Genomic DNA, 86,915 nt, shown 5'->3' with positions numbered 1-86,915 from the left:
GGGCGCGCGGCCGGGATCCAGGCGCACGTAGTTGGCCCTGCCCCAGTGGTAGGTCTCGCCGGTGAGCTCGTCGCGCACCGGCACGGACTCGTGCCGGTCGAGGCCGAGTTGCGGCATGTCCAACGAGACCGTGGCCTCCTGGCTGTGGTGAGGGTCGAGATTGACGACCACCAGGACCGTGTCGTGTCCGGAGCGCTTGCTGTAGACGATGACCGCGTCGTTGTCGGCCTCGTGGAAGCGGAGGTTCCTGAGCAGCCGCAGGGCGGGATGCTCGCGCCGGAACCGGTTCAGCGTGGTGATCAGCGGCGCCAGGGAGTACCCGGCCCGTTCCGCGTACTCCCAGTCCCGCGGGCGCAGTTGGTACTTCTCCGAGTGCAGGTAGTCCTCGCAGCCCGCACGCGCAGGGGTGTTCTCGCACAGTTCGAACCCGGCGTACATGCCCCAGCTCGGCGCGAGCGTCGCGGCCAGCACGGCCCGCACCTCGAAGGCGGCGCGGCCACCGTCCTGGAGGTAGCCGGGCAGGATGTCCGGGGTGTTCACGAACAGGTTCGGGCGCAGATACGCGGCGGTCTCCACGGAGAGCTCGGTCAGATACTCGGTGAGCTCCTGCTTGGTGTTCCGCCACGTGAAATACGTGTAGGACTGCTGGAAACCGGCCTGGGCGAGCGCCCGCATGACGGGGGGCCGGGTGAAGGCCTCCGCGAGGAAGACGACGTCCGGGTCGCTCGCGTTGATCTCGGCGAGCACCCGGTCCCAGAACGCGACCGGCTTGGTGTGCGGGTTGTCGACGCGGAAGACGCGTACGCCGTGCCCCATCCAGAACCGCAGCAGCCGTACCGTCTCCGCGACAAGACCCGGCAGGTCCTCGTCGAAGGCGATCGGATAGATGTCCTGGTACTTCTTCGGCGGATTCTCCGCGTACGCGATGGAACCGTCGGGCCGGTGGGCGAACCACTCAGGGTGCTTCTCCACCCACGGGTGGTCGGGGGAGCACTGCAGCGCGAAGTCCAGGGCCACTTCGAGGCCCAGCCCCTCGGCGCGGCGCACGAACGCGTCGAAGTCGTCGAGCGTCCCCAGATCCGGATGGACGGCGTCGTGACCGCCCTCGGGCGAACCGATCGCCCACGGCACACCGACGTCGTCGGGACCTGCGGAGAGCGCGTTGTCCGGACCCTTGCGGAACGTCGTGCCGATCGGATGGATCGGCGGCAGATAGACGACGTCGAAGCCCATCTCCGCGATGGCGGGCAGGCGTTCCGCCGCGGTGCGGAACGTCCCCGATACGGGTGGCGCCCCCTCCTCGACGACGGCACCCTCCGACCGGGGGAAGAACTCGTACCAGGCCCCGTAGAGCGCGCGCTCCCGCTCCACGAGCAGGGGCATCGCCTGCGAACGGGAGACCCGCTCGCGCAGCGGGTACCGCGCGAGGACCTCGTCCACCTCCGGAGCGAGCGCGGCCGCCAGACGTGTCCTCGGCGACCGGTCCTCGTCCTGGAGCGCGGCAGCCGCCGCCAGCAGCGTCTGCCGTGCCGTGCCCGCCGGGGCACCGCGCGCCGCACGCTCGTACAGGAGCGCGCCCTCTTCGAGCATCAGCCCGGCGTCGATGCCGGCGGGCACCTTGATCCCGGCGGCGCGCCGCCACTCCGTCACGGGATCCGTCCAGGCCTCCACGTGGAACGTCCACTGCCCCTCGACGTCCGGAGTGACCTCTGCGCCCCAGCGGTCGCTGCCCGGGGCGACTTCGTGCATCGGGGTCCACGGCCCGCGGCGTCCGCCCGGGCCGAGGAGCACGACATCGGCGCCGACCGCTCCGTGGCCCTCGGCGAACACGGTCGCCGTGACCTGGAACGTCTCGCCGGGCACGGCTTTCGCCGGGCGGCGGCCGCAGTCGACCGCGGGCCGGACGTCGAGCACGGGCACGGGCACGGTGCGGGCGGCGGTCGCCTCCGAAGCTGACGTCATCGGTCCCTCCTCCGCCGGGCGTGCGTGCAGGCGGCCCCCACGGGAGCCGGGTGTCGCTATCGGGCCCGGGCGCTCGGGGAGAGCTGAGGCCGACGGGTTGCCGTGTGTGGTGCTCGTGCTGTGCTGGACGGTCGTGCCTCTCGTGGACGCAGATACTGCTCGGCCGCGTCGGCGGCCTCCCGTGCTTTGCACTCGCCCATCAGGACGCACAGCGTGTACGCGGTGTCCTCGAAGTGCATGCGCACGGATCGGTCGGCGGGGTGCGCCAGCAACAGCCGTTCCCACGCCCGGTACTGACGCAAGTGCCGTGCGACCTCGGATTTGGCGGGCAGCAGCTTCACGCTGGTCACCCTTTCGCTCGTTGATCCTTCTGACTCATCGTGCACGGATGAGCACCCATCGTCCTGTTAGGCATTCAACTAATGGGGTCGGCGCTTGCGCCGGCGGGGCCGGTGCCGGTGCGTCCGCGCTCGCCTGTGCCTCGTGTTGCGCAAATGGAGTAGCGCTCGCACCCTGAGACTGACTCAGAAGCGATCAGTGCTCACGCTGCGTGTTCGGGGCTCGGCCGACCAGGCCGAGGCGGAGCGGACAAGCTTCGCCGAGAGGAGCCAAGAGCAATGAAATCCGCGATCCCCTGCTACTACCACCTCGAGGTCGAGGTAAGCCCGGAGAGGATCGACCAGGTCGGGCGCATCCTGACCGCGCATCTCCGGCACTGGGGGCTGGGGGTTCTCAGCGAACCCGTCTGCCATTGCACCGGGGTTCTGCTCCACGAGATCGAGGAGCACGGAGCCGACAAGAACACCGTCGTGGAGATGTGGTGGAACGGTCAGCACCTCATCACCGCCGTGTCCGACACCAACCGCGAACTGCACGAGCGGCACTACGGACCGCAGGGCTGCCTGACGCAGATCGCCGCGCTCAGTGACGGCTGGGGCAGCTTCCCGGCGACCGACGGCAAGATCATCTGGTTCTCCCGGCGGGTCCGCGCTCCCGAACGCGCCCCGCTGGCCCCCGCGGCGCCCGCGCCCAGCCTGCGCGAGGCCCTGGAGCTGCCGCGCGAGGTGCCCCTCGCCGCGCTCGCGGGCCCCGCGGTGGCGGAACCCGCGGAGGCGGAACCCGCGGTGGTGTGAAAGCCCGCCTCACACGGCGGCGCGGCACACCGGCCGCGGCTTCCCCGAGCGGGCGGCCGCGGCCGGCGCACCGTTTCCGGCCCGACCCCACATCGCACCGTTTACCGGCGCGGCCCCGAATCCCCCCCGTACGGAGGCAGTTGCGTGCGCACCTGGACCGGCACCCCCTTTCCCCTCGGCGCCACCTATGACGGTGAAGGGACCAACTTCGCCCTGTTCAGCGAGGTCGCCGAGCGCGTCGACCTCATCCTCATCGACGACGACGGCACGCACCGCAGCGTCACCCTCACCGAGGTCGACGGCTTTGTCTGGCACTGCTACCTGCCCGGCGTCGGCCCCGGGCGGCGCTACGGCTACCGGGTGCACGGCCCCTGGAACCCCGCCGAAGGCCACCGCTGCAACCCGGCCAAGCTGCTCCTCGACCCGTACGCCCGGGCCATCGAGGGCCAGATGGACAACGACGCCGCGCTCTTCGAGCGTGCGGCCGACGGACCGGGGCGGGCCGACAGCGCGGGACACACCCCGCTCTCCGTGGTGACCGATCCGGCCTTCTCCTGGGAGGGCGACCGACCGCCTCGACGCCCCTACGCCGAGACGGTGGTGTACGAGGCGCACGTCCGCGGACTGACCCGGACGCACCCCGGAGTGCCCGAGGCGCTGCGCGGCACGTACGCGGGCCTCGCGACGGAACCGGTCATCGAGCACCTCACGTCGCTGGGCGTGACCGCGATCGAACTGATGCCGGTCCACCAGTACGTCCAGGACGGCTTCCTGCGCGACCGCGGCCTGTCCAACTACTGGGGCTACACCTCCATCGGCTTCTTCGCCCCGCACAACGCCTACGCGGCGCACGGCTCGCGCGGCGAACAGGTCACCGAGTTCAAGTCCATGGTCAAGGCGCTGCACCAGGCCGGACTCGAAGTGATCCTCGACGTGGTCTACAACCACACCGCCGAGGGCAACGAGAACGGCCCCACCCTCGCCTTCCGCGGCATCGACAACGCGTCGTACTACCGCCTGGCCGAGGACGACCCGGCGCACTACTTCGACACCACCGGCACCGGCAACAGCCTGCTGATGTGCCACCCCAACGTCCTGCAGCTGGTCATGGACTCGCTGCGGTACTGGGTCACCGAGATGCACGTCGACGGGTTCCGCTTCGACCTGGCGGCCACGCTCGCCCGGCAGTTCCACGACGTCGACCGTCTTTCGGCCTTCTTCGACCTGGTCCAGCAGGACCCCGTCGTCAGCCGCGTCAAACTGATCGCCGAGCCCTGGGACGTCGGCGACGGGGGATACCAGGTCGGGAACTTCCCGCCCCTGTGGTCGGAGTGGAACGGCAAGTACCGCGACTCCGTACGGGACTTCTGGCGCGGCGGCGACCACACCCTCGCCGAGTTCGCCTCCCGGCTGACGGGATCGTCCGACCTCTACCAGCACGACCGCCGCCGCCCGCGCGCCAGCGTCAACTTCGTCACCGCGCACGACGGATTCACCCTGCGCGACCTGGTCTCGTACAACGACAAGCACAACGAGGCCAACGGCGAGAACAACCAGGACGGCGAGAACGCCAACCGCTCCTGGAACAGCGGCGTCGAAGGACCCACCACGGACGAGGGGATCCTCGAACTCCGCGCGCGCAGGCAGCGCAACTTCCTGGCCACCCTCATGCTCTCGCAAGGCATCCCGATGCTCGCCCACGGCGACGAACTCGGCCGCACCCAGCAGGGCAACAACAACGCCTACTGCCAGGACAGCGAGCTCTCCTGGATCGACTGGGACCTCACCGACGAGCAGCGCGACCTCATCGCCTTCACCCGCCGCGCCATCACGCTGCGGCTCGCCCACCCCGTGCTGCGCCGGCGCCGCTTCTTCCGCGGCGACACGGCCACGCACCAGGGCCAGCCGCTCCCCGACCTGGTGTGGCTGAGGCCCGACGCCCTGGAGATGACGGACCAGGACTGGCAGCGCGGCGACGCGCACGCCGTCGGTGTCTTCCTCAACGGCGACGCCATCGCGGAACCCGACGCCCACGGCAGGCCGGTGGTCGACGACTCCTTCCTGCTCCTGCTGAACAGCTACCGGGAACCGGTCGTCTTCGACCTGCCGGACGCCGCGTACGGGGAGCGCTGGACGACGCGCATCGACACCACGGACCCCACGGGGGTGGCGGACGAGACGGAACACAAGGCGAACGGCGAAGTCACCCTGGAGCCGCACAGCCTGCTCCTGCTGTCCCGTCCCGCCCGCACCACGTCGGTCAGCGCACGGTCACGGTGAACACGTCGGAGGCCGTCGAACCCTGGACGACGCGCAGCTCGTTCTTGCCCTTCAGGCCGAGCTTGACGCCCAGGGAGTAGCTGCCGCCGCGAGTGACAGGGGCGGAAGCGGGCAGCGAGACCCAGTGGCCGCGCTGCTTCTGCTGAAGGGTCACCTTGCTGCCGGGCTTCAGGCCGGTCGTGGTGCCGGTGACACGGAACAGCTGCCACGCCTTGACGGACTTCACCGAGGGCTTCGCGGTGATCTCGGCCTGTGCGGCGGTGGCCTTCTGTGTGACGGAGACGGGGTGCGCGGCCTGGGTCGCGGCCATGGCGGCGGTCCCGGCCGTGCCGAGGGCGACCGCGCCGATGATGCCGACGGCAGCCATGCGCAGGGAGTTCCGCTTGGTGACGATCATGAGGGTGCCTTCCGTGAGGACATGGGAGGAGAGGTGCGCTATCTCCCATTCGGGCTGTTCACGACTATTGAGACGGGCGGCCACCCGCATGCGTTGTGCCCGCAGTGTCACCGTCCTGCAACAGCCGCCGTCCCGGGTCACCGCGCGACCGCATGGGCCGTTGGCGCCGACCGCGGTCGGTACGGGCGCGCACGAGTGAGCCAATGGCCCAGTCGTACGAGGCTGAGTTGAGCCAGATGGCGATCGGATGGTCTGATGGTCCTGTCGATGGCGCTGCGGATCTCCGCGGCGCCTTTTTCATGCGAGCAGATCGAGATGTGCACGGAAGGGCGGGGAAGCTTTGCTGAAAAGGGTGTTCGTGGCGCCGGATCCGGGACGGATGCGGCTCCGCTTCGCTTCGCGGGCCGTACTCGGCATCTCCTTGGCGGTCGTCGTGTGCGGTCTGGCCGGACACTCGCTCGTCGCGGCGATCACCGGAGGACTCGCCGCGCTCCTGGCCCTTTTCACCGTCTCGGACACGACGGTGCGCGGGCAGGCGATCACCACGGCCCTGCTGCCCGTCGTCGGGTTCCCCGTGCTCGCGCTCGCGGCGTCGCTCCACGACACGCCGCTCGCACGGGACTGCGCCTTCCTGGCCGTCATGGGCCTGGGCGTGTACGCGCGGCGGTGGGGGCCGCGCGGGCACTCGCTCGGCGTGTTCGCCTTCATGACCTTCTTCATCAGCCAGTTCCTCCACACGGAGCCGCACCAGCTTCCCCAGCTCTACGTCGCGGTGCTCCTGTCGCTCGCCGCGTCCTCGACCGTGCGTTTCGGCGCCTGGTGCTACGAGCGCGGGCTGCCGCCGGGCGTGGTGCCGCCCGCCCCACCGGCCGCCAGGGGTTTTGCCAGGGCGACCACCCGGCAGGCCGTCCAGGCGGCCGCGGGTGGCGCCTTCGCACTCGCCGCGGGCCAGCTGCTCTCCGGTGAGCGCTGGTACTGGGCCGTCGGCGCCACCTGGTGGGTCTTCGTCAACACCACCTCGCGCGGCGAGACGGTCGTGCGGAGCTTCCGGCGCGTGCTCGGCACGCTGATCGGGATGGGCGCGGGCCTCGTCCTCGTCGTGCCCCTGGACGGCGCGCCCGTTCCCAGCGCCCTGCTCGTGGCGGTCGGCGTCTTCGGCATCTTCTACACGGCCGCGGTGTCGTACACGTGGATGATGCTCTCGGTGACGGTGCTCGCCGGATCGCTGTACGGCCTGCTCGGCGTGCTGGACGCGGGGCTGCTCGGGCTGCGGCTCGCCGAGACCGGCATCGGCGCCCTCGGCGCGGTCCTCGCCGTGCTGCTCGTCCTGCCGATCACGACGCACGCCACGACCGAGGCGTGGATCGAGAAGGCGCTGCACTGCGTGCACGACTGCACGAAGGAAGCAGCCGCCCGGCTCGGGGGCGTGGAATCCGCCGACCCCGCCCGCCGCATCGCCGAGCTGGAGGCGATCCTGGGACGGGTGCGCATGTCCCTGGCGCCGCTCGTGCACCCGTTCAGCCCCCTGAGGACCCGTAAGGGGCGCGCTCTCCAGGTGGTCGCGCTGCTCGACAACTGTGCGCGCGAGATACGGGGACTCGCCGCCGTCGCCGCGGATCCGGAGGCGTCCCACGACGCCCGCCTGGCCGCCGCGTGCCGCCGCGTCGAGGCCGCGGTCGAGTCCCTGACGGCGCCCAGCGGGGCACCGGCGCAGGTCAGCGAGGCCGTGGACCTGCCGCACGCCGTCGTGGAACCGGCCCTCGCCCACCTGCACAGCCTGGAACGAGCGTTGGCCGACCTGGCCCACCCGCTCCAGAGGGCGGGGCGTGCGCCGCTGCTGGGCGCCTGATCGCGCAGCGACCCACCGGCATCACAACCGCCGGGGCGGGGTGCCGGTGTCCGTGTCGGAGCCGTGTTCGAAGGCGTGGCGCAGACGCAGCAGGCCGCGGCGGGCGTGGCTCTTCACCGTGCCCAGGGGCCAGCCGGTGACGACGGCGATCTGGGGCTGCGTGAGGTCGTCGTAGAACGCCAGGCGCAGGACCTCGCGCTGCGGCGGTGGCAGCCGGGCCAGTTCGTGCTCCACGAGGACCTGGTCGAGCACGCCGTCCAGGGAGGGCGCCTCCTGGGGGCGTACGGAGAGCGCCGCGCCCGCCGCGTCGACCAGGGCGGCCCTGCGGCTCCGCGCGGACAGGGCGTCGGCGACCTTGCGCCGGGTGATGCCGATGAGCCAGCCGGCCAGGGCCCCGCGGCCGGGGGAGTACCCGGCCCGCCCGCGCCAGGCGGCGATGAACACCTGCTGCGTCACGTCCTCGGCCTCCCGCGCGTCCCCGAGCGAACGCCGGGCGACGCAGAGCACCAGCGCCGAGAACCGCTCGTGGACGACGGCGAGGCAGGCCTCGTCCCCCGCCACGAAGCCGGTGGCCAGGTCCTCCTCGTCCCGGACCGCCGCGCGGCCCGGCAGGGGGGCGGGAACGCTCTCGGTGACCGGTCGACTGGCGATCATGTGCGGCTGCTCTCCTTCTGCCGGGCGGCCGCTTCTTCCGTCCCGGGGTGGTCCGGGCCGGGCGGGCGGCCTGGCGCCGATCCTTCGCGCGGGCGGACGGACGAGCAACGTGCATCGATTCTGCGTCGTATTTTTGGGGGCATGAACGATTCAGCGGCCGCGCTCACCTCGGGAGCCGTCGCCCGGCGCCTGGGCGTCTCACCGACCACACTGCGCAGCTGGGACCGCCGCTACGGCCTGGGTCCCGCGGCCCGCACGCAAGGACGCCACCGACGGTGGACGCCCGAGGACGTCGCCGTGCTGGAACACATGTGCAGCCTCACGGCCGGCGGCATCCCGCCCGGCGAGGCGGCGCGCCTGGCGTCGCAGGGGTCCCGCACGTCCCGCACGTCCGTCGGGGCGGTCCGGCCGGCCGACGAGACCGGCGCGCCGTCCACCGGACGGCGGCGCCGCGACGCCGGCACCGTCCTGCCCCTCGGCGACGTGCGCCAGGAGTGCCGGGGCCTGGCCCGCGCCGCGGTCCGCCTGGACGCGCGGGAGATGCAGAGCAGGCTCGACTCGCTGGTCGGCGAGCACGGCGTCGTACCCGTGTGGGAAGAGGTCATGGTGCCCACGCTGCGGGCGGTGGGACGCAAGTGGGAGCTGTCCGACGACCGTTACGTGGAGGTCGAGCACCTCCTGTCCTGGCACATCTCGACCACCCTGCGCAGCGCCCCGCTGCTCCGCCCGCGCGCCGCACCGCCGCTCGACACCTCCCCGGTCCTGCTCGCCTGCATGCCGGACGAACAGCACAGCCTGCCCCTGGAAGCGCTCAACGCGGCCCTCGGCGAGCACGGCGTCCCCACCCGGATGCTGGGCGCCGCCGTACCTCTGGAGGCACTCGTCGCCGCCGTGCGGCGCACCGGTCCCTCGGCTGTGGTGCTGTGGTCGCAGGCCCGCTCCACCGCGGGCGAGGCCGTCGCCCGCCGCGTGGCGGCGATGGAGTGGGGGCCCGCGGGCGCCCGCCGACGCGCCCTCGTCCTGCCGTCCGGGCCGGGCTGGGGACGGTCCGCGCGCACCGGGCCCGCCCGCTGCCACAGCCTCCGGGACGCCGTCACCCTGCTGAGCCCGCCCCACCCCGGGTAGGAGAGCCACCGCCGCACCGGTCACCGGCGATTCGCGCGCGGTCGGTGCATCCAAGTGGCGATCCCGTGCGGAATGCTGGGCATGGGCAGGGGCGGACGACCGGCGAGGGGCTTCATGCAGGACGCGGACATCGCCATCGTGGGGGCCGGCGCGGCGGGCCTGTCGCTCGCCTACCGGCTGGCCGTCGACCGCCCCGGCGGCCCGATGCCGTCGGTGGTCCTGATCGACGCCCCCGCAGGACCCCTGAAGCCCGCCGAGCGCACCTGGTGCTTCTGGGAGGAGCCGCACGGCGAGTTCGACGCCGCCCTCACCGCCGTCTGGGACACCCTGCGCGTCCGCGCCCCGGACGGCACCGCCGTCGCCGCCTCACCCGCCCCCCTGCGCTACAAGATGCTGCGCTCCGGCGCCTTCGAGTCCCTTGTCGGCGACCGCCTCGCCGACGAGTCGAACGTGGCACGTCTGGAGGCGGTGGTCGAGGAGATCCGTGACGTCGGCGACGGCGCCGAGGTCCGCACGCGCACACCCCGCGGGCGCCCCCTGTCGCTGCACGCCCGTTGGGTGTTCGACTCGCGTCCGCCGAGAGTCCTGCCGCCGGGCCGCACCACCCTGCTGCAGCACTTCCACGGCTGGTTCGTCACGACCGACCGGCCCGCCTTCGACCCGCTGGTGGCGGACCTGATGGACTTCCGCACGCCCCAGCCGCCGCACGGGCTGTCCTTCGCCTACGTGCTGCCCACCGGCCCGCGCCAAGCCCTGGTCGAGTACACGGAGTTCTCCCGCCAGGTCCTCGACGACGCGGCGTACGACCACGCGCTGACGCGGTACCTGACGGACGAACTGGCCCTCGGCGCCCACGAAGTCGTCCGCGTGGAGCACGGCGTGATCCCCATGACCGACGCACGCTTCCCCCGCCGCGCCGGCCGCTCCGTCTTCCGCATCGGCACCGCGGGCGGAGCGACCCGTCCCTCGACCGGGTACACCTTCGCCGCCATCCAACGGCAGACACGCGCCGTCGCCGCCGCCTACCACCGCGGCCGCACCCCGCAGCCGCCGCCCCCGCACTCGGCGCGGTCACGGGCGATGGACGCCGTACTGCTGCGTGCCCTGGACACCGGCCGGGTCAGCGGCGCGTCGTTCTTCACCCGCCTCTTCCGCGAGGTCCCCATGGAACGGCTGCTCCGCTTCCTCGACGGCCGCACCGGCGTCCGCGAGGACCTGACGATCGGGCTGCACACCCCCGTGGCCCCCATGCTGCGTACGGCGGCCGAGCTGCCCCGACTGCGCAAGCACCGGGCCCACGCCCCCGCTTCCGCCCCCACCCCCGCGCCCGCCCCGCGGCCCGGACAACCGGCCGAACGGAAAGAGAACTGAGATGACCGTGCTGCGCGACGACACCCTGTCCGCCGCGTTCGACCACGCCGCCCGCACCTACGACCGCCTTGTCGCGGCCAACCCCGGCTACCACGCGCACCTGCGTCGCTCCGCCCGGCGGCTGCGGCTGCCGGACGGCGGCGCGGGGCTGCGCCTGCTCGACCTCGGCTGCGGCACCGGCGCCTCCACCGGTGCCCTGCTCAGCGCCGCCCCGCTGGCCGAGATCGTCGCGGTCGACGCGTCGGCCGGCATGCTGGAGCGCGCCGCGGCCAAGCCCTGGCCGCCCTCCGTGACCTTCGTGCACGCCCCCGCCGAACGGCTCGAACAGGCGGGCGTCGAGGGGCCCTTCGACGCGGTCTTCGCCGCCTACCTCTTCCGCAACCTCGCCGACCCGGACGCCGTACTCGCCGCGGTCCGCGCACTGCTCGCCCCGCACGGCCGCCTCGCCGTGCACGAGTACACCCTCAGCGGGCGCCTGACGGACCGCCTGGTGTGGACGGCCGTCTGCAAGGCGGTGGTTCAGCCCGCGGGCACCCTGTCCGGTGACGGGGCGCTCTACCGGCACCTGTTCCGCAGCGTCTCCGGCTTCGACACCGCCGACGCGTTCGCCGCACGCACCCGCAAAGCGGGCTTCGGCCGCGTACGCGTCCTGCCGATGCCCGGCTGGCAGACGGGCATCGTGCACACCGTGCTGGGCGCGGCCGACGGCTCCGGCGGGGCCGTCCGATGAACCTGAACGTCACGGAACAGCCGTACGCGACGCCCCGCCGCGGCCGCGACCGCCGCGCCCGGGTCTGGCACGCGCCGACCGGACTCGCGCGCGTACCGAAGGGCCGGACGCGTACGACGGCCGTCGTGGGCGGCGGCCTCGCCGGCCTGGCCGCCGCCACGGCCCTGGCCGAACGCGGCGTCCGAGTCACCCTGTACGAACGCGAATACCAGCTCGGCGGACGCCTGGCGGGCTGGCCCATCGAGCTCGCCGACGGCTCCACGGCGACCATGACCCGCGGCTTCCACGCGTTCTTCCGCCAGTACTACAACCTGCGCGGCCTGCTGCGCCGGATCGACCCGGGCCTCATCACGCTGACCGGCCTGCCCGACTATCCGCTCCAGCACAGCGCGGGGTTCCGGGACAGCTTCGCGAAGGTGCCGCGCACCCCGCCGTGGAGCGCACTCGGCTTCGCCGCGCTGAGCCCCACGTTCGGCGGGCGCGACCTGGCCAAGATGAACCCGCGCGCCGCCCTGCCCCTGATGGACGTACGCGTCCCCGAGACCTACCGGCGGCTCGACCGCACCAGCGCGCACGAACTCCTCGAACGGATCCGGTTCCCCGAAGCCGCCCACCACCTGGCCTTCGAGGTGTTCTCCCGCAGCTTCTTCGCCGACCCGCGCCTGCTCTCGGCCGCCGAACTCGCCCTCATGTTCCACATCTACTTCCTCGGCTCCAGCGAGGGCCTGCTCTTCGACGTACCGCAGGAACCCTTCCCGACGGCCTTCTGGGAACCGCTGGCCGGCTACCTCGCAGGCCTCGGCGTCGACATCCGCACCGGGCACGGGGTGGAGAGCGTCCAGCCGGTGCCGGGCGGCGGGTTCCGCGTCACCACCGAGGACGGCGGCGCCCCGTACGACACCGTGGTGCTCGCCCTCGACACGACCGGCCTGCAGCACGTCGTCGCCCGTTCGCCCCGGCTCGCCGACCGGCAGTGGCGCGAGCGGATCATGCGGCTGCGCACCGCCCCGCCCTTCCTCGTCTCCCGTCTCTGGCTCGACCGGCCCGTGGCCGCCGACCGGCCGGGCTTCATGGGAACCAGCGGCTACGGGCCGCTGGACAACGTGAGTGTCCTCGAACGGTGGGAGGGCGAGGCGCTGCGCTGGGTCGCGCGCACCGGCGGCTCGGTCGTCGAACTGCACGCGTACGCGGTGGATCCCGGCGCCGACCGGACGGCGGAGCAGGAACGTTTGCGGATGCAGTTGCAACGCGTCTACCCCGAGACGCGCGACGCCAAGATCGTGGACGAGCGGCACGAATGGCGCGCCGACTGCCCGCTGTTCGCGGTGGGAGGCTACGAGGACCGGCCCACCGTGCACACCGCGGACCCGGCCCTGACCGTCGCGGGCGACCTCGTCCGCAGCGACCTGCCGGCCGCCCTGATGGAGCGCGCCGTGACCACGGGATTCCTCGCCGCGAACGCGCTGCTCGAACGCTGGGGGCTGCACGGCCAGACGCTGTGGTCGGTCCCCGACCGCGGGCGGGTCCCGGCGCTGCGGGCACTCAACCGGCTGCTCGGCACGTGAGCCGGTCCCCGGGCCGGTTCAGCCCGGGAACCGGCCCGCGTCGCGCAGGGCCCAGCGGCGTTCCGCGTACGCCAGGTCGTCGCGCCACAGCCGGGCCGCCGCCGCCCTCATGAGCGGCCGCAGCGCGGGCGCGGCGGCCCTGGCGGCGAGGAAACCCGGGCGCCCGGACGTGGCGATCACCGCCTCGACGACCGCGGTACGGGGGTGCCCCGCCCGGTCCGTGCCCAGGGGCGTCGCATGGGTCTCCACCACGGAACCCTCGCCTTCGCCCCGCGTGATGTGCATGACGACGGTACGGGGCTCGGGAGCGGTGAAGACCGCCCGCACCGGCACGACCGCGCGCCCCGCCACCTTGAACGACACGTCGACGGTGAACGCGTCCTGCCGCGGATCGTCCCGGTCGCCGTCCGCGACGGGGGCCACGGTCAGATCGACGAAGGAGTACGGGTGGAACCACGCGCCGTGCCAGGGGTCGAGCCGGTTGGCGACCACGTCCTCCGGCTCGCAGCGGCCGGCCACCGTCATCACGGCCGTCACGCTCTCCCCCGGGTCGGGACGCCAGGGCAGCACCGGCCGCTCCAGCGGCGGTTCGCCGCCGACGTCGTCGAGCCTGACCCAGATCAGGACGCCGTCGTCGAAGGCTGGATACGGACTCCAGCCCGCGAACGGTGTCCCGTCCAGGGACATGCCGTGCCAGTGACAGATCAACGTCCCGCAGCGCACCGGACTGTCCTTGAGCGGGGCGCCCAGATGCGGACAGGCCCCCGGGCCCGCCCGCAGCGCACCCTCGGCGTCACGCCACAGGACGATCTCCCGCCCCGCCACCGTGCGGCCCAGGGGGCGGTCGTCCCTGAGCTGCCGGGTCGCGCCCAGCACGTACCAGTTGCCCGACGGACGGCCCTGGGCACGCTTCAACGCGGCGGCGATCACGGCGGGCCGTGCCTCGCGCCAGGTCGGCCGCTGGTCCTCCCAGGCCACGGGCCTGCGGCGCAGCCGCAAGGGGTAGCGGCCGGGCTTGGGGTAGCGCCCGGGCTCGGGGGAGCGGCTGCCGCTCATACCGGCTCCTTCCGGGAGTGCGGGGCGTACGTGCCGTGGTGCGAGGACGCCTCTTCGGGCGGGGTGGGCGGCAGAGCGGGGGCGCCGTCCGGACGGTGCCGCAGGCGGGCGGCGACCACCCGGGCCAGGCCGTCGCAGGCGACCGCGGCGCGGCGGCGGCGGGAGACGGCCGCCCGCCGGTGCAGGACGGCGTATCCGCCGTCGGCGATCGCGTCCAGGATCGCGCCGTACAGCACGAAGGCGGTGCGGATGCAGGGGCGTGCGACCGGATCGAGCATGGCCAGGCCCGGGGCCGCGGTGGCGTAGACGCCGCGGGTGAGGGCGGCGGCCTCCTTCAGCGCCGCGGTGATCCTGGGATCCCCGCGACCGGTGGTGCGGCTCCAGTGCAGCAGCGCCCGGTCGACGCCATGTGCGGCGAGCAGGTCCTGGGGCAGATAGATCCGGCCGCGGTCCAGGTCCTCGCCCACGTCCCGCAAGAAGTTGGTGAGCTGGAAGGCGACCCCGAGGGCGGCGGCGTGCGGTGCGGCCTCGGCGCGGGGGACGACGGTGCCGAGCACCGGCAGCATCTGCAGGCCGATCACGGCGGCGGAGCCGTGCATGTACCGCTCCAGATCGCCGTAGGTGGGGTACTCGGTCACCTCCAGGTCCTGGCGCATGGACGTCATGAAGTCGCTGAAGTGCAGCGGGTCGATGGCGTACCGGCGGGCGGTGTCGGCCAGCGCCGTCACGACGGGTTCGCTGCTCTCCCCGGTCCGCATCCCCAGGTCGAGCTGCGCCTGCAGCCGCCGCAGCGCCAGGGAGCGTTCGGCGGGCGCGGTGGTGACCTCCAGGTCGTCGACGATGTCGTCCGCCCACCGCGCGAAGCCGTACAGGGCGTGCACGGCGGGCCGCCGTTCGATCGGCAGCAGCCGGGTGGCGAGGAAGTACGTCCTGCCGTGGCGGGCGTTGAGGCGCCGGCAGTGGCGGTAGGCGGCGCGCAGCGCGGGATCGGTGATCGCCGCCGCGTCCAGCTCGCGGCCGCTCATCCGCTTTTCCCCTCGGCGCCGGTGGCCGCGGGCCGCCCCGGGGTGCGGGCCGCCTCGCGCGGCGGTCCCGTGATGCGCGCGGCCGCCAGTTTGCCGGAGATCAGGACCGTGGGCACGCCCACACCGGGCGTGGTGCCGCAGCCCGCGAGGACCGCGTTGTCCGTGCCCCGCACGAGGTTGCGGGGCCGGAAGGGGCCGGTCTGCGGGAAGGTGTGGGCGGCGGAGAACGGGGTGCCCGCCGCGTGTCCTTGGGCGGTCCAGTCCGCGGGGGTCACCATGCACTCCTCTTCGATCGCCGCCCCGATCCCGGCGAGTCCGCGCCGCTCCAGTTCGCCGAGGAGGCTGTCGCGGTAGCGGGGCGCGAGGTCGGTCCAGTCCCGGGCGGCGGGGCCGATGTCGGTGTTGGGGCAGGGGGCGAGCACGTAGTGCAGGTGGCGGCCGTGCGGGGCGAGGGAGGGGTCGGTCGCCGTCGGCCGGGTGATGAGCAGGGACGGGTCGGACATGAGCTTCCCGGTGCGGGTCAGTTCGTCGAAGGTCCGCTCCCAGGCCGACCCGAAGGAGATCGTGTGGTGGGCCAACTGGGGCCAGGTGCGGTCGGTGCCGACGTGCAGGACCACCGCGGACGGCGAGTGCCGCAGCGGGACCGGGCGGCGCGGGGCGCGGCCCAGGAGCGCGTAGGCGACGGGGAGGTCAGGGGTGAGGACCACCGCGTCGCAGGGGATGCGGCCCCGGTCGGTGACGACGGCCGTGATCCGCGAACCCGACCTCTCCAGGCGCTGGACCGTGTGCCCGTACCGGACGTCGGCGCCCGCGTCCTCCGCGGCGGCCGCCATGGCGCGCGGCACGGCGTGCATGCCGCCGCGCGGGAAGTGGACCCCGGCGACGGTGTCCATGTAGGCGATGACCGCGTAGGCGGCCAGGGCGCGGGCCGGCGGCACACCCGCGTACAGCGCCTGGAAGGAGAAGACCCGCCGCAGCCGCTCGTCGGAGATGAACGAGGCGATGCGCGCGTCCAGGCGCCCGAAGCCGCCGAGGGCGGCCAGCCGGACCAGGTCGGGGGTCAGGAGTTCCAGCGGGGAGTCGAAGTTGGTGTCGATGAACCGGCGCATCTGGAGCCGGTAGAGCCGCGTGAGCCAGGCGCGCAGCCGCCGGTACCCCATGGCCTGCCGGGTACCGGCGAAGCGTTCGATCTCGGCCTCCATGGCCTCGGGCGCGGTGTGCACGTCCAGGGAGCCGCCGTCGGCGAACCGGGCCCGGTAGGCGGGGTGCAGCGCCACGAGGTCGAGCCGGTCGCGCAGGCTGTCACCCACCGCGGCGAAGGCGTCCTCGACGAGTTCCGGCATGGTCAGAACCGTGGGGCCGGTGTCGATCCGGTAGCCCCCGCGCTCCACGAGCCCGGCCCGGCCGCCCGGTTGCCCGGCCCGTTCGACGAGCGTGACCGCCCGTCCCGAGCCCAGCAGATGCAGGGCCGCGGACAGGCCCGCGAGCCCGGCGCCCACGATCACCACATGGTCGGTACGGCCAGGAATGGTCCTCATCGGCTCCCGCTCTCGGTCCAGGGAAAACACGGGGCGTCGGGCGCGTGGCCGGACACGGGCAGACCGGCCACGCGGCAGAACAGTTCGCGCAGCCGCCGGTCCGCGTGGGGGACCAGAGCGACGGCGGCGAGGTGACGGTGCGCCTGCCGGACCAGTTTGTGGATCTTGTCCTCGACGATCCCGCGGGCCCCGGTCGTCACGAACGCCTCCCGCACCCCGCGCACGTCGTCGTCGGCCAGATCGGCCCTGCCCACACACCGGTCGAGCAGCGCCAGCACGTCGTGATCCGCCGCGGCCTCGGCCCTCGCGGCCGCCACCGCCAGGAGGTACGTGCCCTTGCCGTCGCGGATGTCGTCCCCCGAGGGTTTGCCGGTCTCCCCGGGATCGCCGAACGCGCCGAAGAGATCGTCCCGCAGCTGGAAGGCGATTCCGGCGCAGCGACCCGCCGAACAGAGCGCTCCGGTCGTCGCGTCGTCGGCCCCGGCGAGCGCCGCGCCGAGGGCCAGCGGGCGTTCGACCGAGTACAGGGCGGTCTTGAGCACGGCTGTCCGCACCGCTTCGGTCATCGACCGCGACCCGGTGGCCTGCCCCCGGAGGTCCAGGTACTGGCCCGCGACCATCTCCGCGCGCATGGCCCGCCACAGTCCGCGCACCCGGGGCGCCCGCACCGCGTCGAGGGCGGTCGCGGCGACCACGTCGTCGGCCCAGCTGAGCGCCAGGTCACCGGCGAGGATCGCGGCGGCCGTCCCGAAGTCCTGTTTCTCGTACGGTCCGTACTGGTTCCGGAGATCCACGTGCACCGCGTCCCTGCCCCGGCGCAGTGGCGAGCCGTCCATGACGTCGTCGTGGACCAGAGCGCACGTCTGGATGAGTTCGAGCCCCGAGGCGAGGCGCAGGGCCGCGTCCACCCGGCCGGGCCCGGCGCCTCCCGCGCGGGCCCGAAGGCCCCACCAGAGGAACTGCGACCGGATGCGCTTGCCGCCGCTCAGGGTGAACCGGGCCACGCGGTCCGCGATGTCCCCGGCGAAGACGGGGTCGATGGCTCTGGCTTCCTCGAGCCGTCCCTGGAGGATGCCCTCCAACGTACGGTGCACCGCGGCGGACACGTCGGCGTCGATGTCGCACGCGCTCGCTCCGTCCAGGGTGTCCTGCCTGGTCCCCTCCGCGGGTCCCGAGAGCATGGCGCGGCCTCCCACCGTGACACTTGATCGATACGGGTCACAGAACGCTTCGGGCGCCGTAGGCCTGTCGGATGCACCCGCACGGCACCTACCGACCGTCACCGGGACGGCGCGGGTGACGCCGGTGGGTGCACGGTGTGCGAACGTGTCCAAATCCGTGGCCAAGGCCATGGAACTGGCCATTCGGCCGCGGTTTCGGGGGCGAAATTGCGTCAGCCATCCGGCCCCCCATGCGGTGGCGCCGACTCCGGGTCGTCACCGCCCGGGCGGTCGGTAGCCCCTATCGTCGCTGGTCACAGTGCGTGTCCTGACCGTTACAGAGCCACGGGTGTTCACCGAACGGTTGATCCGGTCTCAAAGGTCGAGCACAAATTCCACACATGGCCTCTCCATACCCGTCCCCATGCTCTAGATTGTCCGTGCTTCAGCTGTTCGGGCGCGAGGCAGCTATAAATCAGCAATAGTCCGGCGTTGCGGACAGCGAGTGATCGCGTGCCGACGCCGTACGTGGGGGTGATCAATTTCCTGGGGCCCGGGGCGGGCTTCGGGTGCGGGGAGCACCCGGGGTTTGGACGGGTTCCGGTTTCAGTTCGTGATTCCGGCAGGACGAGTGCGTCCTTTGCCGCTGGGGTGGGTTGTTCACAAGCGCTGAATTGTGCGGAATGCCGTGCGCGTGGGGCGTGCGCTTTCCGCGGGGAGGAACAGCGCGGCGCGGGAGGCGGGGGTCTCCCGGGGGAGGACCAGTGCGGGAGGCGGGGGTCTCCCGGGGGGGAGGGGCAGTGCTGGGCGAACACGTCGAACCACTGGGAACCTGGGGGGTTCTGTGCGGCAGGGGGGATTAGTCAGCCCGTTTCCGTCGGCGCGAGGGCGTCTGACGAACGGGGCGATCGGCCAGCCCACAACTGAATGGGAGCAGCGGTACCGGCGCACCGTGATCACCAGCGATACCCTGGCCACCGCCTTTGTGGTGGCTGGAATAGGTATCTTCTTCGGGGCCCGGGACGCAGCCAACTGGCATGAGAAGTGGGGCATTCTCGCATTCGGCACCGAACTCCTGGTGTTGGGCGCATTGGCGGTCAGCCGTGCGTGGGCTCCGTCCGTACTGGGACAGGGCGCCGAGGAATTCAGGCGCCTCGGACGTTCACTCTTCACCGCGGTCGTCGTCCTGGCGCTCGGCGGAATCGCTCTCACCTCGCGCAACATCAAACTCTGGATCTTCGTGGCGATCCCCGCGATCGGGCTCGTCACCATGACCGCGCGGTATCTGCTGCGCCTGCGGCTGCACAAGCGGCGACAGGACGGACGGTGCCTGCGGCCGGTGCTCGCCGCCGGCAGCCCGGCCACCGTGCGCGACCTGATCACCCGGGCCCGCAAGCTCCCGCACCTCGGCTGGCGCGTGGAGGCGGTGTGCACGGCGGACGGCATCGGACCCGAAGGCGACCATCTCGACGGAGTGCCGATCGTCGGCGGGCTCGCGGACGTCGCGAACCACGTCCGCCGCGACGGCTACCGGGTCGTCGCGGTCACCCCGGACCCGCACTGGTCACCGGACCGGCTCCAGCGGCTGGCCTGGAACCTCGAGGGGAGCGACGCCGAAATGGTCGTGGCACCCGTCCTGATGGAGGTGGCGGGCCCGCGGCTGCACGTCGACGCGGTGCTCGGGATCCCGCTCCTGCGGGTGAGCATGCCCACCTTCACCGGGGGCCGGCGAGTGGTCAAAGGCTTCGTCGACCGGCTGGGCGCGGCGTTCCTGCTGGTCCTGTTCGCGCCGCTGATGGTGCTCGTCGGCCTGCTCGTCCTCGCGGACAGCCGGGGCGGGGCGCTCTACCGCCAGCGAAGAGTCGGCAAGGACGGCCGCGAGTTCACCATCTTCAAGTTCCGCACCATGGTCACCGGGGCGCACAGCGCACGCGCCCAGCTGACCGACCGCAACGAGGGCGCGGGACTGCTCTTCAAGCTCCGCAGGGACCCGCGGGTCACCCGGGTGGGGGCGGTGCTGCGGCGGTACTCGCTCGACGAGCTCCCGCAGCTGTTCAACGTACTCACCGGATCGATGTCGCTCGTCGGGCCGCGGCCCCCGCTGCCGGAGGAGTCCGCCGCGTACGGCCCGGACATCAGGCGGCGGCTGCTGGTCAAGCCCGGGCTGACCGGTCTGTGGCAGATCAGCGGGCGCAGCGACCTGCCGTGGGAGGAGGCGGTCCGCCTCGACCTGCGGTACGTGGAGGACTGGTCGCTCGCCCTCGACACAGTGATCTTGTGGAAGACGCTGCGCGCGGTGATCCACGGCCAGGGGGCCTACTGATGCACGGGGACCGGCGCCCGCACAGGGCGCGTACAGCAGGCCGGGAGAGCCGGCCTTGGGGGGAGTGACCAGTCATGAAGGTCAGCGTTTTCGGGCTCGGCTACGTGGGCTGCGTGTCGGCCGCGTGCCTGGCCGGCAGGGGGCACGAGGTCATCGGCGTCGATGTGAACCAGGTGAAGGTCGACCTGGTCAACGACGGCAAGGCCCCGGTGGTCGAGGAGCGGATCGGCGAGCTCACCGCCGAGGTCGTACGGACCGGCGCGTTACGCGCCACCGCCGACGTCCGCGAAGCGATCGCGGACAGCGAGGTGTCGCTGATCTGCGTGGGCACGCCGTCGGAATCCAACGGCAGCCTGTGCACCACGTACTTGGAGCGCGTCACCGAAGAGATCGGCATCGCGCTCGCCGAGCGGGGCGGACGGCACACCGTCGTCTTCCGCAGCACCATGCTCCCCGGCACCTGCCTCAACCTGCTCGTGCCCATCCTGGAGAAGCACATCGGCGGCACCGCCGGGGTGGACTTCGGGGTCGCGGTCAACCCGGAGTTCCTGCGCGAGGGCACGAGCGTGCGGGACTTCTTCGACCCGCCCAAGACCGTCATCGGCGAGCTCGACCCGGCGAGCGGCGACGCGGTCGCGGCGCTCTACGAGGGTCTGCCCGGCGAGGTGTTCCGGGTGCCGGTCCCGACGGCCGAGGCGATCAAGTACGCGGACAACGCGTTCCACGGCCTCAAGATCGGCTTCGCCAACGAACTGGGCGCCGTGTGCCAGGCGCTCGGTGTCGACTCGCACCAGGTCATGGACGTCTTCATGGCCGACCGCAAACTGAACATCAGCTCCGCGTACCTGCGGCCGGGATTCGCCTTCGGCGGCTCCTGCCTGCCCAAGGACCTGCGCAGCCTGGTCCACGCCGCGCAGCGCGCCGACGTCTCGGTGCCCATCCTGTCCCACGTACTGCCGTCCAACGCCGACCACTTGCAGCGCGCGGTCGAGCTGGTCGAGCGCACCGGCAGGCGCCGGGTGGGGATGTTCGGGCTCTCCTTCAAGCCCGGTACCGACGACCTCCGCGAGAGCCCGCTCGTCGAACTGGCGGAGAGACTCTTCGGCAAGGGGTACGACCTGCGGATCTACGACGCCAACGTCAGCCTCTCGCGGCTGATCGGCGCCAACCGCGAGTACATCGAGACCCGGCTGCCGCACCTCGCGCAACTGCTCGCCGACTCCGTCGACGACGTACTGGAGCACGCCGACGTGTGCCTGGTCGGGACCAAGGACCCGGCCGTGCTCTCGGCGCTGCCCCACGGCGAGGGACCGGTACTGATCGACCTCATCCACCTTCCCGACGCCGACGCGCGCCGGACCGAACCTGGGTACGTGGGCCTTGCTTGGTAATGCAATACGTGACGACCGGCCCCGCCGGCGCGCGCTGATCCTGGTGGAGAACCTGTCGGTGCCGTTCGACCGGCGGGTGTGGCAGGAGTGCACGACGCTCCGCGACGCGGGCTGGACCGTGCACGTCATCTGTCCCCAAGGCACCAAACGGGACACCGAACCGGAGGCGGAGATCGACGGGGTGCGGATCCACCGCTACCCGTTGCGCGCCGCCACCGGCGGTCCCGCCGGCTATCTGCGGGAGTACGGATCGGCGTTGTGGCACACGGCACGGCTGATCCGCGAGGTCGGCCCCGTCCACGTGGTCCACGCCTGCAACCCACCGGACCTGCTGTTCCTGCCGGTCCGGTGGCTGACCCGGCGCGGCGCCCGGTTCGTCTTCGACCAGCACGACCTGGTGCCCGAGCTGTACCTCTCCCGGTTCGACCGCGGCGAGGACCTCCTCTACCGGGGCGTGTGCGCGCTGGAACGGATGACCTACCGGGCCGCCGACATCGTGCTCGCCACCAACGAGAGCTACCGGGACGTCGCGGTGCGCCGCGGCGGCAAGCGGCCGGACGACGTCTTCGTGGTGCGCAGCGCTCCCCAGGTCGACCGGTTCCAACCGGTGGCCCCGGAGCCGGAGTTGAAGAACGGCAAGCCCCATCTGCTGTGCTACCTCGGCGTCATGGGACCGCAGGACGGCGTCGACTACGCCCTGCGGGCCCTCGCGAAACTCCGCGACGAGCTCGGCAGGACCGACTGGCACGCGGTGTTCGTCGGCGCGGGCGACGCCTTCGACGCCATGGTGGAGCTGTCCCGGCAGCTCGGGCTCTCCGACCAGGTGGAGTTCACCGGCCGAATACCCGACGCCGACCTGGTGCGCTATCTGTCCACCGCGGACGTGTGCCTCTCGCCCGACCCGCACAACCCGCTCAACGACGTGTCGACCATGAACAAGGTCCTCGAGTACATGGCGATGGGCAAGCCGATCGTCTCGTTCGACCTCCGTGAAGCCCGCGTCTCCGCCGGGGACGCCGCCGTCTACGCGCCCGCCAACGACGAGGCGCAGTTCGCGAAGCTCATCACGGAGCTGCTCGACGACCCGGAGAAGCGCGCCCGCATGGGCGCGATCGGCCAGGACCGGATCACCGGCCGGCTCTCCTGGCAGAACTCCCAGCAGCAACTGCTCGCCGCCTACGACGCCGCCTGCCGCGGACGCACCGCGGCGCCGAGAGCCGCCCCGGGACGCCAGGGGAGGAGGCGGCTCCGTTGAACGACGAAACGATACGACTGGCCACGATCGGCCAGGTCCTCCGCCGACGGTGGCGGCTCCTCGCGGTCCTCACCCTGATCGGCGCACTCGTCGGGTACGGCGCCTCGGTGGTGCTGTTCCCGCCCCGGTACACGGCATCGGCGTCCGTACTCCTGCCGGGGCAGTGGGAGGAGCGCGAACTGCTCACCCAGGCGGAGGTCGCGACCAGCTCGTCGGTGGTCGACCGCGCGGCCGCCGAGCTCGGCTGGAAGGGCGTCGCCGCCACCGAGCTGAAGGACAAGGTCAGCGCCAAGGCCACGGACGGAAACATCATCAAGATCTCGGGTACGGCAGAGAGCCCGGAGCGCGCACAGCAGCTCTCCGACCGCATGGCCCAGCAGTTCGTCAGGTTCTCCGCACGGCTCACCGGCGGCAGCGCCGACACCGCCACGGAGACGGGCCCCGAGGCCCTCCGCAAGAAGGTGGAGGCGACCAGCCGCCGCATCAGCGAGCTCGCCGACGCGGCCGACCCGGGACAGACCGTGGAAGGCGTCCAGGCCCGCACCTCCCTGGAGAAGCTGCGTGCCTCGCTGGAGGAGGCCATGAAGAAGCTGGACCAGGCCGAGACCGTGTCCAGCAAGGCCGGCATGGTCGTCATGGGGCCGTCGCCCCGGCCGACCGGGGAGGCACCGCCGACGCGCACGCAGCTCGTGGCGGGCGGGGCGCTCCTCTTCCTGGTGTCCGCCGTCATCGGCCACCTCGCCGCCGCCCGCACCAACCGCAGGCTGCGCACCGAACCCGAGATCGCCGCGGCGCTCCGCTCCGAGCTGCTCGGCACCGTCGACGTACCCGACGAAGGACGCGCGCACCGGACGGACGGCGGCGGTCCGCGAGCCCTGATCCGCCGGTTCCTCGGCCTCGACACCCGGTGGGACACACCGGCCCCGCAGCGATCCGCCGACGAGGCGGGACGGCGGATCCGCTACCGGCGCGTGTGCGCCCGCCTCCGCAACAAGGTGCCCGCCGCCCGTCGGCTGCTCGTCGTCGTGCCCGAGGGCGACGGGGTCGCCCACCGGGCCGCCGGGCAGCTCGTCGCCGAGTCCGCGGGCGATCCCTCCGCGGCCGCCGCGAACAGGGGGTACCCCGTGCTGCGCGTGGTCGAAGTCCCTGTCTCCCGGCCTGTGGTACCGGACAGCGGCGCCGAGTCCGGTGCCCTGGTCGTGCTCAGCGCCGGCAACTGGACCGCCGCCGAACTCGGCGGCATCGCCGAGGCGTGCGCGGACGGCAGGCACGAGGTCGTCGGCGTCGTCGTCGCGGGCGCGGTCCGTGCTCGCCCGGGACGCCCCGCCGACCAGCCCCCGGAGAAGGCCACCCTGGCCCTCGCCGCGCGCGGCGACGCGACGGGAGGCCCGGCGTGACGACGAACCCGACCGCGGACTCCCCGGCGCCCACCCCACTCTTCGACCTGCACTCCCTGGTGGTGTCGGTGCGCAGGCGCCGCCGCCTCTGGTGCTCGCTCGCGCTCCTCGGGCTGCTGATCGGCGCGGCCCTCGCGGTCGTCATGCCGCCCCCGCCGAGCGCGGTGACCAAGGTGCTCGTCACGCACCAGGAGGACCAGCCCAACGACACCGGAACGCTGATCCGTACCGACGTCGAGATCCTGGGGACCACCCGGATCGCGAGCAAGGCCCTCCAGACCCTCAAGTCCCCCGAGAAGCCGGAGGACTTCCTCCAGGACTACCGGGGCACCGGCCTCACCAACAACCTCATGCAGATCGACGTGACGGGGAAGGACGACGCCGAAGCGGTCGCCCGGGCCAAGGCACTGGCGGACGCGTTCGTCGCGGACCACGTACGGCGGATGCAGGCGGCCGCGAAGGCCGAGGCCAAGGCGCTGCGCGACCAGCGCGACCGGATGCGGGACGAACTCACCGAGGTCAACGAGTCGATCGGCGACAGGTCGCCGGAGACCGACCCGCAGGACTCGGCGAGCATCGAGTCCCTCTTCTCCCGCCGGGCCGAACTCACCTCGCGCATAGCCGACTACGACCAGCGCGCCGAGGAAGCCCAGATGGGCACGCCCAAGATCATCGCCGGTACGCAGATCGTGGACGCCCCGCGCGCGGTGCCGCAGTCGCTGCCCAAGTCGGCCGCCACCAAGGCCGCGATCGGACTCGTCCTCGGTCTCGTCCTGGGCCTCGCGCTGGCCGCCGTCACCTCGGTGGTGGCCGACCGTCCCGTACTGCGCCGCGAGCTGGCGGCGAACCTGGGCGCCTCGGTCATCGCCGAGCTGCCCCGCGTTCCGCGCCGACCGGCCGGACGCTGGCAGCTCAAGCGCACCCGGGCGGCACGCGAACGGCTCGCCGCCTCCCTGGCCCGCACCGCGCGCGGCTCCAGGGAACCGGTGTCCCTGCTGGAACTGGGCTGCGCGCGCACCACGGGCGCGATCGCCCTGGACCTCGCGGGGGTGCTCGCGGCGGAGGGTCCCGTGGTTGTCATCGACGGCCTGCCCGGCTCGGAGCTCGCCGACAACCGCCGCATACCCGCAGACGTGACCGTCGTCGGCGGCGAGCGTGCCGCGACCGTCCCGCACCAGGTGCGCCGCATAGGAGTCGGCTCGGTCGCGCCCGGCACGGCGTGGACCGACCTCCAGTACCTGGGCGGCCAGGCCGTGCTCGTCGTACGGGCAGGACACGGCAGCGCCGCATGGCTGCACACCGTGGCACGGCAACTCGCCGAGCAGCGCATCCCGGTGATCGGTGTGGTGCTGATCGACCCCGACCCCCGCGACCGGACCGACGGGACGCTGTGGGACGGACTGCACACCGCGCTGCGAGGCCCTCATGAGCGGCCGCCCCGGCAGAGCGGCGGGGGTGGCTCCCACGCCGTGCAGGCAGTGGGAGAAGGGCAGCCGCGAACGGAAAGGCCGTCGGTACCGGCCGCACGGGTCCCGTACAGCGACCAGGAGGCCAGGTAGAACATGTGTGGCATCGCAGGAACGTACCGATGGCCCGACGGCAAGGCGGTGACCGACCGGCTCACCGACGTCCTCGCCCACCGGGGCCCCGACGGGTCGGGCAGGTACAGCCATCCCGTCGGCGACGGCGAGGTGCACCTCGGGCACCGCCGCCTGGCCATCATCGACCTGTCCGAGACCGGCGCCCAGCCGATGGTCTCGGACGGCCTCTCCCTCACCTACAACGGCGAGCTGTACAACGCGCCCGAACTCCGCGCCGAGCTGACGGGCGCCGGGGTGCGCTTCCGCGGCACCTCCGACACCGAGGTGCTCCTCGAAGCCTGGCGGCGCTGGGGCACGGACTGCCTGCCCCGGCTGCGCGGCATGTTCGCGTTCGCCGTCTTCGACGAGCGGACCGGCGAACTGGTGCTCGCCCGCGACCAGCTCGGCATCAAGCCGCTGTTCCTGCTCCGGCGCGGCGGCGGCATGGTGTTCGCCTCCGAGCTCAAGGCGCTCGCCGCCGTGACCGGCGGGTCCCTCGAGGTCGACCACGCGGCCCTGGTGGCCTCGCTCCTCTACTACTGGGTGCCCGACTCGCGGTGCGCGTTCCGCGAGGCGGAGAAGCTGCCGCCGGGGAGCTGGCTGCGGATTCGGCCCGACGGCCGGGAGGAGCGCGGCACGTACTGGAACCTCAAGGACGTGGCAGCGGAGGGCCAGGAGCGGGCCCGCAGCGGCGAGCGGCCCGACCTGGCCGCCATCGTCGAGGAGTCGACCCGGCAGCACCTCCTCTCCGACGTCCCCGTGGCGACCTTCCTCTCCGGCGGCCTCGACTCCAGCTACCTGACCGCGCTCGCGGCCCGCCACCAGCCCGGGATCTCCGCCTACACCATCGGATTCCGCGCCGCGGACGCCAAGTTCGAGGCGATGCCGGACGACCTGCGCTACGCCCGGCAGGTGGCCCAGCAGTTCGGTGTGGACCTGCACGAGATCGAGATCGCCCCGAACGTCCTCGACCTGCTCCCGCAGATGACGTACTCCCTGGACGAGCCGATCGGCGACCCCGCCGCGATCAACACGTTCCTGATCTGCTCGGCCGCCCGCGAGGCCGGCGTCAAGGTGATGCTCTCCGGGATGGGCGCCGACGAACTGTTCGCCGGGTACCGCAAGCACCTGGCCAACCTGCTCGCGCTCCGCTACCAGCGCGTCCCGGGGCCCCTGCGGCGCGGGGTGTCCGGTGTCGTGGACCGGCTGCCCGTCGCCACGGCCCGCCGGGGCTACCGCTCGGTGCGCTTCGCCAAGCGGTTCCTCTCCTTCGCCGACCTGCCGGAGGAGACCGCGTTCCGCCGCAGCTACACCATGTACGACCAGGACGAACTGCTCGCCCTCGTCAACCCGGACCTGGCGGGCACCGTCGACGACGTGCTGACCGAGCACGCGGACATCTACCAGGACAACGACCTCGACGACTTCGTCAACCGCATGTGCCTGGGCGACGCCCGGATGTTCCTGCCGGGCCTCAACCTCGCGTACACGGACCGCTCCAGCATGGCGGCGTCGACCGAGGTGCGGGTGCCGTACGTGGACGTCGACGTGGTCAGGGCGGCTTTCACCGTGCCCGGCGACCGCAAGATCGTCGGACGGCAGGGCAAGGCCGTCCTCAAGGAGGCCGCCACATCGGTCCTGCCCAAGGAGATCGTGTACCGGCCCAAGGGTCTGTTCAGCGCGCCGCTGCGGGCCTGGATGAGCCGGGACCTGGCGCCACTGGTGCGCGAGGTCGTCAACGACGGCGTGCTCGTCAACTCCGGGATCCTGCGCCGCGACGCGCTGGCCCGCATGGTCGCCGAGGACGCCGCGGGGCAGCGGGACTTCTCCAAGCATCTGTGGCATGTGCTGACGCTCGAGTACTGGTACCGCGGCGCTGTCTCCGGCTCCGGCCGGAGCCAGGCGGCCTGAAACACGTAAAACAAGAGGAGCTCGGGTGAAACAGGTTGTGCAGAACTACAAGAGCGGCGAACTGGCGCTGCTCGACGTGCCGGCACCGGGATGCAAGCCCGGCGGTGTCCTGGTGCGCAGCGCCTACTCGCTGATCTCCACCGGAACCGAGCTCATGAAGGTGTCCGAGGCCGGCATGTCGATGGTGGGCAAGGCCCGCTCCCGGCCGGACCAGGTGGCCAAGGTCATGCAGAGCGTGGCCACCAACGGCGTGCCCGCCACGTACCGCAAGGTGATGGGCAAGCTCGACTCCTACACGCCGCTGGGCTACTCGCTGTGCGGCGTCGTCGAGCAGGTCGGCGACGGGATCGACGACGTGGCCGTCGGCGACCTCGTGGCCTGCGCCGGCAACGAGCACGCCCTGCACGCCGAAGTGAACTGGGTGCCCAGGAACCTCTACGCCCCGGTGCCGGACGGCCTCGCGCCCCGGCACGCGGCCTTCGGCACCGTCGGCTCGATCGCGATGCAGGGCGTCCGCCAGGGCGAGCCGCAGCTCGGCGAGGTGGCGCTGGTCATCGGCCTCGGCCTGATCGGGCAGCTGGTCGTGCAACTCCTCGTCGCATCGGGCGTCCGTGTCGTCGGGGCCGACCCCGATCCGGCGCGCTGCGAACTCGCCGAGCGGCTCGGCGCGGCGGCCGCCGGAGACCCCGCGTCCGCCGCAGTGGAGGCCGCCGTCGCCGAACTCACCGGCGGCCACGGCGTCGACCAGGTGTATCTGGCCGCGGGCGGCGGCAGCAACCAGCCCGTCGAGCTGGCCGCCCACCTGAGCCGTGACCGCGGCCGGGTCGTCGACATCGGCAAGTGCCGTCTGGACCTGCCGTGGAACGCGTACTACGAGAAAGAGCTCGACGTCCGGTTCTCCCGCAGCTACGGCCCCGGCCGCTACGACCCGTCGTACGAACTGGAGGGCCGCGACTACCCGATCGGGTACGTGCGCTGGACCGAGCGCCGCAACCTGGCGTGCTTCCTCGACCTCGCCGCCCGCGGCAGCGTCGACGTGGAGCCCCTGATCTCCCACATCGCCGACTTCGACGCGGCCGTGGAGACGTACCAGAACCTGAAGGACGGCGACCTCAAGGCCGTCGCCGTGCTCTTCCGCTACCCCGAGCAGACGACGGAGGCGGGCGAGGCGGCGGCTCCGGCGGTGACCGTGCCCGCGGTGAGGCTGAGCGGCGGGTCGTCCGCCCCGGCCCGCACCACCAAGTCGCCGGTGCGCCTCGCGTTCGTCGGCGCGGGGAACTACGCGACGTCGATGCTGCTGCCCCACCTGACCGGGCGCGACGGCGTCGAGCTGGCGACCGTGGTCACCACGACCGCGCTCTCCGCCGCCAACGCGAAGCGGAAGTTCGGCTTCGCCGAGGCGACCACCGACCTCGACGCCGTGCTCGGCGACAAGTCCGTCGACGCGGTCTTCGTGGTCACCCGCCACAGTTCCCACGCCGAGCTGACCAAGAAGGCACTCCACGCCGGCAAGGCGGTCTTCGTGGAGAAACCCCTGGCCCTCGGCGAGGACGAACTGGCCGACGTGCTGAAGGCCGTGGAGGAGTCCGGCAACGACCGGCTCCAGGTGGGCTTCAACCGCCGGTTCTCCCCGCTGCTGCGCGAGGCCAAGAAGCGGTTCGGCGCCCGGACAGGACCGGCCAGCGTCCGCTACCTGGTCAACGCGGGCCAACTGCAGCACGGCAGCTGGTACCTCCGGCAGGGCAGCGAGGGCACGCGGTTCGCCGGCGAGGGCGGGCACTTCATCGACACCGTGAGCTGGCTCCTCGACGCCGACCCGATATCGGTGTACGCGCTCGCCACCCCCGGCAACGATGACCTCCAGGTCGTCCTGCGCTACCCCGACGGGTCCACCGCCACCATCAGCTACGTGACCTCGGGACCGGCCAGTCTCCCCAAGGAGACCCTGGACCTGGTCGCCGACGGCAAGGCGCTGCGTCTCGACGACTTCGTCCGCGCCTCCGTGTACGGAAGCAAGCGATGGGTCAGTTCCCGGCTGCCCAAGGCCAGGGACAAGGGCCAGGAGGCCGAACTGGCCGCGTTCGTCAGGGCCGTGCGCACCGGCGGCCCCATGCCGGTGCCGCTGGAGTCCCTGGCCGCCACCACCGCGGCCACCCTCGCGGTGCGGACCGGCCTGGCCGGCGGCGCGCCGGTGACACTGGTGGGCGCCGAATGAGCATGAGCCCGGGCTGGTACCTGCGGCGGCTCTCCCGGATGGGACCGCGGGAGGTCGGCGGCCGCGTCGGCGACGTCGTGCGCAGGCGGCGCTGGCGGTCCGCGCCGCCCGCCTGCCCGCACCCCGCCGATGCCCGGTTCACCGCGGTACTGCCCGCGGGGACGCTCGCCGCCGTGCCGCCGGAGGCCGCGAAACGGCTCGTCGCCGAGGCGGACCGGCTGCTGGCCGGGCACGTCGAGTTCTTCGGCGTGGTCCGCGACGACCTGGTGGACCCGGACTGGTGGTACGACCCGAAGACCGGGCGGCGCGCCCCGTGGGGCTACGCCTTCGACGTGCCCTACCGCGACGAGGACGCGGTCGGGGACATCAAGCAGATCTGGGAGCCCTCCCGGCACCAGTACCTCACCGTGCTCGCCGCCGCCTACGCGGTCACCGGGGACGAGCGGTACGCGCGGCGGGTGGACGAGCACCTGCGGTCCTGGTGGGCGGCGAACGCGCCGCTGCGCGGAGTCCACTGGATCAGCGGCATCGAGCTGGGCATCCGCCTCCTTTCGTGGGTGTGGATCCGCAGGCTGCTCGACAACTGGCCGGGCGCGGCCGACCTGTTCGAGAACAACCCGGTCGCGGTCAACCAGATCTGGCACCACCAGCGCTGGCTCGCCGCCTTCCCCAGCCGCGGCTCCTCGGCGAACAACCACGTCATCGCCGAGGCCGCGGGACAGCTCGCCGCGTCCTGCGCGTTCGCGTGGTTCCCGACCTCCGCGCGCTGGCGCGACGGCGCGCTGCGGTCCCTTGAGCGGAACCTGCGCGGCAACACCTTCCCGTCCGGCCTCAACCGCGAACTGGCGAGTGAATACCACGGACTCGTCCTCGAGCTCGGGCTGGCCGCGGTGGCCGAGGCGGACGCCGCGGGCGTCGCCGTCCCCACGACCGTACGCCTCGTGCTGCTGCGCATGACCGACGCGCTCGCCGCCGTCGTCGACAACCGGCTGCGGCCGCCCCGCCAGGGCGACGCGGACGACGGGCACGGACTCGTCGTGGACGGCCCGGGCACCGACCGCTGGGCCTCGCTCCTCGCCACCGGGGACGCCGTGTTCGGCCGGCTCGACTGGTGGCCCGAGGTGCCGGCCAGCGACGTGCGCACCCCGCTCCTCGCGGCGCTCCTCCGCCCGTACGCGAAGAACGACAGCCCGCGGCGGGTGACCCGTCCGGCGAGCCGCCCCGCCCACTTCGCCGACGCGGGCATGACCATCCTGCGCGGCCCGGAGAAGATCTGGTGCCGCTGCGACGGCGGCCCGCACGGCTTCCTCTCCATCGCCGCGCACGCCCACGCCGACGCGTTGTCCGTGGAGGTCAGGCACGACGGGGTGGACGTGCTCGCCGACCCCGGCACGTACTGCTACCACGGTCAGCCCCAATGGCGGCAGTACTTCCGCTCCACCCTCGGCCACAACACCCTGCAACTCGACGGCGCCGACCAGTCCGTGTCCGGCGGCCCGTTCCTGTGGACCCGGCACGCCCGCACCCGTGTCCTGGTCGCCGACACCTCCGGCCGGGACGTGGCCCGCTGGTGCGCCGAACACGACGGCTACCAGCCCTCCGTACACCGCCGCCGCGTCGAACTGACGGCGGATGAGCGGGAGGTGCGGATCACCGATGAGGTGCACGGCCCGCACCGGACCGCACGCCTGGCGTTCCACCTCGGACCGGCGATCACCGCGGACCTCGAAGGGAACCGGGCCACGCTCACCTGGGCCCGGGACGGCGAGGACCGCTCCGCGGTGCTCGAACTGCCCGAGGAGCTTCGCTGGCAGGCGCACCGCGGCGAGAGCGACCCTTCCCCGAGCTCTGCGAGTGGAGGGCACGCCGTGCTCGGCTGGTACTCCGCCGGGTTCGGACGCAAGGAACCCTCCACCACGCTGATCGGCACCGGATCCACCGACGGCGTGCGGGGCTTCACCTCCGTACTCAGGTTCCAGGGTTAGGGGGGACACGTGGGGATCAAGTGGCGGCACTGGGCACTGCCCGCGGCACCGCTGGCACTCGCCCTGCTGGCGGTGACCGGCTGCGACAGCTCGTCGGGAGAGCCGGGCACACCGGGTACGTCGGACGCGCGGTCGAAGCCGACCGCCGCGCCGACCGCGTCCGTGGCACGGGTGTGCGCCAAGCCCGCCGCCGGTCCCGAGAAGGCGCCGGCGGGCGCGGTGACGGTCGACCCCAAGGTCGTCGGCGACCTGGCAGAGAAGACCAAGAGCAAACCGGCGAACACCACGTTCTGGCTCAAGCCGGGCAGGCACCGGCTCGAATCCGACCGGTACGCGCAGATCATGACCAAGAAGGGCAACCGCTACATCGGCGCGCCCGGCGCGGTGCTCGACGGCCGCAAGACCAACCAGTACGCGTTCAGCGGCACCGCCGCCGACGTCACCATCAGCCACCTGACCGTGCAGCGCTTCGTCGCGCCGCACAACGAGGGCGTGGTCAACCACGACATGGCCGACGGCTGGGTGATCGAGCACGCGAAGATCCAGAACAACTCCGGCGCCGGGCTGATGGCCGGGGCCCGGCAGCAGGTCCGCGACAACTGCCTGCGCGACAACGGGCAGTACGGAATGAACGCGTACAAGACCGGAGACTCGATCAAGGACCTGGTGGTCGAGGGCAACGAGGTCGTGGGCAACAACACCGGCAACTGGGAGCGGCGCCGCCCGGGCTGCGGCTGCACCGGCGGCATCAAGTTCTGGGCCGTCGACGGCGCCGACATCCACGGCAACTGGGTCCACGACAACCGCGGCGCCGGGCTGTGGGCCGACAACAACAACAACGACTTCCGCATCGAGGGCAACCTCCTCGAAGCCAACGACGGCGCCGCGCTCATGTACGAGACCAGCTACAACGCGGTCATCCGCAACAACACGTTCCGCAAGAACAACTGGGTCGAGGGCCGCAGGAACGCCGACCGCGGGGACGACTTCCCCTACGCGACGATCTACGTCTCCGAGTCCGGCGGGGAGCCCCGGGTCCGCGCCCGCACCGACAAGGTCGAGATCTACCGGAACGTGCTGGAGAACAACTGGAACGGCATCACCCTCTGGGAGAACGCCGACCGGTTCTGCAACAGCCCGGCCAACACCTCGACCGGTTACTGCACGCTGCTGGTGAAGGACACCGACAGCTGCAAGCGGCCTGCCATCACCAAGGCCCCGCTGTACGCCGACTGCCGCTGGAAGACCCAGCGCGTGGACATCCACGACAACCGCTTCGACCTCGACCCGTCGGTCGTCGAGTGCGGGGACGACTGCGGCCGCATGGCGATCATCTCCAACTACGGCACCTACCCCAAGTGGTCGCCGTACAAGGGCAAGCGGGTCTCCGAGGCGATCACCGAGAAGCAGCGCAACAGCTGGCACGACAACGACTACCGCGGACCGTGGAACTTCGTCGCGGGCGACCAGACGCGGAAGCTCGACTCGGGACAGTGGCAGGACACCCCGCCCCGCCAGGACGCGGGCAGCACCTTCGTCCGGCAGGACGGTGGCTGAGATGAGCACGGACACCGCGGCACGCCCGGCCGGCACGCCGAAGGCCGTCGGCGTCGTCTGGGCGCTGCTCGGCCTCAACACGCTGGGCTCCGCCGGGGCGAAGACCATCGTCACCATCCCCCGCTCCCTCATCCAGATGGCCACCATGGGCGCGCTGGTCGCCGCGTTCGCGCTGGCCCTCGCGCTCAACCTGCGGCTCCGCATCAGGCCCAGCGCCTTCGTCCTCCTGCTCACCCTGCTGCTCATCCCGAGCGTGCTCTCCAGCGCGAACCTGGAGGTCGGGTACGGCGCGCTGTTCCGCTGCTTCAGGCTCACGCTCTTCGTCGGCACGCTGTGGCTGCTCACCCGCTGGTGGGACGGCAGCCTGACGTTCGTCCGCCACCACATCCGGATGTACTTCGTGGCGCTCGGGACGGTCGCGGTCGGCCTTGTCATCTCGCCGGGCACGGCCATGCCCGAGTACTACGGCGGACGCCTCGTCGGTGCCCTGTGGCCGCTCACCCCGCCGCAGATCGGCCAGTACGCCGCGGTGATCATCGGGCTCACCGTGCTGCTCGTCATCGGCCGCAGGACCACCGGGGGCAGCGCGGCGTTCGTCATCGTGCCCTCGCTCGTCCTGCTCGCCCTGACCCACACCCGTACGGCCACCGTCGGCATGCTCGTCGGGCTGACGCTGGCGATCTGCTCGCTCGTCATGACCAGCGCCGCCGCCCGCCGGTTCTTCGCCTGGACGGTGGTGTGCGTGACGGTCGCCGGGGTGGTGTTCTACTCCGCGCTCCAGTCCTGGTTCCTGCGCGGCCAGAGCCAGGAGAACTTCTCCAACCTCACCGGCCGCGCCAAGGTCTGGGACGCCCTCCTGTCGGCGCCCCGCACGGCAGGGGAGAAGGTGTTCGGCACGGGCCTCGGCGACAAGTCGTTCGGCGGGCTGCCGATCGACAACAGCTGGCTGGCCGTCTACAACGAGCAAGGACTGACCGGCGTCGCCATCGTGGCGTCGATGCTCCTCGTCCTCGGCGGCGTCGCGCTGCTGCGGCCCCCGTCCCTGGCGAGGGCCTGCGCGATCTTCCTGATCAGCTACGTCGCGATCTCGTCGTACACCGAGGCCGGACTGGGCGACGCCTCGCCCTACCTGCTCCACCTGGGCCTGGCCGCCGCTCTCCTCGCGACACCCGCCACGCCCCCGTTCCTCTCGACGCCCGCAGTCCCCAGACGACACGTCCCGCGATGGGCCCGGAGATGACCTCACGCATGCACGCCGGACACGATCCGCACGACACGCACGACCTGCGCGTTCTCGTCGTGCACAACCGCTACTCCTCGGCCCAGCCCAGCGGCGAGAACAGGGTCGTCGACGAAGAGGTGGCGCTGCTGCGCGCGGCCGGCCACCACGTCGACGTCTTCGAGCGGCGCAGCGACGACATCGCCGCACGCTCCCTGCTCAGCAAGGCCACCGTGCCGTTGCTCGTGCCGTGGAACCCCGCGGTCCGCACCGAGCTCGCCGCCCGGCTCCGCGCCGAGCGGCCCGACGTCGTACACGTGCACAACGTCTTCCCGCTCCTGTCGCCCGCGGTCCTCGCCGCCTGCGCCGACGTCGGCGTGCCCGCCGTCGCCACACTGCACAACTACACCCAGGTCTGCCCGCCGGGCACCCTGCACCGGGACGGCCGCCCGTGCACCGAATGCGTCGGCACGTCGATGTCGCTGCCCGCCGTCCGGCACGGCTGCTACCGCGACTCCCGCCTCGCCACGGTGCCGCTCGCGGTCAGCCTCTCGGTCAACCGGCGGCGGTGGTGGACCGGCGTGGAGCGGTTCTTCTGCATCTCCGGGGCACAGCGCGACGTCCTGGTGCGGTCCGGCATGCCGGCCGAACGGCTCACGGTCAAGCACAACTTCGTGCCCGACCCGGACGCCCGCAGGACGGGCGACGGCGAGCACGTGCTCTACCTCGGACGCCTCGCGGAGGCCAAGGGCATCCGGCTGCTCATGGCCGCGTGGGACGAGGTCGCGGCGAGCGGCGGGGTGGGCGTGCCGCTGGTGCTCGCGGGAGCGGGGCCGCTGCAGCGGGAGGTGACCGACTGGGCGAAGGGCCGGGACGACGTGCGGTACGTCGGCCTGTGGGACCCGGAGCGGTGCCGGGAGGGCGTCGCGAAATCGGTCGCCGTGGTGGCTCCCTCGATGGCCATGGAGACGTTCGGCCTGGTCGTCGCCGAGGGCATGGCGGCCGGAGTGCCGGCCGTCGCCGCCGCACACGGTGCGTTCGTCGAACTCGTCGAGGACGGCGTGACCGGGCTGCTGCACCGGCCGGGCGACGCCACGTCGCTCGCCTCGTGCCTGCGCCGCGTCACCACCGACCCGGCCGCCAACCGGGAGATGGGACGGGCGGCCCGGCGCCGCTACGAACAGGGGTTCAGCCCGGCCGTCGGCCTTGAGCGCCTGGAGGAGGGGTACCGCTCCGCGATCGCGGGGCGGTCCGGCGACGGGGACAGCCCGCCGCCGACAGGAAAAGCAAGCACTGGCTCGCGGTGGGGGACACGCGCGAGCAGATATGGGGGGAACCGATGACAGCATGCCGACTCTGCGGCTCGGCGACGCTGGCGAGCGTCGTCGACCTGGGGGCGACCCCGCCGTGCGAGAGCTTTCTCGCCGCGGACCAACTGGATCAGGCCGAGCCCGCGTACCCGCTGCACCTGCGGGTCTGCACCGACTGCTGGCTCGCGCAGATCCCGCCGCTGATCAAGCCGGAGGAGACGTTCACGGAGTACGCGTACTTCTCCTCCTTCTCCACCTCCTGGGTGGAGCACGCCCGCACGTTCGTCGCCGACGCGGTGGCGCGTGCGCGGCTCGGCGAGGACGCCTTCGTCGTCGAGGTCGCCAGCAACGACGGATATCTGCTGAAGCACGTCGTGGACCGCGGAATCCGCTGCCTCGGCGTCGAGCCGTCGGTGAACGTCGGCGCCGCGGCGCGGGAGGCGGGCGTCCCCACGCTCACCGAGTTCCTCTCCCCGGACACCGGCGCGGCCGTCCGCGCCGAGCACGGCCCGGCCGACCTCGTCGTCGCCAACAACGTGTACGCGCACATCCCCGACGTCGTCGGCTTCACCCAGGGGCTGCGCGCCCTGGTCGCCGACGACGGCTGGGTCTCCATCGAGGTGCAGCACCTGCTGACCCTGATCGAGGAGAACCAGTACGACACGATCTACCACGAGCACTTCCAGTACTACACGGTCGCGTCCGCGATCCGCGCCCTAGCGAGCGGCGGACTCGCCCTCGTCGACGTCGAGCTGCTGCCCACCCACGGCGGCTCCATCCGGCTGTGGGCCCGCCCGGCCGAGGTGGCGGGCGAGCCGAGCTCGCAGGTGGCCGACGTGCTGGCGCGCGAGAAGGCGGCGGGACTGCAGGAGCTGTCCGGGTACACCGAGTTCTCCGCCCGCGTGGCCAAGGTCCGCCGCGACCTCCTCAAGTTCCTGATCGAGGCGGCCGAGCGCGGCGAGACCGTCGTCGGCTACGGCGCGCCCGGCAAGGGCAACACCCTGCTCAACCACTGCGGGATCCGCCCCGACCTGCTCGCGTACACGGTCGACCGCAACCCGTACAAGCACGGCAGGTTCACCCCGGGCACCCGCATCCCGATCCTGGCGCCCGAGCAGATCGCCGCCGACAAACCGGACTACGTCCTCGTCCTCCCGTGGAACCTGCGGGCCGAACTGGCCGAGCAGCTCGCGTACGTGCACGAGTGGGGCGGCCGCCTCGTCTTCCCCATCCCGGAACTCAGCATCGTCGAGGCCGCGTCCTCGAAGGAGGTCACAGTATGAAGGTCGTACTCTTCTGCGGCGGCTACGGGATGCGGATGCGGAGCGGTGCCGCGGACGACGTGCCCAAGCCCATGGCGATGGTCGGCCCGCGCCCGCTGATCTGGCACGTCATGCGCTACTACGCGCACTTCGGGCACAAGGAGTTCATCCTCTGCCTCGGCTACGGCGCCCACCACATCAAGAACTTCTTCCTCAACTACGAGGAGACGACGTCCAACGACTTCGTGCTGCGGGGCGGGCAGACCGAGCTGCTCTCCACCGACATAGCCGACTGGACGATCACGTTCGCCCAGACCGGCATCGAGTCGCCGATCGGGGAACGCCTCCGCCGGGTCCGCCACCACCTGGGCGGCGACGAGATGTTCCTCGCCAACTACGCCGACGTGCTCACCGACGCCCCGCTGCCGGAGATGATCGACAAGTTCTCCCGGCGCGACGCCGGCGCGTCGATGATGGTCGTGCCGCCGCAGTCCTCGTTCCACTGCGTGGAGCTCGGTGACGACGGCCTGGTGGGCGGCATCACCCCCGTCAGCGAACTGCCCATGTGGGAGAACGGCGGATACTTCGTGCTCCGCCAGGAAGTCTTCGACCACATACCGGAGAACGGCGACCTGGTCGCGGACGGCTGCGCCCGACTCGCCAAGAGCGGACGCCTGGTGGCGCACCAGCACCGCGGCTTCTGGAAGCCGACCGACACCGTCAAGGAGCGGGCCGCGCTCGACGACGCCTACACCCGCGGCGACCGCCCGTGGGCCGTGTGGGAGCGGGACGACGCCGGGGTGGGCGCGTGATCAGGCTCGGGGCGGGACCCCTCGACCGGATCGTCGCGGTGGGCGCGCACTGCGACGACATCGCCATCGGCGCCGGCGGCACGCTCCTCGCGATGTGCACGGCACGGCCGGGCCTGCGCGTCGACGCGCTGGTGCTCTCCGGCGGCGGCAGCGAGCGGGAGCAGGAGGAGCTGGCCGCGCTCGCCGCCTTCTGCCCCGGCGCCGAACTCGGCGTCACCGTCCTCAAACTGCCCGACGGACGGATGCCCGTGCACTGGGACGAGGCCAAGGCCGCGGTCGAGGAGCTGCGCGCACGGACCGAACCCGACCTCGTCCTCGCCCCGCGCATCGACGACGCGCACCAGGACCACCGCGGCCTCGCGCAGCTGATCCCCACCGCGTTCCGCGACCACCTCGTACTCGGCTACGAGATCGTCAAGTGGGACGGCGACCTCGGCCGCCCCACCGCGTACCAGCCGCTGTCACCGGAGATCGCCGAGCAGAAGGTACGGCTCCTCCAGGAGCACTACCCCTCACAACGGCACCGTCCCTGGTACGACCGGGAGGCCTTCCTCGGCCTCGCCCGGATCCGCGGAATCGAATGCCACGCGCGCTACGCCGAGGCGTTCGCCGTCACCAAACTCGCTCTCAAGCTGGGGGATTGAACCTTGCGCGTACTGCTCACCGGACACCAGGGCTACCTGGGCACCGTGATGGCCCCGGTGCTCACGGCCGCCGGACACGACGTCGTCGGCCTGGACTCCGGCCTGTTCGCCGACTGCGTCCTCGGCCCGCGCCCCGCGGACCCGCCGGGACCGCGCGTCGACCTGCGCGACGTCACACCCGACCACCTGACCGGCATCGACGCCGTGATCCACTTGGCCGCGCTCTCCAACGACCCGCTGGGCGCCCTGGCCCCGGACCTCACGTACGACATCAACCACCACGCCTCCGTACGCCTCGCCAAGCTGGCGCGCGAGGCCGGAGTGCGGCGCTTCCTGTACGCCTCCACCTGCTCCGTCTACGGCGCCGCCGGCGGCGGCGAACTGGTCGCCGAGGACGCCCCGCTCCGCCCGGTGACGCCGTACGCGGAGTCCAAGGTGCGGGTCGAGGACGACCTGCACGCGCTCGCCGACGCCGACTTCAGCCCCGTGTACATGCGCAACGCCACCGCCTTCGGCTACTCGCCCCGGCTGCGCGCCGACATCGTCCTGAACAACCTGGTCGGCCACGCCCTCCTCTCCGGTGAGGTCCTCGTCCTCTCCGACGGCACGCCCTGGCGCCCGCTCGTGCACGCCGCCGACATCGCACGGGCCTTCACCGCCGCGCTCACCGCGCCGCGCGACGCGGTGCACGACCTGGCGTTCAACATCGGCAGCGAGACCAACAACGTCACGGTCGCCGAGATCGCCGAGCAGGTCGCCGACGCGGTGCCCGGCGCGAAGGTGCGGATCACCGGCGAGAACGGCGCCGACCCCCGCTCCTACCGGGTCGACTTCGCCCGGTTCCGCGCCGCGATCCCCGGCTTCGACTGCGAGTGGACGGTCAAGCGCGGCGCCGTCGAACTCGCCGACGCCTACCGCGAACACGGCCTGACCCGCGAGGACTTCGAGCAGCGCTTCACCCGACTCGCCGTGCTGCGCGCGGCGACCGACGCCGGCACCGTCGACGACACCCTGCGGTGGCGCCGATGACCGAGGCAGGCAGGCAGATGCACGCGCTGGTGGAGCGTCTTTACCCGCTCTGCCGGAGCATTACGGGCGACGGCGTGCGCGCCACCCTGAAGATCGTCGACGAGTACGTCCCGCTCACCGTGCACGAGGTGCCCACCGGCACGCAGGTGCTCGACTGGACGGTGCCGCAGGAGTGGAACATCCGCGACGCGTACGTCGCCGACAGCACCGGCCGCCGGGTCGTCGACTTCGCCTCGTCCAGCCTGCACGTCCTCGGGTACAGCGTGCCGGTCGCGGCGACCATGCCCCTGTCCGAGCTGCGTGAACACCTGCACACCCTGCCGGACCACCCGAGCTGGGTGCCGTACCGCACCAGCTACTACAAGCCGGAGTGGGGGTTCTGCCTGTCCCAGGAGACCCTGGACGCGCTGCCCGACGGCGACTACGAGGTGCGCATCGACTCCACGCTCGCCGACGGCCACCTCACCTACGCCGAGCACGTCGTCCCCGGGCAGGTCGCCGACGAGGTCATCGTCTCCTGCCACGTCTGCCACCCCTCGCTGGCCAACGACAACCTGGCCGGCATCGCGGTGGCGACGTTCCTGGCCCGCGCGCTCGCCGAACAGACCCCGTACTACACGTACCGGTTCATCTTCGCGCCCGGCACCGTCGGCGCGATCACCTGGCTGGCGCGCAACGCGGAACGCGTCGACCAGGTCAAGCACGGACTCGTGCTGGCCTGCGCGGGCGACTCGGGGCGACTCACGTACAAGCAGAGCAGGCGCGGCGACGCGGAGATCGACCGGGTGCTGCGGCACGTCCTGACGGCGTCCGAACGCCCGCACCGCATCGCCGGGTTCACCCCGTACGGCTACGACGAGCGGCAGTACTGCTCGCCCGGGTTCGACCTCGGTGTGGGCTCCCTCAGCCGCACCCCGTACGCCGGCTACCCCGAGTACCACACCTCGGCCGACAACCCGGACTTTGTCTCTCCGGAGGCCATGGCGGACACTCTGTCCGTCTGCCGCGAGGCGTTCGGCGTCCTCGACCGCAACCGGACGTACCAGAACCTCAGCCCTTACGGGGAACCCCAGTTGGGCCGCCGCGGTCTCTACGACGCGCTCGGCGGCCGCAGCGACACCAAGCAGGCACAGATGGCCATGCTCTGGGTGCTCAACCTCTCCGACGGCGAGCACAGTCTGCTGGACGTCGCCGAACGGTCGGGGCTGCCGTTCGACGCCGTCGCCGTCGCGGCCGACGCCCTGCACGGCGCAGGGCTGCTCAAGGCATGACGCCGATGACCACCGAGGGGGAGAAGACGACACCGGCGGAACCCGCCGGGGAGAGCGCCGAGCCGAGCGCCGGGCGGGGCGTCATCGGCCGGCTGTCCTGGGGCCTGGCCGACCAGGCCGCCTCCAGCATGAGCAACTTCGCCGTGGGCGTCTACGTGGCCCGCTCGCTCGGGGTGACCGCGTTCGGCGTGTTCAGCCTGGCCTGGGTGACCTACGGCGTGGTGCTCAACGTCTCCCGCGGCCTGGCCACCGACCCGCTCGTGGTGCGCTTCAGCGGCGTCCCCGAGAAGTCGTGGCGGGCGGCGACGGCCCGGGCGTCGGGCACCGCGCTCGGCACCGGCCTCGCCCTCGGCGCGGTGTCCGTGGTGACCGGCCTCGCCGTGGGCGGCCGCGTCGGGACCGCGTTCGCCTGCCTCGGCGTCGTCCTGCCGGGGCTGCTCCTCCAGGACGCGTGGCGGTTCGCGTTCTTCGCCGCGGGCAACGGCCGCAAGGCGTTCGTCAACGACCTCGTGTGGGGCGTCGCACTCGTGCCCGCCCTTCTGGTGGCGGCGCACGTGGGCAGCGTGGGGGCGTTCGTCCTCGCCTGGGGCGGATCCGCCGCGGTGGCCGGGACGTTCGGCTGCTTCCAGTCCGGCATCCGGCCCCGGCTGTCCGGCGCGCGCGAATGGCTCCGCACGCACCGCGACCTCGGCACCCGGTACCTGGTCGAGAACGTCAGCAACAGCGGCGCGAGCCAACTGCGGGCGTACGGACTCGGCGTCATCGTCGGCGTCGGCGCGGTCGGCGTCATCCGGGGCGCCGAACTCCTGCTCGGCCCCTTCATGGCCGTCCTGATGGGGCTCTCCCTGGTCACCGTCGCCGAAGCGGCACGGGTCCTGCGCAGGGCCCCGCACCGCCTCGGCGCGTTCTGCCTCGTCCTCGGCGGCGGGCAGGCCGCCGCCGCGCTGCTCTGGGGCGGGGCGCTGCTCCTCGTACCCGACCGGGCGGGCGAGTTCGTCCTCGGCGACGTCTGGGGCGCCGCGTCCGAACTCATCGTGCCGGTCACGCTCGGCGTCGTGGGCGCGGGACTCGGCACCGGTGCCGCGGCCGGACTCCGTGCGCTCGGCGCGGCCCGGCGCAGCCTGCGCAGCCAGCTGTTCGCCTCCGCCTGCTACGTCGCCGGCGGGCTCGGCGGGGCGGCGGCAGGCGGCACGGTCGGCTCGGCCTGGGGCGTCGCCGCCGCGACCGTCTGCGGCTCGGCCGTGTGGTGGCTGCACCTCCGGTGGGCCCTGCGCGAGCACCACCAGAACACCCTTCGCGAAGTGAGGACCACATGACTGCATCTCGGGGCAACCCCCGGCTGAGCATCGGCCTGCCCGTCTACAACGGCGAGGAGTACCTCGCCGAGTCCCTCGACGCCCTGCTCGGCCAGACCTACGAGGACTTCGAGCTGGTCATCTCCGACAACGCGTCGGCCGACGGCACCCAGGACATCTGCCGCAAGTACGCCGCGCGGGACTCCCGCATCCGCTACATCCGGCTCACCCGCAACATCGGCGCCGCACCGAACCACAACTACGTGTTCACCGAGTGCCGCGGCGAACTCTTCAAGTGGGCCTCGCACGACGACCTGTACGCCAGGGGCCTCCTGCGGCGCTGCGTGGAGGCCCTCGACGAACGGCCGCACGTGATCCTCGCCCACGCCGACCAGGCGGTCATCGACGGCGACGGCAAGGTCAAGGTCCCCTACGAGTACACGCTCGCCACCGACTCGCCGCGCGCGCCCGAGCGTTTCCGCAGCATGCTGTTCGAACCCGGCGGCGACGACTTCTACGGCGTGATGCGGGCCGACGTCCTGCGCCGCGTGAAACCGCACGACAGCTACCACCACGCGGACCGCACCTTCGTCGCCGAGATCGGCCTGCACGGCCCCTTCCACCAAGTGCCCGAACTCCTGTACTTCCGCCGCGATCACCCCACGCGTGCCGAACGCGCCAACCCCTCCAAGCGCTCCCGGTGCGTCAACCTGGACCCGCGCCGGGCGGGACCGCTGCACCCCACGCCCCGGCTGCTCGCCGAGTACGTCGCCGGCTTCGTCTCGGCGATCCGACGCGCGCCGCTCTCCGCGGCCGACCGGCGCGCCTGCTACGGCCATCTGGCCGCCTGGATGACCAGCCGGGCCCGCCCCGGCGCCGGCGAACGCGTCGAGGACCGCGCCCCGGTCGACCCGGCGAAGTCCGACGTCTCCATCGACGCCCTCGTGGCCGGACGCGAGGGGCGGGAGGCATGAGAGCCGCTCCACGCGTGGGCGTGTTCGGCCTGCTCGGCTCCGGCAACCTCGGCAACGACGGATCGCTCGAAGCCGTGCTCGGATACCTGCGTGCCGAGCACCCCGACGCGGCCGTGGACGCGCTGTGCGGCGGACCCGAGGTCGTCACGGACCGGTACGGCATCCCCGCCACCCGGCTGCACTGGAACCGCGGCGAGTACCGGACCGCGTCACGCGCGGGCGCCGTCGCCGCGAAGGGGCTCGGCAAGCTCGTCGACGTCGCCCGCACCGCCGCCTGGGTGCGCAGGCACGACGTGGTCGTCGTGCCGGGCATGGGCGTCCTGGAGGCCACGCTGCCGCTGCGGCCGTGGGGCTTCCCGTACTCGCTGTTCCTGCTCTGCGCGAGCGGCCGGCTCTTCCGCACCCGGGTCGCGCTCGTCGGCGTCGGCGCCGCCCCGATCCGCGACCGGCCGACCCGGACCCTGGTGCGCCTGTCGGCGCGGCTCGCCACCTACCGCTCGTACCGCGACGACCTGTCCCGCGACGCGATGCGGGCCATGGGCGTGGACACGACGCGCGACGAGGTCTACCCCGACCTCGCCTTCGCCCTGCCCGCACCGTCGGCGAACGGGCCGGGCACGCAGGACGGCACGGTCTGCGTCGGCGTCATGGACTTCCACGGCGGCAACGACGACCGCGCACGCGCCGAGGAGATCCACCGGCGCTACCTCGAAGGGACGACCCGGTTCGTCCGCGCGCTGGTCGAGGAGGGCAGGCCGGTCCGGCTGCTGACCGGCGACGCCTGCGACACGTCGGTGGTCGAGGCGATCATCGACGCCGTGGACTCACCGCTGGTCACCGCCGCGGAGACGGCCTCGCTCGCCGACCTGATGCGGGAGGCGGCGGCCGCCGACTCCGTGGTGGCGACCCGGTACCACAACCTGGTCTGCGCACTGAAGGCGGGCACGCCGACGCTCGCGCTCAGCTACGCGGCCAAGAGCGACGCGCTCATGGACCGCATGGGCCTCGGCGCGTACTGCCACCCGGCCCGCGAGGCCGACGCCGACCGGCTCCTGGAGCAGTTCCGGGCCCTGGAGAAACAGTCGGCGGAACTGCGCCGCACCCTCGCCGAACGGAACAGGGCCACGGCGCGGCAACTCCGTGACCAGTTCGACGCGTTGACGGCCGCCCTGTTCCCCGGGGCCCGCACCACCCGGACCCCCACCGACGCCCACGCCCTGCGGGAGACACCGTGAAAGCCATCCAAGTCCCGGAGATCGACGGCGCGTTCCTCTTCGAGCCGACGCCGTACGCCGACGAGCGCGGCTTCTTCTGCCGCACCTTCGACGCCGACGTGCTCCGGTCCGTGGGCCTCGACCCGAACGCCTTCGTCCAGGACAGCCTGTCCCGCTCGGCCCGCGGCGTGCTGCGCGGCATGCACCTGCGCTCCGGCGCCGGCGAGGCCAAGCTCGTGCGGTGCTCGTACGGCAAGATCTTCGACGTCGTCGTGGACCTGCGGAGGGACTCACCGACGTACCGCAACCGGGCCTTCTTCGAACTGTCCGACGAGACGCAGCTGACCCTGTACATCCCGGCGGGCTGCGCGCACGGCTTCCAGGCGCTGACGGGGACCGCCGACACCTCGTACCGGATCGACCGTCCGCACGACCCGGCCGAGGACGTCACGATCGCCTTCGACGACCCCGAGCTCGCCATTCCCTGGCCGCTGCCGCCCGAGAAGATGTCCCAGCGGGACCGCGAGGCGCCGAGCCTCGCCGAGGTCCTGAAGCAGAAGGAGAGCTGAACCCACCGTGGACCACGAAGAGTTCTCGCTGCCCCGGTCGCGGGCGGCGAACGAACGGCTGCACGCCATGATCCCCGGTGGCGCGCACACGTACGCCAAGGGCGACGACCAGTACCCCGAGCACCTGGCCCCGGTCATCAGCCACGGCCGGGGCGCCCATGTGTGGGACGTCGACGGCAACAGCTACATCGAGTACGGCTCGGGCCTGCGGTCGGTCAGCCTCGGCCACGTCCACCCCCGCGTCACCGAGGCGGTGCGGCGGGAGATCGACCGCGGAAGCAACTTCGTCCGGCCGTCCATCGTCGAGGCCGACGCCGCCGAACGCTTCCTGGCGACCGTGCCGACCGCCGAGATGGTGAAGTTCGCGAAGAACGGCTCCGACGCCACCACCGCCGCCGTGCGTCTCGCCCGCGCCGCCACCGGGCGGCAGCGGGTGGCGATCTGCGGCGACCACCCGTTCTTCTCCGTCGACGACTGGTTCATCGGCACCACACCGATGTCCGCCGGCATCCCGGAGTCCACTCACGCGCTCACGGTGACGTTCCCCTACGGGGATCTGGCCGCCACCGATGACCTGCTCACCCGGTACCAGGGCGAGGTCGCGTGTCTGATCCTCGAACCCGCCTCCCACACCGAACCCCCGCCCGGCTACCTCGCGGGCCTGCGCGAACTGGCCGACCGGCACGGCTGCGTCCTCGTCTTCGACGAGATGATCACCGGCCTCCGCTGGTCCGAGGCGGGCGCGCAGGGTCTGTACGGCGTCACCCCCGACCTTTCCACGTTCGGCAAGGCGCTGGGCAACGGGTTCGCCGTCTCCGCACTGGCCGGGCGCCGTGCGCTGATGGAGCGGGGCGGGCTCCGGCACTCCGGCGAGCGGGTGTTCCTGCTCTCGACCACGCACGGCGCGGAGACGCACTCCCTCGCGGCCGCCATGGCGGTGCAGACCGTGTACGTGGAGGAGGGCATCACCGCGCGGCTGCACGCCCTGGGCGAGCGGCTGGCCGCCGCGGTGCGGGACGCCGCGGCGAGCATGGGCGTCGCCGACCACGTCGTCGTCCGGGGCCGGGCCAGCAACCTGGTCTTCGCGACGCTCGACGGGAGCGGGCAGCCGTCGCAGCAGTACCGCACCCTGTTCCTGCGCCACCTCCTCGCGGGCGGGGTGCTCGCCCCGTCGTTCGTGGTGAGCAGCGCGCTCGACGACGCGGACATCGACCGCACCGTCGACGTGGTGGCCCAGGCCTGCGCCGTCTACCGGAAGGCACTGGACGCGGGCGACCCCACGCCCTGGCTGGCCGGACGCCCGGTGAAACCGGTCTTCCGCCGCCTGGCCTGACGTCAGGGGCGAGCGGGCGACCGGGCGTCGGCGACCCGGTCGACCAGCCACGCGGTCACCGGCACCACCGCGAGGGCGGTGCACCAGCCGCCCAGCACGTCGGTCGGGTAGTGCGCGCTCAGAGCGACCTGCGCCCAGCCCATGACGGCGCCCGCCACCAGCGCCGCCCCGAGCACGAGTGACGTCCCGGCCGCCCTGCCGAGGCCGAGGCGGCCGGTCGCGACGAGCGCCATCGCGACCGCGAGCGCGGTGGCGAACGCCGTGTGCCCGCTCGGGTAGGACAGGTTGTCGTCGCCGTGAATGGTGCGCCCCACCACGGACTTGACGAGCGTCGTCGCCACCACGGCCAGCGCGGCGCCGACGACCACGAGCACCGCCCCGCGGCGGTGCCGCAGCAGCAGACAGCCCGCCACCGCAGCCGCGACCAGCAGCGCCGCGCCGACGGGCTCACCCCAGAAGTCCGTGGCCAGGGCGACGCTCCGCCACGGCCCGCCCACACTGTCCGCCGTCGGGTCGATGAACCACCTGTCGACCCGGCCGGCCTCGCTGTGGCCGGCGTACTGGACTCCGATGACGACGGCCGCCGACACGGCGAGGACCGCGATCAGCCCGAGCCACACGCGCAGCGCGGCGGGCAGCAGTGCGGAGGTTGTCGGGCGCCCGGTCACAGGCCCTTCCGTGGCAAGGCGCTCCACCTTCCCCTCCCGTCAGGGCCGTTGACGCCGCTCTGCCCGCCACCCTAGCCAACTTCCCCGCACCATCCGTCAGTTCGATGCGGGAAAGGTCTGTTCGGTCCAGATGGTCTTGCCGGAGCGGGTGTAGCGCGTGCCCCACCGCTGGACGAGCTGCGCGACGATGAGCAGACCGCGGCCGCCTTCGTCGTCCTCGGTGCTGTGGCGCAGGTGCGGCGAGGTGTGCCCGGTGTCGGCGACCTCGCACAGGAGGGTGCGGTCACGGATGAGGCGTACCTGAATGGGGCCCCCGCCGTATCGGACCGCGTTGGTCACCAGCTCGCTGACGACGAGTTCGGTGGCGAACGACAGCTCTTCCAGGCCCCACGCGTGCAGCTGCCGGGTGGCCAGCTCCCGGGCCCACCCGGGGGCCACCGGCTCCGCGGGCAGCTCCCACTCGCTGACCTGTGAGGCGTCGAGCTCGCGGGTGCGGACGAGCAGCAGCGCGGTGTCGTCGGCCGTCGAACCGCTCGGCAGGAGCTCCGCGACGGCCCGGTCGCAGAGCTCTTCGAGTGACGCCTCCCGGTCGCCGAGCACCCGTCCCAGCGTGTCGAGCCCGTGGTCGATGTCGCGGTCGCGGGCCTCGACCAGGCCGTCGGTGAACAGGGCCAGCAGGCTGCCCACCGGCAGCTCGATCTCCATGGACTCGAACGGCAGCCCGCCGAGGCCCAGGGGCGGCCCGGCCGGCAGCTCGGGGAAGGAGACCCGGCCGTCCGGATCGACGACCGCGGGCGGCAGATGCCCGGCCCTGGCCATGACGCAGCGCCGCGAGACCGGGTCGTAGACCGCGTAGAGACAGGTCGCCCCGGTCGTCACGTCGGCGTAGTCCCCGCCGGCCGCCCACGGACCGCCCCACTGCTCCTCCGCCGACTGCGCCACCAGGTCGTCGAGCCGCGCGAGGAGCTCCACGGGATCCATGTCCAGCTGGGCGAAGGCCCGCACCGTCGTCCGCAGCCGCCCCATGGTGGCCGCCGCCTGCAGCCCGTGGCCGACGACGTCCCCGACCACGAGCCCGACCCGGGTCCCGGACAGCGGGATGACGTCGAACCAGTCGCCGCCGACCCCGGTCACGTCGTCCGTGGGCAGATAGCGGTGGGCGAGGTCCACCGCGGACTGCTCCGGGAGCTGCTGGGGCAGCAGCTGTCGCTGGAGGACGAGGGAAGCGGTGCGCTCCCGGGTGAAGCGGCGGGCGTTGTCGATGGACACGGCCGCACGGGCGACCAGCTCGTCGGCCAGCGCCACCTCACCGCTGTCGAAGGCGCCCGCGCCCGTGCCGCGCAGGAACGTGACGAGTCCGAGCACGCTGTTCCCGGCCCGCAACGGCACGACCAGCGCCGACTCGTCGAGCACGAGCCCGCCGGAGGAGAGGCTGCGGTCCTGCGGCGAACCGGGCGGATACCGCACGGGGGAGGGGCCGCCGGGGCCGAGGGACCCGTCGGACCGACCGCCCGGGCAGCAGCGGGCGACCCGTACCAGCGAGGCCGCCGCCACGCCGCTGGTGGCCGGCACCCCGCCTTCCAGCACCGCCTGCGCAAGGTCCACGGTGACCTCGGCGGCGAACTCCGGCACCGCCACCTCGGTGATCTTCTCGGCGGTGACCTTCACGTCGAGAGCGCCGCCGACGCCGCGGCCCGCCTCGACGAGCAGGGCGAGCCGCCGCTGGGCCTTGTAGCGGTCGGAGATGTCGAAGGCGTCCTCGCACACGCCGATCACGCTTCCGTCGGCGTCCTGGAGCCGGTAGTAGGCGCAGGACCACAGGTGCTCCGTGTCGGGGTCGCTGGGCGGGCGGCCCTGGAAGTGCAGGTCCAGGAAGGGTTCTCCGGTGTCCAGTACGTGCCGCATGACCGCGTCGAGCGTGGGCGGGTGCCCCTTGGTCACGAACTTGCCGTCGGAGTACAGCTCGTCGGCGCGCAGCCCGCGGAACTCGGCGAACGGCCGCCCTATCTCCCGTTCGTACGCCGTGTTGCACCAGGTCAGACGCAGGTCGGTGTCGTAGATGCCGAGGCCGACGGGGGACTGGGTGGCCAGCCCGTGCAGCAGGGCCAGACGGGCTTCCCACTGCCGCAGGGCGTCGAGCTCCGCCGCGACGAGGACGCGCACCGCCGGCCCGTCGCCCGGCAGGGTGCACACCCCGGTGGCGACGACCACCTCGTGCCCGTCACGGTGCCGGGCGACGCGGATCTCGTTCCCCTGGAACCGCGGCGGAGGACCGGAGGACGCCGCGCCCGGCGCCAGGAACGTGGCGACCGGCCGCCCGACGATCTCGCCCGGCGCGTAGCCGAGGAGCCGCTCCGCGGCCGGGCTCCACCCGATGACGGTGTCGTGGGCGTCGATGACGGCCGTGGCGGCCCTGGTGACGTCGAGGGGACCACGGAAGTCGGCCTGCTCACGGTTGCCCGCCGTCATGGCGCCACACCAGCCCCGTTCATCTTCCAAAGAATCCGCTGTCCGCGGGGCGGGCACAACCGCGGTACGCCCAGTCAGCTGAGGTCCGGCGTCGCCGCTCCACAGCCCTCGCCTGCGCCCGTCCGGCGGCCCGGTACCAGGAGGCGGCCACGACGGCGGCGAGCGCGGCTTCGACCAGGTCGCCGCCGTAGTACATGAGCTGGGAGCCGGTGTGCAGATCACCGGCGGTGAAGGAGGTGCCGGGCGGCGCCGTCGCGTAGAGGGTCTTGGCGAGCGCGGCGTGCGCGGTGCCCGCGGCAAGCAGGCTCGCGCCGCGTACCGCGAGGCCCCAGCGGCGCCGTACGGGGTCGAGCCCGCAGACGGCGAGGGCGAACAGCAGCCCGGCGGTCAGGACGTGCGCGTGCACCACGGCGTGCAGCCAGGGCTCGTCCCGCATGCCCGCGAAGAGCCGTGTGCGGTACAGCACCCACAGCCCGCCGACATCGAGGAGGGCCGCCAGCGGAGGAAAGACCAGCCAGCCGGCGGGACGGGAGTGGGCGAGCGCCAGCAGCCCGCGGCGCGCGGCGCCGGGCGCCAGGCCGCGCAGGGCGAGGGTGAGGGGGTGGGCAAGGACGAGCAGCAGCGGGGCGCCCATGCTGACCAGCAGGTGCCTGCCCATGTGGGCGGTGAACGGCCCGCCCGGCAGCGGCCCCACCGCCGCCCAGACGACGCCCGCGGCACCCAAGGCGAACGAGACGTCGCGCCACGGGGACCAGACGTCCCCGCGCCGCCGCAGCCGGCGTGCGGTGAGCGCATAGCCGACGGCCACGAGCACCGCGCCGACGACCGCGATCAGCTCCCCGGCGCCCGGCGCCGTGGCGGCCCCGTGCTGACCGTGCGCGAACATCACGACAGGGACCTCGGCGCACCCCGGCGCACCGCACGGACGGCCAGCACCCCGCCGACGACCAGGAGCACGAGACCGGCGAGGTTCCACGCCCAGTCGTACGGTGTGACGTCCACGCCGTAGCGGACCTGGTGCAGGCGCAGCAGTTTGTGGTCCACGATGCCGTCGAACACCTGGAAGGCGCCCGCTCCCAGGAAGAGCCCGGCCCGGGCGTGGGCCGGGGCGAGCGCGCGGCGACGGCGCAGATCGGCGTAGAGGAAGAACCCGGCGACCAGGGCCAGCAGTTCGGCGGTGTGCAGCAGCCCGTCCGAGAGCAGCCCCACGCCGAGGGTGGAGCGGTCGTAGAAGTGGTGCCAGTGCAGGAGCTGGTGGAAGACGATCTCGTCGAGCGCGGCCGTGACCGCCGCGCCGATCACCCCGCACACCACCATCGACCTGCGCGGCTCGCTCCCCGCCCCGGGGGCGCTGTGCGAAGGGGCCGACGTGCTCATGGGACTGCCTTCCTGCGGTGCCGGATCGGTCTGCTGCCGGGTACGCCTACCCCCGCGGACCGTTCGTGCGCAGGATCAGGGCGCAATCGGGTTCATGCGGGTGAACCGCCGGATCCGTGGAACCCACGGGGCATGAGGCGTCCGGCGGTGCCGGCGGGGCGCGCCCGAGCGCAGGACGGAGCAAGCTGATGTCGATCGATCTCGCCGGTTTCCTCGGGGTCGTGCTGCTGGCCTATCTCGTGCCGGGCCCGGACTTCCTGGTGATCGTGCGGGCGGCCGCGCGGGACGCGTCCCTGGGACGTGCGGCGGCGCTGGGCGCCCAGACAGGCCTGTGCGTCCACATGTGCGCGGCGGCGCTCGGCCTGTCGGTGATCGCCACGAGATCGGCCCTGGCCTTCACCGTCGTCAAGCTGGCCGGTGCGGCGTATCTCATCTGGCTGGGGGTGCGGGCCCTGCGGGACGCGCGGAGGAACGACGCCCCGGCCCCGGCCCTGGAGCCGACGGCACCGGCCGACGGGCGCCGGAGCAGCTTCACGCAGGGCTTCCTCAGCAATGTGCTCAACCCGAAGGCCGCGCTGTTCTTCCTCAGCGTCCTGCCGCAATTCGTCGACCGGGGAGGCTCCCTGACGCAGCAGATCTTCCTGCTCGGCGCGGTCGACGTCGTCATCGGCATCGTCTACTGGCTGGCCCTCGTCCGCGTCGCCGTTCGCCTGCGCACGGCCTTGGACCGGCCGGCCTGGCGCCGACGCTGGGAGCGGGCGACCGGCGGGCTGTTCATCGCGGTGGGCGTCGGGGTGGCGGCGGTGGAATGACGTCCCCTCGACCGCCCGATGGTCTAGACCGAACTGCTAGCGTCTGGCGCACGAGTGGCGCGACGGACGGGGCGCCCGGGTCGAGAGGGACAAGTCGTGGTCGTGGGCAGGCAGACGGGGCGGGCGTACATCGGATCCTTCACCGCGGCCGGGGGGCCCGGTGTCCTCACCGCGTCCGTCGCGCCGGACAGCGGTGCGCTGACCGTGCTGGGCGCCACGGACGCGGTCGCCGACCCCTCGTATCTCGCGCTCTCGCCCGACGGGGAGACGCTCTACGCGGTCAGCGAGACCTCGGACGGCGGTGTCGCCGCGTTCCGTACCGCGGGGGACAAGGCCGAGCTCACGGCGCCGCCCGTGCCGGTCGGGTCGGCGCCGACCCATCTGGCGCTGTACGACGGGCACGTGCTCACCGCCAACTACCGCTCGGGCAGCGTCACCGCGGTGCAGGTGCGGGCCGACGGGACTCTCGCCCCGACGCCGTCGAGCGAGCTCCGGCACACCGGATCGGGGCCGCACCCGCAGCGTCAGCAGGGTCCGCACGCGCACCAGGTCCTCGCGGACCCGAGCGGACGCTGGGCGGTCAGCGTCGACCTCGGCACGGACTCCGTGCGCGTCTGCGCGTTCGGGGAGAGCGGGCTGACCCTGCACCGCGAGGTGGCGCTGCGTCCGGGGTCAGGGCCGCGGCATCTCGTGTTCCACCCGCGCGGCGACCGCGCGTACATCCTGAACGAGCTCAGCCCCACCCTCACCGTCTGCGTCTGGGACGCCGCCGACGGCTCGCTCAAGCCGCTCGGTGAACTGCCGGTCCTCGCGGAGGCCCCGGACGGCGACACGTACCCCTCGGAGGTCGTGATCGCGCCCGACGGGCGGTTCCTGTGGACCGCCACGCGCGGCCCGGACGTCATCTCGGTCATCGCGCTCGACGGGACGGGCGACGTGCCGAGCCTGACGGCGACCGTGTCGTGCGGCGGGAAGTGGCCGCGCGACCTGGCGATCGATCCGGCGGGCCGGCACCTGTACGCGGCCAACGAGCGCTCCGGGGATGTCACCTGGTTCGCGATCGACCAGGAGACGGGCATCCCGAGCCGTACGGGCTCCGTCGCGGCGCCCGCGGCCTCCTGCGTGGTCTTCGACCGAGAGCCCCGCAGCTGAGAGCCACATCGCCGTACGACGACGGGCCCGCCCCCACATCAGGGCGGGCCCGTCGTCGTACGTACGGGATCGCTTCAGTGCGCCGGCGCGCCCGAGGGCTGCTGCGGCGTGATGCCGAGCGTCGTCGTGTACTTGGCGAGCGCCAGCTTGCCGATGGCCGGGTAGGGGCCGATCGGCTCGGCGACGGAGAGGCCCGCCTCCTTCGCGGTCGCCTCGAGCAGGGCGCTGTCGAGCTCCGGACCGATCAGGTACGGCGCGAGGGCCAGCTGCGTCGAGCCGGAACCGCGCAGCTGCTCGGCGATCGCCGCGACGGCGCCGTCCTCGTCGAGCGCGGCGGCCATCACCGGCACCGCGAGGCGCGCGGCGAGCAGCATGCCGGTGATCCCGGCGGCCTGCACGGCCTCCTCGCCGCCGACGGTGGCCAGCACGATGCCGTCCGCGGCCGTCGCCACGGTGAACAGGCGGGCGCGGTCGGCGCGGGCGAGTCCGGCCTCCGACAGGCGCACGTGCAGGGCCTCGGCGAGCAGCGGGTGCGGGCCGAGGACGTCCGTCAGCTCGGCGGCGGCACGGCTGTCCATGACGGCCTGCCGGAGGCGCCGCATCAGCGCGGCGTCGGGGCCCGCGAGCAGGGGCACGACGACGGCGACAGGACCCTCGGGGTCGGCCACCTCGGCGCCCGCCGCGCGCGCACGCTCGACGCGGGCGGTGCGCTGGGCGGCAGCGTGTGCGAGCACGGAGTGCAGCGAGGGGAACTCGGGGAAGGACGTGACGGTGGCGTCTTCCTCACCGTCGAGGTAACCGATTCTGGCGTCGAGGCCGGGCAGCTCGGAGCGGGCGATGCTCACGACTTCCTCGGCGAGGCTGCGCATGGTGGTGCTGGGGGCGCCCGGCACGGCGAGAACAAGTGCGGGCGCGCCCTCAGGAGCCGCGACGGGCTCCGGACGGCGGTGCCGGCCCGGCTGACGGGGGCGCGGCATTCGTACTGGCAGGCCGGATGCGGGCCCAGTGGGGGAGCTCATGCGCCCGCATGCTACTGGCTTGCGGGCCATCCCTGTTCGGGGAGGGTGCAGGTGGGCGGTATAAGTCCGTTTTTGTCTGATGAATTACGTAGAGGTCAACTGTCACCTTCTTCATGGTCACCCGCAGCGTGAACCGAGAACATGCGTGCGTCGAGCGGCAGCCGCAACCGGTCCCCGGCGATATCCGCCGCTATGCGCAGCGCGCCGTCGAGCGGGTCGCCGGCCGCGGGGACCGCTCGCGCGTGCGGCAGTTGGTCCGCGAACTCGGCCCGCAGGGGTGCGAGCAGCGGTTCGCCCAGGTTGAACAGGCCGCCGGTGAAGGCGACTTCACAGGTGTCCGCGAGGGGGCAGACGGCGGCCGCGGCCTCGGCGATGTGACGGGCCGCGGCCCGCAGGATGCTGTCCGCCACGGGGTCGTCGGCGGCGCATTCCGCCACGTCGGGCGCGAACGAGGCGAGGACCGCGGGCCGGTCGGCGCGCGGATAGAGCTGCCCCGGAAGTCCGGCCACTGGGCCGAACGCCGCTTCGGCACGTGTGAGCAGCGCCCGCGAGCCGCCGCGTCTGCCGTCGTGCGCCCGCATCGCCGCTTCGAGCCCGGCGCGGCCGATCCAGGCGCCGCCTCCGCAGTCGCCCAGCAGGTGCCCCCAGCCGTCCGCGCGGCGCCAGGCGGTCAGATCCGTGCCGATCGCGATCATGCCGGTACCCGCGGCGACGACGGCGCCGGGACGGTCGCCGAGCGCCCCCGCGTACGCGGTGACCGCGTCGGCGGCCAGCGCCGTGCGCCGTACGCCCAGCGCCCGGCCGAGCGCGGCGGGCAGCGCGGCGCGGAGGTCGTCACCGAGGGTCGCCATGCCCGCGGCGCCGACGGCGACGGCCGCGATCCGTTCACCGCCCGCCCGCTCCAGCAAGCCCCGCGCCATGGGCAGCAGTTGCTCCAGGAAGTGCCCGGCGTCGATACCGCGCGCGCCGGTACGCACCGGCTCCGCGGAACGCACGGGTTCGGGACGGTGCATGCCCTGCGGCACGTGCAGGGCCGCCCGCAGCCCCGAACCACCCGAGTCGACCCCCAGCACGCACTCCCGCACGGACTCCGGCACGCGCTCCCCGGGATCCTCCGGCGTCACGGCAGCCGCCAGTCCACCGGCTTCGCTCCCTGCTGGACCAGCAGGTCGTTGGCCCGGCTGAAGGGGCGCGATCCGAAGAAGCCCCGGTCCGCCGACATGGGGGAGGGGTGCGCGGACTCCACCGAAGGCAACGGGCCGAGCAGCGGCCGCAGATTGCGCGCGTCGCGGCCCCACAGGATGGACACCAGCGGCTTGCCGCGCGCGGCAAGCGCCCGTATGGCCTGTTCCGTGACCTCCTCCCAGCCCTTGCCCCGGTGCGCTGCGGGCTTGCGCGGTGCGGTGGTGAGCGCCCTGTTGAGCAGCAGGACGCCCTGCTGCGTCCAGGGCGTGAGGTCGCCGTTCGTCGGCGCGGGCAGGCCCAGGTCGCTGTTCATCTCGCGGTAGATGTTGATGAGGCTGCCGGGCAGCGGCCGCACCTCGGGCGCGACCGAGAACGACAGGCCCACCGCGTGACCGGGCGTGGGGTAGGGGTCCTGGCCGACGATCAGGACGCGGACGTCGTCGAAGGGCTGCTGGAAGGCGCGCAGGACGTTCGCCCCCGACGGGAGGTAGGTGCGTCCCGCGGCGATCTCCGCGCGCAGGAAGTCCCCCATCGAGGCGATCCGTTCGGCCACCGGTTCCAGGGCCTCGGCCCAGCCGGTCTCGACGATTTCATGCAAGGGTCGTGGTGCCACGGGCGTCACCCTACTGCCGTAACGGCAGGGGTGATCAACCGACGGCCGCGGCCCGCACGCACAGGACGTCCGGCAGGTGCGAGGCGAGCTGCCGCCAGGTGTCGCCGTCGTCCGCCGACGCGAACACCTCTCCGTTGCGATTGCCGAAGTAGATGCCCGCCGGGTCGCAGTCGTCGCTGCACATGGCGTCGCGCAGCACCGTGCCGTAGTGGTCCTCGTCGGGCAGGCCCGTGCCCAGCGGCTCCCACGTCCCGCCCGCGTCGGTCGTGCGGTAGACGCGACATCGGTGGTCGGCGGGGACGCGGTCGCTGTCGGCGGTGATGGGGAAGACGTAGGCCGTGCCACCGCGGTGGGGGTGCGCGACCACGGAGAAGCCGAAGTCGGACGGCAGCCCGCCGCCGATGTCGGTCCAGTGCGCGCCCCCGTCGTCGCTGCGGTACACGCCCCAGTGGTTCTGCAGGTACAGCCGGTCCGGGTCGGCCGCGTCCCGCGCGACCTTGTGCACGCACTGACCGAACTCGGGGTTCGGATCGGGCAGGAACACCGCCGAGACGCCGTCGTTCGAAGGGGCCCAGCTGGCGCCGCCGTCCTCGGTGCGGAACACCCCGGCGGTGGACACCGCGACCGTGACCGCGCGCGGGTCGCGGCTGTCGGTCAGCACGGTGTGCAGGCCCTCTCCGCCGCCGCCCGGCACCCACTTGGACCGAGTGGGATGCTCCCACAGGGGGCGTACGAGCGAGAAGGACTCGCCGCGGTCCTCCGAGCGGTACAGCGCGGCGGGCTCCGTACCCGCGTACACGACGTCCGGCTCGGCGGCCGCCGGGTGCAGCTGCCACACGCGCTCCAGAGAAGCCCCGGTCTCCTTGGGGAACTTCACCGCGGGCTTCGTCGGCTCCGTCCACGTCCGTCCGAGGTCGTCGGAGTGGAAGACGGAAGGACCCCAGTGCGCGCTGTCGCCGTCGGCGAGGAGGCGCGGTGAGGGGCCGCGGGTGTCGATGGCCACCGAGTACACGGCCTGCGCGTTGAAGTACGGGCTGTCGTCGAACTCCCAGGCACCTCCTCGCCTGCGGCCGATGAACAGGCCCTTGCGGGTGCCTACGGTCAGGATGATGTCGGCCATGCCGACCACCTCCGGGACGTCGTTGTCTCAGGTACCGGTCAGTCTGCACCCCGGCACTGACAGTCACCCCCGGAGACGGTATCCACGCAGGTCAGCGCCGTGTGTTCCGGTCCGTGGGTCAGGTCAGCGTCTTGTGTCCCGTCCCGCGGGGCCGCCCGCCGCCAGCTCGTCGGCCACCTCCGCGATCGCCGCGGGCCCCATCCGGCAGCAGCCCCCGATCAGCCGTGCCCCGGCCGCCCGCCACTGCGCGACCTGCCCGGCCGCGAACCGGGTGGGCCCCCGCCAGGACCGGGCGGCCGCGTCCCACGCCTCCCCGCTGTTCGGATAGACGACCACGGGCTTCCCGGTGACCCGTGCGGCGAGCGCCACCGCGGCCCGCACATCCCTCGGATCGCAGCAGTTCACACCGACCGCGAGCACCTCGTCCGCGTCGGCGGCGACCGCGAACGCCTCCTCCAGGGGCTGGCCCGCACGCGTGCGCGTGCCCGCGACGCTGTACGACAGCCAGGCGGGCACCCCGAGGCCGCGCACCGCCCGCAGCAGGGCCCGCGCCTCGTCGGTGTCGGGCACGGTCTCCAGGGCGAGGACGTCGGGTCCGGCTGCGGCGAGGGTCTCCAGCCGGGGCCGGTGGAAGCGCTCGAGCTCGTCCACGGAGAGCCCGTACCGCCCCCGGTACTCGGACCCGTCGGCGAGCATCGCCCCATAGGGCCCGGCGGACGCGGCCACCCACACCTCACGCCCGGCCGCGGACCCGGCACGCCGGGCCAGTTCGACGCTCAGGCGCAGGAGTTCACGGGTGCGTCCGGCGTCGATGCCGTGCCGCGCGAACCCCTCGTACGTCGCCTGGTAGCTCGCGGTGATCGCGACCTCGGCGCCCGCCTCGTAGTACGCGCGGTGGGCGGCCTCGATCGCGGCGGGCTCGTCGGCGAGCAGCCGCGCGGACCACAGGGCGTCGCTCAGGTCGTGCCCGGCGGCCTCCAGCTGGTTGGAGAGGCCGCCGTCGAGCACGACAGGGCGCTGGGCAAGGACATCGGCGAGTCTCACACCGCCGACGCTAGCCGAGGCGAGGCCGACGGGAAGTGGCAGGCCACCTGGTGACCCGCGCTGTTCGGCGTGGTGACCGGCGGTTCGGTCGTGGCGCACACGTCCTGCGCGAGGGGGCAGCGGGTGCGGAAGCGGCAGCCCGAAGGGGGCTTCGCGGCGGACGGAGTCTCGCCCTCCAGAGGCGAACGCCCCGCGCCGGACGCGCCCGACGGGGCGGCCGCGGCCTCCGGGTCGGGCAGGTTGACCGTGTCCAGGAGCCCGCGCGTATAGGGGTGCAGCGGATGCGCGTACACCTGCTCGGCCGGGCCCGACTCCACGAGCTTGCCCAGGTACATCACGCCGACGGTGTCCGCCAGGTGGCGTATGACGGCCAGGTCGTGCGAGATGAACAGATACGTCAGCCCGCGCTCGCGCTGCAGCTCCCGCATCAGGTTGAGGATCTGCGCCTGCACGGACACGTCGAGCGCGGAGACCGGCTCGTCGGCGACCACGAGGTCGGGGGAGAGCGTCAACGCCCTTGCTAAGCCGAGACGTTGGCGCTGGCCGCCGGAGAACTCGTGCGGGTAGCGGTGCACGGCGCCGCGCGGCAGGCCGACGGCGTCGAGGAGCCCCGCGATCAGTTCCTCCTGCTCGGCGCGGCCGCCGACGCCCTGGATGACGAGCGGCTCGCGCAGGATCTCGCCGGCCCGCATGCGTGGGTCCATCGCGGCGGTGGAGTCCTGGAACATCAGCTGGACGCGCCGCCGGTGCGCACGACGTTCGGCCCGCGACATCCGCGACGGGTCGGCGCCCTCGAAGCGCACCGCGCCGCCGGTCGGCTCCTCCAGGCCCGCGACGATCCGCCCGAGCGTCGTCTTGCCGCAGCCGGACTCGCCGACCATGCCGAACGTCTCGCCCCTGCGGATCGTCAACGACACCCCGCCGACCGCACTGACGGTTCCCCGGCTGCGCGAGAAGGCGCCGCCCTTGAGAGGGAACTCCTTGACCAGGGCGTCGAGTTCGAGGAGTACGTCACCGGGGGCGTGGGCGGCGGGTACGGGGGCGGGGGCGACCACCTCGTCCTGTGACGCGGCGTTCTCCGGCACGGGGTGGAAGCACGCGAAGCGGTGCTCCGGGCCCCGCGTCCCGTCGTCCACGAGCGGCGGTTCCGTCGTGCGGCACTCGTCCGTGGCGAACGTGCAGCGTGACGCGAAACGGCAGCCCGTGGGGCGCGTCGCGAGGTTCGGCGGCAGTCCGGGGATGGTGTGCAGCTCCGTGCCGCCGGCGGCCGCACGCTCGGGCAGCGCGGCGAACAGGGCCTCGGTGTAGCGGTGGCGCGGGTGGGCGAACAGGGCGCGCACGTCGGCCTGTTCGGCGACCTTTCCCGCGTACATCACCGCTACCCGGTCCACCCGGTTGGCGATGACGCCCAGGTCGTGGGTGACCAGGATCATCGCCATGCCCAGCCGGGCACGCAGATCGTCGACGAGCTCAAGGATCTGGTGCTGCGTCGTCACGTCGAGGGCGGTCGTCGGCTCGTCCGCGATCAGCAGCTTCGGCTCGCACACCAGCGCCATGGCGATCGCGACGCGCTGCCGCATGCCCCCGGACAGCTGGTGCGGGTAGGCCCTCATGCGCTCGGCGGGCTGCGGCATGCCGACGAGCCGCAGCATCTCCTGGGCGCGCGCCCACGCCTCCCTCCTGCCGATGCCGGGGCGGTGCAGGAGCAGCGGCTCCGCCACCTGCGCGCCGATGGTCATCGTCGGGTTGAGGGAGGTCAGCGGGTCCTGGAAGACCATGCCGATGGTGTCGCCGCGGACGTCCTGGAGGACGGGCGCCGCAGCAGCGGCGAGGTCCTGTCCGTCGAACAGGATCCGGCCTCCGGTGATCCGGCCGCCCGGCGGCAGCAGGCCGAGGACGCTGAGCGCGGTCATCGTCTTGCCGCAGCCGGACTCGCCGACGATGCCGAGCGCCTCACCGGGGGCGAGGGACAGGGACACGCCGTCGAGGGCGTGGACGGTGTGTTCGCGCGCGGCGATGTCGACGCGCAGGTCCTCGATGGAGAGGAGGGGTTCGGTCGCGGGCCGGGGCTCGGCCGCGCGCAGGGGCTCGGTCATCTGTCGTGTCTCCTGTTACTTCCGCAGCCGCACTTCGAACGCGTCACGCAGCCCGTCACCGATGAAATTGAACGCGGCGACGACCAGCACGATCGCGATGCCCGGTGGGAAGATCAGCCACCAGTAGCCGTTCTGGGTGTAGGTGATGCCGGCCGACAGCATCGATCCCCAGTCGGCGGACGGCGGCGGAATACTCAGGCCGAGGAACGCGAGATAGCTGACGTAGAGGATGGCGTCGGCGATCTGGAACGTGCAGTTGACAATGACCGTGCCGATGGCGTTCGGCACGATGTGCTTGAAGACGGCGCGCGTACCGCCGCCGCCCATCATCCGCATCGCCTGCACGTACTCGCGGTTGCGCAGCGACAGGGCCTCGCCGCGCACCAGCCGGGCGGGGGACAGCCACGCCACGCCAGCGATGATCATGATGAGGACGCCCTTGCTTGGCGTGATGATGGCGGCCACCACGACGAGCAGGAACATCGCGGGGATGGCGAGCACCGCGTCCGTGACGCGCATCATCGCCGCGTCGGCCCAGCCGCCGAAGTAGCCGGAGACCGCGCCGTAGACGGTGCCGAAGAGCGTGGCGAGCAGGCCCGCCGCCAGGCCGATCTCCAGGGACGTCCGTCCGGCGACCATCAGTCGGCCGACCATGTCGTAGCCGAGGTCGGTGGTGCCGAGGAGGTGTCCTGAGGTGCCGGGCGGCAGGTTGGCCTGCGACAGGTCGGTGTGGATCTGCTCGGTGTCGTACAGCAGCGGGCCGAGGTAGCTGAACGCGAGCAGCAGGAGCAGCACCACCACACCCGTCAGGGCGAGTTTGTTGCCGGTGAAGACCTGGAGCGTGCGGCGGGCCAGCGACGGTGTGGCCCGCGCGGCGTCCTCGTGGCCCGGTGCGGTGACAGGGGTGACCGTGGTACTCATGCCACGCTCCGTATCCGGGGGTCGAGGACGGCGTACAGGACGTCGGAGAGCAGCGAGCCGACGACGGTGGCGACGCCGACGACGAGCGTCACGCCGAGCAGTACGGGAAAGTCGGAGCCCTGCGCCGCGTTCCAGAACAGCAGCCCCATGCCGGGGTAGTTGAACATCGACTCGACGACGAGGGCGCCGCTGAACAGCGTCGGCAGATAGAGGCCGAGGAGCGTCGCGAGAGGGATCAGCGCGTTGCGCAGGACGTGCCTGACCATGATCCTGCGGCTCGACTGGCCCTTGGACATCGCCGTGCGGACGTAGTCCTCGGTGAGGTTGTCGAGCACCGCCGAGCGCATGTAGCGGCTGAACATCGCGATGATGCCGAAGGCCATGGTGACCACGGGCAGGACGAGCCCCGTGAAGTCGCCGAGGAGCGCGCCGATCGTCTCGCCCTGCGGTGCCTCCGCCGGGAAGATGGGCATGACCTGCGCAAACAGGATGATCATGATGAGGCCGAGGAAGAACACCGGCGTCGCGTACAGCAGGAAGGCGAGGCCCGTCAGGGCGTAGTCCGACGCCTTGCCGCGCCGGACGGCCTGCAGCAGACCGAGGGGAACGGCGATGACGACCGCGAGGACGGTGGACAGGACCGTGAGGAGCAGCGTCTTCGGCAGGCGCTGCTTCAGCAGGTCGAAGACGGGCGAGTTGAGCTTGAAGGAGTCGCCGAGGTCGCCCGTGAGCAGCCGCTTCACATACATCGCGTACTGCGTCGGCAGGGAACGGTCGTACCCCTGCTGGTGGTTGAAGTGATCGATCTGCTGCGGTGTGCCCTTCGGGCCGAGGATGGCGCGGGCGGGGCCGCCCGGCAGCAGGTGCAGGAGCACGAAGACGATGACGGACACCAGGAAGAGGACGACGATCGCCTGGAGGAAGCGCTTGACCAGAAATCCGGTGAAGCCGGTCACTTCTCGGCCCCCTTCTTCTTGACGTAGTACCAGTGCTGGGGCGCGAAGGTGACGGTCGGGTTCTGCGAGACGCCGCGCAGGTCGTTGCGGATCACCGAGACCTGGTACGCGGGGTTCGGCATCCACATCACGGGCAGCTGCTCGGCGAGGTACTCCCCGTACTCGTGCACGGCCTTCATGTCGGGGGAGTACTGCACGGCCCGGATGATGCGGTCCGCCTTCTTGTCGCTGTAGTTGCCGAAGTTGGCCGCGGCGCCCGTCGAGAAGAGCTGTTCGCCGCTGGGGTTGAGCGGGTAGTACCAGCTGCCCGCCGTTCCGAAGAACGACATGTCCCAGTCGCAGCCAGGGTCCTTCGCCCGGCACGGAACGGAGTTGCCGAGCACCGAGTTCAGCGGCTGCTGACGCACGGTCAGCTCGATGCCGCCCTTGGAGAGCGACGACTTGAGCTCCTGCATCATGTTCGTCGTCTCGGTGGATCCCGACTGGGAGAGCAGGGTGAGTTCGAGGGGCGTGTTCTTGTCGATGCCCTTGCCGCACCGGTCGGCGCCCGTTCCGGGACGCATGCAGCGGGCCGTGCCGTCCTTCGTGCGCCAACCGTGCTGCTCCAGCAGCGCCTTGGCCTTGGCGACGGAGAACGGGTACCGGTTCTTCTCCATCCTCTCGGACAGGTACTGGCTCTTCGGCGTGACCGGCACCGGGCCGAGCGTCGGGGTCGCGCTGCCCTGCCAGATGACGTCGCTCATCGCCTTCTGGTCGACGAGGTGCTGCATGGCCCGGCGGATGTACAGCTGGTCCATCATGGGGCCGCCGTGCGTGGAGTTGAAGTTGTAGACGATGTACGTCGCCGCCCAGCCCTCCCACGGGTCGACCCGGTACCCCTTGTCCTCGAACTTGTCCTTCTGCGCCATCACCGAGGGCGGGATGTAGCCGTAGTCGACGCCGCCCGAACGCAGCACGTTGTACTCGGAGTCGGCCGTCGTGAACGGTTTGAAGACCACCTTGTCCAGGTGCGGGCGCTCCGACTTCGGGCCGGTGAACTTCTCGTTCGGCACGATCGTGACCTGCCCGCTGTCATGCCAGCCCGCCAGCTTCCAGGGGCCGTTGACCGTCTTCCAGAGCGGGTCGGAACCGTACGAGCCGAGGCTCTTCGCGTGCTTCGTCAGCCGGGCGAAGACGGCTTTGGCGCCCGCGGGGGTGCGGTCCCAGTCGCCGATCCTCCCGCCGTCGGTCTTCGCGTCCCAGGCGTGCTGGGGGAGCGCCCGCAGCAGGACGAGCTGGTTGGCGGTGAACCAGTCCGGGTTGTACGCGCGGGTCAGGTGCAGCCGCACGGTGTGGTCGTCGAGTGTCTCGAACCGCTTGACGTTGTCGGGCATGGTGCCGACCGAGTAGCTGCCCCAGTCCGCCTTGTTGGCCTTGACGAGGTGGAACCAGAACTCCAGGTCACGGGCGGTGACCGGCGTGCCGTCGGACCACTCGACGCCCTCGCGCAGCGGCACCGTCACGGTCCTGTTGCCGTCGCTGTACCTCGGCTCCAGGCCCAGCGTGCCGGGCCCGTGCGTGGTCAACTCGCCCTCCGCCTCGTCCTGCACGGCGTCGTACACCGGCATGAACAGAAGCGAGTTGATCCCGTAGTTGTACGAGGCGCCGTAGCCCGGCGCGCCGATCGGGAAGATCCAGTTGGGCGTCGCCGACGGCGGCAGGGCCATCGTCGCGGTACCGCCCTCCACGGGGGTGCCGCCGGTGGGGCCCATGTTGATGCGGCCGCCCTCGCGGGTGCAGCCGGTGAGGGCCGCCGCGAGGACGAGCAGCGCGGCCGCCGCGGACCTGAACGAGCGCATGGCGATGGGCCTCCAAGGGGTACGGGGGCCGGCCCGTGCCGGAGTACGACGGGGCGGCGCCCGAACGCTAGGCCGACCGCGAAAAACAAGTCAATAGCTTCATTCGGCAAGAACGGGAAAAGCCGGAATCCCTGGCCGTCTTGCTTCGACTGGCCTTAGTGTTCGTCTCGTTGTCGAACAAACACATCGAAGTAACGTGTGAGCAACTGGGGGCGGCCGTATGACCGGAACACCACTCGGCGAGCCGGGCTCGGGGCAGCACATCCTGCACCTGGTCTCGTCGGGAGCGGCCGCGTCCCGCGCCGATCTCGTGCGCGAACTGGGCCTCGCCCCCTCCACGGTCTCCCTTCGGGTGCAGGAGCTCGTCGACGCCGGGCTGCTCACCGAGTCCGGCGAGGGCGCGTCGCGCGGCGGCCGCAGGCCCCGGCTCCTCCGGGTGGCGGCGCGGGGCGGCGTCGCCCTCGCCGCGGACCTCGGCAGCCACCACGCGCGGCTCGGCGCGGTCGACCTCGGCGGCACCGTCACCGACGCCGTCGACCTGCCGCACGACATCACCGCGGGCCCCGAGTCCGCCGTCGACTGGCTCTGCGAACAGGCCGACGCGCTCGTTGCCCGGCAGCGCGCCGAGGGCCGCACGGTACGCGCGTTCGGCGTCGCCTTCCCCGGCCCCGTACAGCCCGGCACCGGCCGCGTCCTCAGCCCGTCCCGCATGCCCGGCTGGCACCGCTACCCCCTGCGCGACGTCCTCGCGGAACGGCTCGGCATCCCCGTCACCGTCGACAACGACGCCACGATGATGGCCGTCGGTGAACACCGCGTGGCCCGGCCGGAACTGGAACACCTCGTCGTCGTCAAGGCGGGCCGCGGCATCGGCAGCGGCGTCATCTCCGCGGGCCGCCCGCACGACGGCGCCAACGGCAGCGCGGGCGACATCAGCCACGTCCGCGTCGACGCCGCCGGCGACCGACCCTGCAGCTGCGGCAACATCGGCTGCCTCGAGACCGTCGCCAGCGGCGCCGCGCTGATCCGCGAACTCGCCCTGCAAGGCGTCGAGGTGTCCGACACCGGCGACCTGCTGCGGCTCGTCGCGGACGGCGACCCCCGGGCCACCACCCTCGTCCGCACCGCCGGGCGGCACATCGGCACGGTCCTGTCCGTCGTCGTCAACTTCTTCAACCCGCAGGCCGTGGCCCTCGGCGGCGTCCTCGCCACCGCGGAACCGCTGGTCGCGGCCGTACGCGGCGTCCTCTACGAACGCTGTCTGCCGCTCGCCACGGCCGACCTGGAGATCACCACCACCGTGACGGGCGTCGACGCGGGCCTGCTCGGCGCGGGCCTCACGGCGCTGCGCCGGAACCTGCCGACCGTTTCAGGCCCAGCCCCCCAGGAAGAGAGCGCACCCGCATGACCCCCTCCGCACACCCCCGCCGCCTGCGCATCGGTATCGGCGGCATCGGCATCGAGTCGTCCACGTTCTGCCCGCACCGCTCCACCACCGACGACTTCCGCCAGACCCGCGGCCAGGACCTCCTCGACCGCTACACATGGACGCGGGCCGACTCCGACCTCGCCGACACCGTGGAGTGGGTGCCCCTGCTGCACGCGACCTCGCTGCCCGGCGGGCCCGTCGAAGCGGAGTCGTACCTGATCCTCAAGGACGAACTCGTCACCCGCATCAGGGAGGCAGGGCCGCTCGACGGCCTCGTCCACGACATCCACGGCGCCATGAGCGTCATCGGCCTCACCGACGCCGAGGCCGACCTCACCGAGGCGGTACGCGCCGCCCTCGACTCCGTGGGCACCCGGGACGGCACGGGCCGCCCGATGATCTCGGCCGCCATGGACCTGCACGGCAACGTCTCGCGCCGCTTCGCCGAACCCGTCGACCTGCTCACGGCCCACCGCCTCGCCCCGCACGAGGACGCCTGGGAGACCCGCGAACGCGCGGCCCGCAACCTCGTCCGCTGCCTCCTCGACGGCACCCGGCCGCACCGCGCCTGGGTCCAGGTCCCCGTGCTCCTGCCCGGTGAGAAGACCAGCACCCGCCTCGAACCCGCCAAGTCCCTCTACGCCTCCCTCGCCGAGATCGAGAAGCTCCCCGGCATCCTCGACGCCGCGATGTGGGTCGGCTACGCCTGGGCCGACGAACCGCGCTGCCGGGCCGCCATCGTCGTCACCGGCGACGACGCCGACCTCGCCGCCTCCGAAGCGGAGAAGCTCGCCCGCCGCTACTGGGACGCGCGCCGCGACTTCGTCTTCGTCGGCCCCACGGGCTCCGCCGACGAGTGCATCGAGAAGGCGGTGGCGTCGGACGCGCGGCCCTTCCTGATCAGCGACTCGGGCGACAACCCGACGGCGGGCGGCGCGGGCGACCTCGCGTACATGCTGGCCAGGCTGCTCGACAACGACGACGTCCGCTCCGGCCGGGTCACCGCGGTCCACCCGGGCATCACCGACCCGGTGGCCGTCGCCCGGTGCTTCGACGCGGGCGTGGGCGCGGAGGTCACGCTGAGCGTCGGCGGCAAGGTCGACGCGCACCACGGCGGACCGTACGAACTCACCGGCACCGTCGTCGCGTTGCAGCGTGCCACCGACCGGAAGGACCGGGCGGAGGGCGGCGCCTACGACCGCGGCGTCGACATGGCGGCCGTGCGCCACGGCGGACTCACCGTGATCCTCGTCGAGCGCCGCAAGCCCTTCCACACGCTCGCCGACTTCATGGGCCCGGCGGAGGGCGGCCTCGGCATCGACCCCCGTACGTACGACCTCGTCGTCGTGAAGATCGGCTACCTGGAGCCCGAGCTCCACGACATGGCCGCCGACTGGCTGCTCGCGCTCACCCCGGGCGGCGTGGACCAGGACCTGCTGCGGCTCGGCCACCACCGGGTGGAGCGACCGCTGTACCCGTTCGACGAGGACGCCTACGACGGCGGGGCGCCCGACCTGACGCCGGTCCGGCTCGACACACTCGTCCCCCGTGCCCCGATCGCACCGTGAGGAGCCCCCTGTGAAGCGTGCCGCCGCTCTGTCCGCCCTGGTCTGTCTGCTCGCCGTCACCGCGGCCGCGCCCGCGGCGCCGGAAGCGACCCCGCGACCGGACCGGCATCAACGGGTCAAGGGAACCCTCCTCGACTCCGTCCCGGAGAACGGTGTACTGAAGGTCTGCACGACCGGCGACTACGCCCCGTTCACCAAGCTGGACCCCGCCGACGGCACGTACAGCGGCGTCGACATCGAGATGGCGCGGGACCTGGCGAAAAGCCTCGAAGCGAAGCCGAAGTTCACCGCGACGACCTGGGCGAACCTGACGAAGGACGTGGCGTCGAGGCGCTGCGACATCGGCGTCGGCGGCGTCTCGATCACCTTGCCGCGCGCCCGGCAGGTCTATTTCAGCGAGCCGACACGCGAGGACGGCAAGACGCCCGTCGTGCGCTGCGCCGACAAGGACAGGTTCGGGGCGGGCGCCCTCGCGGACATCGACAAGCCGGGCACGACCGTGGTCGTCAACCCCGGTGGTACGAACGAGCAGTTCGCGCGCGCCCACATCAAGAGGGCGACGATCAAGCTGCACCCGGAGAACACCACGATCTTCCAGGAGATCATCGACGGCCGCGCGGACGTGATGATGACGGACGCGAGCGAGACGCTCTACCAGTCGAAGATCCACCCCGAACTGTGCTCCCTCCACCCCGAGAAGCCCTTCACCTTCTCCGAGAAGGCGTACGCGACCCCGCGCGGCGACGACGAGTTCCAGGAGTACGTCGACCAGTTCGTGCACCTGGCGAAGCACGACGGGACGTACGCGAAGTACGAGGCGGAGTGGATGAAGTGAGCCCTGGCCGACCACGGCCGGGCGGGACCTCAGCTCTCTTCGAGGCACCCGCCGCCCAGGCTCTGCGGGGAGCGCGCCGCCGTTTGGAAACGACGGCGCGGGGGACCCGGTCGGCATGACCGTCCACAAGAAGACCGTGCTCGTCCTGGACTGCTCCGAGCCCGAGCGGCTCGCCGAGTTCTACGCCGGACTGCTGGGCGCCGAGGTGCAGTTGAGCAAGGACCCCGACTACGTAGAGGTCGTCAACGGCGACGGGGTCTACCTGGCCGTGCACCGGGAGCGCGACTACATCCCGCCGAGCTGGCCCCGCCCCGAGGACTCGCAGCAGGCCCACCTGAGGATCATGGTCGGCCGCCACGACATGGACGAGGCGGAACGCGAGGCGGTCGGTCTCGGTGCACGGCCCATCGTCACCAAGGACAACAACGGCCCCCGGGACACCCGGACCTACTCCGATCCCGCAGGGCACTCCTTCACCCTGGCGGCCATCCCGGAGTGAACCGGACGCCCCGGGCCGGGGACGTGGATCAGTCGTTGTTCCCCGGGATCAGGAACAGGTGGACCGACTGGTCCTTCGCGCGGAACCGGGCGTTCTCCGCGCCCTTCTTCGCCCGGTCGGACACGATCACCACATGGTCGGCGGAGACCCAGGACACGCCCTCGGGGTTGCCGTAGACCGTGCGGCCCTTGCCGTCCGTGGGCAGGCGGTGGACCTTGCCCTCGTCGACCTCCCACTTCTCGGTGTCGATGCGGCCCACCCACAGGGCGGACGACGCCTGCGACAGGACGGCGATGCGTCCGTCGCGCACGGACACGCTGCTGTAGTCCTCGAACGGCAGCGACTTGGGCAGCCGGATCGTGGTCGTGTGGGTCCACCGCTTGCCCTCGCGACCGAAGACCTGGATGCGTCCGCCGCCCGGTGTCCTGCCCTTCTTGCCGCCCGCGCACCAGTTGCCCTCGCACAGGGCGAGGAGGTGACCGGTGCCCGAGCGGTCGACCCACTCCAGGCCCTCCATGCCCTTGTTGGCGTCGGCCAGGTCGAATGCGAGGTGTGCGGAGCCGATGGGCCGCAGCTTCGCGTCGTACTCGTGGACGCGGGCGCGGAAGCCCTTGGGCTTGACCGGTTCGGCCTCGCTCAGCGTGTAGTAGTGGTCGCGTGCCGCGTCGTGGGCGAGGTCCTCGAACCCCTCGCTCGCCGCCGAAGCGGCCCCCTTCTTGCCCTTGCCTTTGACCGTGCCTTTGTCCGTGCCCTTGACCGGGGTCTTCTTGGGGCTGAGGACGCCGTTCTCCGGTGCCTTGGGCGACAGTTCGCTGCCGACCCGGATGAGGGAGGGCAGGTTGTCGCAGACGATCAGGAAGGCGCCGTCCCGGTAGAGGACACCGCTCGCCTCCAGACGGGTGCCCGCGCTGTCCCCGATCAGCTCCTGGATCTTGGCTTCCTTGACGAGGCGGAGCTCGCGTGCCGCTTCGGCCTTGTCCTTGCCGGTCTTCTTCGTCGCGGTCATGAGGGCAGTACCTCCGTCGCGCCGGGGAACGACGCCCCACTGGCGCCGTTGGGGTAGGTCTTGCGCAGCTCGGTGAGCTGCTGACGCGCGTGGTCGTAGCGCATGCGCGTGTAGTGGAAGATCCCGTGCGTGAACTGCGAGCCCCGGCTCAGCTCCCACTGCCGGTACGCCGCCCGGTACACCTCGTCGTTGGTGAACTGCCGCCCGGTGAAGGGCTGTCCGTGCGGGGTGGTGGACTCCGCGTAGGCCGCGGGAGCGATGAGCTGCCACATTCCGTCGGTCCGTCCGGAACCCTCCGCGCCGAGCAGCGCGGCGATCCGCTCGGGTTCGAACTCCGTGTCCAGGAGGTACTCGAGGTGGTCGAGGTAGTACTGGCAGAAGTCGTGGTGCCGCAGCAGGTTGGTGAAGAGCGGAATCCGTGACTCCTGGTGCGGCGCGTGCGTGATGCGGCAGTAGTTGCGGGTCATCGCGGGCCAGTCGAGCAGGTCCGTGTACTGCCACTGCGTCGAGAAGAAGTCGATGCCCGAGCTGTTGTCGTAATCCCAGGGAATGAACGTGAAGTACGGGCGGGACATGAAGCCCGAGGGGTCGCCGAGCCTGCCGGAGTTGTACAGGTAGTAGTTCGACGGGGTCGCGAAGTAGTTGTCCCAGCTGCCCAGGAGGACGTTGGCGCCGGCCCAGCGCAGGAAGGCCGGCACGTTCAGGATCTGCTCGACCGCCTCGCGGAACGCGTCGGAGGTGAACTTCCGCTCATCGCCCGGGAGTTCCACGGCGTTGACCGAGCGGACGAGCGCGGCGAGGTCGTCGTAGGTGGCGGCGAGCGGATCGTCCTCGTTCGTCTTCAGGCGGTAGGTGCGGTCGTCCTCCCTGCTGCCCGCGGTGAAGTACTGGCGGCCGCCGTCGGTGCCGTCGGTGCCGGAGCGGTGCTCCAGGGTCGCGCAGCCGACGTCGCCGCAGTACGCCTTGTAGAGGTTGCCCTCGGAGTTCTTGCCGAAGTGGTCCTTGAGGAACTTCTTGTCGACCTGCTCGATGACCGAGAAGAGGCCCATGTAGCGGTCGTTGAGCGTGAACGTGGCGTACGTGTGCTGCGCCGCCGGGATGCCCGCGCGCTCGAGGAGCCGCCAGGCGACGGCCTCGCGCATCTGCGACGGGTCGTTGTACATCGCCTTGAGGTTGATCCGCTCCATGCCGAAGAGGCGGTCCTCGCTCGCGCCGACCTCGAAGTCGATCTTCCAGGAGCGCTTGGGCGCGTGCGCCGTCAGATTGCCGCTGTTGACCATCGAGAACGAGGGTGTCGCGAGCAGTGTGTCGTCCGGCGCGTCGCCGCGCGCCAGGGACAGCCGGGCGCCCGGCGGTGCCTCCATGACGTCGTCGGCCGTCAGGACGCCGGGCGGCCAGCCGGTGACCTTGACCTGATACATGTCCTGAGCGAAGAACTCCGCTTTGTCGACCGCCGTTTCGAGGTAGGCGTCCACCATCCGGCCGATCGCGGTGACCTGTCCGTCCGCGTCGAGCAGGACGAGGCTGCCGTCCCCCGAGATGTCCGTCTGCTCGGCGAGCAGCAGGTCGTACAACGCGCTGAACTCGGCCTTCGTCCGCAGCGCGGCGTCGGACGGACCCGCCGCCGCGTTGGCCCGCTCGGCGAACCGCCGTGCCGTGCCCGGTGGCAGCGCGGAGGTCGCGACGATGTGGTTCTTGAAGAGGTCCCGGAACGTGCTCTTGCCGATGATCCTGTCCACTTCGGCCTCCCTGGGGGCCCTGGGTGAACCTTTCTCTCTACGCCCGGCACCCCATGACCGCCAGACCGAGAACCGGCCTGGCGGTCACGGCTCGGTCCACCGGCACAGCAGCCGCACGAACCCGATCAGCGTGAGCGACCACAGGCCCGCGAAGGCCCAGACCATGCCGGCGCTCGACGTGGTGAGGCCGATGAACAGGAGCGTGCCGGACGCCGCGGCGAAGAAGGCCACGGTGAGCGGGTGCGGCCTGTTCGCGAGGGCCGTGCGGGCGCGGGGCCCGAGCCGCAGGAGCCACAGGCGGACCGTGAGCTGCCGGTCCCGGCGCAGCGCCGTCTCCATCTCGTCGAGGATGCGCCGCTCGCGCTCCGGAAGTCGGCCTGTCGACATCGTCGCCCCTCTCACGCAGTCGTCCGCGGTGAGGTCCTGGTGCCCACCCTGACCCATCATGAACGAGAAACGCGGGCGACGAGGGGCGTGCGACGACCCTCGGAGAGGCGGCCCGCGGCTCGGGGCGGCGGGTCTCAGACGGAGCGGTGGTACTGCTCCGGCACGTGCACCTCAGCGCCGAGTTCACGCCCCGCGCGCCGCGCCCACGAGGGGTCGCGGAGCAGTTCGCGGCCCAGCAGCACGGCGTCCGCCTCGCCGTTGGCGAGGATCTTCTCGGCCTGCTCGATGTCGGTGATCAGGCCGACCGCGGCGACCGGCAGCTCCGTCTCGGCCTTCACCCGTGCGGCGAAGGGGACTTGGTAGCCGGGCTCGACAGGAATCCGGACACCGGCCGCGTTGCCGCCCGTGGACACGTCGAGCAGGTCGACGCCGTGCTCCTTCAGGGCGGTGGCGAAACGGACCGTGTCGTCCGCGGTCCAGCCCGCCTCCTCCAGCCAGTCGGTGGCGGAGATGCGGAAGAACAGCGGCTTGTCCTCGGGCCACACGGCCCGTACGGCGTCGACGACCTCGAGGGCGAACCGCGTGCGGTTCTCGTACGAGCCGCCGTATGCGTCGGTGCGCTTGTTGCTGTGCGGGGAGAGGAACTCGCCGACCAGGTAGCCGTGGGCGCCGTGGATCTCGGCGATCTCGAAGCCGGCGTCCAGCGAGCGCCGGGCGGCGTCGGCGAACTGTCCCACGATCTCGCGGATCCGCTCGACGGTGAGCTCGGTCGGCACGGGGTGCCGCTCGTCGAAGGGGACCGGGCTGGGCGCGACCGGCTGCCAGCCGTGCTCGTCCGCGCCCACCGGGGCGCCGCCCTTCCACGGGCGGTCGGTGGACGCCTTGCGGCCCGCGTGGGCGAGCTGGATCGCGGGGACGGTGCCCTGGCTCTTCAGGAAGTCCGTGATGCGGCGGAACGCGGCGGCCTGGGTGTCGTTCCAGATGCCCAGGTCGTACGGGCTGATGCGGCCCTCGGCGCTGACCGCGGTGGCCTCGACGATGATCAGGCCGGTGCCGCCGGTGGCCCGCGCGGCGTAGTGCGCGAAGTGCCAGTCACGCGGGGCTCCGGTCTCGGCGCCCTCGGGGGCCGCGGAGTACTGGCACATCGGAGGCATCCAGACCCGGTTCGGGATGGTCAGGGATCGCAGGGTGTACGGCTCGAACAGCGCGCTCACGGCGGGCTCCATTCCTCATGGGTTCCTCGGGGGGTGATGTGCTCCTCGTACGATAGACCTCGTAGTACGGCGGATGTCAAACTACGATGACTCTCGTACAATGAGGTGCAGTGCACCCGAGGACGCAGCACGCCAGTGAGCCAGAGGACGAAGTGGAGCCGCCATGACGACCGCCGCCGCCGCGACCGGCAGCGCGAGCAGCAGGACGCTCGCCCACCCCGAGCCCGGGGACGTCCGCCTCGAAGCGGTGCTGCACGCCCTCGCCGACCCGATGCGGATGCGCGTCGTGCGGGAGCTGGCCCGGGAGGAGGGCGCCGCAGGCCTCTCCTGTTCGTACTTCGCGCTGCCCGTCACCAAGTCGACGTGCACGCACCACTTCCGGGTGCTGCGCGAGAGCGGCGTCATCCGGCAGATCTACCGCGGCACGACCAAACTCAACGTGCTGCGCCGCGACGACCTCGACACACTCTTCCCCGGCCTCCTCGACAGCGTCCTGGACGCGGCGACCCGCCAGGAGGCCCGCCTCGGGAGTTCAGCGGCGGGCTCCTAGCCGTCGTCGGGCAGAAGCACCCCGCGGAACTCGTCCACCAGCCGGTTCCTGGCGTCGCGCAACGCGTGGATGGACGGATTGAGCCTGGCCTCGAAGGACGCCTCGGCGACCGGCAGCGCGCCCGCCCGCAGCGCGGCCAGGAAGGGGCGCAGCTCCACCTCGAACCGGTCGCACCGGTCCACGACGCCCTGCGCCGCCGCCGCGATGACCGGCGTCCCCAGGAACGACACGGTCCCCGAGCAGGCCCCGGCGAGTTCGCCCACCGCGCGCAGGGCCGCCTCCTCCTGCTCGGGCGTGGGGAGTTCACCCCGGCAGACGGCGGCGTAGAGGGGGTAGAGGCGCACGCCGATCGCCGAGTACGCCGTGCACACCTGGTCATACGTTCTCGTACGTTCCTGACGCACCCACAGCGCGTGCGACTCCGCCGCCGCGATCGTCGCCCCGAGACGCGTGCCCTCCGTCGCCGCCCGCCCTCCCAGCCAGGCGCCGAGCACCGCCCCGACGAGCCCCGCGCCCCCGGCGACCACCGCCGCCACGCCCTCGTCCATGGTGTCAGTGTGCCCCGCCGCGCGCCGGGGCGGCAGGGGTGCGGGAGGTCACCGCGCGCGCCCCTACGGGCAAGCGGGTCTGCCCGGCCGACCCCTGACGGCGGCCGCAGCCCCGCCTAGCGTCGTGGGGTGAGCCTTTGGACCTCCCTCGAACCTGCCTCCGTGACCGTCGACCCCGGCAGCACCACCACGGTGCAGCTGCGGGTGCGCAACACCGGTGACATCGTCGACGCGTACCGGTGTGAGCCGGTCGGCGACCTCGCCCCCTGGACCACCGTGGAGCCACCCGTGCTGCGGCTCTATCCGGGGACGACCGGCACGGTGGAGCTGACCTTCGCACCACCGCGCACGGCGGACGCGAGAGCCGGCGCGCATCCCTACGCGGTGCGCATCACCCCGACGGAACACGCGGGCGCCGTCGTCGTCACCGAGGGGAACGTCACCGTCAACCCGTTCACCGAGGTGCGCGCCGAGCTGGTGCCGCCGACGGTGAAGGGATGGTTCCGCGGCCGCCCGCAGCTGGCGGTGGACAACGTCGGCAACACCACCGTCACCGCGTCGCTCGGCGGCAACGACACCGGCGACCGGCTGTCGTACGACATCGAGCCCGGCAACGTACAGATCGAGCCGGGCCGCGCGGCGTTCGTGAAGGCGACGCTGAGGCCCCAGCAGATCATCTGGTTCGGCTCCAAGCAGGAGCAGCCCTACTCGCTGGGCGTGCGCCGCTCCGGCACCGAACCGCTGAACGTGGACGGCACCTTCGTGCAGCGCAGCGTCCTGCCGGGCTGGCTGGCCGGCACGCTCGGCCTGGTCCTCGCCCTGACCATCGCGTTCGTGACGATCTGGCTGACGTACCGCCCGCAGATGCAGACCGTGGCGAGGGAGAAGCCGCAGGAGTCCGGAGCGATCGCACCGGCCAGCCCCTCCCCGCCGGCCGAGAAGGCGCCGCCCCCGCCCGAGGAGGACAAGGAGACCGAGCCGCCCGCGGAGTCCGACAAGGGCGGCGCGCAGGAGCCGGAGGGCGGCGGCGGGGGCGGCAGCGAGGAGGAAGCGCCCGACGAGAGGACGGCGGCCGACGCGGTGAACGAACTCGGCGAGGGCCGCCACATCTGCTACCGCGCCTACGTGGGCGACGCCTGGCAGGAGCCCGTGTGCGACGGCGCCGAGGCGGGCACGCCCGGCCAGGGCACGCCCGTCAAGTCGCTCAACATCGCGGTGTCCGGCACCCAGGGCGTCACCGGCACGGGCGCCTTCGTCGGCGAGGGCTGGCGCGAGGGCATCCCGTGGTCGGACGCGGAGGACGGCAAGGACATGTTCTTCGGCAGCACCGAGAGCGCCGACCCCGCCCTCGAGGGCTTCACCTACAAGGTCAACGACGGGTCGGTGTGCAGCGACGCCTTCGTGACGGACAGGGACTGGATGGGCGAGGTGTGCACCGACCCCGGCCAGTGGAAGTACCACGGAAGCCCGATGGAGCTGAACCAGTCGCTCGAAGCGGTCCGGTTCACCGTCTGACCGTCTGACGGCACCGTCACCGTGACGGCCTGGGACGGCTTGAGTTCGTCGCGCCCCGTCCCGTACGGGCGTCTCAGATGTAGCCCTCACGCAGGGCGTAGGCCACGACGTGCGCGCGGTTGCGCAGGTGCAGGCGCGTGGTGAGGCCGTGCATCACGTTCTTGACGGTGCGTTCGGAGTACGACAGCTTCCTCGCGATCTCCGAGGTGTCGAACCCCTCGGCCACCAGCCGCACCACGTCCACCTCGCGCTTGGTGAAGCTCAGGACGAACCCCGGCTGGTCGGGGCCGCCCTGGTGGAGGCGCCGTACCTGGCCGATGAGCTGGCCCAGCAGGTCCGTGGGCAGGTCGCCGCCGCCCCGGGCGGTGGTCAGGACCGCCTGCGCCAGCCGGTGCGCGGTGGCCTCGCGGCGCCAGACGATGGCTCCGACGCCGCATTCGATGACGTTCAGGAGCTCGTGCTCGCGGACCGCTCCGGCGACGAGCACGGCACGGGCGCCCTCGCCGCGCACCGCGCGCCGCAGCCGGGTGAGCGCGGCCTCGTCGAGGGCGTCCTCGACGAGCAGGGTGACCGAGGCGGACGCGGCGTCGCCGCACACCTCGACGTCGGGGTGACGGCGCAGCTGGCTGATGACGCCCTCGCGGCTGATCGGGTCGGGGGCGGTGACGGAGACGCGGACGCGCTGGGCCTTCGGCACCGGGAGTACGGCGGGCACGGAGGAGGCGACGGGGGAGACGGGGGAGACGGGCGCCGGGACGGCCACGAGGGAAGGGGACGAGCTGGACAAGGGGACTTCCTCATTTCGAGCGGCTGGAGACACCCCGGCCGGGCCGAGGAGGCGCCGCCGGTTCCGGAGACAACCGGCGGCGCCCGGAGATGACGTTCAGGAACCGGTCAGGAGCACGACTTGTAGAAGTGCTTCCAGCCGTCGGCGGGCATGGCCGGAGGCTCGGCAGGGGTGCCCCAGGCGCCGTACTTCTGCTCGTGGTCCTGGTTGTAGCCGCCCGGACCGCTGTTCGCCTTCGACAGGCGTACGTTCCGCTCCCACACGCCGTCACCGGCGTTGCTGAGGATCGCGAGGTCCGGGTACGCGTCGTCGCCGTAGTCGGCGACCCGGAGCTCCTTGGCCTCGCGGGCGTCGCCGATGTCCAGGTGCCGGGTGCGGGCCGAGGCCAGGTTGGCGCGCTTGAGCGGTCCGGGCCGGTAGTCGGCGACCCGGGCCGTCGCGGGGTCGTCCACGCCGGACGGCTCGACGATGTTGACGACCAGGTCCAGCTTGCCGTCGTTCTGGAAGTCGGCGACCGCGGCGGTGGCGACCTCGCCCCGCTCCACGCCGACCAGCTTGCCGACGTTCTGCTTCGTGCCGAACGTGCCGTCGGCGGCCCCCCACTGGACCGTCGTCCTCGTGCCGTTGAGCCCGGGGTTGGCGATCTTGTCGGGGCGGCCGTCACCGTCGAGGTCGCCGAGCAGGGTCGTGGCGTCGGACAGGCAGGCGGCCGCCGCCCGTGCGGTCTTGCCGGTGGGCCGTCCCGTTCCGTCCGAGCTCGACGCCCCGGCCGCACTGGCCTGGTGGCCGGCGACGGTCAGGGTCAGGGCGACCGCCGCGACCGGGGCGGCGATCAGGCGTGAGCGCTTGCGAAGCATGTACGAACTCCCATGTCGTTGCTGTGAAATCCGTGCTCCAGAAACCGTGAGGGGACCTCCCGGTGAGCACGGACCAACCCTGCGGGGTCATCCGTCCCGGCCGCCAGGAATGCCGGGCAGTTGGGGACGCTGGAACGCCAAAGACGCCCCTGACCTGGGGGAACGCGGGGCGCCTGGAATGCGCGACTGGGACGCGGCCGACCCCGGGGGGCAGCCGCGGGACGGTGGAACGGGTGCGGGAGAGGCACGCGGGACACCCGAAAGCCTGTCCCTTCGGGCGGGTTGCGGGCGAGGGCGGGGCGGGGCCCCGGCGGACGCGCACCGGGGTTCCCGGCGGGCGCGCCCCGGACTCGGGCGGGGTTCGCGCGCCGGCCCCGACACCGGCGCCGCTGTCCGCCACCTCGTACGCCGTGCGATGCTCGGCACCGTGCAGAGCTGTCACGTGAACCCCGACTTCGTCGGCCGCGGAGCCGAACTGGCCGCCCTCGACGAGGCCCTGTCCCGGGTGGACGCGGGGGAGCCACGCGCCCTCGTCGTCGGCGGCGAGGCCGGCGTCGGCAAGACCCGGCTCCTGGCGGAGTTCCTCGGCCGGGCCGCCGCAGGCGGAGCCGTCGTCGCCCTCGGCGGCTGCGTCGAGACCGGCGCCGACGCCCTGCCGTACCACCCCGTGTCCACCGCCCTGCGCTCCCTGCGCCGCCAACTCGGCGCCGAGGTCGACGCCGCCGTCGCGGGCCAGGAGGGCGAGCTCGCCCGACTGCTGCCCGAGCTCGGCGAGATGGACCGGGAGCGCCCCGAAGCCGACGGCAGGGCCCGGCTCTTCGAGCTCACCGTCCGCCTCCTCGAACAGCTCGCGGCGGACCGGACCGTCATCCTGGCCCTGGAGGACCTGCACTGGGCCGACCGCTCCACCCGCGAGCTCCTCAGCTATCTGCTGCGCTCCCTCACCGGCGGACGGCTGCTCATCGTCGCCACCTACCGCGCCGACGACCTGCACCGCCGCCATCCGCTGCGGCCCGCCCTCGCCGAGTACGAGCGGCTGCGCACCGTCACCCGCGTCGAACTGCCCCGCTTCGACCGCGCCGAGGTCCGCCGCCAGCTCACCGCCCTGCGCGGCGAGGCCCCGCCCGAGGACGTCCTCGACCGGGTCTTCGAACGCTCCGAGGGCAACGCGTTCTTCGTCGAGGAGCTGGCCCGCAGTCTCGGCGACGGCCTGCCGGGCGGCATCAGCGACTCCCTGTGCGACCTGCTGCTTGTCCGGATCGAGGCGCTGCCCGACGAGGTGCAGCGCGTGGTGCGCATCGCCGCCGAGGGCGGGACGGAGGTGGAGTTCCGGCTCCTGGCCGCCGTCACGGGCCTCGCCGAGGACGAGCTGATCGAGGCGCTGCGCACCGCTGTCGGGGCCTCCGTCCTGCAACCCTCCGACGAGGGCGAGTCCTTCCGCTTCCGGCACGCCCTGATGCGCGAGGCCGTGGCCTGCGACCTGCTGCCCGGCGAGCGCTCCCGGCTCAGCCGCCGCTACGCCGAGGCGCTGGAGGCCGACCCCCTGCTCGTACGCCCCGACGAGCGGGCCGGCCGCCTCGCCGGCTACTGGTACGACGCCCGCGACCCCGCCCGTGCCCTGCCCGCCGTGCTCGCCGCGGCGGCCGCCGCCCGTGGCCGGCATGCGTTCGCAGAACAGCATCAACTGCTGGAACGGGCCCTCGACCTGTGGGACGAGGTCGCCGCCGAGCTGCGCCGCGAGGCGATACGGCAAGGCATCGAGGACGGCGTCTGCCCCGCCCTGTCCGACGACGTACCGGGGGGTCTCGTGGACCTGCTCGCCGCGATCGTCGTCGCCGCGCGCCTCACGGGCGAACGGGAGCGGGCGCTCGCGCTCTGCAATCGGGCGCTGCGCGAGCTGGCGGGCGACGCGCCGCCCGGTGCCCGGCAGGACCCGGCCACGTCCGATCCCCGTCGCACGGCCTGGCTCCTGACCGAGCGCTACCAGCTGCTGCGCGACCTCGCCCGCTCCGACGGCTGGGAGGAGATCTCCCGGGCCCTGACGCTCGTGGAGGACCTGCCGCCGTCCCCCGTCCACGCGCACGTGTTCACCCACGCGGCCCAGTGGTACGTCGTGCACCAGCCGGGGCCCAAGGCGATCGAGGTGGCCGAACAGGCGCTGGAGCTGTGCCGCACCACAGGCGCCGAGATCAGCGGCATCACCGCACAGCAGACCCTGGCCTGGCTGATGATGCACGCGGGCGACGTCGAGGGCGGTCTCGCGCAGGCCCGCGAGACGTGCGCCCGCCAGGTGACGCGGACCAACGCCGCCGTCGTACTGCGGGGTTACGGCAACCTGGCCACGGCGCTGCACGGCATCGGCCGCTACGCCGAAGCCGTCGCGACCGCCGAGCAGGGCAGCGGCATCGCCGACCGGCACGGGCTGCCCGACATCGCCTCGTTCATCGACGGCAACCTCGCCGAGTCCCTCATCCAGCTCGGCCGCTGGGCCGACGCCGACGACGTGCTCGAACGGGCCGTCGGCCGCCGCGGCGTGAGCGTCCGCACCCGGGCGCAGGTCGCCGGGCAGCGGGCCGAACTGGCTCTGGCCCGCGGCGCGTACGACGAAGCGCGCCGCCAGATGGAGGACGCGGACAGCTGGACCACCGACCGTCGCCCGGAACCGCAGCACACCCTCGCCATGGCCCGCGTCGCGATCGCCCTCGCGGCCGCCGACGGCCGCGTCCTCGACGCCCGCGCCCTGCTGGACACGGCGGTCGGCGAGGCGATCCCGCTCGGCCACCAGCGCTACGGCTGGCCCCTCCTGTACGAGGCAGCGGCGGCGGAGGCGCGGGCCCGCGGGCTCGCGGTGGCAGGACCGGGGCGCGCCGCGGCGGTGGAGCGGCTCCGCCACGCGATGAAGGGCCAGCCCGACTTCGCGCCGCTGTGGGCCGCGTACGCCCTGATGATCGACGCGGAGCTGCGCACCGCGGAGGACAGGGACGCCACGGCGGCCTGGACGGAGGCCGTGGCCGCGACGGAGCGTCTCGAGCCCCCGCTGCTCCTGATCACCGCCCGCCTCCGCCTCGCGGAAACCCTGCTCGCCCGGGGCGGCCCCGACTCCCGCGACGCGGCCGGAGACCAGCTGCGACAGGCGGCGACGGCGGCACACGAGCTGGGCGCGGCCCCACTCGAGACGGACATCACCACGCTGGCCGCCCGCGCCCGCGTCCCGCTCCACGAGGAGGAGCCGGCCCCCGACCCGTCCCCGGCGGCGGCCCTGGGACTGACCGCGCGGGAGCGTGACGTGCTGCGACTGGTGGCGGCCGGGCGCAGCAACCGGCAGATCGCGGAGGAGCTGTTCATCTCACCGAAGACGGTGAGCGTCCACGTCTCCAACATTCTTCCCAAACTGGGCGCGTCGGGCCGCGGCGAGGCAGCCGCCGTCGCGCACAGGCTCGGCCTGCTGGACGCGTAGGGCCGCGTCGCCTACCGCACCGGCCGGTCCACCGTCCCCCGAGCCGCCGCCCGCAGTCCCGCCCAGTCCGGGATCTTGACGATGCCGCGGCCGAGGGAGCGGCCGAGTTCCGCCTCCGCGCGTTCGATGGCCAGCCAGCCCGGCCACTCGACCGGTCGCAGTCCGGCCGCCCGGAGCCCCGTCAGGGGATCCCCCGGGATCCGCCTCCGTACGAGAGCGGGGGCGTCGTCCAGCAAGGAGAGCACCGTCTCCTTGGAGCACGGGCGGTTCGTGCCGATGACGCCGGTAGGGCCGCGTTTGATCCAGCCCGCCACGTACTCGCCGGGCGCCGGCACACCGTCGCGCAGCACCCGCCCCGCCGCGTGGGGCACCGTGCCCCGCCCCGCGTCGAACGGCAGCCCCTCGATGGGCACCCCGCGGTAGCCCACCGAGCGCAGTACCAACTGCGCGGGGATGTCCTCGTACCGCCCCGACCCCGTCACACCGCCCGAGCCGTCCGGCAGGGTCCGCTCGAACCGGGTCCCGGCGACGTGCCCCGTCGCCCCCGCCGTCAGGGAGACCGGACGCAGGAAGAAGCGCAGCCTGATCCGGCGGGCCAGGCCCCGCTCGGGTCGCTCGGCCCAGCCGCGCAGCACCTCCACGTTGCGACGGCTCGCCGCGGGCAGCCCCGACGGGTCGGCGAACGCGGGGTCAAGCGCCAGCTCCGCCGGGTCCACCAGGACTTCCGTGTCCGGCAGCGCGCCGAGCTCCCGCAACTCCTTGGTGGTGAACCGCGCCTGCGAAGGACCGCGCCGGCCCACCATCGACACCTCGCGCACCCGGCTGCCCGCGAGCACTCCGAGCGCGGCGTCCGGCATGTCCGTGGGGAGCAGTTCGGCGGCGCCGCGCACGAGCATGCGGGCGACGTCCACCGCGACGTTGCCGACCCCGATGACGACGGCGGACTCCACGTCCCGCACGAACCCGTCCTGCGCGGACAGGTCCGTCAACACGTCCGGGTGCGCGCTGTACCAGGAGACGAACTCGGTCGCCGAGAAGCTGCCCGGCAGGTCCTCGCCGGGCACCCCGAGCCTGCGGTCCGCCGCCGCGCCGACGCAGTAGACCACCGCGTGGTAGAGACCGAGGAGCCGGGCCGGGGGCAGGGCGCCGGGGCCGATCTCGACGGACCCGAGGAAGCGCACGCGCTCGTGCTCCAGGACCGTGCGCAGGTTGTTCTGCAGCGACTTGATCTTCTCGTGGTCCGGCGCCACCCCGTACCGCACCAGGCCGTACGGGCAGGGCAGACGGTCGAGCACGTCCACCCGCACGTCCGGCACCCGGTCCTGCTGGACCAGGGACTGCGCGGCGTACACCCCGCTGGGGCCCGAACCGACGACGGCGACCTGCAGCACGGCGGTGCTCCTTCCGCGAGACGAGCCCGGGACGTTCTCAGGATCGCACCGGGGGAGCGTGATGTCAGGGGTGTGCGGCCGTCCGTGCGATGCGCCGTGCGTGCCGTTCCCGGGAGGGTGCGACGGCACGGATAGCGTGCGCGTGTGCGGAACAGATCATTGGCTGATGTTTCTGATCACTATCGACCGAATGTCGCTGTACCGGAGGGGGAGGCCGGGCCGGAGCACCGGGTCGGGCCGGAGTGGCGCTCCGGGCAGCCGTCCGGCCCCTCGTTCCGCGTCCGGCTGACGTTCAGCGACGGCGCCGACGTCGACGTGACCGCCGTGGTGTCGCACGGCCGGGTCGCCATCGAGGACCTGCACGCCCAGCCGCCGCTCTCCCCGGACGACTTCGCCGCGCTGGTCGACTGGATCGAGCGCCCCCTGGCGGACGACGGTCCCCGGGCTGCCGGGCAGACCCGCCGCGCCCGCCCCGCGTGGCCGCGCGGCCACGCGGGACGCCGGATCGTCGCCGAGGCGTACCGCACCGCGCAGGGCGAGGGCCGCGACCCGGTGCTCGCCGTGATGTGCGCGACCGGCCACAGCCGCCGCAAGTCGCTCAGACTCATCGCGGGAGCGCGCGACGCGGGCCTCCTGACGCCACGTCACCACCGCCGTTAGGGGAGGGACTCGGACGCCCGAACGCCTCAGCCCATCTCCCGCATCCGCCCGATCTCGCTCGACTGCTGCGCCACCACGTCGTTCGCCATCTCCTCGACCTGAATGTTGTTGCCGTCGGAGAGCACATCCGCGGCCATCGTGACCGCCCCGCTGTGATGCGTGATCATCAGTTTCAGGAAGAGCTCGTCGAACGCCTCGCCCTTCGCCGCACGCAGCTGCTTCAGCTGCGCCGCACTGGCCATGCCCGGCATGGTCGCGTGGTCGTGCCCGGCGTGCCCGCGCGGACCGCCGTGCTTCTTCAGCCAGCCCTTCATCGCGCCGATCTCCGGCCGCTGCGCGGCGGCGATGCGCGACGCGAGCCGCTTGACGCGACCGGACTCCGCCCGCTTCGGGGCGAGTTCGGTCATCTCCAGGGCCTGGCCGTGGTGCACGATCATCATCTGCGTGTAGGTGAAGTCGGCCGAGTTGGGGGAGTCGTCCTCGGATCTCTGCCGCGCGGCGTCCTTCGCGGACATCGTCGCCGCGGTCTCGCCCGGCTTGCCCGGAGCGATCACCGAAGGCTCGGCCGCCGCCTTGGGCCGGGCGTCCGACCCGTTCCCGCCGCCCCCGTCGGAGTCGCACCCCCCGAGCACGAGAACGGCTGCCGCGAGGAACGCGGTGACGGCGGCTGTACGACGGTTGGGCACAGAGACCTCCTGCGGCACGCGGCGACGAGTTGGGGTCCGTACTAGCACGTGGATGACCATCCACGATCGAAAACTCTCGTTACGGGTCCGTTTCCCCCTCTGTTGATATGTGCATGATGAGCACGATACTGCGGGTGTCCGTGAACCGTTCAACTGCGAACGGCGACAAGGGAGGACGCAGTGACCCTGTTGAACAATTCCCGAACCCGGCGCAGACGCCTGGGCGTCGGGGCGGCCGCGGCCGGACTGCTGGCCGCGCTGCTGACCGCCGCGCCCGCGGGAGCCGTCCCCGACCCCGGTGACAGCCCCGCCGCCCCGAAGAGCGTCTCCAAGAGCGACGAAGCCAGGACGGAGAAGGCCATCGAACGCGGGGAGATACCCGCGCCCGACGAGGTCGTCCACTCCCGCAACATCGAGCACCTCGCCAACATCCCCAAGGACGCGCTGCCGGGCCTCAACACGGACATCGCGTTCCAGGGCAAGTACGCCTTCGCCGGCAATTACGACGGTTTCCGCATCTACGACATCAGCAACCCGAAGGCACCGAAAACGGTTTCGCAGGTCCTGTGCCCGGGATCGCAGAACGACGTCTCCGTCTCGGGCAACCTGCTCTTCCTGTCCACGGACTCCTCGCGCAGCGACAACTCCTGCAAGAGCACCACGCAGCCCGCCACGGAGAAGTCCTCCTGGGAGGGCATGAAGATCTTCGACATCAGTGACAAGTCGAACCCGAAGTACGTCTCCGCCGTCGAGACCGCCTGCGGATCGCACACGCACACGCTGGTGCCGGAGCGCAAGAACGTCTACGTGTACGTCTCCTCGTACTCCCCGAACGCGACGTTCCCCGACTGCCGGCCCCCGCACGACGGGATCTCGGTCATCAAGGTGCCGCGCAAGGCCCCGCAGAAGGCCGCGGTCGTGAACTTCCCCGTGCTCTTCCCCGGTGAGGGGCCGGACGGCGGCGGCAACCCGGGCGGGCCCACCAACCCGGGCGTCTCCAAGACCACCGGCTGCCACGACATCACCGTGCTGCCCTCCGAGGACCTCGCGGCGGGCGCCTGCATGGGTGACGGCATCCTCTTCTCCATCAAGGACCCGGAGAACCCGAAGGTCATCGACCAGGTCCAGGACAACGCCAACTTCGCGTTCTGGCACTCGGCGACCTTCAACCAGCGGGCGAACAAGGTCGTCTTCACCGACGAGCTCGGCGGGGGATCCGGCGCCACCTGCAACGCGGCCACCGGACCCGACCGCGGCGCCAACGGCATCTACGACATCAAGGGCAAGGGCGACAAGCGCAAGCTGGTCTTCAAGAGCTACTTCAAGATCCCGCGCCACCAGGCCGACACCGAGAACTGCGTGGCCCACAACGGCTCGCTGATCCCCGTCAGGGGCAAGGACCTCATGGTCCAGGCCTGGTACCAGGGCGGTGTCTCCGTCTGGGACTTCACCAACTCCGGCAAACCCAAGGAGATCGGCTACTTCGAACGCGGCCCGCACACCACCGACAAGATCACCACGGCGGGCTCGTGGTCGGCCTACTACTACAACGGCCGGGTCTACTCGAACGACATCGAGAAGGGCCTCGACGTCCTGAAGATCAACGACAAGCGGACCGACTCCGCCCAGCGGGTCCGCCTCGACGAGCTCAACGTCCAGACGCAGCCGGACTACTTCGACTAGTCCCGTTCGGGGACGTCCCGCCGGGCGGTGCGCCGTCCGGCGGGAAGCCGAGCTTCCCGTCGAGGTCGTACCGCTGGAACAGCTCGGCGCGGAGCGTCTCCAGGGGCATCGGCGCCCCGGGGATGAGCAGCGCGAAGACCGCACCCATCAGGAGCGCGCGCAGCAGCGGATAGTCCCGGTCGGGGTTCCGCGACCCGTACCGCACCACGGTGTCGCGCAGCAGCTCCGCGAGACGCTGCTGCTCGGGACATTGCACGAACCCCTCCGCCTGGAGGATGCCCGCCATGTGCGTGCGCATGAGCAGCGGCTCGTCGACGGCGAGGCCCAGGATCGCGTCGACCGCCCGCGCCAGCCGCTCGTGCCCGTCCTCGGTCCGCGGCTCGCGCTCCAGCGCCTCGTCCAGCGTGCGGTGCATGAGCCGGTGCACCGCGGACTGCAGCAGCTGGCGCTTGCCCGGGAAGTAGTACGACACCAGGCCGCGGGCGGCGCCGGCGCGGTCCGCGATGTGCCCGAGCGTCGTGGCCTCGTACCCGCGCTCGCCGACCAGCTCCACCGTCGCCTGCAGCAGCCGCTCCCGGGAACGTCTGCGCAATTCTTCATTGACCGACGGACTGCGCGGGGACATTCTGTAACTCCTGCGTTGACTGGCTCCGAGCCAATATACTCAGTGCGGGCCCGGGGCAGGCAGCACCGCGGGGGAGTGTTGCCTGCCCCGGACTTCTGTGATCCGTCATCCGACGAGTCCGAGCACGGGCAGCAGGGCGTCAGGCCGCCGTTCCACCGGCAGATGCTCGACGAAGTGCACCGCACACCCGAGCCCGGCCGCGCCGCCGTCCGCCCGCCGGTCGTCACCGACCATCAGGGCGTCCCGCGGATCGACCCCGAGCGCGTCGCAGGCCACGGCGAAGAGCCGCGGGTCGGGCTTCTGGATCCCGTGCTCGTACGACAAGACGTACGCGTCGACGTACGCGTCCAGCCCGTGGGCGCGGAAGACCGGACGCAGATCCCACCCGATGTTGCTCACCACCGCGACCCCGACGCCGCGCTCCCGCAGCCCGGTCAGGACCTTCGCGGCGTCGGCGTAGGGCTGCCAGGCCGGAGGGGTCATGTGGCGGGCGTACAGCGCGTCGTAGAGCCGCGGGTCGGGGAGCGGCACCTCGCGGGCCAGCCCGGTGAACGCGGCGCGGTGCAGCTCGGCGGTCCGGTCGCGGGCGGCCCACAACTCGGCGAGGTGGACCGGCACCTGGGCCGGGTGGGCGCCGCCGGGGAGCGCGCCCGCCCGCTCCAGAGCCTCGGCGGCCCGCGCCGACGCGCCGTCGGACAGGCGCACTTCGAGCTCCGCGAGCGCGGCCCGCAGCCAGGACTCGGCCGGCTCGACGCGGAACAGCGTTCCGGAGAAGTCGAAGAGCACGCCCCTGATGGTCATGTGCGGGAGCCTCCCAAGTGTCGGTGGCGGAGTCGGTGACCGCCGGGCGCGGTCACGTCGCGTCGGGCGTGCGCCTCGCGGGCCCGTACGCGTACGTCACGACCGCCAGCGCCACCATCAGGGCTCCGAGCAGGAAACCGCCCACGACGTCCGACGGCCAGTGCACACCGAGCCAGACGCGGGTCGCTCCCACGCCGACGACGGAGATCACGGCGAGGGCCAGGCAGGCGCGCCGCACGGGCGGGCGGGCGCCGTACAGGTGAAGGACCCACAGGAGCAGGCCGCAGACGGTCACCGCCGTCATCGCGTGCCCCGACGGGAACGCCGCGTAGTGCGCGGAGTCCACCGGGTCCGGCCAGACCGGCCGCGGCCGGTCCACCGCGGCCTTCAGGCTCTGCTGCACCGCGGAGCCGGCCACGCAGGTGCCGGTCAGCCAGAGCGCCAGCCACCGCGCCCCGCGCAGCGCGAGCCGGATCACCACCACGGCGCACAGCGCGCGCATCGTCCACGGGTCCCACACCCAGTCGGTCAGGACGCGGCTGACGCGCGTCACACCGGACTCGTCCACCGCCCAGCGGTGGGTGGTGCGCGAGATGTCTCCGTCGAGCGAGAGCAGCGGGCGCCACTCCAGCGCGACCAGGAGGAGCAGGAGGAGCGACGGCACGCAGAGAGCCGCGACGGTGAGCGCGGCCCGGGCGCCGGACGGCCGGGTCGGGGTGTCGGTGGGCGCGGAGTACATGAAGTGATCCTCGCCGACGAGGCCGGACCTATGCCATCCCGGCGCGGCGGAGCGCGTGGCGCGTGCGGCTGTCCGGCGGCCCACGAGGGTCAGCCCAGCGCGCGCAGGCCCGGTACGAACGTGACGAGGACGGGGATCACCGGCACCAGCGCGGCCGTCGCCGTCAGACGGAGCCTGCGGCCCGCGGTGAGACGCGGGCGGGCCGCGAGGAGCCGGTGCACGCGCTGCGGAACGTGCGCCTGATGGGTCGGACAAGGGCCGAAGACACCGCGGTCCTC

General features: G+C 72.4%; 73 protein-coding genes (1 of these 73 only partly in view). 39 read left to right on the top strand and 34 right to left on the bottom strand.

What is annotated here, in order from left to right:
* Both AC07DO_RS10865 and AC07DO_RS10860 read right to left on the bottom strand, forming a co-directional pair.
* Nucleotides 1-1,962, bottom strand: a 1,962-nt coding sequence (locus tag AC07DO_RS10865) for an alpha-1,4-glucan--maltose-1-phosphate maltosyltransferase (protein ID WP_479058525.1), incomplete at its 3' end; no start/stop codon positions are given.
* A 56-nt stretch (nucleotides 1,963-2,018) separates the two neighbouring features.
* Nucleotides 2,019-2,303, bottom strand: coding sequence for a DUF5133 domain-containing protein (locus tag AC07DO_RS10860; protein ID WP_479058601.1), 285 nt, complete (start codon nucleotides 2,301-2,303; stop codon nucleotides 2,019-2,021).
* A 276-nt stretch (nucleotides 2,304-2,579) separates the two neighbouring features.
* Here AC07DO_RS10860 and AC07DO_RS10855 point away from each other — a divergent pair, with 276 nt between their 5' ends.
* Nucleotides 2,580-3,095, top strand: coding sequence for a pep a2 (locus tag AC07DO_RS10855; protein ID WP_479058524.1), 516 nt, complete (start codon nucleotides 2,580-2,582; stop codon nucleotides 3,093-3,095).
* Nucleotides 3,096-3,239: 144 nt separating this feature from the next.
* Nucleotides 3,240-5,375 carry a glycogen debranching protein GlgX gene (gene glgX / locus AC07DO_RS10850; protein WP_479058523.1) on the top strand — a complete coding sequence of 712 codons (2,136 nt, stop codon included), beginning with the start codon at nucleotides 3,240-3,242 and terminating at the stop codon, nucleotides 5,373-5,375.
* Here glgX and AC07DO_RS10845 read toward each other — a convergent pair.
* Nucleotides 5,356-5,772, bottom strand: a complete 417-nt coding sequence (locus AC07DO_RS10845) for a hypothetical protein (protein WP_479058599.1) — start codon at nucleotides 5,770-5,772, stop codon at nucleotides 5,356-5,358. The genes glgX and AC07DO_RS10845 overlap by 20 nt on opposite strands.
* A gap of 340 nt (nucleotides 5,773-6,112) precedes the next feature.
* Between AC07DO_RS10845 and AC07DO_RS10840 the strand changes: the two genes are divergently transcribed.
* Nucleotides 6,113-7,621, top strand: coding sequence for an FUSC family protein (locus tag AC07DO_RS10840; RefSeq protein WP_479058521.1), 1,509 nt, complete (start codon nucleotides 6,113-6,115; stop codon nucleotides 7,619-7,621).
* Nucleotides 7,622-7,642: 21 nt separating this feature from the next.
* Here the strand turns inward: AC07DO_RS10840 and AC07DO_RS10835 are convergent, their stop codons facing one another.
* A complete protein-coding gene (locus AC07DO_RS10835) occupies nucleotides 7,643-8,275 on the bottom strand; it encodes a sigma-70 family RNA polymerase sigma factor (protein ID WP_479058520.1) in 633 nt (210 codons plus the stop codon).
* Between the two features lie 141 nt (nucleotides 8,276-8,416).
* On the opposite strand from AC07DO_RS10835, the gene AC07DO_RS10830 reads away from it, so the two are divergent.
* The 4 genes from AC07DO_RS10830 (at nucleotide 8,417) to AC07DO_RS10815 (ending at nucleotide 13,066) form a co-directional block, all read left to right on the top strand.
* A complete protein-coding gene (locus AC07DO_RS10830; protein WP_479058519.1) occupies nucleotides 8,417-9,400 on the top strand; it encodes a MerR family transcriptional regulator in 984 nt (327 codons plus the stop codon).
* Nucleotides 9,401-9,514: 114 nt separating this feature from the next.
* On the top strand, nucleotides 9,515-10,771 hold the full coding sequence (locus AC07DO_RS10825; RefSeq protein ID WP_479058518.1) for a lycopene cyclase family protein: 1,257 nt from the start codon (nucleotides 9,515-9,517) through the stop codon (nucleotides 10,769-10,771).
* A gap of 1 nt (nucleotide 10,772) precedes the next feature.
* Nucleotides 10,773-11,501, top strand: coding sequence for a class I SAM-dependent methyltransferase (locus AC07DO_RS10820; RefSeq protein WP_479058517.1), 729 nt, complete (start codon nucleotides 10,773-10,775; stop codon nucleotides 11,499-11,501).
* A complete protein-coding gene (locus tag AC07DO_RS10815; protein ID WP_479058516.1) occupies nucleotides 11,498-13,066 on the top strand; it encodes an FAD-dependent oxidoreductase in 1,569 nt (522 codons plus the stop codon). The genes AC07DO_RS10820 and AC07DO_RS10815 overlap by 4 nt, the downstream gene beginning before the upstream one ends.
* A gap of 18 nt (nucleotides 13,067-13,084) precedes the next feature.
* Here AC07DO_RS10815 and AC07DO_RS10810 read toward each other — a convergent pair whose 3' ends face one another.
* The 4 genes from AC07DO_RS10810 to AC07DO_RS10795 are packed head-to-tail and all read right to left on the bottom strand — an operon-like array spanning nucleotide 13,085 to nucleotide 17,866.
* Nucleotides 13,085-14,122 carry a Rieske (2Fe-2S) protein gene (locus AC07DO_RS10810; RefSeq protein WP_479058515.1) on the bottom strand — a complete coding sequence of 346 codons (1,038 nt, stop codon included), beginning with the start codon at nucleotides 14,120-14,122 and terminating at the stop codon, nucleotides 13,085-13,087.
* Complete coding sequence (locus AC07DO_RS10805) at nucleotides 14,119-15,147, bottom strand: phytoene/squalene synthase family protein (protein WP_479058514.1); 1,029 nt, start codon at nucleotides 15,145-15,147, stop codon at nucleotides 14,119-14,121. The genes AC07DO_RS10810 and AC07DO_RS10805 overlap by 4 nt, the downstream gene beginning before the upstream one ends.
* Nucleotides 15,144-16,685 (bottom strand): phytoene desaturase, encoded by a 1,542-nt coding sequence (locus AC07DO_RS10800; protein WP_479058513.1) that lies wholly within the window; start codon nucleotides 16,683-16,685, stop codon nucleotides 15,144-15,146. The genes AC07DO_RS10805 and AC07DO_RS10800 overlap by 4 nt, the downstream gene beginning before the upstream one ends.
* Nucleotides 16,682-17,866, bottom strand: coding sequence for a polyprenyl synthetase family protein (locus tag AC07DO_RS10795; protein WP_479058512.1), 1,185 nt, complete (start codon nucleotides 17,864-17,866; stop codon nucleotides 16,682-16,684). Before AC07DO_RS10795 ends, AC07DO_RS10800 begins: the two co-directional genes overlap by 4 nt.
* Before the next feature lie 823 nt (nucleotides 17,867-18,689).
* Between AC07DO_RS10795 and AC07DO_RS10790 the strand changes: the two genes are divergently transcribed.
* The 21 genes from AC07DO_RS10790 to AC07DO_RS10690 all read left to right on the top strand — a co-directional run bounded on the left by AC07DO_RS10790 (nucleotide 18,690) and on the right by AC07DO_RS10690 (nucleotide 46,391).
* Nucleotides 18,690-20,168, top strand: coding sequence for a sugar transferase (locus AC07DO_RS10790; RefSeq protein WP_479058511.1), 1,479 nt, complete (start codon nucleotides 18,690-18,692; stop codon nucleotides 20,166-20,168).
* Nucleotides 20,169-20,242: 74 nt separating this feature from the next.
* The gene (locus AC07DO_RS10785; RefSeq protein ID WP_479058510.1) at nucleotides 20,243-21,559 is read left to right on the top strand and encodes a nucleotide sugar dehydrogenase; all 1,317 of its coding nucleotides are present in this window, start codon (nucleotides 20,243-20,245) and stop codon (nucleotides 21,557-21,559) included.
* Nucleotides 21,549-22,814 carry a glycosyltransferase family 4 protein gene (locus AC07DO_RS10780; RefSeq protein ID WP_479058509.1) on the top strand — a complete coding sequence of 422 codons (1,266 nt, stop codon included), beginning with the start codon at nucleotides 21,549-21,551 and terminating at the stop codon, nucleotides 22,812-22,814. Before AC07DO_RS10785 ends, AC07DO_RS10780 begins: the two co-directional genes overlap by 11 nt.
* A complete protein-coding gene (locus AC07DO_RS10775; protein WP_479058508.1) occupies nucleotides 22,811-24,211 on the top strand; it encodes a Wzz/FepE/Etk N-terminal domain-containing protein in 1,401 nt (466 codons plus the stop codon). Before AC07DO_RS10780 ends, AC07DO_RS10775 begins: the two co-directional genes overlap by 4 nt.
* On the top strand, nucleotides 24,208-25,770 hold the full coding sequence (locus tag AC07DO_RS10770) for a Wzz/FepE/Etk N-terminal domain-containing protein (protein WP_479058507.1): 1,563 nt from the start codon (nucleotides 24,208-24,210) through the stop codon (nucleotides 25,768-25,770). The genes AC07DO_RS10775 and AC07DO_RS10770 overlap by 4 nt, the downstream gene beginning before the upstream one ends.
* Nucleotides 25,771-25,773: 3 nt before the next feature.
* The gene (asnB, locus tag AC07DO_RS10765; protein WP_479058506.1) at nucleotides 25,774-27,702 is read left to right on the top strand and encodes an asparagine synthase (glutamine-hydrolyzing); all 1,929 of its coding nucleotides are present in this window, start codon (nucleotides 25,774-25,776) and stop codon (nucleotides 27,700-27,702) included.
* Between the two features lie 25 nt (nucleotides 27,703-27,727).
* The gene (locus AC07DO_RS10760; RefSeq protein WP_479058505.1) at nucleotides 27,728-29,917 is read left to right on the top strand and encodes a bi-domain-containing oxidoreductase; all 2,190 of its coding nucleotides are present in this window, start codon (nucleotides 27,728-27,730) and stop codon (nucleotides 29,915-29,917) included.
* Nucleotides 29,914-31,902 (top strand): heparinase II/III family protein, encoded by a 1,989-nt coding sequence (locus AC07DO_RS10755; protein WP_479058504.1) that lies wholly within the window; start codon nucleotides 29,914-29,916, stop codon nucleotides 31,900-31,902. The genes AC07DO_RS10760 and AC07DO_RS10755 overlap by 4 nt, the downstream gene beginning before the upstream one ends.
* Nucleotides 31,903-31,911: 9 nt before the next feature.
* Entirely contained in the window at nucleotides 31,912-33,459 is a 1,548-nt protein-coding gene (locus AC07DO_RS10750; RefSeq protein ID WP_479058503.1) for a right-handed parallel beta-helix repeat-containing protein, read from the top strand.
* Nucleotide 33,460: 1 nt separating this feature from the next.
* Complete coding sequence (locus AC07DO_RS10745; protein WP_479058502.1) at nucleotides 33,461-34,699, top strand: O-antigen ligase domain-containing protein; 1,239 nt, start codon at nucleotides 33,461-33,463, stop codon at nucleotides 34,697-34,699.
* A gap of 44 nt (nucleotides 34,700-34,743) precedes the next feature.
* A complete protein-coding gene (locus AC07DO_RS10740; RefSeq protein ID WP_479058597.1) occupies nucleotides 34,744-36,021 on the top strand; it encodes a glycosyltransferase in 1,278 nt (425 codons plus the stop codon).
* A complete protein-coding gene (locus tag AC07DO_RS10735; protein ID WP_479058501.1) occupies nucleotides 36,018-37,271 on the top strand; it encodes a class I SAM-dependent methyltransferase in 1,254 nt (417 codons plus the stop codon). Before AC07DO_RS10740 ends, AC07DO_RS10735 begins: the two co-directional genes overlap by 4 nt.
* Nucleotides 37,268-38,062: a sugar phosphate nucleotidyltransferase gene (locus AC07DO_RS10730; protein WP_479058500.1), complete on the top strand. Its 795-nt coding sequence runs from the start codon at nucleotides 37,268-37,270 to the stop codon at nucleotides 38,060-38,062. Before AC07DO_RS10735 ends, AC07DO_RS10730 begins: the two co-directional genes overlap by 4 nt.
* A complete protein-coding gene (locus tag AC07DO_RS10725) occupies nucleotides 38,059-38,706 on the top strand; it encodes a PIG-L deacetylase family protein (RefSeq protein ID WP_479058499.1) in 648 nt (215 codons plus the stop codon). The genes AC07DO_RS10730 and AC07DO_RS10725 overlap by 4 nt, the downstream gene beginning before the upstream one ends.
* Nucleotides 38,707-38,709: 3 nt before the next feature.
* A complete protein-coding gene (locus AC07DO_RS10720) occupies nucleotides 38,710-39,735 on the top strand; it encodes an NAD-dependent epimerase/dehydratase family protein (protein ID WP_479058498.1) in 1,026 nt (341 codons plus the stop codon).
* Nucleotides 39,732-41,006 (top strand): DUF4910 domain-containing protein, encoded by a 1,275-nt coding sequence (locus AC07DO_RS10715; protein WP_479058497.1) that lies wholly within the window; start codon nucleotides 39,732-39,734, stop codon nucleotides 41,004-41,006. The genes AC07DO_RS10720 and AC07DO_RS10715 overlap by 4 nt, the downstream gene beginning before the upstream one ends.
* Entirely contained in the window at nucleotides 41,003-42,322 is a 1,320-nt protein-coding gene (locus AC07DO_RS10710; RefSeq protein ID WP_479058495.1) for a hypothetical protein, read from the top strand. Before AC07DO_RS10715 ends, AC07DO_RS10710 begins: the two co-directional genes overlap by 4 nt.
* Complete coding sequence (locus tag AC07DO_RS10705) at nucleotides 42,319-43,275, top strand: glycosyltransferase family 2 protein (RefSeq protein ID WP_479058493.1); 957 nt, start codon at nucleotides 42,319-42,321, stop codon at nucleotides 43,273-43,275. The genes AC07DO_RS10710 and AC07DO_RS10705 overlap by 4 nt, the downstream gene beginning before the upstream one ends.
* Nucleotides 43,272-44,510, top strand: a complete 1,239-nt coding sequence (locus tag AC07DO_RS10700; RefSeq protein WP_479058491.1) for a polysaccharide pyruvyl transferase family protein — start codon at nucleotides 43,272-43,274, stop codon at nucleotides 44,508-44,510. The genes AC07DO_RS10705 and AC07DO_RS10700 overlap by 4 nt, the downstream gene beginning before the upstream one ends.
* Nucleotides 44,507-45,058 carry a dTDP-4-dehydrorhamnose 3,5-epimerase gene (rfbC, locus tag AC07DO_RS10695; RefSeq protein ID WP_479058489.1) on the top strand — a complete coding sequence of 184 codons (552 nt, stop codon included), beginning with the start codon at nucleotides 44,507-44,509 and terminating at the stop codon, nucleotides 45,056-45,058. Before AC07DO_RS10700 ends, rfbC begins: the two co-directional genes overlap by 4 nt.
* Before the next feature lie 7 nt (nucleotides 45,059-45,065).
* Nucleotides 45,066-46,391 carry a glutamate-1-semialdehyde 2,1-aminomutase gene (locus tag AC07DO_RS10690; protein ID WP_479058487.1) on the top strand — a complete coding sequence of 442 codons (1,326 nt, stop codon included), beginning with the start codon at nucleotides 45,066-45,068 and terminating at the stop codon, nucleotides 46,389-46,391.
* 2 nt (nucleotides 46,392-46,393) lie between these two features.
* Here the strand turns inward: AC07DO_RS10690 and AC07DO_RS10685 are convergent, their stop codons facing one another.
* The 4 genes from AC07DO_RS10685 to AC07DO_RS10670 form a co-directional block, all read right to left on the bottom strand.
* Nucleotides 46,394-47,059, bottom strand: a complete 666-nt coding sequence (locus AC07DO_RS10685) for a phosphatase PAP2 family protein (protein WP_479058485.1) — start codon at nucleotides 47,057-47,059, stop codon at nucleotides 46,394-46,396.
* 96 nt (nucleotides 47,060-47,155) lie between these two features.
* Nucleotides 47,156-49,528, bottom strand: coding sequence for a SpoIIE family protein phosphatase (locus AC07DO_RS10680; protein WP_479058483.1), 2,373 nt, complete (start codon nucleotides 49,526-49,528; stop codon nucleotides 47,156-47,158).
* Nucleotides 49,529-49,547: 19 nt separating this feature from the next.
* A complete protein-coding gene (locus AC07DO_RS10675) occupies nucleotides 49,548-50,414 on the bottom strand; it encodes a cytochrome c oxidase assembly protein (protein WP_479058596.1) in 867 nt (288 codons plus the stop codon).
* Entirely contained in the window at nucleotides 50,414-50,905 is a 492-nt protein-coding gene (locus AC07DO_RS10670) for a DUF2243 domain-containing protein (RefSeq protein ID WP_479058481.1), read from the bottom strand. The genes AC07DO_RS10675 and AC07DO_RS10670 overlap by 1 nt, the downstream gene beginning before the upstream one ends.
* Before the next feature lie 188 nt (nucleotides 50,906-51,093).
* On the opposite strand from AC07DO_RS10670, the gene AC07DO_RS10665 reads away from it, so the two are divergent.
* The gene (locus AC07DO_RS10665) at nucleotides 51,094-51,717 is read left to right on the top strand and encodes a LysE family translocator (protein ID WP_479058479.1); all 624 of its coding nucleotides are present in this window, start codon (nucleotides 51,094-51,096) and stop codon (nucleotides 51,715-51,717) included.
* Between the two features lie 102 nt (nucleotides 51,718-51,819).
* Entirely contained in the window at nucleotides 51,820-52,869 is a 1,050-nt protein-coding gene (locus tag AC07DO_RS10660) for a lactonase family protein (protein ID WP_479058477.1), read from the top strand.
* Nucleotides 52,870-52,943: 74 nt separating this feature from the next.
* Here AC07DO_RS10660 and AC07DO_RS10655 read toward each other — a convergent pair whose 3' ends face one another.
* The 9 genes from AC07DO_RS10655 to AC07DO_RS10615 all read right to left on the bottom strand — a co-directional run bounded on the left by AC07DO_RS10655 (nucleotide 52,944) and on the right by AC07DO_RS10615 (nucleotide 63,661).
* The gene (locus AC07DO_RS10655; RefSeq protein WP_479058475.1) at nucleotides 52,944-53,888 is read right to left on the bottom strand and encodes a sirohydrochlorin chelatase; all 945 of its coding nucleotides are present in this window, start codon (nucleotides 53,886-53,888) and stop codon (nucleotides 52,944-52,946) included.
* Nucleotides 53,889-53,983: 95 nt separating this feature from the next.
* Complete coding sequence (locus tag AC07DO_RS10650; protein WP_479058474.1) at nucleotides 53,984-55,012, bottom strand: N-acetylglucosamine kinase; 1,029 nt, start codon at nucleotides 55,010-55,012, stop codon at nucleotides 53,984-53,986.
* Nucleotides 55,009-55,686 carry a uracil-DNA glycosylase gene (locus AC07DO_RS10645; protein WP_479058473.1) on the bottom strand — a complete coding sequence of 226 codons (678 nt, stop codon included), beginning with the start codon at nucleotides 55,684-55,686 and terminating at the stop codon, nucleotides 55,009-55,011. Before AC07DO_RS10645 ends, AC07DO_RS10650 begins: the two co-directional genes overlap by 4 nt.
* A 34-nt stretch (nucleotides 55,687-55,720) precedes the next feature.
* Nucleotides 55,721-56,806 (bottom strand): WD40/YVTN/BNR-like repeat-containing protein, encoded by a 1,086-nt coding sequence (locus tag AC07DO_RS10640; RefSeq protein WP_479058472.1) that lies wholly within the window; start codon nucleotides 56,804-56,806, stop codon nucleotides 55,721-55,723.
* A 123-nt stretch (nucleotides 56,807-56,929) separates the two neighbouring features.
* Entirely contained in the window at nucleotides 56,930-57,850 is a 921-nt protein-coding gene (gene mmuM / locus AC07DO_RS10635) for a homocysteine S-methyltransferase (RefSeq protein ID WP_479058471.1), read from the bottom strand.
* Entirely contained in the window at nucleotides 57,847-59,946 is a 2,100-nt protein-coding gene (locus AC07DO_RS10630) for an ABC transporter ATP-binding protein (RefSeq protein ID WP_479058470.1), read from the bottom strand. The genes mmuM and AC07DO_RS10630 overlap by 4 nt, the downstream gene beginning before the upstream one ends.
* A 15-nt stretch (nucleotides 59,947-59,961) precedes the next feature.
* A complete protein-coding gene (locus AC07DO_RS10625; protein ID WP_479058468.1) occupies nucleotides 59,962-60,867 on the bottom strand; it encodes an ABC transporter permease in 906 nt (301 codons plus the stop codon).
* Nucleotides 60,864-61,823: an ABC transporter permease gene (locus AC07DO_RS10620; RefSeq protein ID WP_479058466.1), complete on the bottom strand. Its 960-nt coding sequence runs from the start codon at nucleotides 61,821-61,823 to the stop codon at nucleotides 60,864-60,866. The genes AC07DO_RS10625 and AC07DO_RS10620 overlap by 4 nt, the downstream gene beginning before the upstream one ends.
* Nucleotides 61,820-63,661, bottom strand: a complete 1,842-nt coding sequence (locus AC07DO_RS10615) for a peptide ABC transporter substrate-binding protein (protein ID WP_479058464.1) — start codon at nucleotides 63,659-63,661, stop codon at nucleotides 61,820-61,822. The genes AC07DO_RS10620 and AC07DO_RS10615 overlap by 4 nt, the downstream gene beginning before the upstream one ends.
* Before the next feature lie 220 nt (nucleotides 63,662-63,881).
* On the opposite strand from AC07DO_RS10615, the gene AC07DO_RS10610 reads away from it, so the two are divergent.
* The 4 genes from AC07DO_RS10610 (at nucleotide 63,882) to AC07DO_RS10595 (ending at nucleotide 67,992) form a co-directional block, all read left to right on the top strand.
* On the top strand, nucleotides 63,882-65,069 hold the full coding sequence (locus AC07DO_RS10610) for an ROK family protein (protein ID WP_479058462.1): 1,188 nt from the start codon (nucleotides 63,882-63,884) through the stop codon (nucleotides 65,067-65,069).
* A complete protein-coding gene (locus AC07DO_RS10605) occupies nucleotides 65,066-66,658 on the top strand; it encodes a M81 family metallopeptidase (RefSeq protein ID WP_479058460.1) in 1,593 nt (530 codons plus the stop codon). The genes AC07DO_RS10610 and AC07DO_RS10605 overlap by 4 nt, the downstream gene beginning before the upstream one ends.
* 10 nt (nucleotides 66,659-66,668) lie before the next feature.
* Entirely contained in the window at nucleotides 66,669-67,493 is an 825-nt protein-coding gene (locus AC07DO_RS10600; RefSeq protein ID WP_479058459.1) for a transporter substrate-binding domain-containing protein, read from the top strand.
* Between the two features lie 115 nt (nucleotides 67,494-67,608).
* Entirely contained in the window at nucleotides 67,609-67,992 is a 384-nt protein-coding gene (locus AC07DO_RS10595) for a VOC family protein (protein WP_479058457.1), read from the top strand.
* 28 nt (nucleotides 67,993-68,020) lie between these two features.
* On the opposite strand, the gene AC07DO_RS10590 is transcribed toward AC07DO_RS10595, so the two are convergent.
* From AC07DO_RS10590 to AC07DO_RS10575, 4 genes are all read right to left on the bottom strand, one after another.
* Nucleotides 68,021-68,998 (bottom strand): hypothetical protein, encoded by a 978-nt coding sequence (locus tag AC07DO_RS10590; protein WP_479058455.1) that lies wholly within the window; start codon nucleotides 68,996-68,998, stop codon nucleotides 68,021-68,023.
* Nucleotides 68,995-70,737, bottom strand: a complete 1,743-nt coding sequence (locus tag AC07DO_RS10585; protein ID WP_479058453.1) for a CotH kinase family protein — start codon at nucleotides 70,735-70,737, stop codon at nucleotides 68,995-68,997. The genes AC07DO_RS10590 and AC07DO_RS10585 overlap by 4 nt, the downstream gene beginning before the upstream one ends.
* Nucleotides 70,738-70,821: 84 nt before the next feature.
* The gene (locus AC07DO_RS10580) at nucleotides 70,822-71,124 is read right to left on the bottom strand and encodes a DUF3040 domain-containing protein (protein WP_479058451.1); all 303 of its coding nucleotides are present in this window, start codon (nucleotides 71,122-71,124) and stop codon (nucleotides 70,822-70,824) included.
* A 134-nt stretch (nucleotides 71,125-71,258) separates the two neighbouring features.
* Nucleotides 71,259-72,338 (bottom strand): NADH:flavin oxidoreductase/NADH oxidase, encoded by a 1,080-nt coding sequence (locus AC07DO_RS10575; protein WP_479058449.1) that lies wholly within the window; start codon nucleotides 72,336-72,338, stop codon nucleotides 71,259-71,261.
* Between the two features lie 163 nt (nucleotides 72,339-72,501).
* Here AC07DO_RS10575 and AC07DO_RS10570 point away from each other — a divergent pair, with 163 nt between their 5' ends.
* On the top strand, nucleotides 72,502-72,888 hold the full coding sequence (locus tag AC07DO_RS10570; RefSeq protein WP_479058447.1) for an ArsR/SmtB family transcription factor: 387 nt from the start codon (nucleotides 72,502-72,504) through the stop codon (nucleotides 72,886-72,888).
* Here the strand turns inward: AC07DO_RS10570 and AC07DO_RS10565 are convergent.
* Nucleotides 72,885-73,436 (bottom strand): hypothetical protein, encoded by a 552-nt coding sequence (locus AC07DO_RS10565; RefSeq protein ID WP_479058445.1) that lies wholly within the window; start codon nucleotides 73,434-73,436, stop codon nucleotides 72,885-72,887. The two genes, AC07DO_RS10570 and AC07DO_RS10565, sit on opposite strands and share 4 nt — an antisense overlap.
* A 129-nt stretch (nucleotides 73,437-73,565) precedes the next feature.
* Here AC07DO_RS10565 and AC07DO_RS10560 point away from each other — a divergent pair, with 129 nt between their 5' ends.
* Nucleotides 73,566-74,951, top strand: a complete 1,386-nt coding sequence (locus tag AC07DO_RS10560; protein WP_479058443.1) for a hydrolase — start codon at nucleotides 73,566-73,568, stop codon at nucleotides 74,949-74,951.
* 73 nt (nucleotides 74,952-75,024) lie between these two features.
* Here AC07DO_RS10560 and AC07DO_RS10555 read toward each other — a convergent pair whose 3' ends face one another.
* Together AC07DO_RS10555 and AC07DO_RS10550 are read right to left on the bottom strand one after the other, a co-directional pair.
* Nucleotides 75,025-75,666: a helix-turn-helix transcriptional regulator gene (locus tag AC07DO_RS10555; protein ID WP_479058594.1), complete on the bottom strand. Its 642-nt coding sequence runs from the start codon at nucleotides 75,664-75,666 to the stop codon at nucleotides 75,025-75,027.
* A gap of 179 nt (nucleotides 75,667-75,845) precedes the next feature.
* Nucleotides 75,846-76,595 (bottom strand): FG-GAP repeat domain-containing protein, encoded by a 750-nt coding sequence (locus AC07DO_RS10550; protein WP_479058441.1) that lies wholly within the window; start codon nucleotides 76,593-76,595, stop codon nucleotides 75,846-75,848.
* Nucleotides 76,596-77,010: 415 nt separating this feature from the next.
* On the opposite strand from AC07DO_RS10550, the gene AC07DO_RS10545 reads away from it, so the two are divergent.
* Nucleotides 77,011-80,052 carry a helix-turn-helix transcriptional regulator gene (locus AC07DO_RS10545; protein ID WP_479058440.1) on the top strand — a complete coding sequence of 1,014 codons (3,042 nt, stop codon included), beginning with the start codon at nucleotides 77,011-77,013 and terminating at the stop codon, nucleotides 80,050-80,052.
* An 11-nt stretch (nucleotides 80,053-80,063) separates the two neighbouring features.
* On the opposite strand, the gene AC07DO_RS10540 is transcribed toward AC07DO_RS10545, so the two are convergent.
* Nucleotides 80,064-81,443 carry an FAD-dependent oxidoreductase gene (locus AC07DO_RS10540; protein WP_479058438.1) on the bottom strand — a complete coding sequence of 460 codons (1,380 nt, stop codon included), beginning with the start codon at nucleotides 81,441-81,443 and terminating at the stop codon, nucleotides 80,064-80,066.
* A 144-nt stretch (nucleotides 81,444-81,587) separates the two neighbouring features.
* Between AC07DO_RS10540 and AC07DO_RS10535 the strand changes: the two genes are divergently transcribed.
* The gene (locus tag AC07DO_RS10535) at nucleotides 81,588-82,103 is read left to right on the top strand and encodes a DUF6214 family protein (RefSeq protein ID WP_479058436.1); all 516 of its coding nucleotides are present in this window, start codon (nucleotides 81,588-81,590) and stop codon (nucleotides 82,101-82,103) included.
* A 26-nt stretch (nucleotides 82,104-82,129) separates the two neighbouring features.
* Here AC07DO_RS10535 and AC07DO_RS10530 read toward each other — a convergent pair whose 3' ends face one another.
* Complete coding sequence (locus AC07DO_RS10530; protein ID WP_479058434.1) at nucleotides 82,130-82,789, bottom strand: DUF305 domain-containing protein; 660 nt, start codon at nucleotides 82,787-82,789, stop codon at nucleotides 82,130-82,132.
* A 180-nt stretch (nucleotides 82,790-82,969) separates the two neighbouring features.
* Between AC07DO_RS10530 and AC07DO_RS10525 the strand changes: the two genes are divergently transcribed.
* Entirely contained in the window at nucleotides 82,970-84,472 is a 1,503-nt protein-coding gene (locus AC07DO_RS10525; protein WP_479058432.1) for an LVIVD repeat-containing protein, read from the top strand.
* Here the strand turns inward: AC07DO_RS10525 and AC07DO_RS10520 are convergent.
* From AC07DO_RS10520 to AC07DO_RS10505, 4 genes are all read right to left on the bottom strand, one after another.
* Nucleotides 84,438-85,097: a TetR/AcrR family transcriptional regulator gene (locus tag AC07DO_RS10520; RefSeq protein WP_479058430.1), complete on the bottom strand. Its 660-nt coding sequence runs from the start codon at nucleotides 85,095-85,097 to the stop codon at nucleotides 84,438-84,440. The genes AC07DO_RS10525 and AC07DO_RS10520 overlap by 35 nt on opposite strands.
* A 105-nt stretch (nucleotides 85,098-85,202) precedes the next feature.
* Nucleotides 85,203-85,898, bottom strand: a complete 696-nt coding sequence (locus AC07DO_RS10515) for an HAD family hydrolase (protein WP_479058428.1) — start codon at nucleotides 85,896-85,898, stop codon at nucleotides 85,203-85,205.
* A gap of 52 nt (nucleotides 85,899-85,950) precedes the next feature.
* Nucleotides 85,951-86,637, bottom strand: a complete 687-nt coding sequence (locus tag AC07DO_RS10510; protein WP_479058426.1) for a phosphatase PAP2 family protein — start codon at nucleotides 86,635-86,637, stop codon at nucleotides 85,951-85,953.
* An 89-nt stretch (nucleotides 86,638-86,726) separates the two neighbouring features.
* Nucleotides 86,727-86,915, bottom strand: partial view of a M56 family metallopeptidase gene (locus tag AC07DO_RS10505; RefSeq protein WP_479058425.1) — the 3' portion only. Its footprint extends 747 nt past the window's final position; the window shows 189 of its 936 coding nt (coding positions 748-936); its start codon lies beyond the right edge, outside the window; its stop codon occupies nucleotides 86,727-86,729.

The organism is Streptomyces sp. NPDC045678 (genome assembly GCF_056432085.1).
The sequence above is the reverse complement of the archived record's forward strand: the minus strand, read 5'-3'. Positions and strand labels throughout refer to the sequence as shown.

Excerpts from the sequence above, each read along its gene's own strand:
- AC07DO_RS10565 (WP_479058445.1), bottom strand. The coding sequence starts at position 73,436 with ATGGACGAGGGCGTGGCGGCGGTGGTCGCCGGGGGCGCGGGGCTCGTC.
- AC07DO_RS10670 (WP_479058481.1), bottom strand. The coding sequence starts at position 50,905 with ATGAGCACGTCGGCCCCTTCGCACAGCGCCCCCGGGGCGGGGAGCGAG.
- AC07DO_RS10590 (WP_479058455.1), bottom strand. The coding sequence starts at position 68,998 with ATGACCGCGACGAAGAAGACCGGCAAGGACAAGGCCGAAGCGGCACGC.
- AC07DO_RS10665 (WP_479058479.1), top strand. The coding sequence starts at position 51,094 with ATGTCGATCGATCTCGCCGGTTTCCTCGGGGTCGTGCTGCTGGCCTAT.
- AC07DO_RS10715 (WP_479058497.1), top strand. The coding sequence starts at position 39,732 with ATGACCGAGGCAGGCAGGCAGATGCACGCGCTGGTGGAGCGTCTTTAC.
- AC07DO_RS10610 (WP_479058462.1), top strand. The coding sequence starts at position 63,882 with ATGACCGGAACACCACTCGGCGAGCCGGGCTCGGGGCAGCACATCCTG.
- AC07DO_RS10710 (WP_479058495.1), top strand. The coding sequence starts at position 41,003 with ATGACGCCGATGACCACCGAGGGGGAGAAGACGACACCGGCGGAACCC.
- AC07DO_RS10820 (WP_479058517.1), top strand. The coding sequence starts at position 10,773 with ATGACCGTGCTGCGCGACGACACCCTGTCCGCCGCGTTCGACCACGCC.
- AC07DO_RS10520 (WP_479058430.1), bottom strand. The coding sequence starts at position 85,097 with ATGTCCCCGCGCAGTCCGTCGGTCAATGAAGAATTGCGCAGACGTTCC.
- AC07DO_RS10705 (WP_479058493.1), top strand. The coding sequence starts at position 42,319 with ATGACTGCATCTCGGGGCAACCCCCGGCTGAGCATCGGCCTGCCCGTC.
- AC07DO_RS10570 (WP_479058447.1), top strand. The coding sequence starts at position 72,502 with ATGACGACCGCCGCCGCCGCGACCGGCAGCGCGAGCAGCAGGACGCTC.
- AC07DO_RS10550 (WP_479058441.1), bottom strand. The coding sequence starts at position 76,595 with ATGCTTCGCAAGCGCTCACGCCTGATCGCCGCCCCGGTCGCGGCGGTC.
- AC07DO_RS10810 (WP_479058515.1), bottom strand. The coding sequence starts at position 14,122 with ATGAGCGGCAGCCGCTCCCCCGAGCCCGGGCGCTACCCCAAGCCCGGC.
- asnB (WP_479058506.1), top strand. The coding sequence starts at position 25,774 with ATGTGTGGCATCGCAGGAACGTACCGATGGCCCGACGGCAAGGCGGTG.
- AC07DO_RS10515 (WP_479058428.1), bottom strand. The coding sequence starts at position 85,898 with ATGACCATCAGGGGCGTGCTCTTCGACTTCTCCGGAACGCTGTTCCGC.
- AC07DO_RS10680 (WP_479058483.1), bottom strand. The coding sequence starts at position 49,528 with ATGACGGCGGGCAACCGTGAGCAGGCCGACTTCCGTGGTCCCCTCGAC.
- AC07DO_RS10830 (WP_479058519.1), top strand. The coding sequence starts at position 8,417 with ATGAACGATTCAGCGGCCGCGCTCACCTCGGGAGCCGTCGCCCGGCGC.
- AC07DO_RS10785 (WP_479058510.1), top strand. The coding sequence starts at position 20,243 with ATGAAGGTCAGCGTTTTCGGGCTCGGCTACGTGGGCTGCGTGTCGGCC.
- AC07DO_RS10630 (WP_479058470.1), bottom strand. The coding sequence starts at position 59,946 with ATGACCGAGCCCCTGCGCGCGGCCGAGCCCCGGCCCGCGACCGAACCC.
- AC07DO_RS10730 (WP_479058500.1), top strand. The coding sequence starts at position 37,268 with ATGAAGGTCGTACTCTTCTGCGGCGGCTACGGGATGCGGATGCGGAGC.
- AC07DO_RS10795 (WP_479058512.1), bottom strand. The coding sequence starts at position 17,866 with ATGCTCTCGGGACCCGCGGAGGGGACCAGGCAGGACACCCTGGACGGA.
- AC07DO_RS10655 (WP_479058475.1), bottom strand. The coding sequence starts at position 53,888 with ATGAGCTCCCCCACTGGGCCCGCATCCGGCCTGCCAGTACGAATGCCG.
- AC07DO_RS10855 (WP_479058524.1), top strand. The coding sequence starts at position 2,580 with ATGAAATCCGCGATCCCCTGCTACTACCACCTCGAGGTCGAGGTAAGC.
- AC07DO_RS10510 (WP_479058426.1), bottom strand. The coding sequence starts at position 86,637 with ATGTACTCCGCGCCCACCGACACCCCGACCCGGCCGTCCGGCGCCCGG.
- AC07DO_RS10640 (WP_479058472.1), bottom strand. The coding sequence starts at position 56,806 with ATGGCCGACATCATCCTGACCGTAGGCACCCGCAAGGGCCTGTTCATC.
- AC07DO_RS10545 (WP_479058440.1), top strand. The coding sequence starts at position 77,011 with ATGCTCGGCACCGTGCAGAGCTGTCACGTGAACCCCGACTTCGTCGGC.
- AC07DO_RS10605 (WP_479058460.1), top strand. The coding sequence starts at position 65,066 with ATGACCCCCTCCGCACACCCCCGCCGCCTGCGCATCGGTATCGGCGGC.
- AC07DO_RS10845 (WP_479058599.1), bottom strand. The coding sequence starts at position 5,772 with ATGATCGTCACCAAGCGGAACTCCCTGCGCATGGCTGCCGTCGGCATC.
- AC07DO_RS10800 (WP_479058513.1), bottom strand. The coding sequence starts at position 16,685 with ATGAGGACCATTCCTGGCCGTACCGACCATGTGGTGATCGTGGGCGCC.
- AC07DO_RS10755 (WP_479058504.1), top strand. The coding sequence starts at position 29,914 with ATGAGCATGAGCCCGGGCTGGTACCTGCGGCGGCTCTCCCGGATGGGA.
- AC07DO_RS10625 (WP_479058468.1), bottom strand. The coding sequence starts at position 60,867 with ATGAGTACCACGGTCACCCCTGTCACCGCACCGGGCCACGAGGACGCC.
- AC07DO_RS10700 (WP_479058491.1), top strand. The coding sequence starts at position 43,272 with ATGAGAGCCGCTCCACGCGTGGGCGTGTTCGGCCTGCTCGGCTCCGGC.
- AC07DO_RS10580 (WP_479058451.1), bottom strand. The coding sequence starts at position 71,124 with ATGTCGACAGGCCGACTTCCGGAGCGCGAGCGGCGCATCCTCGACGAG.
- AC07DO_RS10815 (WP_479058516.1), top strand. The coding sequence starts at position 11,498 with ATGAACCTGAACGTCACGGAACAGCCGTACGCGACGCCCCGCCGCGGC.
- AC07DO_RS10675 (WP_479058596.1), bottom strand. The coding sequence starts at position 50,414 with ATGTTCGCGCACGGTCAGCACGGGGCCGCCACGGCGCCGGGCGCCGGG.
- AC07DO_RS10745 (WP_479058502.1), top strand. The coding sequence starts at position 33,461 with ATGAGCACGGACACCGCGGCACGCCCGGCCGGCACGCCGAAGGCCGTC.
- AC07DO_RS10595 (WP_479058457.1), top strand. The coding sequence starts at position 67,609 with ATGACCGTCCACAAGAAGACCGTGCTCGTCCTGGACTGCTCCGAGCCC.
- AC07DO_RS10735 (WP_479058501.1), top strand. The coding sequence starts at position 36,018 with ATGACAGCATGCCGACTCTGCGGCTCGGCGACGCTGGCGAGCGTCGTC.
- AC07DO_RS10615 (WP_479058464.1), bottom strand. The coding sequence starts at position 63,661 with ATGCGCTCGTTCAGGTCCGCGGCGGCCGCGCTGCTCGTCCTCGCGGCG.
- AC07DO_RS10835 (WP_479058520.1), bottom strand. The coding sequence starts at position 8,275 with ATGATCGCCAGTCGACCGGTCACCGAGAGCGTTCCCGCCCCCCTGCCG.
- AC07DO_RS10825 (WP_479058518.1), top strand. The coding sequence starts at position 9,515 with ATGCAGGACGCGGACATCGCCATCGTGGGGGCCGGCGCGGCGGGCCTG.
- AC07DO_RS10805 (WP_479058514.1), bottom strand. The coding sequence starts at position 15,147 with ATGAGCGGCCGCGAGCTGGACGCGGCGGCGATCACCGATCCCGCGCTG.